Annotated in this window: 83 protein-coding genes, 3 pseudogenes, 2 riboswitches and 1 other annotated feature (1 of these 89 only partly in view); of the genes and pseudogenes, 55 read left to right on the top strand and 31 right to left on the bottom strand. The window is 42.7% G+C overall.

The window, feature by feature from the left end:
- Nucleotides 1–508: transposase (locus tag BQ4305_RS08270; RefSeq protein WP_199880617.1), on the top strand; the 508-nt coding region annotated here is incomplete at its 5' end.
- Here BQ4305_RS08270 and BQ4305_RS08265 read toward each other — a convergent pair.
- Nucleotides 480–1,289, bottom strand: coding sequence for a TraR/DksA C4-type zinc finger protein (locus tag BQ4305_RS08265; RefSeq protein WP_199880616.1), 810 nt, complete (start codon nucleotides 1,287–1,289; stop codon nucleotides 480–482). The two genes, BQ4305_RS08270 and BQ4305_RS08265, sit on opposite strands and share 29 nt — an antisense overlap.
- Nucleotides 1,290–1,427: 138 nt before the next feature.
- Nucleotides 1,428–2,360 carry a 1,4-dihydroxy-2-naphthoate polyprenyltransferase gene (locus BQ4305_RS08260; protein WP_110927341.1) on the bottom strand — a complete coding sequence of 311 codons (933 nt, stop codon included), beginning with the start codon at nucleotides 2,358–2,360 and terminating at the stop codon, nucleotides 1,428–1,430.
- Between the two features lie 256 nt (nucleotides 2,361–2,616).
- Between BQ4305_RS08260 and BQ4305_RS08255 the strand changes: the two genes are divergently transcribed.
- From BQ4305_RS08255 to menC, 6 genes are all read left to right on the top strand, one after another.
- On the top strand, nucleotides 2,617–4,023 hold the full coding sequence (locus BQ4305_RS08255; protein ID WP_110927340.1) for an isochorismate synthase: 1,407 nt from the start codon (nucleotides 2,617–2,619) through the stop codon (nucleotides 4,021–4,023).
- Entirely contained in the window at nucleotides 4,016–5,773 is a 1,758-nt protein-coding gene (menD, locus tag BQ4305_RS08250) for a 2-succinyl-5-enolpyruvyl-6-hydroxy-3-cyclohexene-1-carboxylic-acid synthase (RefSeq protein ID WP_110927339.1), read from the top strand. Before BQ4305_RS08255 ends, menD begins: the two co-directional genes overlap by 8 nt.
- Nucleotides 5,774–5,802: 29 nt before the next feature.
- On the top strand, nucleotides 5,803–6,579 hold the full coding sequence (menH, locus tag BQ4305_RS08245) for a 2-succinyl-6-hydroxy-2,4-cyclohexadiene-1-carboxylate synthase (protein ID WP_324611571.1): 777 nt from the start codon (nucleotides 5,803–5,805) through the stop codon (nucleotides 6,577–6,579).
- A 13-nt stretch (nucleotides 6,580–6,592) separates the two neighbouring features.
- Nucleotides 6,593–7,411 carry a 1,4-dihydroxy-2-naphthoyl-CoA synthase gene (gene menB / locus BQ4305_RS08240; RefSeq protein ID WP_110927337.1) on the top strand — a complete coding sequence of 273 codons (819 nt, stop codon included), beginning with the start codon at nucleotides 6,593–6,595 and terminating at the stop codon, nucleotides 7,409–7,411.
- 84 nt (nucleotides 7,412–7,495) lie between these two features.
- A complete protein-coding gene (locus BQ4305_RS08235; RefSeq protein ID WP_110927336.1) occupies nucleotides 7,496–8,950 on the top strand; it encodes an o-succinylbenzoate--CoA ligase in 1,455 nt (484 codons plus the stop codon).
- Nucleotides 8,951–8,955: 5 nt separating this feature from the next.
- Nucleotides 8,956–10,065 carry an o-succinylbenzoate synthase gene (menC, locus tag BQ4305_RS08230; RefSeq protein WP_110927383.1) on the top strand — a complete coding sequence of 370 codons (1,110 nt, stop codon included), beginning with the start codon at nucleotides 8,956–8,958 and terminating at the stop codon, nucleotides 10,063–10,065.
- Between the two features lie 37 nt (nucleotides 10,066–10,102).
- Here menC and BQ4305_RS08225 read toward each other — a convergent pair.
- Nucleotides 10,103–10,897 (bottom strand): annotated as a pseudogene (locus BQ4305_RS08225) (GNAT family N-acetyltransferase).
- A 216-nt stretch (nucleotides 10,898–11,113) separates the two neighbouring features.
- Here BQ4305_RS08225 and BQ4305_RS21995 point away from each other — a divergent pair.
- Nucleotides 11,114–11,245, top strand: coding sequence for a hypothetical protein (locus BQ4305_RS21995; protein ID WP_267888093.1), 132 nt, complete (start codon nucleotides 11,114–11,116; stop codon nucleotides 11,243–11,245).
- A 70-nt stretch (nucleotides 11,246–11,315) separates the two neighbouring features.
- Here the strand turns inward: BQ4305_RS21995 and BQ4305_RS08220 are convergent, their stop codons facing one another.
- Nucleotides 11,316–12,011, bottom strand: a complete 696-nt coding sequence (locus BQ4305_RS08220) for a response regulator (RefSeq protein ID WP_110927335.1) — start codon at nucleotides 12,009–12,011, stop codon at nucleotides 11,316–11,318.
- Nucleotides 11,983–13,617: an ATP-binding protein gene (locus BQ4305_RS08215; RefSeq protein WP_234396905.1), complete on the bottom strand. Its 1,635-nt coding sequence runs from the start codon at nucleotides 13,615–13,617 to the stop codon at nucleotides 11,983–11,985. Before BQ4305_RS08215 ends, BQ4305_RS08220 begins: the two co-directional genes overlap by 29 nt.
- Before the next feature lie 129 nt (nucleotides 13,618–13,746).
- Here BQ4305_RS08215 and BQ4305_RS08210 point away from each other — a divergent pair, with 129 nt between their 5' ends.
- Nucleotides 13,747–14,835 (top strand): DctP family TRAP transporter solute-binding subunit, encoded by a 1,089-nt coding sequence (locus BQ4305_RS08210; RefSeq protein ID WP_110927334.1) that lies wholly within the window; start codon nucleotides 13,747–13,749, stop codon nucleotides 14,833–14,835.
- A 50-nt stretch (nucleotides 14,836–14,885) separates the two neighbouring features.
- Here the strand turns inward: BQ4305_RS08210 and BQ4305_RS08205 are convergent, their stop codons facing one another.
- The 3 genes from BQ4305_RS08205 to yidD form a co-directional block, all read right to left on the bottom strand.
- Nucleotides 14,886–15,044, bottom strand: a complete 159-nt coding sequence (locus tag BQ4305_RS08205; protein ID WP_110927333.1) for a DUF1540 domain-containing protein — start codon at nucleotides 15,042–15,044, stop codon at nucleotides 14,886–14,888.
- 130 nt (nucleotides 15,045–15,174) lie between these two features.
- Nucleotides 15,175–16,122 carry a metal ABC transporter solute-binding protein, Zn/Mn family gene (locus tag BQ4305_RS08200; RefSeq protein ID WP_110927332.1) on the bottom strand — a complete coding sequence of 316 codons (948 nt, stop codon included), beginning with the start codon at nucleotides 16,120–16,122 and terminating at the stop codon, nucleotides 15,175–15,177.
- A 239-nt stretch (nucleotides 16,123–16,361) separates the two neighbouring features.
- Nucleotides 16,362–16,592 carry a membrane protein insertion efficiency factor YidD gene (gene yidD, locus BQ4305_RS08195; RefSeq protein WP_199880615.1) on the bottom strand — a complete coding sequence of 77 codons (231 nt, stop codon included), beginning with the start codon at nucleotides 16,590–16,592 and terminating at the stop codon, nucleotides 16,362–16,364.
- Between the two features lie 166 nt (nucleotides 16,593–16,758).
- On the opposite strand from yidD, the gene BQ4305_RS08190 reads away from it, so the two are divergent.
- Nucleotides 16,759–17,232, top strand: coding sequence for an S-ribosylhomocysteine lyase (locus BQ4305_RS08190; protein WP_110927330.1), 474 nt, complete (start codon nucleotides 16,759–16,761; stop codon nucleotides 17,230–17,232).
- A 54-nt stretch (nucleotides 17,233–17,286) separates the two neighbouring features.
- Here the strand turns inward: BQ4305_RS08190 and ytzI are convergent, their stop codons facing one another.
- Entirely contained in the window at nucleotides 17,287–17,454 is a 168-nt protein-coding gene (ytzI, locus tag BQ4305_RS08185; RefSeq protein ID WP_110927329.1) for a YtzI protein, read from the bottom strand.
- A gap of 131 nt (nucleotides 17,455–17,585) precedes the next feature.
- Here ytzI and BQ4305_RS08180 point away from each other — a divergent pair, with 131 nt between their 5' ends.
- Nucleotides 17,586–18,026 carry a Dps family protein gene (locus tag BQ4305_RS08180; RefSeq protein WP_110927328.1) on the top strand — a complete coding sequence of 147 codons (441 nt, stop codon included), beginning with the start codon at nucleotides 17,586–17,588 and terminating at the stop codon, nucleotides 18,024–18,026.
- 175 nt (nucleotides 18,027–18,201) lie between these two features.
- Here the strand turns inward: BQ4305_RS08180 and BQ4305_RS08175 are convergent, their stop codons facing one another.
- A complete protein-coding gene (locus tag BQ4305_RS08175) occupies nucleotides 18,202–18,459 on the bottom strand; it encodes a DUF6154 family protein (RefSeq protein ID WP_110927327.1) in 258 nt (85 codons plus the stop codon).
- Between the two features lie 214 nt (nucleotides 18,460–18,673).
- On the opposite strand from BQ4305_RS08175, the gene BQ4305_RS08170 reads away from it, so the two are divergent.
- Nucleotides 18,674–18,997 carry a hydrolase gene (locus BQ4305_RS08170; RefSeq protein ID WP_110927326.1) on the top strand — a complete coding sequence of 108 codons (324 nt, stop codon included), beginning with the start codon at nucleotides 18,674–18,676 and terminating at the stop codon, nucleotides 18,995–18,997.
- Nucleotides 18,998–19,089: 92 nt separating this feature from the next.
- Nucleotides 19,090–19,575, top strand: coding sequence for an RNA deprotection pyrophosphohydrolase (gene ytkD, locus BQ4305_RS08165; RefSeq protein ID WP_110927325.1), 486 nt, complete (start codon nucleotides 19,090–19,092; stop codon nucleotides 19,573–19,575).
- A gap of 60 nt (nucleotides 19,576–19,635) precedes the next feature.
- On the opposite strand, the gene BQ4305_RS08160 is transcribed toward ytkD, so the two are convergent.
- The 3 genes from BQ4305_RS08160 to BQ4305_RS08150 are packed head-to-tail and all read right to left on the bottom strand — an operon-like array spanning nucleotide 19,636 to nucleotide 22,207.
- On the bottom strand, nucleotides 19,636–20,427 hold the full coding sequence (locus BQ4305_RS08160; protein WP_110927324.1) for an ABC transporter permease: 792 nt from the start codon (nucleotides 20,425–20,427) through the stop codon (nucleotides 19,636–19,638).
- A complete protein-coding gene (locus BQ4305_RS08155; RefSeq protein WP_110927323.1) occupies nucleotides 20,417–21,193 on the bottom strand; it encodes an ABC transporter ATP-binding protein in 777 nt (258 codons plus the stop codon). Before BQ4305_RS08155 ends, BQ4305_RS08160 begins: the two co-directional genes overlap by 11 nt.
- Nucleotides 21,194–21,214: 21 nt before the next feature.
- Nucleotides 21,215–22,207, bottom strand: coding sequence for an ABC transporter substrate-binding protein (locus BQ4305_RS08150; protein WP_110927322.1), 993 nt, complete (start codon nucleotides 22,205–22,207; stop codon nucleotides 21,215–21,217).
- A 131-nt stretch (nucleotides 22,208–22,338) separates the two neighbouring features.
- Here BQ4305_RS08150 and BQ4305_RS08145 point away from each other — a divergent pair, with 131 nt between their 5' ends.
- Both BQ4305_RS08145 and BQ4305_RS08140 read left to right on the top strand, forming a co-directional pair.
- The gene (locus tag BQ4305_RS08145; protein WP_110927321.1) at nucleotides 22,339–23,130 is read left to right on the top strand and encodes an alpha/beta hydrolase family protein; all 792 of its coding nucleotides are present in this window, start codon (nucleotides 22,339–22,341) and stop codon (nucleotides 23,128–23,130) included.
- Nucleotides 23,131–23,165: 35 nt separating this feature from the next.
- Nucleotides 23,166–23,408, top strand: coding sequence for a DUF2584 domain-containing protein (locus tag BQ4305_RS08140; RefSeq protein ID WP_110927320.1), 243 nt, complete (start codon nucleotides 23,166–23,168; stop codon nucleotides 23,406–23,408).
- Between the two features lie 148 nt (nucleotides 23,409–23,556).
- Here the strand turns inward: BQ4305_RS08140 and pckA are convergent, their stop codons facing one another.
- Nucleotides 23,557–25,140, bottom strand: coding sequence for a phosphoenolpyruvate carboxykinase (ATP) (pckA, locus tag BQ4305_RS08135; RefSeq protein ID WP_110927319.1), 1,584 nt, complete (start codon nucleotides 25,138–25,140; stop codon nucleotides 23,557–23,559).
- A 349-nt stretch (nucleotides 25,141–25,489) separates the two neighbouring features.
- Between pckA and BQ4305_RS08130 the strand changes: the two genes are divergently transcribed.
- Nucleotides 25,490–25,867, top strand: a complete 378-nt coding sequence (locus BQ4305_RS08130; protein ID WP_110927381.1) for a thiol-disulfide oxidoreductase DCC family protein — start codon at nucleotides 25,490–25,492, stop codon at nucleotides 25,865–25,867.
- 59 nt (nucleotides 25,868–25,926) lie between these two features.
- A riboswitch (SAM riboswitch) is annotated at nucleotides 25,927–26,088 on the top strand.
- Nucleotides 26,089–26,249: 161 nt separating this feature from the next.
- Entirely contained in the window at nucleotides 26,250–27,443 is a 1,194-nt protein-coding gene (gene metK, locus BQ4305_RS08125) for a methionine adenosyltransferase (protein WP_110927318.1), read from the top strand.
- 37 nt (nucleotides 27,444–27,480) lie between these two features.
- On the opposite strand, the gene BQ4305_RS08120 is transcribed toward metK, so the two are convergent.
- On the bottom strand, nucleotides 27,481–27,999 hold the full coding sequence (locus BQ4305_RS08120) for a gamma carbonic anhydrase (RefSeq protein WP_110927380.1): 519 nt from the start codon (nucleotides 27,997–27,999) through the stop codon (nucleotides 27,481–27,483).
- A gap of 318 nt (nucleotides 28,000–28,317) precedes the next feature.
- On the opposite strand from BQ4305_RS08120, the gene BQ4305_RS08115 reads away from it, so the two are divergent.
- From BQ4305_RS08115 to BQ4305_RS08080, 7 genes and pseudogenes are all read left to right on the top strand, one after another.
- The gene (locus tag BQ4305_RS08115; protein ID WP_110927317.1) at nucleotides 28,318–29,121 is read left to right on the top strand and encodes an alpha/beta hydrolase; all 804 of its coding nucleotides are present in this window, start codon (nucleotides 28,318–28,320) and stop codon (nucleotides 29,119–29,121) included.
- Between the two features lie 185 nt (nucleotides 29,122–29,306).
- A complete protein-coding gene (locus tag BQ4305_RS08110) occupies nucleotides 29,307–31,106 on the top strand; it encodes a sigma-54-dependent Fis family transcriptional regulator (protein ID WP_110927316.1) in 1,800 nt (599 codons plus the stop codon).
- Nucleotides 31,107–31,276: 170 nt separating this feature from the next.
- Nucleotides 31,277–32,650 (top strand): dihydrolipoyl dehydrogenase, encoded by a 1,374-nt coding sequence (gene lpdA, locus BQ4305_RS08105; RefSeq protein ID WP_199880614.1) that lies wholly within the window; start codon nucleotides 31,277–31,279, stop codon nucleotides 32,648–32,650.
- 18 nt (nucleotides 32,651–32,668) lie between these two features.
- The gene (locus BQ4305_RS08100; RefSeq protein WP_110927314.1) at nucleotides 32,669–33,625 is read left to right on the top strand and encodes a thiamine pyrophosphate-dependent dehydrogenase E1 component subunit alpha; all 957 of its coding nucleotides are present in this window, start codon (nucleotides 32,669–32,671) and stop codon (nucleotides 33,623–33,625) included.
- 24 nt (nucleotides 33,626–33,649) lie between these two features.
- Nucleotides 33,650–34,687 carry an alpha-ketoacid dehydrogenase subunit beta gene (locus BQ4305_RS08095; RefSeq protein WP_110927313.1) on the top strand — a complete coding sequence of 346 codons (1,038 nt, stop codon included), beginning with the start codon at nucleotides 33,650–33,652 and terminating at the stop codon, nucleotides 34,685–34,687.
- A gap of 13 nt (nucleotides 34,688–34,700) precedes the next feature.
- Nucleotides 34,701–35,939: a dihydrolipoamide acetyltransferase family protein gene (locus tag BQ4305_RS08090; protein WP_110927312.1), complete on the top strand. Its 1,239-nt coding sequence runs from the start codon at nucleotides 34,701–34,703 to the stop codon at nucleotides 35,937–35,939.
- Between the two features lie 320 nt (nucleotides 35,940–36,259).
- Nucleotides 36,260–36,809 (top strand): annotated as a pseudogene (locus tag BQ4305_RS08080) (transposase); the annotation flags it as partial.
- Nucleotides 36,810–37,047: 238 nt separating this feature from the next.
- Here the strand turns inward: BQ4305_RS08080 and BQ4305_RS08075 are convergent.
- Complete coding sequence (locus tag BQ4305_RS08075) at nucleotides 37,048–37,620, bottom strand: tRNA 5-(aminomethyl)-2-thiouridylate-methyltransferase MnmM (RefSeq protein WP_110927310.1); 573 nt, start codon at nucleotides 37,618–37,620, stop codon at nucleotides 37,048–37,050.
- A 4-nt stretch (nucleotides 37,621–37,624) separates the two neighbouring features.
- Nucleotides 37,625–38,584 carry a tRNA modification radical SAM protein MnmL/YtqA gene (locus tag BQ4305_RS08070; protein ID WP_110927309.1) on the bottom strand — a complete coding sequence of 320 codons (960 nt, stop codon included), beginning with the start codon at nucleotides 38,582–38,584 and terminating at the stop codon, nucleotides 37,625–37,627.
- A 223-nt stretch (nucleotides 38,585–38,807) separates the two neighbouring features.
- Here BQ4305_RS08070 and BQ4305_RS08065 point away from each other — a divergent pair, with 223 nt between their 5' ends.
- From BQ4305_RS08065 to BQ4305_RS08035, 6 genes are all read left to right on the top strand, one after another.
- Nucleotides 38,808–39,071 (top strand): DUF2524 family protein, encoded by a 264-nt coding sequence (locus BQ4305_RS08065; protein ID WP_110927308.1) that lies wholly within the window; start codon nucleotides 38,808–38,810, stop codon nucleotides 39,069–39,071.
- Between the two features lie 142 nt (nucleotides 39,072–39,213).
- Nucleotides 39,214–39,443, top strand: a binding site (T-box leader).
- 122 nt (nucleotides 39,444–39,565) lie between these two features.
- On the top strand, nucleotides 39,566–41,980 hold the full coding sequence (gene leuS, locus BQ4305_RS08055; protein WP_110927306.1) for a leucine--tRNA ligase: 2,415 nt from the start codon (nucleotides 39,566–39,568) through the stop codon (nucleotides 41,978–41,980).
- A 200-nt stretch (nucleotides 41,981–42,180) separates the two neighbouring features.
- Complete coding sequence (pssA, locus tag BQ4305_RS08050) at nucleotides 42,181–42,876, top strand: CDP-diacylglycerol--serine O-phosphatidyltransferase (RefSeq protein ID WP_110927305.1); 696 nt, start codon at nucleotides 42,181–42,183, stop codon at nucleotides 42,874–42,876.
- Between the two features lie 133 nt (nucleotides 42,877–43,009).
- On the top strand, nucleotides 43,010–43,654 hold the full coding sequence (locus BQ4305_RS08045; RefSeq protein WP_110927304.1) for an SDR family oxidoreductase: 645 nt from the start codon (nucleotides 43,010–43,012) through the stop codon (nucleotides 43,652–43,654).
- 121 nt (nucleotides 43,655–43,775) lie between these two features.
- A complete protein-coding gene (locus tag BQ4305_RS08040; RefSeq protein ID WP_110927303.1) occupies nucleotides 43,776–44,654 on the top strand; it encodes an ATP-binding protein in 879 nt (292 codons plus the stop codon).
- 9 nt (nucleotides 44,655–44,663) lie between these two features.
- Nucleotides 44,664–46,577, top strand: coding sequence for a vWA domain-containing protein (locus BQ4305_RS08035; RefSeq protein ID WP_110927302.1), 1,914 nt, complete (start codon nucleotides 44,664–44,666; stop codon nucleotides 46,575–46,577).
- Between the two features lie 80 nt (nucleotides 46,578–46,657).
- Here the strand turns inward: BQ4305_RS08035 and BQ4305_RS08030 are convergent, their stop codons facing one another.
- Nucleotides 46,658–46,873, bottom strand: coding sequence for a hypothetical protein (locus tag BQ4305_RS08030; RefSeq protein WP_110927301.1), 216 nt, complete (start codon nucleotides 46,871–46,873; stop codon nucleotides 46,658–46,660).
- A 370-nt stretch (nucleotides 46,874–47,243) separates the two neighbouring features.
- On the opposite strand from BQ4305_RS08030, the gene BQ4305_RS08025 reads away from it, so the two are divergent.
- From BQ4305_RS08025 to BQ4305_RS22235, 4 genes and pseudogenes are all read left to right on the top strand, one after another.
- A complete protein-coding gene (locus BQ4305_RS08025; RefSeq protein WP_110927300.1) occupies nucleotides 47,244–48,476 on the top strand; it encodes an ATP-binding protein in 1,233 nt (410 codons plus the stop codon).
- A 129-nt stretch (nucleotides 48,477–48,605) separates the two neighbouring features.
- Complete coding sequence (locus tag BQ4305_RS08020; RefSeq protein WP_110927299.1) at nucleotides 48,606–49,361, top strand: SurA N-terminal domain-containing protein; 756 nt, start codon at nucleotides 48,606–48,608, stop codon at nucleotides 49,359–49,361.
- A 129-nt stretch (nucleotides 49,362–49,490) separates the two neighbouring features.
- A complete protein-coding gene (locus BQ4305_RS22240; protein WP_407640143.1) occupies nucleotides 49,491–49,856 on the top strand; it encodes an HTH domain-containing protein in 366 nt (121 codons plus the stop codon).
- 366 nt (nucleotides 49,857–50,222) lie between these two features.
- Nucleotides 50,223–50,534, top strand: a pseudogene (locus BQ4305_RS22235) (IS3 family transposase); the annotation flags it as partial.
- 70 nt (nucleotides 50,535–50,604) lie between these two features.
- Here BQ4305_RS22235 and BQ4305_RS08010 read toward each other — a convergent pair.
- Complete coding sequence (locus BQ4305_RS08010; protein WP_110927298.1) at nucleotides 50,605–51,231, bottom strand: metal-dependent hydrolase; 627 nt, start codon at nucleotides 51,229–51,231, stop codon at nucleotides 50,605–50,607.
- A 319-nt stretch (nucleotides 51,232–51,550) separates the two neighbouring features.
- Here BQ4305_RS08010 and BQ4305_RS08005 point away from each other — a divergent pair, with 319 nt between their 5' ends.
- Entirely contained in the window at nucleotides 51,551–51,895 is a 345-nt protein-coding gene (locus BQ4305_RS08005) for a PadR family transcriptional regulator (protein WP_110927297.1), read from the top strand.
- A 4-nt stretch (nucleotides 51,896–51,899) separates the two neighbouring features.
- Nucleotides 51,900–52,979: an HAAS signaling domain-containing protein gene (locus tag BQ4305_RS08000; protein ID WP_199880613.1), complete on the top strand. Its 1,080-nt coding sequence runs from the start codon at nucleotides 51,900–51,902 to the stop codon at nucleotides 52,977–52,979.
- Nucleotides 52,980–53,052: 73 nt separating this feature from the next.
- Here BQ4305_RS08000 and BQ4305_RS07995 read toward each other — a convergent pair whose 3' ends face one another.
- The 3 genes from BQ4305_RS07995 to BQ4305_RS07985 all read right to left on the bottom strand — a co-directional run bounded on the left by BQ4305_RS07995 (nucleotide 53,053) and on the right by BQ4305_RS07985 (nucleotide 58,080).
- Nucleotides 53,053–54,447: an amino acid permease gene (locus tag BQ4305_RS07995; RefSeq protein WP_110927296.1), complete on the bottom strand. Its 1,395-nt coding sequence runs from the start codon at nucleotides 54,445–54,447 to the stop codon at nucleotides 53,053–53,055.
- Between the two features lie 799 nt (nucleotides 54,448–55,246).
- Nucleotides 55,247–55,963 (bottom strand): YebC/PmpR family DNA-binding transcriptional regulator, encoded by a 717-nt coding sequence (locus BQ4305_RS07990; protein WP_110927295.1) that lies wholly within the window; start codon nucleotides 55,961–55,963, stop codon nucleotides 55,247–55,249.
- 290 nt (nucleotides 55,964–56,253) lie between these two features.
- Nucleotides 56,254–58,080, bottom strand: a complete 1,827-nt coding sequence (locus tag BQ4305_RS07985) for an APC family permease (protein ID WP_110927294.1) — start codon at nucleotides 58,078–58,080, stop codon at nucleotides 56,254–56,256.
- A gap of 459 nt (nucleotides 58,081–58,539) precedes the next feature.
- On the opposite strand from BQ4305_RS07985, the gene helD reads away from it, so the two are divergent.
- The 12 genes from helD (at nucleotide 58,540) to BQ4305_RS07925 (ending at nucleotide 72,516) form a co-directional block, all read left to right on the top strand.
- Nucleotides 58,540–60,789 carry an RNA polymerase recycling motor HelD gene (gene helD, locus BQ4305_RS07980; RefSeq protein ID WP_234396904.1) on the top strand — a complete coding sequence of 750 codons (2,250 nt, stop codon included), beginning with the start codon at nucleotides 58,540–58,542 and terminating at the stop codon, nucleotides 60,787–60,789.
- 187 nt (nucleotides 60,790–60,976) lie between these two features.
- Entirely contained in the window at nucleotides 60,977–61,855 is an 879-nt protein-coding gene (locus BQ4305_RS07975; RefSeq protein ID WP_110927293.1) for a ComEC/Rec2 family competence protein, read from the top strand.
- 291 nt (nucleotides 61,856–62,146) lie between these two features.
- Complete coding sequence (gene ahlS, locus BQ4305_RS07970; RefSeq protein ID WP_110927292.1) at nucleotides 62,147–62,992, top strand: AhlS family quorum-quenching N-acyl homoserine lactonase; 846 nt, start codon at nucleotides 62,147–62,149, stop codon at nucleotides 62,990–62,992.
- 13 nt (nucleotides 62,993–63,005) lie between these two features.
- A complete protein-coding gene (locus BQ4305_RS07965; protein ID WP_110927291.1) occupies nucleotides 63,006–64,202 on the top strand; it encodes an iron-containing alcohol dehydrogenase in 1,197 nt (398 codons plus the stop codon).
- A gap of 241 nt (nucleotides 64,203–64,443) precedes the next feature.
- Nucleotides 64,444–65,664, top strand: a complete 1,221-nt coding sequence (locus BQ4305_RS07960; RefSeq protein WP_199880612.1) for an ISL3 family transposase — start codon at nucleotides 64,444–64,446, stop codon at nucleotides 65,662–65,664.
- Between the two features lie 140 nt (nucleotides 65,665–65,804).
- Nucleotides 65,805–68,234 (top strand): heavy metal translocating P-type ATPase, encoded by a 2,430-nt coding sequence (locus tag BQ4305_RS07955; RefSeq protein ID WP_110927289.1) that lies wholly within the window; start codon nucleotides 65,805–65,807, stop codon nucleotides 68,232–68,234.
- Between the two features lie 367 nt (nucleotides 68,235–68,601).
- Complete coding sequence (locus tag BQ4305_RS07950; RefSeq protein ID WP_110927288.1) at nucleotides 68,602–69,183, top strand: LemA family protein; 582 nt, start codon at nucleotides 68,602–68,604, stop codon at nucleotides 69,181–69,183.
- On the top strand, nucleotides 69,180–69,914 hold the full coding sequence (locus BQ4305_RS07945; RefSeq protein WP_110927287.1) for a TPM domain-containing protein: 735 nt from the start codon (nucleotides 69,180–69,182) through the stop codon (nucleotides 69,912–69,914). The genes BQ4305_RS07950 and BQ4305_RS07945 overlap by 4 nt, the downstream gene beginning before the upstream one ends.
- Nucleotides 69,915–69,989: 75 nt before the next feature.
- Nucleotides 69,990–70,033, top strand: a riboswitch (PreQ1 riboswitch).
- A 53-nt stretch (nucleotides 70,034–70,086) separates the two neighbouring features.
- The gene (gene queC / locus BQ4305_RS07940) at nucleotides 70,087–70,746 is read left to right on the top strand and encodes a 7-cyano-7-deazaguanine synthase QueC (RefSeq protein WP_110927286.1); all 660 of its coding nucleotides are present in this window, start codon (nucleotides 70,087–70,089) and stop codon (nucleotides 70,744–70,746) included.
- A gap of 4 nt (nucleotides 70,747–70,750) precedes the next feature.
- Nucleotides 70,751–71,224: a 6-carboxytetrahydropterin synthase QueD gene (gene queD, locus BQ4305_RS07935; RefSeq protein ID WP_110927285.1), complete on the top strand. Its 474-nt coding sequence runs from the start codon at nucleotides 70,751–70,753 to the stop codon at nucleotides 71,222–71,224.
- Nucleotides 71,217–71,945, top strand: coding sequence for a 7-carboxy-7-deazaguanine synthase QueE (queE, locus tag BQ4305_RS07930; protein ID WP_110927284.1), 729 nt, complete (start codon nucleotides 71,217–71,219; stop codon nucleotides 71,943–71,945). The genes queD and queE overlap by 8 nt, the downstream gene beginning before the upstream one ends.
- Before the next feature lie 31 nt (nucleotides 71,946–71,976).
- On the top strand, nucleotides 71,977–72,516 hold the full coding sequence (locus tag BQ4305_RS07925; RefSeq protein WP_110927283.1) for a VUT family protein: 540 nt from the start codon (nucleotides 71,977–71,979) through the stop codon (nucleotides 72,514–72,516).
- Between the two features lie 266 nt (nucleotides 72,517–72,782).
- Here BQ4305_RS07925 and BQ4305_RS07920 read toward each other — a convergent pair whose 3' ends face one another.
- The gene (locus BQ4305_RS07920; protein ID WP_234396903.1) at nucleotides 72,783–73,913 is read right to left on the bottom strand and encodes a CAP domain-containing protein; all 1,131 of its coding nucleotides are present in this window, start codon (nucleotides 73,911–73,913) and stop codon (nucleotides 72,783–72,785) included.
- 237 nt (nucleotides 73,914–74,150) lie between these two features.
- Between BQ4305_RS07920 and BQ4305_RS07915 the strand changes: the two genes are divergently transcribed.
- Entirely contained in the window at nucleotides 74,151–74,462 is a 312-nt protein-coding gene (locus BQ4305_RS07915; RefSeq protein WP_110927282.1) for a rhodanese-like domain-containing protein, read from the top strand.
- A gap of 92 nt (nucleotides 74,463–74,554) precedes the next feature.
- Here the strand turns inward: BQ4305_RS07915 and BQ4305_RS07910 are convergent, their stop codons facing one another.
- From BQ4305_RS07910 to BQ4305_RS07895, 4 genes are all read right to left on the bottom strand, one after another.
- Nucleotides 74,555–76,003, bottom strand: coding sequence for a GntP family permease (locus tag BQ4305_RS07910; protein WP_110927281.1), 1,449 nt, complete (start codon nucleotides 76,001–76,003; stop codon nucleotides 74,555–74,557).
- A 117-nt stretch (nucleotides 76,004–76,120) separates the two neighbouring features.
- The gene (locus BQ4305_RS07905) at nucleotides 76,121–77,584 is read right to left on the bottom strand and encodes a CoA-acylating methylmalonate-semialdehyde dehydrogenase (RefSeq protein ID WP_110927280.1); all 1,464 of its coding nucleotides are present in this window, start codon (nucleotides 77,582–77,584) and stop codon (nucleotides 76,121–76,123) included.
- Between the two features lie 36 nt (nucleotides 77,585–77,620).
- Entirely contained in the window at nucleotides 77,621–78,817 is a 1,197-nt protein-coding gene (locus tag BQ4305_RS07900) for an iron-containing alcohol dehydrogenase (RefSeq protein ID WP_110927279.1), read from the bottom strand.
- Nucleotides 78,818–78,965: 148 nt separating this feature from the next.
- Nucleotides 78,966–80,717: a sigma-54-dependent Fis family transcriptional regulator gene (locus tag BQ4305_RS07895; protein ID WP_110927377.1), complete on the bottom strand. Its 1,752-nt coding sequence runs from the start codon at nucleotides 80,715–80,717 to the stop codon at nucleotides 78,966–78,968.
- Between the two features lie 259 nt (nucleotides 80,718–80,976).
- Between BQ4305_RS07895 and BQ4305_RS07890 the strand changes: the two genes are divergently transcribed.
- Together BQ4305_RS07890 and BQ4305_RS07885 are read left to right on the top strand one after the other, a co-directional pair.
- Nucleotides 80,977–81,174 (top strand): sporulation protein Cse60, encoded by a 198-nt coding sequence (locus tag BQ4305_RS07890; protein ID WP_110927278.1) that lies wholly within the window; start codon nucleotides 80,977–80,979, stop codon nucleotides 81,172–81,174.
- Between the two features lie 74 nt (nucleotides 81,175–81,248).
- Entirely contained in the window at nucleotides 81,249–81,566 is a 318-nt protein-coding gene (locus tag BQ4305_RS07885; RefSeq protein WP_110927376.1) for an MGMT family protein, read from the top strand.
- Between the two features lie 39 nt (nucleotides 81,567–81,605).
- On the opposite strand, the gene BQ4305_RS07880 is transcribed toward BQ4305_RS07885, so the two are convergent.
- Together BQ4305_RS07880 and BQ4305_RS07875 are read right to left on the bottom strand one after the other, a co-directional pair.
- Nucleotides 81,606–81,953, bottom strand: coding sequence for a hypothetical protein (locus BQ4305_RS07880; protein ID WP_110927277.1), 348 nt, complete (start codon nucleotides 81,951–81,953; stop codon nucleotides 81,606–81,608).
- Between the two features lie 56 nt (nucleotides 81,954–82,009).
- Nucleotides 82,010–83,287 (bottom strand): BaiN/RdsA family NAD(P)/FAD-dependent oxidoreductase, encoded by a 1,278-nt coding sequence (locus tag BQ4305_RS07875; protein WP_110927375.1) that lies wholly within the window; start codon nucleotides 83,285–83,287, stop codon nucleotides 82,010–82,012.
- 218 nt (nucleotides 83,288–83,505) lie between these two features.
- On the opposite strand from BQ4305_RS07875, the gene BQ4305_RS07870 reads away from it, so the two are divergent.
- Entirely contained in the window at nucleotides 83,506–85,119 is a 1,614-nt protein-coding gene (locus BQ4305_RS07870; RefSeq protein ID WP_110927276.1) for a putative polysaccharide biosynthesis protein, read from the top strand.
- 225 nt (nucleotides 85,120–85,344) lie between these two features.
- Nucleotides 85,345–86,067, top strand: a complete 723-nt coding sequence (locus tag BQ4305_RS07865) for a pseudouridine synthase (RefSeq protein ID WP_110927275.1) — start codon at nucleotides 85,345–85,347, stop codon at nucleotides 86,065–86,067.
- A gap of 80 nt (nucleotides 86,068–86,147) precedes the next feature.
- On the opposite strand, the gene BQ4305_RS07860 is transcribed toward BQ4305_RS07865, so the two are convergent.
- Entirely contained in the window at nucleotides 86,148–86,369 is a 222-nt protein-coding gene (locus tag BQ4305_RS07860; RefSeq protein WP_110927274.1) for a DeoR family transcriptional regulator, read from the bottom strand.
- Nucleotides 86,370–86,967: 598 nt separating this feature from the next.
- On the opposite strand from BQ4305_RS07860, the gene coaA reads away from it, so the two are divergent.
- On the top strand, nucleotides 86,968–87,921 hold the full coding sequence (gene coaA / locus BQ4305_RS07855; RefSeq protein ID WP_110927273.1) for a type I pantothenate kinase: 954 nt from the start codon (nucleotides 86,968–86,970) through the stop codon (nucleotides 87,919–87,921).
- 157 nt (nucleotides 87,922–88,078) lie between these two features.
- Nucleotides 88,079–88,795, top strand: coding sequence for a DsbA family oxidoreductase (locus BQ4305_RS07850; protein WP_110927272.1), 717 nt, complete (start codon nucleotides 88,079–88,081; stop codon nucleotides 88,793–88,795).
- Nucleotides 88,796–88,854: 59 nt separating this feature from the next.
- On the opposite strand, the gene BQ4305_RS07845 is transcribed toward BQ4305_RS07850, so the two are convergent.
- Nucleotides 88,855–89,431, bottom strand: the 3' portion of a protein-coding gene (locus tag BQ4305_RS07845; protein WP_234396913.1) for an IS3 family transposase. 395 nt of this gene lie beyond the right edge of the window; the window shows 577 of its 972 coding nt (coding positions 396–972); its start codon lies off the right edge, out of view; its stop codon occupies nucleotides 88,855–88,857.

Below are 89,431 nucleotides of genomic sequence, written 5' to 3'. Positions count from 1 at the left end.
GGCGCTGGACGGTGTCCGGAGAAGGGTACAGAAAGAGTTTCACCCGTATGACCGCAAGAAGTGCAAACGTATGAAGCATGTCTTTCACAAGGCCTCCGACCGCCTGACAGAAGAAGACAGATGGCATCTGCATCGTTATTTGGATATGTCGGAAGAGCTTAAAAAAGCGTACGAATTAAAGGAAACCTATCGTGGCTGGTTTGTTCAGGCGAAGGAATCTGGATCGGAAGATATAGGGAAGGTCAAACAGGGCCTGAGAGACTTTTATCGACGGGTCCAGGACTCTGGCATTCCTGAAATGGAGAAAGCCATTACCACGCTCCAAAATTGGCAGACAGAAATCTTAAACAGCTTTGTTTATGGGTATTCGAATGGTTTTTTAGAAGGGATCAACAATTCAACGAAGGTTCTTAAGCGAGATGCGTATGGATTCAGGAATTTCAGCCGTTTTCGGGCAAAAATATTATTAACCCATCAGTTTAAAGGAATTGGGATACATATTGGTTAGGGATGGCGATCAGTCGCCACCCCAACATTTGACGGAGAACCTTTTTATAAGGAATATCGCCTATTTGGGAATCTATTTGATCCTCATCCAGCATTTCTTCATATTCTTCTTCATTGTCATTCCTTATAATCTTTCTGTTCTTGCCGTCTATATCATTGGCTGCATAGCCTTCGTATTCTTCAGGGAAGGCCTCCGTTTCATCTTCTGTCTTATATAAATTATTATAGTCTTCATGATCGCCTCTATAATCGGCAGGGGTCTCAGATGTTCCATATTTTGCTGCTTCTCCAAAACTATCTTCTTTTACATTATTTCTGTCATCGCTTTTCCGTCTGTTTTCAAAGCTATCTCCTTGAGAGGGAATTAGCACCTCTTCTTCCACAGGTCTTCGCTCGCCAAATGTATCTTCATGAATTCTTTGTTCGGGTGTATGTTCAATACAATATAACGTAGAGGGTCTGGCTTTCAAACGGTCAAAAGGAATCTCTTCTCCGCATTCCTTACATTGCCCATAGGTTCCTTCATCCATGGCTTTCAGAGCAGTCTCAATCCTCTCTAGCTCTTCTTTGCCATGGTCATCAATGGCCTGGTATCTTTCCTTATCAAAAAGTTCGGTACCTAAGTCTCCGGGATGATTATCATAGGAAGAAATCTCTCCGGAAAAATCGGTTTGCGCTTGTTCGGTTACTGTTTCTTGATCATGCTTGATTCTTTGTTCAAGTGCCTCTTTTTCTGTGACTAAGTCATTTTTCAATTCTTCTATTTGTTTATCGGTTGTCATTTTTGTCCTCTCCTTCTTCTCACAATCGATCATTAGGGATAGTTGATTTGTTATTATTACGTACCCCTATTTGGAAAGGAGAAAACAATCAAAAAACCCTGCACCTTTTTAAGGCACAGGGGAGAAATGTCGCGTTGTTTATTGGATTAAATAGCTGATGAAGAGACCGATGGCCATCAGCAAGCCGAAAAATGTATTTGTTTGAGCAGTTGCCTTCATGGCTGGCATCATCGAAATAGGCTCTGTTTTGCCGCGGAATCCTTTCGTTGCCTGAATGGCTTTTGGAAGGCTTAGGAAGGCTAACAGGATCCATGGCGTAGTGCCGAAAAGCACAAGGCCGATCAGCCATAAATATGAGACAGCGAACATAATTCCCATGAAAGTGATGCCTCTTTTAGGTCCTAATACAATAGGCAGGGTCTTTCTTCCATTTGCTTTGTCCCCATCATGATCACGCAGATTATTTCCCATGTTAATCAGACCGACAAGAATTCCGCTTGGTACGGATATCCATATTGCGAGGGGAGAAACATAACCAGTCTGAATGAAATAGGCGATCAGGATAATGAAGCAGCCCATGAACAGACCTGAGAATAATTCGCCAAATGGAGTGGAGGAAATCGGCAGAGGACCTCCGGTATATAAATAGCCGACAGCCATGCAGATCAGTCCGACAGCTGCAAGCCACCAGGATGACTCGGCACAAATATATATTCCTAATAATAAAGCGATCCCATACATAGAAAGAGCAAGAGTCATGATCAGCTTGGGTGTCATGCCGTGACGGACAATGCCGCCGCCGATGCCGACTGATTTTTCGGTATCGAGCCCTCTCTTGAAATCGTAGTATTCATTAAACAAATTGGTTGCCGCTTGAATGAGAATGCTGGCGATCATCATGGCTGCAAACAGCAGTCCATTTACATCTTCTTCAATAAGGGCGATTACGGTACCCAACAAGACGGGTACAAAGGCAGCGGTTAATGTGTGGGGACGAATTAATTCCCACCAAATTTTCCAGGTGCGCTTTTCTTGAAGCAGCTCAGCTGGATTGTTATGATCTGAATGCATCTTTTTTATCTCCTATTCATGATTATCAATGAGAAGTATATCAAAATTCTCTCATTTAAGTTTAGGTAAAGCCTGTTCAAGTGTCAATCTATTTTGCCAGGAGCTGCTTCCATGAAAAAAGAGTATGATGCAGGCTTTCCAGTGAAATAAATAATAAGGAAGAAATAAGTCAGTGAGAATGGTGTTTAATTGACATTCACTCGAAATGAGGTGTATCTTTAAATAGGTCTAAAAAGCTTAAAATGGGGGGATTTTTTTGGCTATCTCAGAAGAAACTGAGCAAATTCACGGACTGGCTTCTGCCATTCAAAAAGCAAAGGAATTGAATGGGCCGGTCTTATTCAGTCATGTGAAAAAAATAGAGTGTACAAACCCCCTTTCATTTTATCAAGCTGGAAGAGAACGGTATGCAGGAGAGCGCTTTTTTTGGCAGGACCCTGCAAAAAGTATCACCATAACAGGTTTAGGAAGCGTTAAGAATATACAGGCGGACCCAGGTCCAAGCCGATATAAACAAATCGAAGAGAACTGGAACAAACTGCAGAATTCGGCTGTGAAGACAGGAATGGCCGGAATAGATGCGACAGGTCCTGTTCTTTTTGGCGGTTTTTCTTTTGATTATAAAAATCAAAGCTCTTTATTGTGGACGCAATTTGGAGATAACTTATTTTATATACCTGCCTATATGCTGACAGCTGTAAATGGCGGGACTTACTTAACGACAAACCTTCTTTGTTCACCTGATGATGAGGAAAAACTCTTCATAGAAATGATAAATGAACGGGAAGAATTTTTATTGCGCGAAATGGAACTGAACTTTTCAGAAAATCCAATGACAGAACAGAGAGAAACACGGCCGGAGGAATGGAAAAGGACAGTAGCCGAAGCCGTAAAAGAAATGAAGGAAACGGATTTAGATAAAATTGTGCTGGCCCGTGAACTTCGGGTGATATTTAAAGATACGATTATGGCAGAGAAAGTTCTCGAACGATTAATGGCGGAACAGCCTACAAGCTATATCTTCAGTTTAGAGTCCGGCAAGGACTGCTTCATTGGAGCCACTCCTGAGCAGCTTATTAAAAAGACAGGCCATTCCGTTTCTTCGGCTTGTCTGGCAGGATCCATCGCAAGAGGGAAAACGCCGGAGGAAGATGAGCGGCTTGGTTCAGAGCTGTTCTCGGATGAAAAGAACCGGATGGAGCATCAATATGTTGTCTCGATGATTACCGGTGCATTAAAGTCTTTATGCACTGAAGTTTCAGTGCCAGAAGAACCGCAGCTCATGAAAATTCGTCATATTCAGCATTTATATACTCCTGTACAGGGGAAAAGTGATGAGCAAGCATCAATCTTTAGTTTTATAAAAAAATTGCACCCGACCCCTGCAATGGGCGGCCTTCCGAAAGAAAAAGCAATTGACCGGATACGGGCGATCGAAGGCCTGGAACGGGGCTTTTATGCGGGACCGCTTGGGTGGGTGGATTCTTATGGAAATGGAGAATTTGCAGTAGGTATTCGCTCTGCTCTGCTGCAGGGAAATGAAGCCTCTTTGTTTGCTGGCTGCGGTGTTCTGGAGGATTCCGTACCAGAAAGTGAATATGAAGAAACTGCAATTAAATTCAATCCGATGTTGAGTGCTTTAGGAGGAACTATTCATGAATGACAGAGACGCCTTGACAGCATATGCTGCGGCTTTTATAGATGAACTGTCCCAAAATGGCGTGACGGATGTGGTCGTCAGTCCAGGCTCACGTTCAACGCCGCTTTCTATGCTGCTGGCTGAACATCCAAACATCAAAATCCATATTAATGTGGATGAGCGTTCCGCTTCCTTTTTTGCACTTGGCCTAGCCAAAGCATTGAAGAAACCAGTTGCTGTTGTATGTACTTCCGGAACGGCAGCTGCGAATTTTTATCCGGCTGTTATTGAAGCCAAATATTCAAGGGTTCCGCTTATTGTGCTGACGGCAGACCGGCCTCATGAATTAAGGGATGTAGGCGCTCCGCAAGCCATCGATCAAATTCATCTATATGGGAAGAATGCAAAGTGGTTTGTTGAAATGGCTATCCCCGAGAATAATCATGAGATTATCCGCTATGCCCGGACTGTGGGGGCAAGGGCAGTCGCAACGGCTGCAAAGGCACCGGCTGGACCTGTTCATTTGAATTTTCCGCTTAGGGAACCGCTTGTTCCGGATGTCGAAAGAGCTGCTGAATATCGCAAAAACTCCCTGAATGCGAATCCGGCAGTTGCTATTGACAGAGGCTCCATCAGTCTCGAGGAGTCTCAGTTCAGGAAATTAAGTCATCTCTTGGGGAAAGGAAAACGGGGACTGATCATCTGCGGTGAATTGACGGAAGGATCAGGCCATAAGGCCATATTGAAACTGGCTGAAAAACTGGGATTCCCAGTGCTGGCTGATCCTCTTTCTCAATTGAGAAGCGGTGTACACAGCAAAGTGAATATCGTTGAAGCGTACGATACTATTCTCAGAGATGAACAAGCAGTCAAGGCCTTCCGTCCGGAATTGGTTCTGAGATTTGGTGCCATGCCGGTTTCTAAACCTTTATTGCTGTTTCTGAAAAAATATCGAGAGGCCATGCATCTAGTTGTCGATGGCGGCGCCGGATGGAGAGAACCAGCGGGGCTCGCCACAAACATGATCTACTGTGATGAAACAAAATTCAGTGAGGCTATGCTGGAGTTTGTTCCTTATAATGAGGACCGTCACTGGCTTGAATTATGGAAATCTGTGAATGCGGCAACGAAAAATGCCTTGCTTACCGTCAAGAATGATACTAAGCTGAGTGAAGGAAAGCTATTTTCACTTTTGTCAGAACTTATGCCGGAAAATTCGACGGTTTTCGTTGGAAACAGCATGCCGATTCGCGATCTGGATACATTTTTCTTGGCAAATGAGAAGAATATAAGGGCAATGGCAAATCGCGGAGCAAATGGAATCGACGGAGTCGTCTCAACAGCGCTTGGGGTGAGCACGGCTTCGGAACATACCGTTTTAGCGATTGGTGATTTAAGTTTCTTTCATGATATGAACGGGCTGCTGGCTGCTAAGCTGCAAAAGCAGAATTTCACCATTCTTTTAATTAATAATGATGGGGGCGGAATCTTTTCATTCCTGCCGCAGTCCAATGAGCCTGAGTATTTTGAACAGCTGTTTGGCACGCCTCACGGGCTTGATTTTTCTCATGCCGCTGAATTGTATGAGGCACGCTATACGAAGGTTCGGGACTGGGAAGAATTTAAGACGGTCTTTTCAGAGACGTTCCATACGCCTGGATTGAAAATCATCGAGATTCCGACAGAGCGGGCCAGCAATGTTGTAAAACACAGAGATTTGTGGAATCTTGTTTCCCGGGAAATAGCGGCTGTTTTACATGGAGATCGCTCATGATGATTTCCTGCAGGGGGATCTCCTACTCGGTGGAAACAGCGGGAACCGGAGAGCCGCTTGTTCTCCTCCATGGATTTACCGGATCAAAGGAGACATGGAATTTTCTGATTCCGGAGCTCAGCCGTGATTACTGCTTAATTATGCCTGATATTATCGGGCACGGTGAAACAGAATCTCCGGAGAATCCCGCCCGCTATGAGATGAAAGAAGCTGCGAATGATCTGAAATGCATTTTGGCTGAATTAGGCTATGAATCAGCCCATTTTCTCGGCTACTCCATGGGAGGGAGGCTGGCGCTCAGCTTTTCCTGCTATTTCCCTGAATGTGTGCGTTCGCTTATTTTGGAGAGTGCTTCTCCGGGACTGGAGACAGAAAGAGAAAGAGAGCAGAGGATAGCAGGAGATGCGGCCCTTGCCGAAAAAATTGAGAAAAATGGAATCCTCGAATTTGTGAATCAATGGGAGAACATTTCTTTATTTGAGACACAGAAGCGGCTGCCGGATGAAATCCGTCAGGCTGTGCGAAGGGAGAGGCTTGGCAATCATATTACCGGCCTTTCTAACAGCCTTCGTGGAATGGGGACAGGAAGTCAGCCATCCTGGTGGAAGCAGCTTTCAGAACTCCCTTTTTCTGTATTAATGATTACCGGAGAACTGGATCTTAAATTCTGTAAAATTGCTGAACGTATGAACCTTTCTCTGAAAAATGGCCGGATTGCGACAATAAATGACACTGGTCATGCGATTCATGTGGAGAATCCGCAAAAGTTTGGTAAAATAGTAAGTGAGTTTTTAAAGAACCATTAAGGAGGAATATTGGATGACTATTCAATGGGAAACAATCCGAGAATATGATGAAATCCTATACACAAGATATAATGGCATAGCCAAAGTATCGATCAACCGTCCGCATGTACATAATGCGTTCACACCAAAAACAGTGGCGGAGATGATTGACGCTTTTGCAAGAGCTCGTGACGACTCCAGTATCGGCGTTATTATCTTGACTGGTGAAGGCGGAAGGGCATTCTGCTCAGGCGGAGACCAAAAAGTTCGGGGCCATGGCGGCTATGTAGGAGAAGATCACATTCCGCGCTTGAACGTTCTGGACCTTCAGCGTTTGATCCGTACAATTCCTAAACCGGTTGTAGCAATGGTTGCAGGGTATGCAATCGGGGGCGGCAATGTTTTGAATGTTGTATGTGATTTAACAATTGCTGCAGATAATGCTATTTTCGGACAAACAGGTCCTAAAGTAGGAAGCTTTGATGCAGGATACGGTTCTGGATATCTTGCACGTATCGTCGGACATAAAAAAGCGCGTGAAATTTGGTACCTGTGCCGTCAATATAACGCACAGGAAGCCCTTGATATGGGTCTTGTCAACACAGTCGTTCCATTGGATCAGCTGGAAGCTGAGACCGTTAAATGGTGTGAGGAAATGCTTGAGAAGAGCCCAACAGCGCTTCGTTTCCTAAAAGCGGCCATGAATGCGGACACAGACGGCCTTGCCGGACTTCAGCAAATGGCAGGAGATGCGACATTGCTTTATTATACAACGGATGAGGCGAAGGAAGGACGCGACGCTTTTAAAGAAAAGCGCAGCCCGGACTTCGGTCAATTCCCGCGTTTCCCTTAATGAGTAAGGGAGTATGGGAAGGAACAGCTTGGCGGTTACGCCGGGCTGTTTTCTTTACCATGGAAAGGAAAAGGAGGAAGCATCATGGAGGAAAGATTGCCGAATTGGTTAATGAAGCGCGCTCACCTGACGCCTAATCGTCCTGCTGTTGAATTTGAGGGAAGGACGTTAACCTTCCTTGAACTTCACCAAGAAGCGGAAAAAATGGCCCGCAGGCTGGCTTGTCAGGGGGTTAGGAAAGACGATACCGCAGCCATTCTCTTGAGGAACCATCTTGACAGCGTGATTATTATACATGCGCTTCTTTATTTGGGCGTAAAAATGGTTATGCTGAACAGCAAGCTGACCTCCAAAGAGCTTAGCTGGCAGGCAGGAGACAGCGGGGCGCAGCATCTGATTTCTGAACAGTTCTTTTCTGAAAAACTGGCTGGCATTGAATTTCCGCATATTTTACAGAAAGAGCAATGGACAGGGGAAAAAGAGGCGCCAATCCAAGAGGAATTTCCGCTGGAGGATACAGCAACCATCATGTATACCTCAGGAACAACCGGAAATCCGAAAGGGGTCATTCAAACGTTTGGAAACCACTGGTGGAGTGCCGTCGGCTCAGCGTTGAATCTGGGACTGAGAGAAGACGACTGCTGGTATTGTGCTGTGCCGATTTTCCATATTAGCGGATTTTCTATCTTAATGAAAAACATTATTTATGGAATGAAAATAGTCGTTGTTCAAAAGTTCGAGGCAGAAGCTGTCAATCAAGCTATTATGAAGGGCAATGTGACAATCTGTTCAGTTGTGACAACGATGCTGAATCGGATGCTTGAGGATTTAAAAGGAACCTCCTATCCAAATACTTTCCGGTGTGCCCTGCTTGGAGGAGGGCCGGCACCTAAGCATATGCTTGAGCGCTGCAGAGATCAGCATATCCCGGTCTTCCAATCATATGGTATGACCGAAACTGCGTCTCAAATCGTGACACTTTCTCCAGAGGACAGTCTGAAGAAAGTGGGATCTGCCGGAAAGCCGCTGTTTCCTGCACAGCTCAGGATTGAACAGGCCGGCAGGGAAGCGGAACCAGAAGAACCAGGCGAAATTGTTGTGAAAGGCCCGAATGTGACGAAGGGATATTATAACCGTCCGGATGCTACAGAAGAGGCGATCCGCCAAGGATGGCTGTACACCGGCGATATTGGCTATGTGGATGCTGAAGGGTTTTTATATGTTCTGGACAGACGGTCTGATTTAATTATTTCAGGCGGAGAGAATGTATATCCGGCTGAAATTGAAGCAGTTCTTTCCTCCCATCCGGCTGTTTTTGAAGCAGGAGTAACGAAAATGGAGGATGCCGAATGGGGGCAGGTACCGGTTGCTTTTGTGGTTCTTCATGAAGGAGTAGAAGCGGGAGAGCAGGAACTGCGGGAATACTGCCGTCAGGCTTTAGCTGCTTATAAAGTCCCGAAAGAAATCCATTATTGTAAGGAACTGCCGAGAAATGGCGCGAATAAATTGCTGCGCAGGAATTTAAAGAGGCAGGTATGAGGAATATGGAAATAGAGTCAATTACACTTAAGATGATCAGGTCACCGTTAAAATCACCTTTCCATACGCATCTTGAAACCGTTTATGACCGTGAAGCGATTATTGTGGAGGCAAGGGATAAGGATGGCAGAACCGGCTATGGAGAGACGGTACCTTTCTCAAGCCCCTGGTATACCGAAGAAACGATCAAAACCTGCTATCACATGCTGGAGGATTTCCTGATTCCTATGACTCTCTCCGGAAACTGGGAACATCCGAATGAGCTTTCTGAACTTTGGAAAGGCATCAGGAGAAATCAGATGGCGAAATCCGGGCTGGAGCAGGCGATCTGGGATCTATATGCTAAGCAGAAAGAGAAATACCTCGGCCGGTTAATGGGAGGAAAAAAGCAATATGCAGCTGCCGGAGTTGTCATTGCTTCTAATGATAGAAAGGAAGCGCTGAGACAGATTGAAACCTTTTCAGCTGAAGGATATAAAAGGTACAAGGTGAAAATCAGCCCGTCATCCGACCTTTCTATGCTGGCGGCTATCCGGTCAGTTTATCCGGATCTTCCCTTAATGGCTGATGCCAACTCTGCCTACCGTCTGGATGACACCGTTCACCTTCAAAAGCTGGATTCATTCGGACTTCAAATGATCGAGCAGCCTCTCGGTGTTGATGATATTGCAGAGCATTCCCTCTTGCAGAAAGAAATAAAGACGCCTGTCTGTCTGGATGAAAGTATCTGTTCGTACCATGATGCGAAAAGCGCCATCATGCTGGGAAGCTGCCAAATTATCAACATTAAAATGGCGAGAGTCGGCGGGTGGTCACAGGCTGTGAAAATCCATGATCTTTGTGTGCAAAACGGGATTCCGGTTTGGTGCGGGGGAATGATTGAATTCGGTATCTCAAGGGCCCATAATGTTGCACTTGCCTCACTTGAGGGGTTTTCAATTCCTGGAGATCTTTCTTCTTCCTCCCGTTATTGGGAAGAAGATATAATTGAACCGGATATTACGGTCCGAAACGGGGAAGTCAAGGTTCCTGATTCACCGGGGATTGGTTTTCGGATTAATGAAAAACGCCTGAAGGAACTGACTGTCTATAGAGAGACATTTAAAGCGATGTAAAAGGAAAAAGCGCAAACTGTGCTTTTTCCTTTTGTTTTTAATGATAAGAGTACATCATCCAGAAACCGATATCTTTAAAACCGATCTGTTTATAGATTGCTCCGGCCTCAGGGTTATCATAAAACAGACAAAGCTCTTTTCCCTCTGCTAAAAGCTGGCTGCACAGCTTAAGCATGCAGCTGGTCGCATACCCTTTCTTCTTGTGCTCTTGGTGAGTAGCTACGCCCACTACCATGGCTGACATCGTATTTTATGCGGCAGTAGAAGCCGTGGATACAATTTTTCCATCAGCTTTAATAAAAAAGGAGCGGGATGATCTGTCTTCTAAACTGCGTCGTTTTTTTTCTTCAGTTATCATAGAGTCTTTAAATTCTGGAATCGAGTTCAGTAGTGTTACAAGATCCTCGGCATCTTCGGGAACTGCTTGTTCCACAATCTTCAGATCCTCTTGGGTTGTCTCGGCAGTTAATTGAGTGCACTTGGCATAATAGGTCTGTCTTTTTCTTTTGAGCGGACGATTTACATAAGGTTCGATTTTTTCCGTGATGTCTTTGAGTCCTGACATCATTTTAAAGTTTGGATCTTGGGACATAATGGCTGCAAAACCTGCTGCATCAAAGTCTTGAGAGGCAAACGGTATGTAGTTCTCTTCATAATTCAATAAAATGGCGATTAGTTCTCCATTGTGATCAAACTCTCCCCAAAGCTTTTGAAAATCTTGTTCAAAGCCATAAGCTTCAATATCTCCGATGATGAATAAATTCTCCGCCGGCCTGTCCTTTACTAATGAAAAACAAGCGTCATAATCACTTTTCTGCAATTTCCGTATCATAGGCCTTCTCTCCTTGAACATTTTTATTATTTTATCGTGAAAAGATCAAGAAGGGAATTGTTGTTTTCTAATATTCTGAAATCTGATCAGATGAGAGGAACAGAAAATGAACCTCTCGCCGCTGAGCCCATTTATGTAAAAATGGGCAGATGTCAGTTTTGGTGAAGGGCTCAGTTCTTTATAATAAAAGCAGGAAACCTTATGAGGAGAGGTTAAATGGGGAAAGCGTATTTGATTGCTGAAATTCTTTTGCAGCGAGGCATGCCAGACCATGCAGTCATGGAAATAACGAAAGTCAGTAAGGAAGAATTGCTGTTTCTCAAGAAAAAGCTCCTGCGGCAGGACTGAAAAATAAAAAAGCGGCTAATTTCTCACAGAGAAGTTGGCCGCTTTTTTCCGTATCTTTATCAACAGCATATTAATGATTCAATATATACTTATTCACCGGCCTGCCGATGCCTCCGTATTGAACATCCAGCTTCAGAAGCTCTTTGCTATAGAGGAAATCTAAATACCTGCGTGCTGTGACGCGGGCAATCCCGATGCCGTCTGCCACTTCTTCGGCAGACAGCGCTTCTTTCTTATTTTTCATGAAATGGACTACCTGCTCAAGCGTTGCAATATTAAGTCCTTTAGGAATCATATCTTTGGATAAACTAAATTCATTTTTCTTGTCATCAACTTGGAACATCATCCGGTCGATTTGGTTTTGGGAGATTCCGTCACCGGGTTTCATTTCCATAAAAAAGGCTTGATATTGCTGAAGGGTGTGCTGCAGCCTTTCGAATTTAAACGGTTTAATTAAATAATCAAAGGCCCCGTTTTGCAGCGATTTCCGGATCGTCTGCCGATCGTTGGCGGCTGAGATGATGATGACATCTACATCGAGTTCGTCCTTTCTGATTTGCGTCAGTGCTTCAATTCCGTTCAAGGACGGCATGAAAATATCAAGTATGACGAGATCTGGTTTCAGCTGCTTAATCTTAGTCAAGCCAATCTGGCCATTTGCGGCTGTATCAATGACTTGAAAGCCCTCAAGCCGTTCAATAAATTGCCGGTTGACTTCCTGAACCATTGGGTCATCTTCAATTAATAGAACCCGTATTGTCTTCATTGGTATCTGTCTCCTTTGTCGGTTTCATTGGGAAAGAAAGAATGAAACTGGTGCCTTCACCCAGAGAGGAAGTAAGAGAGATATCTCCGCGGGCCTTTTCTGCAATCTGGGCAATCAAATAAAGACCAAGTCCTGATCCTTTCGCTCCTTTTGTTGTAAATCCATAATCAAAAATCTGTGATTGAACCTCTTTTGGAATGCCTGGTCCATTGTCTTCAAGAACAATCAGACATTGCTCATCATCTTGATAGATGGCCAGGTAGACTTGTTTTTTGTTAACGGCTGCGTGTTTTAAAGCAGCAAAAGAATTTTCGATAAGATTGCCGATGATCAGGACAAAATCATGATGATCCATTTCAGCAGGAAATTCTTCAAGCTGGGAATTCTTATCGATGATAAGCTCGATATCCTGCTCTTTGCCGATCGAGACTTTGCTGAGGAGCAATCCGACTAGGTTATCATCATGGATATGTTTAGACAGAAATCGGGACAGATCTTCTTGTTCCTCGGTCACTTGATAGATATATTTCAAAGCGTCATCCAGCTTTCCGAGCTGAATAAGACCAGAGATGGTATGCAATTTATTACTGTGCTCGTGATTTTGTGCGCGCAATGCTTCGACAAATGCTTTGACACTTGTCAGTTCTTCGGCCAGTTTTGTCACATCTGTCCGGTCTTGAAAGATCGCAACCGCCCCGATTGTCTTTCCGTCTATCATAATCGGGACCCTATTGCTGAATATATGCTGCTGCTGCACCGACAGCTCCTGATTGAAGATGGGAGTTGTTCGTTCCAGTATTTCCGGCAGGCGGGTGTCATCTATAACATCCCTGATTTTCTTTCCTATCGTGTCTCCTTTAATGCTCAGCATCTGTTTCGCTTTTTCATTGAATATGGTAATCCGTTCCTGCTTATCAATCGCAATGACGCCTTCATGCATCGCGTTGAAAGCAGCCGTTCTCTCTACAAGCATACGGGATATTTCATGGGGTTCTAACTCAAACGTTTCCCTTTTTATATGCTTGGCCATCATCCAGGATCCAATAATGCCAAATAACAGGGTAAACAGCAGCAGTACAATAATCTCTTTTTGAAAATCCTTAATGATATCAGGAAGAGCGGGAAGAATATTTCCCACAAGAACGACTCCGATTTGGTTATTATCTTTATTCAGGATCGGTACAAAGGCCCGTACGGCTGTTCCAAGCTCTCCTTTTGCCTTGGAGAGATATTCATGTTCTGCAAAGGCGGCACTTTCATCCGAGGTTTCGGAAACAGTTCCTAATTTATGATAAACAGGGTGAGAATAGCGGATATGTTCCTGGTTGAGAACGACAATATAGTCTGCACCGTGAATGACTCGGAGCGTTTCGATAGAAGGGTTCAATTCCTCCCATCCTCTTGGCTCCAAGATGAGTCTCTGAACCTCTGGAAGCTCAGCAATGGTATGGGCAGTGAGAAGTGACTTGGATTCAAGCTCTTTCTCCTCCTGCACAATCAGGTTCCCGATAATTGTAATGCCGCCGATTAGAATCGAGAAGGCGACGATTGCAAAGGATAGCAAGGTGATTTTAAGCTGTATGGGCATATGAAAAGTCTTTTCCATTGTTACTCCTCCAAGATTTCTACTATTAATAGTATCAAAATAGTTTGAAGAATGGATTGATTTCAGAAAATTTTAGCGGGAATGCTCTGCTGATATGATAAAATAATCGTATTCAGAAGGGGACGTTAGATGAAGGTGGGGCGTTTTTCAGCGATGCGTGCATTATGGGGATTTATTCTTTTTATAATTATCGGAGTGGCAGCGGCGATTTTTCTTTCCTTTCAGCCTTTTTTTGAACAGCATGAGCTGCCTCATGATGAAGAGCAAGAAGGGATGGAAGATCAGATTATCATTAAATTTAGCCATGTAGTAGCGGAAAATACGCCAAAAGGAATGGCTGCTAATCGTTTTGCGAAGCTGGTGGACGAGTACACGAATCACCGGGTTAAAGTGGAGGTCTTCCCCAATGAATCACTGTATGATGATGAGGAAGAATGGAAGGCTCTAAAGAATAATGAAGTTCAAATGATTGCTCCGGCAACCTCCAAGCTGACCAATGTATCGAAAAGGTGGATGCTGCTGGACCTTCCATATATTTTTCCGAATGATCAGGCATTGAAAGAAACGCTGTCAGGGGAAGTGGGACAGGAGCTGCTGGGAGATTTGGAAGGAGAGGGAATTAAGGGCTTTGCCATTTGGTCGAACCATTTTAAGCAAATCACAAGCAATCAGGAGATCCGTTCGCCAGAGGATTTTAAAGGAAAAAACTTCAGAATTATGCCAAGTGAAGTTTTAAAGGAACAGTTTGGCCATTTTGGCGCAACCACTTCTATGCTGGGGTTTAATGAAACATTTCAGAATTTGGAGGACCATGCGACGGACAGCCAGGAAAATACCATCTCCAATATTTACTCGAAAAAATTGTACCAGCTGCAAAATAATCTCACGATGAGCAATCATGGATATTTAGGGTATGCAGTCATGATGAACGGGTCATTTTGGGAGAGTCTCCCCCCGGATATTCAAAAAGAGATACAGCGGGCAATGGATAAAACGACAGATTGGATTTGGGTGAAATCTTCCGAAATGAATGAAGAGCTGCTTCTGGATATTCAGCGTGAATCGGATATTCACATATACCGGCTTTCTTCTGAAGAGAGGAAAGAATGGATGGACAAAATGACGCAGATTTATCCGGAATTTGAAGAGGAGATTGGCAGCGGGCTTCTTGATAAAACGTTAGCCATTCGCCAGAAGTATCTGAAAGAACAGCCATAAATAAAAAAGGGGCGGAAAAAGCAATTGCTTTCTCCGCCCTTATTATTTCATTAAAGGCCGCGCGGTTTAAATGTGCGGCATCCAGTTTCGTTGCTCTGATGTGCTCTTTCTTCAGAATAGCTGGTGACACTGATCATTTCAGCTGAACAGCGATTTCCATGTTTCCAGAACGTACAGCTGTCCACTGTGCATTTAACATCCTCTGCCATGTCAGATACCTCCTTTTAATCTTTTTTACATGAGTGACTAAAAGTTGGTGAACCATCACAGGACATTGATGAATCCCTGTGACAGTAATAGTATACCCGCTGACAGCCTGGTTAATCCAAAGTGGGAGACTTAATTAAGCGCTGTTTTTAATGTGTTGATATTATGATTCATCAGACTGAAATAATCTTCTTCTGCTTTGATATCTTTTTCTGTCAGAACAGAAAGGTTATGCAGAGTTAAGGAATCGGCCCCGACTTCTTTTTGAATGATTTCCGTTAATTTTGAACTGATATTTTGCTCGAATACCACATAATGCAGATGATTTTTTTCAGCAATTTGGACAATATTCTTCAGTTCCTTTTGGGATGGTTCATTAGAAGAGGCAATGCCGGTTACCCCAATTTGTTCAAGACCGTACCGTTCTTCCCAGTATCCATAAGCGGAATGGGAAACAATGATTTTTTTCGTTTTCCCGTCTTGAATGACAGATGCCAGCTGACTGTCCAATTCATTCAATCTTTTTGATAAATCCTGGTAGCGTTCATCAAAATAATCTGCTTGATCAGGCATTTTCTTAGTCAATTCATCTTTAATGGCTTTTGCCATTTGGTCAGAATAAACAGGATCAAGCCATAAATGGGGATTAACTCCTCCGTGATCATGTCCGTCATCATGTTCCTCGTGTTCTTCATGTTCTTCATGTGCATGTGTATCCAATTGAACTTTTTCTCCGATTGCTTCCGTTGTGACACCTTCATTTTCTAAGATCGGTTTAGCTTTTGTGACGAATCCTTCTAAATTGTAACCAATGTAGAAAAACAAATCGGATTCGGCCATTTTTACGATATCTTTTTGGGAAGGCTCAAAGGAATGCTCATCTGTGCCTGGCGGGTAAATGGTCTGCGCATTGACATATTTTCCGCCGATTTCTTCTGTGAAATATTGGAGAGGGTAAACAGTCGTATATACCTCCAATGCTTTCTTATCCTTCTTATCAGCAGAATCTTCATTGGTTCCGCAGCCCGCTAAAATGAGCGCCGTAAATAGAAAAACGACGCTAATAATATGTTTCTTCATTAATTTAGTTCCACTCCTCATTCGTACTGATTACGATTTATAATGCGCCAAAATATTCAAATCCATCCATTTCGGATGTGTACTAATAATCTTTATATGAAACGAAACCATTACGATTTGACTATAACATCATACTACAGTAGCCAAAAATAAGGCAAGCAAAAATTTAGCAAGACCCAAAAGGAAAAGACAACAGAGTAAAAAGACTTCCTGTGCGGTCTTGCCAGGAGGGGAAGCTGTCATCCTTTATACTTAGTCTTTTCGGGTACAGGATCGAAGCCTCCTGGATGAAAAGGGTGGCATTTCAGGATCCGTTTTAAGGTAAGCCAGCTTCCATATAGAGGACCGTGAACCTTAATCGCTTCAAGTCCGTAGTGAGAACATGTCGGATAAAATCTGCAGGATGGAGGCTTTAATGGTGAAATGGCGACTTGGTAAAAACGAATAATTTTAAGTAGAAGAAATTGCATAATCGGTCATCTCATTTCTTAATGATGAGTAGACTATACCATGTTTATTCCTTAATTCAAAACAGCATGTCCTGACTAAGACCGCATGGAGCACAGGAAGAAGTTTAGTGAAATTTATTGCAAAAAGAGGTAGAATGAAGAGGACATTCAATTTAGGAGTGATGATATGCCTTCAGTAGAAAGCTTTGAATTAGATCATGATGCCGTTAAAGCGCCTTATGTCCGTCATTGCGGCGTTCATAAAGTCGGAACAGACGGTGTTGTAAATAAATTTGATATCCGTTTTTGCCAGCCTAATAAACAAGCGATGAAGCCTGATACGATTCATACATTAGAACATTTGCTTGCTTTCAATATCCGTAAATATGCAGAGCAATATGACCATTTTGATATTATCGACATTTCGCCCATGGGCTGCCAGACTGGTTACTACCTAGTGGTAAGCGGCGAGCCAACCGTAGGAGAAATTATTGATGTGCTTGAAGAGACATTTAAGGATGCTGTTCAAACAACAGTCATCCCTGCTGCTACACCAAAACAATGCGGTCAGGCAAAACTTCACGATTTAGAGGGTGCCAAGAGGTTGATGAACTTCTGGCTTTCTCAAGATAAAGAAGACCTTCATAAAGTATTTGGCTGAGAATGGCTGAATGAACTCACGGGAGAAGCCCGTGGGTTTTTTTGTGGGCAGATTTCATACGTTTTCCTTTTTTTTACTATCCTCTTCACTATTTTCGGGCTTTGGCTCTTCGTTAAGAGGTTCAATCGTATGCTTATAGCTGTACCCTTTGTTAATCGTTAACACAGACAGAGCTAAGATGATAAGTACGATGAGAATGGAGATGATAATGATGGCAGTCATGGATTCTCTCCTTTTTATTTTGCTTCCATTTTACTTAAATATAGACCTTGGGTAAATGTCTTGAAGGCAGGTTTTAAATGTATGGGGTTCGGGAATTATACTTATATCAATCAAAGTGGAGGTAATGATCAATGGCTGAAAAAAAATTAACGAAATTAGTGAATAAGGAAATTGCAAACTTTACCGTGCTTTATACGAAACTCCATAATTATCACTGGTATGTAAACGGACCGCACTTCTTTGAACTGCATAAAAAATTAGAAGAGCTTTATAATGAAGTGACTGCAGATATGGACGAGCTGGCAGAGCGTTTGCTCGCATTAGGAGAAACGCCGGTAGCAACCCTTAAACAGTATATGGAAATGACTACAATTGAAGAAGCGACAGGTAGTGAAAATACAGAAGATATGGTACAAAGCGTGATCAGCGACTTTGAGAAAATTTCTAATGAACTTTTAGAAATTATTGAAGTAGCGGAGGAGGAAGATCCAGTAACCGCTGATATGCTGACTGGCATGAAGAAAAGCTTTAATAAGCATGCATGGATGCTTAGAGCATACCTTTCCAAATAATAGATATGCCGATTACTCAAACACCAAATTTCTCTGTGAGAAATTTGGTGTTTTTTATTTTGTCCCAGCCCCTGTTTTTTACGGATTGTAAGGCTTCATGCTTAGATGATTCTGGATTAAAAGCAAAAAAAAGAGGCATCCATAATAGGGGAATGCCTGTCTGTTTAATGACTTTTTAATGAAGATTTCGCGGCAAATAATGTGTGGGTTTTGGCTCATCCATGCCGCTCTGAGCAAACTTGCCCTTTAAACTTTCAATAATATAGAGACCCATCAGATTGGTTAATTCCTGATCATCCATTTCATGAAGCAGTTCGAGTATTTCCTTTCGATCCAATTGTTCAAGAACTGCAAAGGTCAGCATGTCGATATCTTCCTCGTCCCCTGTCATCTTGTTCCGGTACATATTATACAGATCTTCAATTAACTTCATCTTTCCACCTCCTAGACCATTCTTGCTGTATGTAAAAACGATTGTCCATCATAAAAGATAAATACTTGAATATAGTATATGTTTTACCCCAAGTATGATACTTTAATCAATTTTTATGGGGGTTCAGCGTATATTCTCCTCATTTTACTAAATATCCCATGGAATGAATAGTAGTTTTTCAAGAGAAAATAAAATTTAAAAGGGAGGCGAGTATATGGATACTCTTCGGCAGGCCTATTATATTTCTATTGCAGACGGCGGGATTTTTCAGAATCGGGAATCAAGTCCCTGGGATTTTAAAATAGAAGCAACAGCTGATGAGATTGCCCAGCTGAGAAATTATTTTGATCATAAATTTGAAGCGGATGAGGCAGGATTTTATCGGGCGCATATCCCTTTTTGGGAATATCACAATGATCAAGAAAACGAAGAGGCAGATGCCAATTTGCAAAAGGTTTATAACATGATCTATTTGCTTGGAGATGCAGAGGCGAAACGCCATATTAAAGGAATGGGGATAGTAGATGAAATAACATGAGAATGGCTTGGCATTTAGGCCATTTTTTCTTTTTTCTGATTCATTTGGAATGGTGGTAGAATATAAGGAGGAAGATATGTAAGGGGAGACCTATGGAAATTTTTAAAGATATAAATGAAAATAAAGTTGAATTCTCTGCGGATCCGATTTTTGGAGCGGCCGGGCATGTTTTTGCTCTCTGCCGTCTAGGGGAGAAATGGGTGCTGACCAGGCACAAAAAACGCGGGGTAGAATTTCCGGGCGGGAAAAGAGAGAAGGGAGAAACGGAAAAACAGGCAGCTGAGCGGGAAATATATGAAGAAACGGGCGGAATTGTGAAACATCTATCCTTTATCGGCCAATATAAAGTTTATGATCAAAGACCCTTTGTGAAATCGGTCTTTTTTGCAGAACTGCTTCGTTTGGAGAAAAAGGATGAATACTTGGAAACGGATGGACCTGTTTTAATGAAAAGCCTTCCCGAGAATATTCGGGATCATGCCGAATTTAGTTTCATTATGAAAGATCAGGTCGTTCCGCTTAGTCTGGAACAGTGGAAAAAGCAGACTGCTTTTGAAAGAACAAATGGGCAGCTTTGAATGAAACCCCGCTAAAAAGAGGGGAAGGCTGCCCTGTTTGATTTCTTTTGAATTCGTATGTTAATGTTTGATCAGTTTTCTTTCAAGCAATTCGACAAGCTGATACATAATGGTGGCGATAATGGCGATGATCAATAAGGAAAGCATAACCAGTGTGAAATTGAAGACTTGGAATCCATAAATGATCATATAGCCAAGTCCTTTAGAAGAAACGAGAAATTCTCCTACAATGACTCCTACCCAGGAAAGGCCGACATTGACTTTTAAGGTTGAAATAATAGTGGGGAAGGAGGCTGGGAGAATGGCCTCTCTGAAAGATTGAAATCGTGTGGCTCCAAAGGTTTGCAGAACTTTTAAGTAGTTGGGGTCCACTTCACGAAACGAAGTATAAACCACAATAGTGGTTATGATAATGGATATAATGGCCCCCATGGCGATAATGGAGCTGAATCCGGGTCCCATAGCTACAATTAAGATTGGGCCAAGGGCAACCTTTGGCATGGCATTAAGAATGACCAGATAAGGATCAAGAATCTTTTCGAGCATAGGAGACCACCATAAGGCACTTGCCAGCAGTGTGCCCAAAAGGGTTCCAATAATGAAACCGAGGATCGTTTCAAATATTGTTACACTGGCATGAGACAGAAGTGAACCGTCTGCTATTTTATCTAAAAGAAGCTGCCAAACCTTGCTGGGTGAACTGAAAATCAGAGGATCAATCCACTTTAGTCCGGATGCCGTTTCCCATATGCTGAAGAAGGCAAGGAACAGGACCAATTGCCAGAGACGGACAAAACGTTTTTCTTTCTTAAGGCCGGCTTTATAGTTTTCATGCAGCTGCTTAATGTTCAAGGCTTTCCAGCTCCTCCCATATAGTTTGGAAAACCTCTGAATAATCCGGATGGTTTCTTGCGGAGAATGGGGATTGTTCTCTTAGGGTGTCCGGGATGTTAAAAAGCTTGTGCACTTTGCCGGGATTCGCTGCAAACAGATAGACCCGGTCACTCATCGCAATGGCTTCCCCGATATCATGGGTGACAAGGACAGCAGTTTTCCCAAAAGTTTTAAGGGTTTCAAAAACAAGGTCTTCGAGTTTCAGCTTGGTCTGGTAATCCAATGCTGAAAAAGGTTCATCCAGCAGCAGGATTTTGGGATCAGTTACCAGCGTGCGGGCAAGCGCTGCTCTTTGCCTCATGCCGCCCGACAGCTGACTTGGATATTGGCGCTCGACATCTGACAGTCCAACATCCTTTAGAAGGCCAAGGGCATGCTTCTCGGCCTCTTGCTTATCCTTTTGCATGAGCCGCATGCCCAATGTTACATTTTCGAGGATTGTCTTCCATGGAAATAAGTAATCCTGCTGAAGCATATATCCGATTGAAAGATCATCCCCTCGTTTTGAGGAGATTGGCTGATTTTCAAGGAGGATCTGTCCTTCCGTAGGCTGAAATAATCCGGCGATAATGGAAAGCAAGGTGGTTTTTCCGCATCCGCTCGGCCCAAGAAAGGAAACGAACTCTCCTTCTTTTACTTCAAGATGAATATCCTCAAGTGCAGTGGTTGCCTGATTTTTTGTGAAATAGGTATGATGAATTCCGTTGACTGTTAAAAAGCTCACTGATTCCCCTCCGCTCTATTTCTAATGTGCAGCATCTTCTGCAAACTTCGTATTGACAAGCTCTTTATGCTCAATTCTTGCCGGCAATTCCCCGGCTTCCTCCATAATGTCCTGAAGATTATTCCACTCTGCTTCATCAAGGATTGGATCTGTGGCAAACGAGCCTTGATCCCGATAGCGCTCAATAGACATTGCTATAATTTCTGGATCCGTATCTTCAAAGTAAGGCTGGATCACTTTGGCGATTTCCTCAGGATCTGTTTCCTGTACATAGTCCTGTGCCTTTTTCAGGGCGCGGGTGAACTTTGCCGCTGTTTCTGGATTTTCTTTTAAATAACTTTGCTTCGCCATGAAAACAGTGTAAGGGAGATTTCCTGATTCTGTACCGAATGATGCCACAACATGCCCTTTTCCTTCTTTTTCAAAAATGCTGGCGGTAGGCTCGAACAGCTGTACATAGTCTCCGGTTCCTGATGCGAAGGCAGTGGCTATATTTGCAAAATCGACGTTCTGGATTAAATTCAAATCCTTATGGGGATCAATACCGTGTTTCTTCAGGACGAATTCACCGGCCATTTGGGGCATTCCGCCTTTTCTCTGACCGAGAAAGGTGGAGCCCTTGAGCTGCTCCCAGTCAAAATTCTCAATTGGTTCACGGGCAACGAGGAAAGTGCCGTCTGTCTGTGTCAGCTGTGCAAAATTAATGACAGGGTCATTTGCTTCCTGAGCATTTACATAAATGGATGTTTCAGAACCAACAAGGGCAATGTCCGCTCCATTGGAAAGCAGGGCGGTCATCGTTTTATCGCCTCCGGCCGTAGTTTTTAGATCGATATTTAAGCCTTCATCTTTGAAAAATCCTTTCTCGATAGCTACGTATTGAGGTGTATAGAACAAGGATCTTGTAACCTCCGCAATTCGGACTTTCGTCTGTGTCTCTTCTTCTTTCTTTCCGCATCCGGCAAACGACAGGGACAATATGCATACAAGAACTATAAGAGCCCATTTCTTCATCGGTCTTCCTCCTTTTGAATTAGAATGACTACCTTTATCTTATTAAGGGAAAAGAAATGTGTGCGGGATCAAACACGGTTTGGGATAAAATCAATCAGGTGCACTACAATAAGGGGGAAAGGAGCGCGAATATGGAAGAAGGGAAAATTGTGTCTAAGCTGCGATTTCCGTCGCCGCATCCGGGCATTCATTTATATTTGGTCACATACATATCACAGGGAATGAAAGTAAAAGGGCTTCTTGCCGAACCAAATGATGGGGAGGTCCATGATGGGTTTTTATATTTAAGAGGAGGCATAAAGAACGTAGGCAAGGTGCGACCGGGGAGGATTGTCCAATTTGCTTCTCAGGGTTTTATTGTATTTGCTCCTTTTTACCGCGGAAATCAGGGCGGAGAAGGGGATGAGGATTTTGCGGGCGAGGACCGACAGGACGCTGCTGCCGGATTTAAGCTGTTAGAACGGCATCCCCGTGTCAATCCGGACAGGATTCATATTTTCGGTTTTTCAAGAGGGGGAATCATGGCTCTGTGGACCGCCATTTTGTGTAAAAATGCGGCTTCTGTTGTGACATGGGGCGGTGTGTCAGACATGTTCCTTACGTACGTGGAGCGAGTGGATATGAGAAGGATGATGAAGCGGGTCATCGGCGGATCTCCAAAGAAAGTTCCTGAACAATATGAATACAGGACCCCTCTGTTTTCTGCTGATGAAATAGAGAGTCCGGTGCTGATTATTCACGGAGTTAAAGATGAGAATGTTTCTATCGAACATGCTTATCGTTTGGAAAAAATCCTCAAATCAAAAGCCAAAATTACGGAAAGCTGGTATTTTTCTGAATACACCCATTACTTCCCTCCGGCTGTAAATCGGCAGGTGGTTGAAGATCTGACAAATTGGATGAAAAACCAGCGGAAAAAATGATATGATGGATATAGTAAGCATGAGGAGGAAGAATGATGGGCATGCCTATGGAATTAAATACAATGATTGTGACAAAAGGGAAAGAAGTGCGTGAAGAAGAAAATATCTTCCGGCTGACAAAAGAAGGCTACCGTCTCTATCCTATTGATATCCCGGTGGATGTCAGGAAGACGATTCAATCCGATTCAAGCGGGACTGCCGTCATCTGCAAAGTTGAATGGGAAGCCGGACAAACGATGATTACATACAGACTTGTTTCATTAAATTCCACAAATTGATATTCCATTTCGACTACCCTGCAGGAGTATTTGCAGGGTTTTTGTTTTGGGGGAATCTCTCGGGTTTCTTCTTCCCTGTGCTTGAATGACCTGAATAACGCAAAAAAAGAGCAAAGCCGAATTTATCAGCTTTGCTCTTTGAACGGTATTAGACGATTGGACCGCCAAGCTGTGAAATAATAGGGGATACACCGGAAAACTTCTTGAAATTTTCACGGAATTTCTCTGCAAGTTCAGTAGCTTTGGCACGATAGGCTTCTTGATCTGCCCACGTTTTATTTGGCTGGAGCACTTCATCCGGAACACCAGGAACATGGACAGGAATTTCTAAACCGAAGATGCTGTCCTTTACAGTATCGATATTCGTTAGTTCACCTTCTAATGCTGCTTGAACCATAGCACGGGTATAAGCCAGTTTCATTCTGCTTCCAGTACCGTACTCACCGCCGGTCCAGCCTGTATTCACAAGGAAAACTTTCGCATCATGCTGGTCGATTTTTGCTCCGAGCATTTCGGCATAGACTGTTGCCGGCAATGGAAGGAAAGGAGAACCGAAGCAAGTGGAGAAAGTGGCTTCAGGAGACGTGACGCCCCTTTCAGTTCCTGCCAATTTACTTGTATAACCGCTAAGGAAGTGGTACATTGCCTGTTCTTTGGAAAGCTTGCTGATTGGAGGCAAAACTCCAGAAGCATCCGCTGTCAGGAAGATGATGGTATTTGGATGGCCGGCAATACTCGGATCCACAATGTTATCGATGGACTGAATTTGGTAAGCAGCCCGTGTATTTTCTGTCAGTGAGCTGTCATCATAATCCGCAATACGCGTTTCAGAGTCAACTGCCACATTTTCAAGGACGGCGCCAAACCGGATGGCATTGAAAATTTGCGGTTCCTTTTCACGGGAAAGGTTGATTGTTTTGGCATAGCAGCCGCCTTCGATATTAAAGACGCCTCTTGTAGACCAGCCATGCTCATCGTCCCCGATTAATTTACGGTTCGTATCAGCAGAAAGGGTTGTTTTACCTGTACCGGATAAACCAAAGAACAAGGCTACATCTCCTTCACGGCCAACGTTGGCAGAGCAGTGCATAGACAGAATGCCTTCTTCAGGAAGTAAGTAATTCATAATAGAAAAAATGGACTTTTTCATTTCTCCGGCATACTCAGTACCGCCGATTAAAATAGTGCGGCGCTCGAAAGAAATAATAATGAACGTTTCGGATTTTGTGCCGTCTACTTCTGGATCCGCTTTGAAGTTAGGGGCAGAAAGAATGGTAAACTGTGCTTCATGACCGCGAAGTTCATCTTGATTCGGACGGATGAATAATTGGTGGGCGAAAAGATTATGCCAGGCATACTCATTGACGACCTGGATAGGAAGGCGGGAGACTTCATCAGCGCCTGCAAATCCCTTGAAAACAAACAGCTCATCCTTAGTTTGCAGATAATCAATAACTTTTGTATATAGTTTATCGAAGGCTTCCTCTGAAATAGGCTGGTTGGAACTCCAGTCGATTTTGTCTTTTACTGATTTTTCTTCTACAATATATTTATCCTTAGGTGAGCGTCCGGTATATTTTCCTGTTTCTGCTTTTACAGCACCGGTTGATGTCAAAATGCCTTCATTTCGGCTTAACACCTTTTCGACTAATTGAGGCACGGAAAGCTGTACATGGACGTTGTTCCCGGAGATTAATTGTTGTAACTCATTTGAAATATCAATAGAATTCATTTATGAGGTACCTTCCTTTGTCTGATTTTATTAAATAGTATAACACATTTATTACATTAGTCTATACTAATTATTTTTTTGTGATTATTTCTCTATTGTATTTAATTTTTGCGGGATTTGGAAGCCTTAAAAAAGGAAAATTCTAAAATAAGAAAAAAATAGATGATAAAAAATGCTGACTTATGATAAATTCTAGCTGTTTTATAACGTCAAAATGAGATAATGTAAAATATTGGATGAATAATAGGCGCCATAAGGAGAATGAAAGGGGCCGAAAAGAGGAAGTAAAGAAAAAGGGATGTTTTTAAGTGTATATACAAACCTTTTTAATAAGGGATGTGATATAAAAATGAAGGATCTTGTTTTATATGACGGCCAATGCATATTGTGCAGGCAGACGAAAAAAAGGCTTGAATCGATTGACTGGCTGAAGCGGACCGAATGGCAGTCGCTTCAGGAATACGAACAGCAAGAAAGGGCAATCTTGTTTAAGAGGGAAGATTTGAGAAGAGAAATGCATCTTATTACTCCAGATGGAAGGGTTCTCCGCGGATTCTATGCAGTAAGGAGAATTATGCTGCATACTCCGGTCCTTGCTCTCGTGGGATTAATGGGGTATCTGCCATTTGCTGACCGGCTTGGGAACCCTTTGTACCGCTGGATTGCTAAAAATCGGCATTTGTTTTTTAAGAAAGGTACCTGCAAGGATGGCGGCTGTTCATTATAAACCAGATAGTTATTGACAATTTCAATCTGATTTTGATACAATTTTAAATTGTACGGATTCTCTTATCCCGAGTTGGTGGAGGGACAGGCCCTTAGAAACCCGGCAACCTGCCATATTGAACTTGAACCAAGATACTAGGCCGAAAATAAAGCCTTGGATCTTCAAGGAATGATGGTGTTGGTGCTAACCTGAGCAAGGTAAAGACCCTTGAACGATAAGAGTGAAAGGATAGTCAGCGGATATACAGCCTTTCCTCATTAAAAGGGAAGGCTTTTATTTTTTTCGCAGCGTTGACTATGGTTGAAGCTAATAAGGGAATGAGCTCCGTAAACAATAAGGCTGATGCCTGCAACTATATTACCTATTTCAAGGAGGAATTAAGATGTCAAAGAACCGTCGTCTTTTTACTTCTGAATCTGTTACAGAAGGCCATCCGGATAAGATTTGTGATCAGATTTCAGATTCCATTTTAGATGCTATCCTTGCTAAGGATGCCAATGCCCGTGTTGCTTGTGAGACAAGCGTAACGACCGGTCTTGTGCTCGTAGCAGGAGAAATCACTACATCTGCATACGTGGATATCCCGCGCATCGTGCGTGATACAATTAAAGGAATCGGCTATACCCGTGCTAAATACGGTTTTGATGCTGAAACATGTGCCGTTTTAAGCTCCATTGATGAGCAGTCAGCTGATATTGCTGCAGGTGTGGATAAAGCTCTTGAAGCACGTGAGGGAACCATGTCCGATCAAGAAATCGAAGCAATTGGAGCTGGAGATCAAGGTTTAATGTTCGGCTTTGCCTGCAACGAAACAGAAGAGCTTATGCCTCTTCCGATTTCTTTAGCTCACAAGCTGTCTCACCGTTTGACAGCAGTTCGTAAAGACGGTACTCTTGGGTATCTTCGTCCGGACGGAAAAACGCAAGTAACGATTGAATATGATGAAAATAATCAACCAGTTCGAGTGGATACAATTGTAATTTCGACTCAGCACGATCCTGAAGCTGAACTGGAACAAATTCAGGCTGACCTGAAAGAACATGTCATCACGGCAGTTGTGCCGGCTGAATTGATTGATGCAGAGACAAAATACTTCATCAATCCTACAGGACGATTTGTAATCGGCGGACCTCAAGGGGATGCTGGACTGACAGGACGCAAAATTATCGTAGACACTTACGGCGGCTATGCACGTCATGGCGGCGGAGCATTCTCCGGTAAAGATGCAACTAAGGTCGACCGTTCTGCAGCATATGCAGCGCGTTACGTAGCTAAGAACATTGTTGCTGCAGGCCTTGCAGATAAAGCAGAAGTTCAGCTTGCTTACGCTATCGGTGTTGCCCAGCCAGTTTCTATTGCAGTTGATACATTTGGAACAGGAACAATCAGCGAAGAGAAATTGGTTGAATTGGTACGTGCCAACTTTGACCTTCGTCCGGCTGGTATCATCAATATGCTTGACCTTCGACGTCCAATCTACAAACAAACGGCTGCTTACGGACATTTTGGCCGCACTGATGTGGACCTTCCATGGGAACGCACAGACAAAGCTGAAATCCTTAAAGCGCAGGCATAAGAGTGAAAAAAGTCTCAGGGGCTGCCCTGAGACTTTTTTATTTGATGCGGTCTGTCTGTTTATAGAATTGGCCTTTTTCGACATACTCTTTCACGATTCGTTCCATGTCTTTGCGGTCTTCTGCCGTAATTTCTCTGATCACCTTGGCAGGACGTCCAAAGGCGAGGGTATTGGGAGGAATCTTTTTTCCCTGCGGTACAAGACTGCCTGCACCAATAAAAGCTCCTTCACCGATTTCAGCTCCATCGAGGATGATTGAACCCATTCCAATCAGTGCCCCTTTTCGGATGATGCTGCTGTGCAGAATGACTTGGTGCCCAATCGTGACCTCATCTTCAATAATGAGCGGATTATTGGGGCTTTGATGAAGAACACTGTTATCTTGGATACTGACTCGGCTGCCGATTACGGTTGGAGCCACATCTCCGCGAATAACAGTATTAAACCAAACAGTCGTTTCTTCACCGATTTTTACATCGCCAGTGATCACGGCATTTTCTGCAAGGTAAGCACTTTTGGCAATCTCAGGTTTCTTGTCTTTGTAAGGATAGATAATCATAAAACGTCTCCTTTCACAATAAGGGAATAAGTCCGAATAGCAGAAGCTTTAGAAAAAGGTGAGTTGAAGGCACACCCCCGAATTTCTCTTTTGAAAAGCGAAGAGTATGTATACTGTCCTGACTTGTTTTCTAAAAAATTCCTATAAAGATGAGACTATAGCACAATGATTTTTGTGTCAAATTGGTTGAGTTTTTGTCACAAAGGGTAAGAAACAGGGAAAATAAAAAAATGGATGATGTCGAATGAAAGCGGAATGGTTATAATAGACCTACATAGTAATTTAGAAGCAGGTATCAGCAAGGGGGGATCTTTTATGTGGAGTTGGGAGACAGAAGAGAACGCAAAAGGTGTGATTGTGATCATTCATGGAGCAATCGAACATCATGGACGTTATAAGTGGCTTTCTCAGATGTGGCGTTCGGCAGGCTACCATGTGATTATGGGAGATCTTCCCGGACAGGGAATGACGACCCGTGCCAACAGAGGTCATATTGATTCTTTTGACGAGTATTTAGACGAGGTTAAGAAGTGGATTGCGGCAGCCTATGACTATGAGCTTCCTGTTTTTTTATTGGGGCACAGCATGGGAGGGTTAATCGCAATCCGTTTGCTTCAGGAAGAAGAGTGGGACTTAGCCGGTTTGATTTTATCTTCTCCTTGCTTAGGGCTTTTACAAAAGCCCCCTAAAATGATGGCGGCTCTTTCTCACGGGCTGAATGTTGTGTATCCCACCTTTAAAGTGGATCCAGGCCTGACCCCGGAACTGGTTACCCGTAATGAGGAAATCAGAGAGTCTGATTTGAATGATTCTCTTTATGTGACAAAGGTTTCTGTGCGATGGTTCAGGGAACTGGAACAGGCCATGAAAGACGCTTTTGAAGAAATCCCTGATTTTCCTGATCTGCCTATATTGGTGATGCAGGGAGGGGACGACAAGGTCGTCGATAAAAAGGCTGTTCAGTCTTGGTTCAATTACTGCTTTAGCAGTGAAAAGCAATGGAAGGAATGGAAAGGTCTTTATCATGAAATATTTAATGAACCGGAGAGAGAGGATGTATTCCAATATGCCAAAAGCTTCGTGGAAAATCGTCTGAAACTTCTCGGGTATGTCTTTTAGAGCTGCTGAATGAATATTCGGCAGTTTTTTTGTGTTAAGGAAGTTTAAGCCTAAGATACATGGGAAGCTCAGTTCTTCGGGTCAAATGTGAGAAAAAGGAAAAAATCAGTGGATGAATTGATGGATATAATTGAACCAAACCTATTGCGATACTATAATGAAAGGGGATACAAGGAGGGAAGCGTATGAGTATGGAAATTCGGCGAACCTGGGAGAAGTATGTAACCGAAAATAAACTGGATCCATCTAATATTGATCAGGTTATTCTTGATTCTTGGAAGCTCAGTAAGAAATATGAAGTCAATCCCAATGAAGGGGTAGGCAGTCAGATTCTTCGGACTAATGAGTTTCAGGAAAGACTCAGAGAAAATGAGACGATGATTTCTCTGGTGAAGAGAAGCATGGATCGTTTCAGCAGGCTATTTAGCAATATGGAATTTATTTTGGTGCTGACGGATGCGGACGGTTATATTTTATGGCAGTCAGGGAATGAAGGATTGAAAGAAACAGCGAGAGAAATAGGATTTTGGGAAGGATACCAATGGACGGAATCTAATGTTGGAACGAATGCGATTGGCATTGCGCTACGAACGAAGGAACCGAATATTATTCATGGATATGAGCATTATGCCAAAGCGTCTCAAAAATGGAGCTGTGTTTCTGCTCCTGTCTTTGGAGCAGAGGGGAAAGTAGAAGGTGTCATAGACGTATCCATGCCTGCTCACTATCCTAAGAAAATCGATTTCTTGATCAGAGTCCAGCTGATTGCAGATTACATCTCAGAAGCCTTGCAGAAAAAAGCCTACGAAGACCAGAAGTATATGCTGCAATACTATTCCTTGAAAAAACATCCTGGAATCCTTTGCAATTCCTCTATGACTATTTTATATGTATCCCCTGATCTAATCGAAGAACCTGAATCTTATATAGGAAAAAAATTACATGATCTTACGAAAAGTAAATCGTTTACGGTCAAACAAGAACCCATTTGGAAGGATCATACGTGTATAGGCTATTTTGTTTATGCCGTGAAAAATCAAGCAGCCGATAAAACCTTTACCTTTCGATATACAGCTGGCCGAAGCAAGGTATTCAAAGATTTGTTAGAAGAGGTGAAGATTGTTGCTCCTGCATCAGCCCCGATTCATTTATATGGTGAAACAGGGACTGGGAAGGAAGTTTTGGCAAAGACCATCCATGAGAACAGTCCTTTTTCAGGCGGGAAACTGATAAGTGTCAATTGCAGCTCTGTGCCGGAAAATTTGATGGAAAGTGAATTGTTCGGGTACGAAAAAGGAGCATTTACAGGCGCGAACATGAATGGCTATCAAGGAAAAATTGAACAGGCCAATCATGGTACGTTGTTTCTGGATGAGATTGAGGATATGCCTCCATCAATGCAGACGGGTCTGCTCCGCGTCCTCCAGGAAAAGAAATTGACACGAATTGGCGGCAGTAAAGAAATAGAAGTGAATTTCCGATTAATTACAGCAAGCAATCAAGATGTAAAGACCCTTGTCAAAGAGGGGAAATTCCGAGAAGATTTATTTTATCGAATCTACGTCTGTCCGCTGTTTATTCCTCCATTAAGGCAGCGAAAAGAAGATATACGCGAGTTAATCAATTTTTTTGAAAACGCTAACTCTTGGTATCCCTGCTGGGAAAATGAGCTGATAGAGGCAGCAGAAGAGCATGATTGGAAAGGAAATATTCGAGAGCTCAATAATTTTTTGGATCGGTGCTATGTGTACTGCAGGGACCGGATTCCGACCAGAGATCAATTGATGAATTTGATTCATAAAGGCGGAATAATGACGGAGCCGGAAACAAACAGCAAATCCGCAAATTTTAAGGAACAAATAGAAAAGGAAAAGATTATGAAAACCTTGATTCAAACCAATGGAAATATCCAATTAGCATCCAAGCAGCTGTCAATGTCAAAGAGCACTCTTTATCGGAAAATAAATAAATATCAATTGAATTAAAGTGAGAAAAAATGCGACGAATTGAAACGGATGTCGCATTTTTTGTTTTTTCTGTCCATAAAACTCCTGTAATCAATAGGCTTCAATCCTGGCACAAGATTTGCATTTATAACTAATTGAAATCAAATCGCGATGGATGGTTTCATTCCTGGAAAAAAGTATGATCTTTCATGATAGGAGGGAAGGAACTCTTGAAGCACTTTGACTTACTAGTGATTGGCGCCGGACCGGGAGGATATGTAGCTGCGATCAGGGCGGCCCAAAAAGGGAAGAAAGTGGCCATCATTGAAAAGGCGTCTCTCGGCGGAACGTGTCTGAATGTCGGCTGTATTCCATCCAAGACATTCTTGCAGCACGGAGAATGGGCAGAACAGATTAAAAAAGCGAATTCTTATGGGATATCAGCTGAAGTCGGGCATATCGACTATTCAAGACTTGTAGAACGTAAAGATAAAGTGGTAGGAACGTTACTACAGGGAATTGAGTACTTATTGAAAAAAAACAATATTACCCTCATTAAGGGGAAAGCAGCGGTTATGGACCATTTGGCTGTCTCAGTTAATAATCAGGAGTTCAAGGGCAAAGATTTAATCCTTGCAACAGGAAGCAGACCTTTTGTTCCTCCTATTAAAGGACTTGACCAAGTCCCTTATTACACAACTGATCAGTTTTTTGATCTTCAGGAACAGCCGAAAGAACTGATTATTATTGGCGGAGGGGTGATCGGTATTGAACTGGCCTTTGCTATGGCTCCCCTTGGCACAAAGGTAACGGTTATTGAAGCAGCCGATGACATTCTGTTAACAGAAGATCTGGATGCACGCGAAGTGATAAAAAAGAAAATGGCACAGCTGGGCATTCGCTATATGACAAATGCGGCGATATCTGAAGTTACTGATGGCTGTGTATATACAGAGGAGCAAAAAATTCCTTTTACCCATTTGCTTGTCGCAACAGGCAGGAAAGCCAATTTAGAGATTGCGGCTGAATTAGATTTAGAGCTGGATGCAGGAAAAAAATTCATTAAAGTAAATAGCAGCTATTTAACGAGCAGAAATCATGTGTACGCAATAGGAGATCTAATCGGGGGCTATCAGCTTGCCCATGCAGCAAGCCAAGAAGGGTTAGCGGCTGTTTCGGCTATTCTTAATGAAGGTCCTCCGAAAGTAAAGCAAGAGGAAATCCCAAGGTGTGTGTACACCCATCCTGAAATTGCTTCCTTTGGTTTAAGTGAAGAGGAAGCGAAAATAAAAGGATATGATGTGATAACAAAGAAAATGAACTTTCAATCCAATGGAAGAGCCATCGCTATGGGAGAGACAGAAGGGTTTGTAAAAATCATTACGGAAAACAAGTATCATGAGATTTTGGGAGCCGTTGTAGTCGGGGTAAACGCAACTGAACTAATCAACCAAATTCTTGCGGTGAAACACTCAGAAGGCCGCTTGGAAGAACTGGGCTCTCTTATATTTGGGCACCCCAATTTGTCAGAGACGATAGGGGAAGCGGCTGAGAGTATCCTGTTTAAAGCCATTCATGAATAAGGAAGAGGAGGAAACAAGATGAAAAAGAAGGAAGCCTTATGGATATATGAAAAGATGAATGAAATTCGCCAATTTGAAGATCAGGTTCATACTTTATTTGCGGCTGGGGAAATCCCTGGTTTTGTGCACTTATACGCCGGGGAAGAAGCTATCGCAACTGCTGTTTGTGCACATCTAAATGACAGCGATTACATTACGAGCACTCACAGAGGCCATGGACACTGTATTGCCAAAGGATGCGATCTAAATGGAATGATGGCTGAAATTTACGGAAAGGAAACAGGACTGTGCAAAGGGAAAGGCGGATCCATGCATATTGCTGATATTGATAAGGGAATGCTCGGGGCAAACGGGATGGTAGGCGGAGGTTTTCCTTTAGCGGTTGGGGCCGGTCTCCGAAATAAATATTTAAAAACAGATCGTGTGGCGGTTTGTTTCTTTGGAGACGGCGCAGCCAATGAAGGAACATTTCACGAAGGGCTTAACTTAGCTTCTATATGGAAATTGCCTGTTGTCTTTGTTTGTGAAAATAACATGTTTGCAGAGGCTACACCGCAAACCTATGCCTCTGGTTCAAAAACGATTGCAGAACGCAGCGCGGCCTATAACATGCCGGGTGTCAGAGTGGATGGGAAAAATGTGCTGGAAGTGTATGAGCAGGCAGAAAAAGCTATTGCGCGCGCCAGAAATGGAGAAGGGCCAACGCTCCTAGAATGCGTAACCTATCGGAACTACGGCCATTTTGAGGGAGATGAGCAAAAGTATAAAGCCAAGGAGGGGGCAGAGAAAGAACTCGCCGAAAAAGATTGTATTCCGCTTTTTAGGAAGCAGGCTATTGAAAGCGGTTTAATGTCAGAGATTGAAGCAAATGAAATTGAAAAAATAGCGGAAGAGAGGATTCAGGCAGCCATTCAATTTGCGGAAGAAAGTCCGGAGCCAAGACCGGAATCCTTATATGAAGATGTCTTTGCCTAATAATTTTGAAAGGGGATGTAAGGAATGGAAAGAAAAATCACAATGATGCAAGCGATCAATGAGGCACTGGACCTAGCTATGGAAAAGAATGAACGAGTCATTTTGCTTGGCGAAGATATAGCAGGCGGAGCTACTGTAGAACATTTAAATCAAACAGGGGCCTGGGGAGGCGTATTCGGTTTAACGAAGGGTCTCGTTGAAAAGTACGGAACAGAGCGTGTGATTGATACGCCTATTTCTGAGATGGGGTATATGGGAGCAGCTGTAGGCGCGGCGGCAACAGGACTGAGACCTGTTCCGGAATTAATGTTTAATGACTTTATTGGATTCTGCTTTGATACACTTCTGGCTCAAGGATCTAAAATGCGTTATATGTTCGGGGGGAAGGCAACTATCCCGATGACGGTCCGTACAAATCACGGGGCGGGAGCCTCAGCGGCAGCCCAGCATTCAGGATCTTACTATGGAATCCTTGGTTCCATTCCAGGAATTAAAGTGGTCGTTCCTTCAAACCCATATGATGCAAAAGGGCTGATGCTTTCAGCGATTGAGGATGATAACATCGTAGTTTTTTCAGAAGATAAAACAATCTACGGAGTGAAAGGGGAGGTTCCGGAAGGACATTACACGGTGGAAATAGGAAAAGCCAAGGTCAGAAGAGAAGGCTCAGACTTAACGATTGTTTCTATCGGAAAAATGCTGTATGTGGCAGAAGAGGTTGCAGACCGTTTAGGAGAGGAAGGGGTTTCAGTTGAAATCATTGATCTGTTGACAGTAGCCCCGTGGGATCAAGAAACGGTCATCAATTCTGTTAAGAAAACGAATCGGCTAATCGTGATCGATGAGTCAAACCCACATAATAATACGGCTACAGATATCGCAAGTGTTGTGGCAGACAAAGCGTTTGATTATTTGGATGCACCGGTTAAATGTGTATGCGCGCCGAACACACCTGTTCCATTTGCAAAGAATTTAGAGGATCTGTATATTCCAAACGCAGCAAAAGTCATAAAAGCGGCGGAAGATATTATTGTTGATTTGAAAAAGACCATTTTAGTTTAAGGCGGTGAATTGGATGGCAACAGATATTTTAATGCCAAAGTTAGGATTAACCATGAAAAGCGGAAATGTGGACGAGTGGGTGAAAAAAGAGGGAGAACCTGTTAAAAAGGGAGAGCCTATTTGCACGATCAGCTCTGAAAAATTGACGATGGATGTGGAATCACCGGCAGACGGAATTTTAGTAAAAGTTATTGCCGATCAAGGGGCAGAGGTGCCGGTTAAAGAGGTAATCGGAATTGTCGCTCAAGAAGGGGAAAAGATTGCTTCTCCGGCAAGCGGAACAAACACTGAAGAAAAACAAGAAAATCATCTTAATCAACAGCATGTTTTTTCTATTGAAAAGCCAATTGAAACTCGATCAGAACGCATTTTTGCCAGTCCGCTTGCCAGAAAGCTCGCTAAAGAGAAAGGCATCGATCTTGCTTTGGTTAAAGGAACAGGAAGCAATAATCGTATTACCCGCAGGGATATTGAAGCTTTTGAACACTCCGCTTCTAAAGAAGCAGCCTCAGCGGTTGAACTACAAGCCGTGCCGAATATACCGGCCGCCGAAAGTGTTGGTGCGGGACTCGCAGGAATGCGGAAGGTCATTGCTAAGAGAATGAGGAACAGTATGGCCCAGACGGCGCAATTGACTCTTCATAGAAAAGCTGATTTAACGGCTTTTATGAAGTTTAAAACGGATTTGAAAAATCATCTGACTGAAACAGAAATCGGGGGCAGTCTCAGTGTTACGGCCTGTGTAGCCAAAGCCGCTGTTCTTGCATTAAGAGAGTTTCCTGAGATGAACAGCTGGTATGAACCAAATACAGTTGGTTTTAAAACGTTCGAAGAAGTGCATCTTGGAATGGCGACTGCTTTATCTGACGGTCTTATGGTTCCAGTCATTCGGGACGCCCATCGGATGGGTCTGAAAGACCTCAGCGGGGCCATTGCGAGTACAGCGCAGGCTGCACGAGAAGGAGACCTTGAAAATAACCAGGTAACGGGTTCTACCTTTACGATTACGAACCTTGGGCAAAGCGGTGTAGAATATTTCACTCCCATTTTAAACACACCAGAGACTGGCATATTAGGGGTGGCCAGTCTTCAGGAAAAACTAACCTTAGACGAACAAGGAAAGCCGGTTAAAAGCAAGGAGCTGCCATTAAGCTTAACCTTTGACCATCAAATCATTGACGGGGCGCCCGCTGCAGAGTTCTTAGCGAGAGTCGTTACCTATTTAGAAAAGCCATATACACTTTTATTATAGTCTTTAAATGCCCTCGAACTTGTCAGTAAAAAGACAATGATCGGGGGTGTTATTATGCAGGGGATTTCAGTGAGGGAGAGACTGCGGGCTCGAGCCGTACACCCGAAAAAGCGTCCAGGAACGGTAATCCATGCAGTACCAAACCAAAAAAATATCAAATTTCCCTTTGAGGAAATAGTGTTAGTTGATTTTCGTTTCGGCGGACGCTTTCCGCGGGCGTGTCCCAATCCTCCTCGTCGCTTTGCTCCTGCGGGTATCGGCCTTCACGCTTTTCCCGCAGGAGTCGCCGCCTGCACTACAATTCACTCCTTTCTAAATAAATGTCTGAGGTGAATGGATATGATGTCACAAAAAATCAAATAAGTGAACGTGATCAAATGGAAATGATTACAATAGAGAAGCTTGTACCACAGGATCATCTGGTCAGAAAGTTTGAATCAACTATTGATTTTTCTTTCATCTATCCACTAGTTAATCACTGTATTCATTAAAATGACATTTGTTCAATATGTATTTGGAATTCGTTCCATGCGTCAAACAATAAGAAAAATTGAAACGAATATGGCGTATCGCTGGTTTTTAGGGTTTGGGTTTCATTCAGAAGTGCCGTACTTTTCTACCTCGGTAAAAATTATGAACATGGTTTCAAAGATTCCTAAAGAAATTGCAGATAAAGGACTACTAAGTGCTGACCAGGTCTTCATCGATTCAGCACATGTTAAAGCAAGCGCGAATAAACGTAAATTCGAACAGAAGATAGTTCGTAAAGAGACTCGGGCATATGAAGCTAAACTTCAAGAAGAATTGAATCAAGATCGAGGTGATCATGGGAAGAAACCATTTCCACCAGATACATTTGAAAAAGAAGAAGGTAGGCGATGCTTATTTTTACTGCCATGAACTTAAAGAAAGTTGCCGATTGGACATGGCAAGCTTCGGCTATGGCCTAAATTAGAATACTCGAAGAGCATTTTGCTTAAAATTAGACTATAAAATGCCTAAAAAATCTCAAAAAGACAAAAGGCCTTCAGAATGGTCTCATTCTGAAGGCCTTTTGCCAATCTGTATTAAATTTGACTCAGGCGTATTTTATCAAAACTAGTTCATCTCAGCGTTTTTCAATTGCTACGATGAATGGAGGATGGTTCGCTTGATTGAGGAAGCGATATTCAAGGACATGCGCTTGATCTTGCGGAAGATTTCTCACATAGTCCATCAGTTCATCACGTTCGACAGCACCTTCAGGATGTCCATGGTAAATGACGAGCACAATAATGCCCTCTGGAGCCATGATATCGAGCAGTCCTTCGATTGCCTGAATGGTTGTATGAGAGCGGGTCACAATTGTTTTGTCGCCTCCAGGCAAATATCCAAGATTAAAAACGACACCCGTGATTTGATGGAATGGACTGCTTGGAATTTGCTGTTTCATCTGCTCATGTCCCATATGGAAAAGGGTGCAGCGGGAATCTAATCCGTCCTTTTTCAGCCTTTCGCCTGTATTGCGGATTGCTTCCTGCTGGATATCAAAAGCATAGACATGACCGCTGTCTCCCACTAAATTGGCGAGAAAGGCTGTATCGTGGCCATTGCCCATCGTACCGTCAACTGCGATATCACCTGGCTGTACAGCCTTGCTCAGCAGCGTTTTTGCAAAAGATAATATACGTTCTAACTTCATTCCTTTATGCCTCCACTGCCTTGGTCACTGAAAAATATTTTCCCTGCCAGCTATTGCGGCGCTTCAGTTCATCATCGATTCCATTTAAGATATCCCACTTGTTCACACTCCACATAGGTCCAATCATTAAATCGATGGGACCGTCGCCGGTAATGCGGTGAACGATCATTTCGGGAGGAAGGATCTCCAGCTGGTCACAGACTAGATGGATGTATTCATCCCGGTTTAGGAAGGTAAGCATTCCCTTTTCATATTGCTTGACCATAGGGGTTCCTTTCAGCAAATGGAGAAGATGAATTTTGATTCCCTGTACATCCAGCTTCGCGACTTCCCGTGCTGTTTCCATCATCATGTCCGCGCTTTCTTGAGGAAGACCGTTGATAATATGCGAACAGACTTGGATTCCGTGTTTGCGAAGTTTTGCAACACCTTCCTTGTAACAGTCAAAATCATGGGCCCGATTAATCAGATCTGCCGTTTGTTCATGAACGGTCTGCAGACCGAGTTCGACCCACAAATAGGTGCGCTGGTTTAATTCTGCCAGATATTCTACAACGTCATCCGGGAGACAGTCTGGACGTGTGGCAATGGAAAGACCGACAACGCCGTCCTGTTTCAAAACGGATTCATATTTTTCGCGGAGCACTTCAACGGGGGCGTGTGTATTAGTGAATGCCTGAAAGTAGGCCATGTATTTGCCATCTTTCCATTTATGATGCATCTTCTCACTTATTTTCTTAAACTGAACGTCCAGCGGCTCCGCCCGGTTTCCGGCAAAATCGCCCGAACCTGAAGCGCTGCAGAAGGTACAGCCGCCATGAGCGACCGTGCCGTCCCTATTTGGGCAGTCGAACCCGCCGTCTAAGGCGACTTTAAAAACTTTATGTCCAAACTCTTTGCGTAAATGATAATTCCATGTATGATAACGTTTTTGATCTGCAGCATATTTAAATGGGTTGTCCATCTTTGGCAGCCTCCTTCAGAGCCTTATTTCCACAAGCTGTCCTTCATTATACAACAATTTAAAAGGGAAAAAAATGAATGCAGAAAGGAGCCCCGTGGCTGTACATTTTACAAGCGAGTTGTTCTATTTTGAAATACTTTCCGAAAGTTTATTTCCTTATCCTCTTACATAAACTAACCGGGATGGTGATGTATCATCAAAATGGAATGAGGAGGGCTAAAATATGGCAACTAGAGAAAGCTTGGACCAATTTTTAGAGGTAACCGAAGGGACTCTCCGCTTTGCCCAGTTTGAATATACAGAAGCATCAAGGCAGGAGCATTATGAGGATGAGTCATACAGAAATGCGCAAAGTTATATTGAAGAGTCGCTGACCGATTTGGAAAGGCTCTATAATAGTGCGAATGACCAGCAGAGAGAAATGCTCGACAGAAAAAGAAGACAGCTGAACCAGCTGAAGAATGAGATGATTTTTCTGCAGCATTAAATGAGACAGGACGGGATTCCCGTCCTGTCACTTTTTCCCGCAGGGTGAATAAGTTGGAGGAAAAGCGACCATAATGTTTGTAATGTTGATATTGCATTTCCAGCGGAAATTGAATAAAATGAAATATAATAAAATATTCTTATAAAAGACTGTGAAAAGGAATAGTAGCGATTATTCTCCAGCAGAGAGAGCTGACGGTAGGTGCAAGTCAGTCTGGAGAGATGGTGAACTCGCCTTGGAGTCCCAGGTGTGAATGGCAGAAGTAATGCCTGGCGTGTAATCCTCGTTATGGATGGTGAGCTGGGCGATAGAAATGCATCGCCAATCTGGGTGGTACCGCGGGAAGATATACATAATCCTCTCGTCCCAATTTTGGGATGGGAGGTTTTTTTATTTTTATATAGAAAGTCCGCTTATCCCGTTCATGATCACTGACTTTTAGAGAAAAAGGTAAAGCCGCTGCGGTTTTAGCAAGGAAATAGGAGGAAGGCAAAATGAGTTTTGACCATAAGAAAATTGAAAAGAAATGGCAGCAAGTATGGGAAGAAAATAAGACATTTAAAACTTCAGAAGAAAATGGAAAAAGGAAATTCTATGCATTGGATATGTTCCCTTACCCGTCTGGTGCCGGTCTTCATGTAGGGCATCCGGAAGGCTATACAGCGAGTGACATTTTAGCGCGGATGAAAAGAATGCAGGGGTATGATGTGCTTCATCCAATTGGCTGGGATGCGTTCGGTCTTCCTGCAGAACAATATGCCATTGACACAGGAAATGATCCTGCGGAATTTACAGAGCACAACATTAATACGTTCCGCCGCCAAATCAAGTCGCTTGGCTTCTCATATGACTGGGATCGTGAAATCAACACGACGGATCCTGAATATTACAAATGGACCCAATGGATTTTTCTCAAGCTGTATGAAAAGGGATTGGCTTATGTTGATGAGGTTCCGGTCAACTGGTGTCCGGCTCTTGGAACGGTATTGGCAAATGAAGAAGTCATTGACGGAGTCAGCGAGCGGGGAGGACACCCTGTTGAACGGCGCCCAATGAAACAATGGATGCTTAGAATTACGGCATATGCTGACCGTTTGCTTGAGGATTTGGAAACAGTTGACTGGCCGGAGAATATTAAGGATATGCAGCGGAACTGGATCGGCCGTTCTGAAGGAGCGGAGGTAACCTTCCAAATCGAAGGAAACAAAGGAGACTTCACTGTGTTTACGACGCGTCCGGATACACTATTCGGCGCAACTTATGCGGTATTATCCCCTGAACATCCATTAGTGGAAAAAATTACGGCTGCTGAACAAAAAGATGCGGTAGCTGCTTATATTGATGAAGTAAAAAATAAGAGTGATTTGGAAAGAACTGAGCTTTCCAAAGAAAAAACAGGTGCCTTCACCGGTGCATATGCCATTAATCCAGTGAATGGTGCCAAAATGCCGATCTGGATTGCGGATTATGTCTTAATGAGCTATGGAACAGGTGCCATTATGGCGGTACCTGCCCATGATGAGCGGGATTATGAATTTGCTGTCAAGTTCAGTCTGCCGATCATTGAGGTAGTTGCAGGCGGAGATGTAACGAAAGAAGCCTATACAGGAGACGGAGAGCATGTAAACTCTGATTTCTTAAATGGTATGAATAAGGAAGATGCCATTCAGTCAATGATTAACTGGCTGGAGGAGAAAGGCATTGGGACTAAGAAAGTAACGTACCGTCTTCGTGACTGGTTATTCAGCCGTCAGCGCTATTGGGGAGAGCCGATTCCAATTATTCATTGGGAAGATGGTACAATGTCGGCATTGAAGGAAGAAGAGCTTCCGCTTATTTTGCCGGTTACAACGGACATTAAGCCTTCAGGCACAGGAGAATCACCGCTTGCTAATATGACGGACTGGCTGAATGTAACGGATGAAAATGGACGCAAGGGCCGCCGTGAAACGAATACTATGCCGCAATGGGCAGGGAGCAGCTGGTATTTCCTTCGTTATATTGATCCTCATAACAAGGAAGTTTTGGCAGATCCGGAAAAGCTGAAAGAATGGATGCCGGTTGATATGTATATTGGGGGAGCGGAACATGCTGTTCTGCATCTGCTGTATGCCCGCTTCTGGCATAAGTTCCTGTATGATATTGGAGTTGTTCCAACACCGGAGCCATTCCAAAACCTTTTCAATCAAGGGATGATCCTTGGAGAGAACAATGAAAAAATGAGTAAGTCCAAAGGGAATGTAGTCAACCCTGATGATATTGTGGAATCTCACGGAGCGGATACTCTTCGCATGTATGAAATGTTTATGGGTCCTCTGGATGCTTCCATCGCATGGTCAACGAACGGTCTGGACGGATCGAGGAGATTTCTTGACAGAATCTGGCGCCTGTTAGTCGACGAAGACGGAAAGATAACAGATAAGATAACTGATCGCGATGACAGCGGCAAACTCGAAAAGGTCTATCATCAAACAGTCAAGAAAGTAACGGAAAACTACGAAGAACTTAAGTTCAACACAGCGATATCCCAATTGATGGTTTTCATCAATGATTCTTATAAAGCTGAGAAGCTGCCGAAAGAGTACATTGAGGGATTTGTAAAATTGCTTTCCCCTGTAGCTCCGCATATTGCCGAAGAGCTTTGGGAAAAGCTTGGCCATACAGAAAGCATCACTTATGAAACTTGGCCGGCTTATGATGAAGCGAAGATGGTTGATAATGAAGTGGAAATTGTCATTCAAATTAACGGGAAAGTAAAAGCGAAATTAATGGTCCCAACGGGAACTACAAAAGAAAAACTGGAAGAAATAGCAATGGGGGAAGATTCTGTCAAAGAACAAATTGACGGAAAAACAGTGCGTAAAGTCATTGCCGTTCCGGGCAAATTGGTCAATATCGTAGCAAACTAAAGAATGTTGGCGGTTCAAAGAAGAATGAAGGCTTCTTTGAACCGCTTTTTTTTGGAATGGGAACGGGCTTTGGACTTCTATAAGAAGAGGAAGGTTAATCATACTGCTCATCATTATGGATAAAATGTTATAATGAGGCAATATGAACGGAAAAGAAATGAGGTACATGTTAGATCATTCGTGGAATGTGAGGAGTAGACGTGAAATTTATCAAGAGTATACCGAATTTATTTACACTGGGAAATCTTTTTTGCGGCTTCTTGTCCATCGGTTTTGCTGCAAACGGCCAGTATAACAATGCAGCCATTTTAATCCTGATCGGAATGATGCTGGACAGCATGGATGGAAGACTTGCAAGGATGCTGAAAGTAGAAAGTAATTTGGGGAAAGAACTGGATTCATTAGCGGATATTGTAACCTTCGGGGTGGCTCCGTCATTTTTGGTGTATTATACGTATTTTTTTCATTTTGGACTTTTGGGATTAATTGTTGCAGGGCTTTTTCCTCTATTTGGCGCCTATCGGCTGGCCAGATTCAATATTGGAACCAGCAAAACATCGCTTAACTATTTTATTGGCGTGCCGATTACAGCGGCTGGCGGAATCTTAGCCCTGCTCACCCTATTTGGGGACAGACTGCCGAATATTATTACGACGGTTATTTTTACGGCTCTTTGTTTTCTGATGGTCAGCAGGATCAGAATTCCAAGCTTCAAGGAAATTCCGCTTCCTAAATACGGAACCATTGTCACTTTGTTTATTGGCTGTTTGCTGTATGTCATCTACAGGGGAACCTATCAACAGTTTCCTTATTTGATTTATATTGCGACCCCGCTGTATATTGCTTATTTGGCCTATCGATTTATATTTCTGCGGCATAGAAGGGATCTCGATTAGGAAGACTGTCCTGATATAAGGAAATTATGTAAGGTACGATTTTCACTCCCGCTAATCGGGTAAACAAGGAAAAGTATGGACGATAGGATGGCAGAAATCCAAAATCTATGAAGCAAAGTCAGGAGATGGTTAGATGAATGTCTTAGTGATCGGAGCAAATGGACAGATTGGAAAGAAGCTTGTCGAATTGTTAAAGAATAGCAATGAATATAAGGTCAGAGCCATGATCAGGACAAAGGAACAGGCTGAATATTTCCATGATATAGGAGTCGAGACAGCTGTTGTCAGCCTTACAGATACGGTAGAAGGCATATCTGAAGCGGTAAAAGGCAGTGACGCGATTGTATTTACGGCCGGTTCTGGAGGGAACACAGGGTATGATCAAACGCTGCTGATCGATCTTGACGGGGCGGCTAAAGCGATTGAGGCAGCGGAACTGTCAGGAGTAAAGCGTTTTGTGATGGTCAGTGCCCTTCAGGCCCACAATCGCGAGAATTGGAATGACGCCATACGTCCTTATTATGCAGCCAAGCATTATGCGGATAAAATCCTTGAACAAAGCAGCCTTGATTATACGATTATCCGCCCCGGCGGATTAGTGAATGAACCAGGTACAGGAAAAATAAAAGCATCGGATAATTTAGAGAGGGGATCTATTCCCCGGGAAGATGTGGCAGCTACCATTTTTCATGTGCTAAACAAAGAAAATACCTTCAAAAGGTCCTTTGATCTGGTTTCTGGGGAGACAGAGATCGAAGAAGCCGTCAAAATGGTATAATTCTTAGCTGAAAGAGAGTGCAGAGCATCTTCTGCACTCTTTTTTTGCTTCGGTCCGCAAACCGCGAATTTTGCTTTTTGCAGGAAAAACCATATAAAATAATGCAAAGGAGGATGTTTACATGTATGATTTGAATGGGCTTCCGAGCCCTTTAGCAGAACTAGCAGAAAAGAAGAGAAATACAGAAAGTACCGAATATGATGAGTTAATTCGGAAGGAAGGGTATTTGCCCCCTAACGAAGATTTATTAATAGATGCGATTACAGCGCTGAGCTTGGGAAAAAACATTTTGCTGAAGGGGCCTACTGGAGCAGGGAAGACAAAGCTGGCGGAAACGCTGTCGGCTTTATTCAATCAGCCGATGTTCAGTTTGAACTGCTCGGTTGACCTTGATGCGGAAAGTCTTCTTGGTTTCAAAACCCTCGCATATCAAGAAGGGAAACAAGTGATTGAATTCAGCCCAGGTCCTGTCATTAAAGCGATGAAGCATGGACATTTCTTGTATATTGATGAAGTAAACATGGCAAAACCGGAAACTCTCCCATTAATAAACGGAGTATTGGATTATCGCAGAACGATCACGAATCCGTTCACTAATGAGGTGGTCACAGCCAAGGAAGGATTTAATGTGATTGCTGCCATTAATGAAGGATATATTGGGACAGTTCCTTTGAATGAAGCGTTGAAAAATCGTTTTATTATCATCGAAATTCCCTATATAGAGGGAGAACAGCTGAAGGAGCTCATCCAGTCTTCAACAAAACTTGCAGATGAAAAGATGATTGATTTATTTGTCAGGCTCTCAGCTGATTTAATTCAGGCTGTTAATCAAGGAAAACTTCAGGAAGATGCCGCCTCCATACGCGCCCTTCTGGATGCGTGCGATTTAAGTTCACTGATTCCCCCGAGAAGAGCTATTTTAAGAGCCATTGTGGATAAGCTGGATGAAGAACGCGAGAAGCAATTTGTTGAAAACCTGGCAGAGACTTTATTTGAATGAGGGATGAGGATGAAGTTTATTCGCTTTAATGACTCAGTCATTGATACCGGCCTGTTTCTCCAGCTGCAGGATCTCTCAACAGTTCTGTCAGGAGATCCTGAGATGGAATTTGAATTTAATTATGGTTCTTTTGTAGATTTAAAACTGAAAAAAGTGACAGCCAGCCGGATATGGGATAATTCCCCTGCAGATGTTCAGAGAAAGGGACTGAAATCCGATGTGCTGCTTCGTACGGTAGGAACTTTGTTTCACACGAATGTACCGGCTCTTAAACAGTTTATCGAGTGGCAGGGGGAAGTGAAGATTCCCGGTTTTGCAGCGCAGCTGTTTACTTTGCTGGAAGATTTTCGTCTTGAACAAATAGTAAGAAAACAACGTCCTGGCACAAGGGGAATTTTTGACAGCAGAATCGTCTTTTACAGAAAATATTTCGAGACACAATTGGCTGCTAATGTTACGCGAAGTTATGCATTGGACGAGCTCTTTTGCCTAATTTATCTCACTGTCTACTCTGACAGGCCGGATCCGGTCTTTGCGAAAGCAAATGATTATCAACTGACAGCACTTGAAGGGATTAAACCTTTTCTCTATTCGATTTATGAAGCAGGCGATACACAGGATATCAAGAGAATGACTGAATCTGCCGTTTTGCGTTTGGAAGAGTCTTATGATGATATGATCAATGAATATTTTATCCTGCCAGTGAACCATATCGACCTATATAAGCGGGATACATTATTTGATGAAATGACAAGAAATGATGATCCGGCGGCAGAAAGAGAAGAGAAACTGGATCAGGAAAAAAATGAATATATGGATGAACAGTTTTCTACCTGGCATCGCGAGACAAAGAATGGAGAAAACAATCAAACCTTTCTTCAATTTGAACTGGAGCAGGGAACTAGAACCAATTTAATGGGCGGCGGCGCAAGAGAAGCGGAGGATGCAGACCAGGCGCTGGCATCGGTACAGGGAGCATCGGGAGAAAGCAGACAGAAGGATTATGAGGGGAAGGATGCCCTGCAGAAATCAGAAGATCAGACTGGAAGGCAGTCCGGCGGCAACTATGGTGAAATGAACCGTTTTGCTGTCAAGCTTTCCAAGATGGCTGAATCTCCTTCTGCTTCGGATGAGCAAGTCTATCGCAGTATGGTAAAAGAGATTGAACCGTATAAGAGAAAATTAGCCGGAACCATTGAAAAAATCTTGGAACACAAAAAAAATTCTCCGAGAAGGGATCTTTCTTTCGGCCGACTGTCTAAAAAGCTTCTCCCGCTTGTCTTGGAAGACCAGCCAAGAGTTTTTTATAAAAAAAACAACGAATCGAAAGAAATTGATGCATGTTTTACGCTTTTAGTAGATTGCTCTGCTTCCATGCATAATAAGATGCATGAAACAAAGCGGGGAATTGCGCTGTTTCATGAAGTTCTGAAACAATTGAAAATTCCTCATTCTATTGTCGGTTTCTGGGAGGATGCTAACGGAGTCAAGGAAGGCTACCAGCCGAATTATTTTCATAGAATCCATTCTTTTGAAGATTCCTTTTATCAAAGCGGAGCAAAAATTCTCCAGCTGGAGCCGGAGGAGGATAACCGTGATGGATTTAGCATTAGGGTGATGACGGAGGAATTGGAGAAAAGAAAAGAGACAAATAAATTCCTTCTTGTCTTCTCAGATGGCGAGCCCGCTGCTGCTCAATATGATCAAAATGGAATAGTCGACACTCATACGGCAGTCCTGGCTGCAAGAAAAAAAAGAATCGACACAGTCGGGATCTTCCTGGCGGACGGAATGATAGCCGAGAGTGAAGAGAAAATGATGGAAAATATCTATGGGAAAGAGCAAATACTGATTCCGAGTGTTGCCTTTATCCCTGAATATTTCACCCCGCTTTTGAAAAAACTCCTGCTGAAATCCATATAATCTCTGGACCTGAGTTCGGCATTCAACCGGCTCAGGTCCTTTATTTTTTCTTTTATAAAGTGCTGATTCTATTTTGAACGCTATCCATTTAATTTAATGATCATGACCTTTTCCGGAGCCGCTTTCTTCTTTCTTGGAGGGATTATTTTTCGGTGGCTGATGTTCAATTCTTCAAGACGATCCTCGATGAAAAATTGCAAATCACAATCAGAAATTGGGATTTCTATATCTCCGCAATCTAACAGCTTGTCAAACAATTGCTGATAATCCAGTTCTATTGACAATTGGGACTTCATTTGGACTCCTCCTTTAAAAAATCATTTTCTTACAAATTCCCTGAAAAATTTCTTTTTCCTTCTCTATTCTGAAAAAATCCTCTTTTTTCCAGAAAAAATGTTATATTTTGATGCTGATTGAATAACTATGTTTTACAGGGAGCAGAAGAAGGGAGGAATGGAACTGGAAATACGGAAAATAAGAATCCAGGATGCTGTGAGCAGTGAGCAGGAAAATAGAGAATGGAGCAGAGGAGTTTCTCATTAATGACACCCCGTATGTAAAAATGATCTTTTGAAGAGAGAAAATTGAAAATCTTCCTATTTATTGTTTAATTTTGACAGAGTATAATGAAAATATGACAAAGACGGACCATTTTCGGAGGATACTATGATTGCGGAAATGCTATTTCAATTATTATTAGTGCTCGTTCCTATCCTCGCCTATTATTTTTTCATCAATGAGAATATGAACAGACGAAATAAAGTAAATTTGACCTTAATTCTCATTTTTATGCTGCTGATGGTGATGTCTTTTCCAATTGAATATAATACAGATTACCGTTATGATTTCCGGGTCCTGCCAATCATGATTGCTTTTATATTTGGCGGTTTTTCGTCAGGTATCACTCTGGTCGCTGTGCTGTTCATCATCAGACTTGCATTTGGCGGAGACGGAATTATTTTAAGCGTAATATGCTATACCTTTCTGACTGTATTGTTTCTTCTGTTGAAAGGCCGGCTCAACAATGCGTATAAAAAAAAGAAAATATATCTGATCAGTATCATCTACTGGCTATTCATTGGCAGCAAAGCGCTCATATTGACGCTGAATGGCCAGTCAGAACAGTTCCCCCTGCTGGTGACTTTCTATCTGTTCGTCTGGGTCATTTTACTGATCATTACCTTCCTGATTGAAAACTTATATCATAGCTGGGCCATGAGCAAGGATTTACAGCGAGCTGAAAGGTTAAATGTCATCAGCCAGCTGGCAGCATCTGTAGCCCATGAAGTCCGTAATCCGCTAACTACGATTAGAGGCTTTCTTCAGTTAATGGAAAGTGACGGGCACGTCCATGCCTCGCATAAAAACTATATTAAGATTGCTCTTAATGAATTGAATCATGCACAAGCTATTATCAATGATTATTTATCTCTGGCGAAACCGCATACAGAAGGATCTGATTTAGTTAACCTTTCCGAAGAAGTTCGAAACACGGTTGAATTGATGAAATCCTATTCGAATATCCAAAGCATTACTATTGAATCACTTATTAAAGAACCCTTGTTTATTCAGGGCAATAAAGCGGAAATTAAACAAGTATTGGTCAATATCATCAAAAATGGGATTGAATCGATGGAAGCAGGCGGCATCTTAAGTGTGCAGGCCTATGAAAAGGAAGAAAATGTATATATAGAGATAAAGGACAGCGGGCAAGGGATGTCAGCTGTTCAAATTAGGAATTTAGGCACCCCATTTTATACAACAAAGGAAAATGGTACAGGTGTGGGATTGATGATTTCCTTCCAGTTGATTGAATCAATGAAAGGAAAGGTCAAGATTGAGAGCAAAACAGGAGAGGGGACGAAATTCACTATTCAATTTCCAGGAGCGGCTTCTTAAGCGCTTTCCTGCGGAAGAAAAATGTCATTTTCAGTAAAAAATATAATAAATGTTTTCTTTTACTGTGAACTTCCTTTATAATGCCCTGTAGAGAACGTTTACTATGGAGTAACGGAAGGAGACAGTTACATGAAGAAATTACTACTACCTGTCATAATTGGATTAATGGCAATGATGCTTGCAGCCTGCAATTCTGATAAGGAAGCAGATCAAGATAAGGATAAAAAAGAAACGGCCCAAACGGAAGAGAAACAGCAAGAAGAACAAGCTGAGCTTCAGAAAAAAATGGACAAACAAAAGGTCGATGAAAAAAAGGTCGTAGCTACGGTTAACGATGAGAAAATCATGGGAGCTGAATATAACAACGCTCTTTCCATGGTGCAAATGCAAATGCAGCAGCTGGGTCAGGACCCAACCGAAAAGGATGCAGCTGAAAATGTAAAAGACCAGGCAATCCAGTCCCTTGTAGGCCAAAGACTTTTGATTCAGGATGCGGATAAAAAGGGCTATACGGCCTCTAAAGACGAAATAAAAAAACAGATGAGCGATATCAAAGGTCAGTATGAGGATGACAAAGCTTTTGAAAAAGCATTGAAAGAAGCGGGTCTTACAGAGGATGAATTCAACGTACAAGTAGAAGAAAATATTAAATATACGAAGTATATGGATAAAGAAATCGAAGTGAAGGAAGCAACGGATCAGGAAGTGCAGCAATATTATGATCAGATGACAGCCCAAGGCAAAGAAAGCGGACAAGAGATTCCCGAATTAAAAGATTTGAAGCCTCAAATCGTAGAAACCTTGGAACAGCAGAAGAAACAGGAAAAACTGGCTGAACATGTTGAAAAACTGCAGAAAGATGCCAAAGTAGATATTAATGTTTGAATGAAATAAATAGAAAAAAACGTTTGTAATATGGTACCAGTGGTTAAGACACTCAAAAAAAGAGTGTTTTAACTACTGGTATTTTTTTATATACTTGAATTTTAAGATATGGAGATGAGGTGAGACAGGATGAGTAAGATTACATTTTCAGCTAAAGAGATCAAAGCACTTCAACAGAATCCAAATGTTCAACGTGTTAGTGAAAAAGCAATTACCTATACTGACACCTTTAAAAATAGATTTATGGATGAGTATTTGTCTGGTAAACTTCCGCGTCAGATTTTTATGGAGAACGGCTTTGATATTGAGATTATAGGACAAAGCAGAATGGAACAAGCAGCTTGTAGGTGGAAGAAGGCATATGAAAAAAATGGAGTAATTGGACTTACAGATTCAAGGAAAGTAAGTTCTGGCAGAGCATTAAAACGAGAGCTTACCCCTTCTGAGGTGATCGAAAGACAAAAGCACAAATTAAGTTACTTGAGGGACAGGTAGAACTATTAAAAAAGCTAGAAGTGACAGAAAAGGAGGCTGCTAAAAGGAAGAGAAAATCTAGCCCCGAGTAAAGTATATCAGTTGATTTATGAGACCATTGAACAGAATCGTTTTAAAGGAATGACCTCATATTTCTGTCAGCTATTAGATGTATCTCGTTCGGGATATTATAGCTACTTAAAGGCATCCAGCAGCCGAGATGCAAGAGAATTATTAGACCTAGAGGCAAAAAAGATGATAGTAAAGGCATTTAATCATCGAGGATATAAGAAAGGGTCACGTTCTATAAAAATGATACTGGAAAAGAACAATGGCATTATCTTTAGTCGTAAAAAGATACAGAAATTAATGAGCAACAAGAAAGTAACGCTACATCCAGAAGCCTTCATTCACTCAGATCAAGGAAGTCATTACACTAGTCCAAGATATCAAAAGCTATTAAACAAGTATGGTCTTAGGCAATCTATGTCTCGTAAAGGCAACTGTTGGGATAATGCTCCTCAGAAGTCATTCTTTGGTCATCTAAAAGATGATGTGGATTATAAATCGGCTAAAACGTTAAAAGAATTGAAGGCAAAAATCAATCATTATATGGTTTACTATAATAATTATCGATATCAGTGGAACTTAAAAAAGATGACCCCTATTCAATACAGGAATCATCTTCTCGTTGCTTAAGCTCTTTTTTTATAGTGTCCTTGACATAGGTGCCAGTTTATTCCAAACGGTTTTTTGTTGCCGGCTTTATTTATATTTCTTTTGATGAAAGGGGCAGGAACAGTTTAATCCCCCGTTTATTGACCGGCAGGATTTTCATATCTGCTGCCAAATGACTGATATAACCGGCCAAACAAGCATAATATACTCCGGGAACTCCGATTGAAGCTTCTAAACGAGAGGCAATCATTCCGAAAAATACGGTTCCGAGGATAGAATGCGTATAACTCCGGTGGGAGACCAGAGATGCGGCAATAATATAGATTCCAAGTAACATCAGCCAGCTTTCCTGCAGGGACAAGCCGCCCGCAATCACTCCGGCTCCTGTCAGGATCAGCATATGTTTCTGTTTGATCAGGGAAGAAAGAACAATCATAGCAATGCCGAGCGCTACTCCGAATATTCTTTCCTTAGCCGTTCCTTCATAAAGGCTGTAGAAAATCATTAAAAATCCAATCAGCTGGGAAGCAGTGCGAATGACGGTATGGGGCAAAGTGATCCGTCCCCTCAGTTTCCCGTCAATATCGAGATCAGGCACCAGCCCTGAAACCGCTCCAAGACTTACTAATAAAATTGTGGCTGAAGGTTCAGATTGAAAGGTATTAGCTACAATAAATCCTGCTGCCGCTCCTATTGCTGTGTGAGCCGTTCCATTCAATGATATTCACCTATTTCTATGTATACTTTTCCTTATGCGTAACTGTTGATCAGTCAGGGGCAGAGGAGTGTCTTTATTATAACAAACGTTTGTTCCTCTGTGGACAGAAATTAAGAGAAATCGTTAGGATCTGAATACAGATTTAAAAGAGTTGGAATGAAGAAGAACTCTTTCTTTGTTCATGAAAGTCTATCGGGCCATTAAAATCTCCAAGTTAACAATAGGGTGTATGCAGCTGACTCTTTTAAGCCAGTGAATAATATTATATAAGTAGTAATAGTGTATTATACACAGTATAATGAAATCAGGAGCTGATGAGATGAATGACAGGAATGAACATTTAGATAAATTGATGCATGAATTAAGACGCGGAACTCTTACGATTGGTGTTTTGAGTCAGCTTTGTAAACCGCAATACGGATATTCTCTTGTAGCTTCTTTAGAAGAAAAGAATTTTCATGTAGAAGCGGGAACATTGTACCCTTTACTACGAAGATTGGAAAAACAAGGTCTTTTAGAAAGCAAATGGGACACGAATGAATCAAGGCCCCGGAAATATTACCTCTTAAGCGAGATGGGAAAAGAGGTTTTTGAACAGCTTGTTGTGGAGTGGAAGAGTATGGAAGTCCGTTTGGATCAGTTACTTCAAAATAAAGGAGAGTGAGAGTATGGTAATAATTGAACGATATGTTTACGCAGTCACTCAGAATTTACCGCAGCCGCAAAGAGATGACATTGCAAAAGAGCTTCGGAGTTTAATTGAAGATATGCTTGAAGAGCGGGTACAAGAAGGCCGAGTGACTGAACAGCATGTGGAAGAAGTGTTATTGGCACTGGGAGAACCTCGAATACTGGCTGAACAATATCGGGGAACGAAACGATATCTTATTGGGCCGGAACTATTTGGTCCTTATATCCTGGTATTGAAAATGACTGTAATTGCTGCGATTGTGGTTATTGGTTCTTCGTTTGGTTTCAATCTTATTGTAGATCCGTCTTCTATTTTAGATTCCTTCCAATCTGTTCTGGTTGATTTAGTGACTGGATTGCCATTTGCCTTTGGGTGGACAACATTTGTGTTTGCAATGATTCAAGTTTTTGGGAAAAGGTCAAAGAAAGTTGATTTGAAAGGAACTAATAGTTGGAAGCCTTCAAAATTGCCGGCAGTCCCTCATCCAAAAGGGCAGATTAGAAGAGGAGAAGTGATTACAGGAATCATTTTTTATATCATCGGTATGATGTTTTTCAGCTTTTCCAGTGAGTATTTAGGTGTCTGGCTATATGAAGGAGGAAAGTTTAGTAAGGTTATCCCATTTTTTAATGAAGAAACGTATGGCTATTTCTTGCTATTCATCTTGCTGATATTTGGAATGGGCATAATAAAAGAATGTCTAAAACTTGTTTATAGCAGATGGACAATGAAACTTGCCCTAGTTACTGCCATTGTAAATGCAATTTCAATAATTGGGGTTTTATTTGTTGTTAGCGAGCCAGCTATTTGGAATCCAAGCTTTATGAATCAACTAACAGAAAGCGGATTAGTTGCTGCAGGCAGTGAAGCATATTATGTAATAACGGCTGTCTGGGAGAGAGTAACATTATGGCTATTTATTTTGTTTATCATTGGATTAGTGTGGGAGGCAGCTAATGGTTTTATAAAGGCCCAAAAAGCAAACAATATGGCCAATGATAAAAAACAGAACCAAGCATTTGCCTTTTGCCGATTTACTGAGGATAGAAGTATATGATTTCTTACGATATAAAAAAAGATGGGATCCGGACTGAATGCCGAATTCCATCTTTTTTGCAAGTACGGTTGATTTAAAGGGCGGATTTTGCCGGGCGAACCCATTTGTAAAACAGCAATCCGCTTAGTAAGAGTGCAACTCCGAGAAGGAAAGTAGACCAGTCAGCTGTTCCTGCATAAATCACCCAAATAGAGTAGGCAGAGGCCAAGACCGCTATCACTCCGTCTGTTATCCGTCCTTTTCCATTCCTGTAAGTATCTCCCGTAAGAACCATCTTAAGCTGGAAAACGGAAGAAATGAGATATGGGATTAAATATGATAATGTTGCCACGATGATCATGAATTCATAGGCAGAAGCAATTGATTTCGAAATAGTAGAGAAAATAAAAACCTGGCCAAAAAGGTTCGTGACGACCATTGAAAAGAGCGGCATGTTATTTTTGTTTGTTTTTAGAAATCTCGGTAAAAACATGCCTTGTTTGGCCGCCTGATATGGAACCTCTGCACTGAGCATTACCCAGCCGATGGTTGATCCAAAGAAGCTGACTAAGGCAACAGCGGCTAGAATTTTTCCGCCAATCGGTCCAACTACAGAGCTGAACGCATCAATTAAAGGTTTGTCTGATGTAACCAGCTCCGCGGGAGAAAGAATTCCCATAACAAGTGTGCTGATTCCTATATAAATAGCCAATGAAATTAAAAGACCAAGGATAGTTGCCCGTTTGACATCTGCCTGTTTCCTCGCTCTGGATGCAAAAACAACGGCAGACTCGACACCGATGAATGCCCATAATGTAAGCAAGGCAGCATGATTGACCTGTCCGAGAATACCAATGGAATGTCCGTCGGTTACAACCGCTGCAGAAAAAGGCACGATATTCGATTTTTCGAAAGCGAATAACCCAATTACGATGAAAGCAAAGAAGGCCAGTACTTTAGCAGCTGTTGCAATAAAGTTTACTTTACCTGCCTCATCCGCGCCTCTCAAAATGATGAAATGGACGCCCCATAAAAGAATCGTACAGACAGCAAAAGTCAAAGCATTGCCAACCTTGATACTTGTTCCGGCAATAGTGAAAAACTCTGCCTGACTCAAAAGGATAGGGAAAAAAGCGGATAAATAACCGGCAAAGGTCGTAATCACCGCAATATTTCCAATCAAGCTTCCGATCCAGTAGCCCCAGGTTGACATATAGCCTGACAGGATAGCGAATTGACTGTCTTTTTTAAAAAGCTCTTTGGCATAAAGCTGAGGCCCGCCGGAGAGGTGAGGCTTTCTGATAGCAAGATTGCCGAATACTAATGCAAGCATCAGAACTCCGGCACCTGTTACTGCCCATGCAGTGATAGAACCGGCAGGGCTGGCAACTTCGCCTAATTGGCGCGGGAGCATAAAGATGCCTGACCCTACCATATTACCAACGACTAACGCCGTTAAAATCCATAAACCCAGTTTTTTATTGCTCATAATGATCTCCTTCTTCTTGTTGACATTACAGTCTGCTGCGATGTTTTTGAAATTTGCTGATTCAATGATTCTATATATACGAAACGTGCCAAATAAAAAAGGAAATAAGCCAGGGGATCGTTCATCTGGCCATTTCCTTAGGCAAGATCTATGTTTACGAAAATCCAGCAATTATAACACACTGGCAGTGAAGATTTATACAAGTACTTGTATTAATATAGAGAGAGCCGCTATAATTGTCAATGGAAATCGGTACCTTCAGAAAAGGCTGAAAAGTGAGGCAAGTCTGGTAATATGCCAGCGTATTCGGGACCTGCTGTTTGCTGTTCAGCCTTTTATTATTCTTTCCATAAGCAAGTCTCTTTCATACGGTAACTCTTTTATACCCATCACACATTTTTTTAATCGTTGACTAAAGAGAAAAGATGAGGAAGTAACCTACAGTGAGGAATAAAAGTATAATAAAAGAAAACAAACGATCATAGTTACATTGTTTTAGCGAACGGTCTGGTTTCTAAGATACGGGAATTTGAGAATTTTAAAACTATAGCTGGAGAGCATTTTGGTGCTCGGATGCCCTGAATTGCATAAAAATCGCGGGAAAGCAGCCGACAGAGAAATAAAATAGAATGAAAATGATACTTATTGGATGAATGAAGGGGTTATTTCTGAGGCAAACACGCCCGTGGCTAAAGGAAAATGTCTCTGAACGGAAATCAGTGCAGTATAGCAAAAAAAGTATCAACCCTCTCTGTGAGAAAGTTGATACTTTTTTCAGCATCTCCTGCGATGAGATCCATTAATTTAGTTCTACGTTGTGATAAACCTGCTGAACATCCTCTAAATCCTCAATGGCATCAATCATTTTCTCAAATTGTGCCTGTGCATCTTCAGGAAGGGTGATATCGTTTTGCGCAAGCATCGTTAATTCAGCAACAGTGAATTCTGTGATGCCCGCATTTTTTAATGCTTCTTGAACTTGATGGAATTGATCAGGTTCCGCATAAATAATGACGGAGTCTTCTTCGTCATTAATATCACGAACATCAACGTCTGCTTCCATAAGCAGTTCCAATACTTCCTCTTCTGATTTGCCTTCAATGCCAAAGACAGCAGTCGCATCGAACATATAAGCTACAGATCCGCTAACTCCCATATTTCCGCCATTCTTTCCGAATGCTGCCCGTACATCAGAAGCTGTCCGGTTTACATTGTTGGTAAGGGCATCGACAATAACCATGGAGCCGTTCGGGCCAAAGCCTTCATAACGGAGTTCATCATATGTTTCGTCTGAACCGCCTTTAGCCTTTTCAATGGCACGGTCAATGATCGCTTTTGGAACATTGTAAGTCTTTGCTCTTTCCAATACGACCTTCAGCGCCTGGTTAGATTCCGGATCCGGCTCCCCTTGCTTTGCAGCCACATAAATTTCACGCCCGAATTTGGCATAAATTCTGCTTGTATTTGCATCCTTTGATGCTTTTTTTTCTTTAATATTGTTCCATTTGCGGCCCATAAGGTTCCACTCACTTTCTATTAAAATCTAGGTATAAGAGGAAACAAAGCCATGATTACAGCTGAAATTTCCTTTGAATTAAAAAAGTGCATTTCACTCGATCCTATTATACCTCATATTGTCAGATTTGAAAAAGCGCTGCCTGCTCTTTCTATCTGAATAGATGAAAGATATTTTGTTATTTAGCTTTTTCATACTTAAACTGTCTATTAATATGAAAAGCCCGCTGGCTGATGCCTGCGGGAAAATCATTATAGGTTTCATCAGCAAAAGTTCAAAAAAAGCCTATCCTATTTTTTCAGATGATAGGGAACGGTGGTAATCACGACATTTCTCCGATAAAGCAGGAAGGCCCTTATTAATAAACTGGATTGGTTATGCAGAATATTATGCCATCCTTTTTTCGGAATGAACTGCGGAATAACGACAGTGACCTGATAATTTGATTCTCTCGCTTTATGTTCCACGATATCCACAAATTTGGTCAGCGGCTGGATCAGGCTCCGATATCGGGAATGCAGCGTGACAAGCCGAATATCAGGCTGCCATTTCTCCCACTTTTTCTCGAACTTTCTTTCTTCATCCCGTTCAAAAGCTACATATACAGCAATGATTTGATCGGGAGACAGGGACTTCGCATAATTCAAGGAATTTTCTACAACATGGGTTATACCTGCTACCGGCACGATGATAATATTCCCCTCTATTGGCACGGCTGTCAGTTCTGGATTCAATCTCAGCTGCTCCCCGACTGAATCATAATGCTTTTTAATTTGATAAAAAACGAGAATGATGACAGGAAGAAACACAAGTACAGGCCAGACATCACTGAATTTAGTCAAAAAGAAGATGATGGTGATGGCAAAGCATATGATAGCTCCGGCTGTATTGATTAAGAATTTTGTGACCCACCCTTTTGGCTTTTCCCGAATCCACTTCATCATCATTCCGCTTTGAGAGAGCGTAAATGGAATGAAGACGCCGACTGCATATAGCGGAATCAGTCGGTCTGTATGGCCTTTAAAAACAATTAAAAGGAGAATGGAGGCAAGTCCCAGTACAATAATCCCGTTTGAATAGCCTAAACGGTCTCCCCTGATTGTAAACATTCGCGGAATGAATTTGTCTTTTGCCAGATTGACGGCCAGCAGCGGAAAGGCAGAGTAACCTGTATTGGCTGCTAATATAAGAATCAGGGCAGTCGTTCCTTGTACGAAGAAGTATAGGGAATTTCTTCCGAAAATCGTTTCCGCTATTTGTGAGACGACTGTGACTTCCCGGCTTGGAACAATGCTTAAATAATAGGATAAAAAGACAATTCCCGTAAATAAAAAGGCAAGGATCAGCCCCATGGCGGTTAGGGTCTTTGCCGCATTAGCGGGAGCAGGATCTTTAAAATTCGGGATGGCATTTGAAATCGCCTCTACTCCGGTAAGAGCAGAACTTCCTGAAGCAAAAGCTCTTAACAGAATGAATAAGCTGATACCGGCAACAGGTGTCCCGATTGGTGCATGGTGCCCGGAATGAATACTTCCTGTGAAAACCTGGTAGACACCTGTTCCAATCAAAAGCACCAGTGCTAAAATAAACAAATAGACCGGATAGGCAAGGACGGAAGCCGATTCTGTTACACCGCGTAAGTTCAAGATGGTCAGCCCAATAACAAATAGAATACTGATGGGCAGATTATAGACGTACAGGGATGGAAAGGCCGAAGTAATGGCATCCGTTCCTGCCGATACACTGACAGCAACTGTCAGGATATAGTCCACCAGCAAGGAGCCGCCGGCGATTAATCCAGGGTTTGTCCCGAGATTATTTTTGGAAACGACATACGCCCCGCCTCCATGCGGATAAGCATGGATAATTTGACGGTAAGATAGAATCAAGGCTGTTAATAAGACAAGCACCCCTGCCGCAATCGGTAGCGAATACCAGTAAGCGGCAGCTCCTAATGTGATTAATACAATCAATATTTGCTCAGGCCCATAGGCAACAGAGGATAGGGCATCTGAAGATAAAATGGCCAAGGCCTTTTTTTTATTAAGTTTTTGTTCGCCTAAATCCTCGGATTTCAGCGGACGGCCGATTAAAAATCTTTTTAAAGATGACATCATACAAAACACCTGCCAGCAGAAATTGTGAAACTAACAAACTAATTGACGCCAGACAAATCCGATGAACACCCTGCGAGTTTTAGAATGAACGGGCAGTGGGTGATGTGTCCGGCAGTTCCACCTTCTTTCTTCGTGTTGTGGAAGTCCCGCTTTTAAGAAGGATTCCCTCTTCCTGAATCGGTATCCAAATAGGACGGTTTCACCATACGAAATGATTTCGGCGGGTATCGCGGTGAAACTGCAGATATCATACTCCCATAAAATTGAAAAGTAAATATAAATTTTCGAGGAAGGAATAAAGGAAAAAAGAATCGAACTTTTCGTATATAAATATGTTGAAGAGGCTTTTTGAAATCGGATTTTTTTTGCAAAAAGGCACCAGGTTTGATACTATGAATTTCCATTTCACCGCTGCATACGATTGTCAGTAATGTGATTTCGAAAGGCAGGGGAAGCCAGGTGGCATCGAAGCAGCATCCGGATATGAAAGAAGAACAAAAAAGGCTGGATTTTACAAAGCGTTATATGGATGTAATTATCAAGACAGCTGAATCAAGCAAAGATCAATTCAGGAAATATATGCAGGAAACCTTTGGAGATGAGGATTGGCAGGAGTCTGGGAGGTATTCAGAACTCCTGACGACTGCCAATTTCTTTGAAATGTCCAAAACCGAGCTGGAAAGCCTGAAGGCAGCGCAGGGAAAACCGTATTTTGCGAGAGTGGATTTTAACAGGAAGGGAAATGAAATTCACGAGAATCTGTATTTCGGAAAGACGTCTTTATATCAGCGTGAAACGCAGGAGCAAATCATCGTGGACTGGAGGTCGCCCATAGCTAACCTCTATTATGAGGGGCGGGTCGGACCGGTCGAATATGAGGCAGAGGGAGAACTGTTTTCAGGGGAGATCACTCTTAAGCGCCAGCTGATGATTGAAGACGGGCAGCTTCAGGAAATCCGGGATATTGATTTGACGACTACGGATGAATTGCTTCAGGAATCTTTAGCAAAAAGCTCGAGCAGCCGATTGACGGATATTGTCTCAACCATTCAGGAGGAACAGAATAGAATTATACGGGCGGACCTGAATAAGCCAATCATCGTTCAAGGGGCAGCAGGAAGCGGAAAAACAACGATAGCGCTCCATCGTATTTCATACTTTCTATATCAGTACAAAGAACAGTTTGATCCCCGTCAGCTGATGATCCTGGCTCCAAGCCGGCTGTTCATCGATTATATTTCAGAAGCCCTCCCGGAATTAGGGGTGGAAAAGGCGAAGCAATTCACCTTGGCAGAATATGTCCAGCTTGCCATTGAACAGAAATTGTACATTATTCCTGATAGAAAGCTTGTTAATTTGCTGGAAACACATGATTCTGAAATTGAAGAATCGATTTGGATATCCAGAATGAAAGGATCTCTCATGTTTAAAGAGATTTTGGACAGATATGTGCAGGATATCCTTTTGCGTTTTTGTCCAAATGAAGATTTTTATTGTGATACTTACAGACTGTATTCAAAAAGAAAGTTCAGCAAGCTTTTGACCGAGGAATATTGGTATCTTCCGGTCTATTCGCGTGTTGAAAAGCTTAGACAAATCCTGCAGAACCAAGTAAAAGCAAAGAAGAAAACGATGCTCGGACGTGTGAATGAGTTTTATGAAAGAAAGATTGACAGGGCACTGACCAAGGTGGAAGACCCGGTGATGAGAAGAGAATATGTCACAAACTTCCTGGCCAAGAAAGAAGAAAGGGAAGCGGAAGTCCAACGGGAAATCAAAACCTCAGTCCAGCGGTATTTTAAGAATTTTGAACGGAAGACTCTGCTTCCATATTATAAGGAACTGTTCTCGGATCCCGGCAAATTATCGGAGTACAGCGGTTTTTCCCTTTCTCTGAAAGAAGCAGCAAGGATTTGCAGCTATCAGAAAGTTCTTCTTCATAAAAAACAATATGAATTGGAGGATCTGGGACCGCTTCTTTACCTTCATTCGCTGCTATTTGGAGTGAAAAAGGAAAATCAGGCTAAAAATATTGTCATTGATGAAGCCCAAGATTATAGTTTTATGCAGCTCCAGGCTTTAAAAACCTCTTCAGATACAGACATGTTTACGCTGGTCGGCGACTTGGCCCAAGGAATTTATTCTTATCGAGGCTTGGAATCATGGGATGCAGTGCACCAAGATATTTTCCCGCGTGCCACTTATACAGAGCTGAAGAAGAGCTACAGAACGACGATTGAAATTATGAATGAGGCCAATAAATTACTGGACCTTCTGCCTTATCGTTTTCCGCAGGTTGAACCGGTTGTCCGGCACGGAAGAGAACCTGAATTCATCATGCTAGGTCCTGAGTGGGTCAAGAATCTCTCAGACAGAGTAAATGAGCTGAAGAAGGAAGGGATGAAGACATTCGCCGTCATCACAAAAACGATGGCAGATGGGCGGGAAGCTTTCAAGAATCTCTCAGAATTTTCTAATGAAGCTGTGCTGCTCGAAGAAGAAGCCTCCATTCCAAGAGATAAAATGGTCATTCTTCCATCTTATTTGGCTAAAGGCTTGGAATTTGACGCTGTATTTGCTCTGTCACTGCATGAAACGTATGTAAAAGACAGTGAGCTGGATGTCAAATTGCTCTACGTCGTCATGACCCGTCCTTTGCACCGGCTTTATTTTATCGGAAAGTCAGAGAGGGATTTCATTCGAGAATGAGCGTAATAAAGAGATACAGCATGAAAACAGGCGGAAAGGGAATGTGCCTTTCTTGCCTGTTTTTTTGACTGGCAGGCTGCTTTATTTAGCAAACTGTGTAAAGAGTACCTTCGATTTATTCACCGTATAAAACCCGGTCTTTTTAAGGAAAATAGGATTACACTATTTCGGAAAGGCGGAACGGGGTATGAAAAAACTGCAATTGTTAATCGTTATAGTTCTTTTCTTTACCTTATCCGGAGGAATCACAAAAGCTGATGCGGGATCCCGGCTGACTGTGCATTTCATTGATATTGGCCAGGGGGATTCGGCTTTAATTCAGACGAGCAGCGGAGAAAATTATTTGATTGACGGCGGAGAGCGGGAAAAAAGCCAGCAAATCATTGCATATCTGAAAAAACTGAAGGTGAAAACGATTGATTCGGTTATTCTTACCCATCCGGACGGAGACCATGTTGGAGGACTCGCTGCAGTTATTCAAACGTTTCGAGTCAACAATATATATGCTTCCAAGGTAGCCCATGCGACAGTTTCCTATAAGAACTTTCTGAAGGCCGTACAGAAAAAGGGACTTAAAATTAAGAAGGCGGAAAACGGGGTCGTGATTAAAACAAAAGCTAAAAAGACTTCCCTTAGCTTTCTGGCGCCTGTGAAAAGCTATGACAAAAAGGATTTAAATAATTGGAGTGCGGTTCTATTGCTGAAACATCACCAGAAAAAGTTTCTTTTTACGGGGGATATTGAAAAAGAAGCAGAAAAAGATTTAATTGAGCGGGGGCTGATTCCGAAAGTAGATGTTTTGAAAGTAGCACATCATGGATCCCATACCTCGACAACGGCATCTTTCCTAAAGAAGGCAAAGCCGAAATTTGCTGTCATCAGTTTAGGGGACAATGATTACGGCCATCCGACACCTGAAGTCTTAAGACTTTTAAAAGCATGTAAAAGCCAGATCTTTAGGACCGATCAGGATGGAACGGTAGTGTTTCATTCTTCAGGATGGAGGCTGACTGCAGAAACGGAAAAACAGCTTCAGCCTCCCGCAATAATGGGCGTCAATCCTTAAAGTATCTTTGAATTTTTAAGAAATAAGGAAAGGCGCTGGCTTGTTTAAAAAAAGAAAAGTAAGCGTTTGCAATATCGGATTGGAATCTGGTAAACTATTTGTAAGAAAATAACAATCAAGAAATGCTAATTAAGTAGATTTTGAGTTGTAATGGTTACGTATTCATTTTCATCTGTTGTATGTACATAAAGGACGTTGCAGAGGGATTTGTAAGGATTCTCAATATGGCGCTGGCAGCAATGGAAACTTGAATCTCAAAGAATAGCCGACTATTAAAGGAGATGAAAGTGAATGAATGTGATTAATCAGCATCCCAAGCTTTACGTGATGGACAATGGGACGATGCGAATGGACAAAAATTATATGATTGCTATGCATAATCCAGCTACAATTGATCATCCGAACCAGCCGAATGAATTTGTAGAATTTCCGGTTTATACGGTATTGATTGATCATCCGGAAGGGAAAATTCTGTTTGATACGGCATGCAATCCAAATGCAATGGGGGCAGAAGGACGCTGGAGCGCATTTACTCAAAAGGCTTTTCCAATCAATATGCCGGAAGAATGCTATCTGCATCATCGGCTGGAACAATTGAAGGTAAGACCGGAGGATATTAAGTATGTTGTAGCTTCCCATCTCCATCTGGATCACGCGGGGTGTCTTGAGCTTTTCACGAATGCCACAATCATTGTCCAGGAGGATGAATTTAACGGAACCCTGCAGACCTATGCACAGAACGTTAAGGAAGGGGCTTATATCTGGGCTGATATTGATATGTGGATTAAAAATAATCTTCAATGGCGCCTTATAAAACGCGGGGAAGATCATGTGAAATTGGCAGATGGCATTGAAATACTGAATTTTGGCGGAGGGCATGCCTGGGGAATGCTCGGCCTTCATCTAAATATGCCGGATACAGGGGGAATCATTCTGGCTTCAGATGCCATTTATACAGCTGAAAGCCTGGGTCCGCCGGTAAAGCCGCCGGGAATTATTTATGATTCGGTCGGCTACCATTCTACAGTAGAAAGAATCCGCCGTTTGGCGAATGAAACGAATTCCCAGATTTGGTTCGGCCATGACGCCGCGCAATTTAAGGGATTCAGGAAATCAACTGAAGGATATTACGAATAAGGAGTGCTGTTCTATGCATAAGATAACGTTCACTTCTACAACCCATATTGGCTGGGGTTCTTTAGAAAAGCTGGCTCCGGAAGTTGAGAAACTGAAGGCCAAGAAAGTGTTGGTCGTGACGGATCCTTTTTTAAAAGAATTAGGAGTTACGGATAAAATCGTTCAGTCTTTAAACGAGAATGCTGCAGAGATTACGATTTATACAGATGTAGCGCCCGAGCCGCCCTTGGCAATCGGAGAAAAACTTGTAGCTTTCACAAAACAGCATAATTTTGATTTAGTAATTGGCTTGGGCGGAGGAAGCGCCCTGGATTTGGCAAAACTCGCTGCGCTATTGGCTGCTCATGAGGGAAATGCTGCTGATTACTTGAATTTAACTGGAACTAAAAGCATTGAAAATAAAGGGCTTCCGAAAATTCTGATCCCGACAACCTCAGGAACAGGATCCGAAGTGACGAATATCGCTGTTCTTTCACTTGAAACAACAAAGGATGTCGTCACACATGATTATATGCTGGCAGATGTGGCCATTGTCGACCCTGAGTTAACGCTGTCACTTCCTCCGAAGGTAACGGCAGCCACTGGCGTGGATGCCTTGACACATGCCATTGAAGCTTATGTATCTAAAAACGCCAATGAAGTGACAGATGCACTGGCTGTGAAAGCCATACGGCTAATCAGCCAGTCAATTCGAACAGCGGTCAGAGACGGTCAAAATCAACAGGCGAGAACCGATATGAGTTATGGAAGTTATTTAGCAGGACTCGCTTTCTTTAATGCAGGTGCAGCCGGGGTTCATGCTCTTGCCTATCCATTAGGAGGACAGTTCCATATTGCACATGGAGATTCGAATGCAGTGCTTCTCCCTTATGTAATGGGGTATATTCGCCAAAGCTGTGAGAAGCGGATGAAAGATATTCTTGATGCTTTAGGTGTGTCCTCTGCGTATTTGTCACAGGAGGAGGCATCTTATAAATGTGTAGAGGTGCTGAAGGAACTGGTGGAGGATGTGAATATTCCTTCTTCGCTTAAAGGATTCAGCATTCCGGAGGAGGCATTGGAAGCATTGACTAGGGATGCAGAAAAGCAGACGAGGCTTCTTTCCCGCAGTCCTATGATGCTTGAGAAGAAGGACATTTTCCAGATTTACAGAAATGCCTATGATGGATCTGTGACCGAGCCCGGACAGAAGAATATGGCTCCGGCCTAAAGCAAATCCACAAAATTCATTCATTTTTCTCGTTTTATCTTGAGTCCGCTTAATAGGCGGGCTTGTTTGCATTTATCTTGATTCTTAGTTACCGTAATGAAAAAGATGTTTCTATTTTTAACATTCTGGCTCTATACTATTTGTTGGGGTATCCATACAATTTGTTTGCATAAAAAATGCACGCAAACATCCAATTCTTTTATACTTGAGTTGCCTAGAAACAAGTAGAGAATGGAGTTGCGTGCATATGAATTTTACCATGAATATTCCCGGTTTAGAAGGGGTTACCATTTTAAAAGTAGAGCAGGTGGAGGAAACGATGAGGGTATATGTGGAGATGGAACGCAGCCTCCAGCAGTGCCCTGACTGCGGAGCTCCCACCTCCCGTGTTCACGACTACCGGATCCAAAAGGTTAAGCACTTAAAGTGGTTTGAGAGGAAGACGGATTTATTCTACAAACGCAGACGGTATGTCTGTGCATGCGGGAAGCGTTTTTCGGAACAAAACCCGTTCGTACAGCGTTACCAGCGTACATCTATTGAGTGGAATCAGGCCGTGGGCATACGGGCGATTAAAGGAAAGACCTTTAAAGAAACGGGGGAAACCTACGGTTCTTCGTCTTCTACTATTGTCCGCCGGTTTGACCGTTTGGCTCGGAGTGAAATACGTTCTGTGGAAAAGCTGCCTTCTGTGATTGCCATTGATGAGTATAAAGGAGATACACGAGAAGGAAAATACCAGCTCATCATTGCCGATGGAATCACCAAAAAGCCCTTAGATATCCTGCCTAATCGCTATAAGAATACGATTAAACACTATCTTCAAAAGTATGGGGACAAGGTTCAGGTGGTGATCATGGACATGAGCCATTCGTTTAAGTCGGCGGTTCAAAGTGCCTTAAGCCGCCCTGTGATTGTGGCCGATCGTTTTCATTTCTGCCGATATATCTATTGGGCGCTGGACGGTGTCCGGAGAAGGGTACAGAAAGAGTTTCACCCGTATGACCGCAAGAAGTGCAAACGTATGAAGCATGTCTTTCACAAGGCCTCCGACCGCCTGACAGAAGAAGACAGATGGCATTTGAATCGGTATTTGGGTATGTCGGAAGAGCTTAAAAAAGCGTACGAATTAAAGGAAACCTATCGTGGCTGGTTTGTTCAGGCGAAGGGATCAGGATCGGAAGATGTAGGGAAGGTCAAACAGGGGCTGAGAGACTTTTATCGGCTGGTCCGGAATTCTGGCATTCCTGAAATGGAGAAAGCCATTACCACGCTCCAAAATTGGCAGACAGAGATCTTAAACAGCTTTGTCTATGGGTATTCGAATGGTTTTTTAGAAGGAATCAACAATTCAACGAAGGTTCTTAAACGAAATGCGTATGGATTCAGGAATTTTAGCCGTTTTCGGGCCAAAATATTATTAACCCATCAGTTTAAAGGAATTGGGATACATATTGGTTAGGAATGGCGATCAGAGTCGCCACCCCAACATTTGACGGAGAACCAACATTCTTCATTTGCATACTATACCCCTGTATGGTATATTTTAGCTGTAGAATACGTTGGGAATATTTTGTTATGAAAGAGAGGAGGAGGCGGTCTATGGTTTCCGAAAGGAAGGAAACGACTTTTCAAATAACAGGCATGACGTGTGCCGCCTGTGCAGCGCGTATAGAAAAAGGGTTAAATAAAATAGAAGGTGTTGAGAAAGCCCATGTCAATCTGGCGTTGGAAAAATCGACAATTACCTACGACCCTAAAATAGCGTCAGAAAATGAATTCCAGGAGAAAATCGAGAAGCTTGGCTATGGAGTGATTTTAGAAAAGGCTGATTTTGATATATCGGGAATGACCTGTGCGGCCTGTGCCAGCCGAATTGAAAAGGGACTCAGCAAAATGCCGGGAATTGCCAAAGCCAGTGTGAATTTAGCTTTGGAGACTGCAGCCGTTGAATACAATCCGGAACAGATTTCAACCAGAGATATGACGGAAAAAGTACAAAAGCTTGGATATAAAGCAGCTCTCAAATCGAATGGTGAGGAGCCTCGGGATCAGCGGCAGAAGGAAGTGAAGAAACAGCAGAAGAAGTTCGTTGTCTCTCTGATTCTTAGTCTTCCTTTGCTATGGGCGATGGCCGGTCATTTTCGTTTTACCTCTTTCTTATATGTGCCTGATCTTTTCTTGAATCCATGGTTCCAGCTGCTATTGGCCACTCCTGTGCAATTTATTATAGGCTGGCAGTTTTATGTTGGAGCATATAAGGCTCTTATCAATAAAAGCGCCAATATGGATGTATTGGTGGCTCTTGGCACTTCTGCAGCTTATTTTTACAGTCTTTATCTTTCTATCCGATCTATTGGGATGAATGGACATGTTCATGAACTCTATTATGAAACCAGTGCGATTCTGATCACCTTGATTATTCTAGGGAAATTATTTGAGGCAAGAGCAAAAGGGCGATCTTCTGAAGCTATTCGAAAGCTCATGGGGCTGCAGCCTGACACAGCTTTCGTATTTAGAGATGGAATGGAACAGGAGATTCCGTTGGATTCCGTTCTTACCGGTGACATTTTGCATGTTAAGCCCGGGGAAAAGGTTCCGGTTGACGGTGAAATCATGGAAGGAAGCTCTGCCTTGGATGAATCGATGCTGACTGGAGAAAGTGTTCCGGTTGATAAGACAGCCGGAGACCAAGTAATTGGAGCCACCATTAATAAAAATGGATTTTTGAAAATAAGGGCGACTAAGGTCGGCCATGAGACCGCGCTTGCTCAAATCATCAAAGTCGTTGAAGAAGCCCAAGGATCCAAAGCCCCGATACAACGGCTGGCAGATCAAATTTCAGGGATATTTGTCCCCATTGTCCTGGGTATTGCAGTTCTGACATTTTTGATTTGGTATTTTCTTGTCACTCCAGGCGACTTTTCAGAAGCGCTGGAAAAACTGATCGCCGTTTTGGTTATTGCATGTCCTTGTGCATTGGGGCTTGCGACTCCTACCTCCATTATGGCAGGTTCAGGAAGGGCAGCGGAAGAAGGGATCCTCTTCAAAGGGGGGGAATATCTTGAAACGGCCCATCAAGTGACAGCCATTCTATTAGATAAAACAGGAACGGTGACGAACGGCAAGCCGGTATTAACAGATATTGTTCCGGCAGAAGGCTTTACAGAACCAGAACTTTTATATTGGGTCGGGACCGCTGAACGGCTTTCTGAACATCCAGTTGCTCAGGCGATTGTGGAAGGTATAGCTGAAAAGGGGTTAGATACAGGTCAAGCCTCTGACTTTACTGCTATCGCTGGATACGGAATCCAAGCGAGTGTAGACGGCCGCCATGTTTTAGCAGGCACCCGCAGATTAATGGAGAAGCACGGGGCAGACATTGGACGAACGGAAAAAATCATAGAAAAACTGGAACAAGAGGGCAAAACCGTTATGCTTGCGGCGGTCGACCGGAAATATGCCGGAATCCTTGCTGTGGCAGATACGATAAAAGAGACATCAGAAGAGGCGATTCAGCGCCTGAAGGACAAAGGTCTGGAAGTCATTTTGATGACAGGTGACAATAAACGGACAGCGCAGGCCATTGCTGCTCAGGCCGGTATCCGGCATGTGATTGCGGAAGTGCTTCCAGAAGGAAAAGCTGCCGAAGTAAAAAAACTTCAGAGTGAGGGTAAAATAGTCGCCATGGTCGGGGACGGAATCAATGATGCCCCTGCACTTGCTGCTGCCGATATAGGAATGGCGATTGGAACGGGCACGGATGTGGCGATGGAAGCAGCTGATATCACATTGATCCGCGGAGATTTAAACAGTATAGCGGATGCCTTGTTCTTCAGCCGAAAGACGATCAGCAATATTAAGCAAAATTTGTTTTGGGCATTTGCATACAATGCGGTAGGAATTCCGATTGCAGCTTGCGGCTTTCTGGCTCCGTGGCTGGCGGGGGCAGCGATGGCATTTAGCTCCGTGTCGGTTGTGCTAAATGCGCTTCGCTTACAAAGACTGAAACTTAGCCGGGATACAGAATAAGAGCCGGGAAAAAACGAAAATTCATTGAACGGGATAAGAATCTATCTTAAGAAATGAATGCTTTGTAAATGGAGGTTCCTGGAAAAAGCACAAAAGAGACGGCAGAATCGGCATGTACCGCCTGAAAGTGTCCCTGAAACGGAAATCCATTAAGCATATGTGAAAGATCAAATTTTGAACTGCACCCGAATTGTTAGACACATCTAACAATTCGGGTGCAGTTTCTTTATTTTTGTCCAAGCCTTTATTAAATTTACAGGTTTATGAATCAATGTGTTTTTTCTTTTCGGGTATGAATTGTTTAGCATAAGTCCCGCTGTGGGAAAATAATATGGATCAGAATAACAGGATGGGAGTGAGGACTGACATGAAAAAAGGATTGCTCGCCACAATAGCAGTTATCGTAGGTATTATTGTGATTATCGCGATCATGCTGATCTCGAGCTATAATGGTTTCGTTGAATCAGAAGAGAATGTGGATTCTTCTTATGCACAGATTGAAAACCAGCTGCAGCGGAGACTGGATTTGATCCCCAATCTCGTCAATACCGTGAAAGGGTATGCAGCACATGAAGAAGAAGTGATTACAGCCGTTTCGGATGCAAGGGCTAGACTTGCAGGCGCCGATTCTCCAGAGGAGGAAGCGACAGCCAATGACGAATTGTCAGGTGCATTAAGCAGGCTGTTAGTCGTTGTCGAAAATTACCCTGAGCTGAAGGCGGATAAGCAGTTCACACAATTAATGGATGAGCTTGCAGGAACAGAAAACAGAATTTCTGTAGCCCGAAAGGATTATAATGATCAGGTTGCTTCTTATAATAAAAAAGTGAAACGATTCCCAGGCGCGATAGTTGCAGGTGTGACAGGTTTTGATGAAAAAGAATATTTCAGAGCAGATCCAAAGGCTAATGAAGCTCCGGAAGTGGATTTCGGGGGCAATGATCAATGATTTCCCGAAAGATCTCCAGCTGGTTGCTGCTGATACTTCTATTGGCAATGACAGGCCGGGCATTTGCAGCAAATCAGGAAATCCCGGCACCTGTTGGAGATATCTATGTACAGGACTTCGCTAGCGTCCTGACACAGAGCGAAAAGGAAGAATTGAACCGGATGGGCCGCCAGACAGAGGATCAGACGTCTGCCCAAATTGCCATTTTGACGGTCCAGACAACAGGAGAAAGACCGATTCAGGAATTTGCAAATGAAGCCTTCCGGACATATGGAATTGGAAACAAAGAGAAGAACAATGGCGTTTTATTGGTCGTGGCTATGAAGGATCAGAAGACATGGCTTGAAGTTGGGTACGGAATGGAAGGCAGGATTCCGGACGGCAAAGCAGGGAGAATCTTAGATGAATACACCATCCCTTATTTAGAGGCAGGCCAGCCGGAACAGGCTTTGAAGGAAACCTATAAAGTCCTGGTCAGCGAAGCGACAGCTGAGTACAGCGGAGACAGTCAGCCTGGGCAGAACCAGGGAGGAGAAGGCATCGGCATTCCTGCCTGGCTGCTTATTGTCCTGATCATCGCTGTTGTTTTTCTTGATATAAAATTCTTTGGGGGAACGCTTTCTTATCTGCTGATATCCCTTTTCTCCCGAGGCGGAGGAGGGGGAGGCAGCGGACCTCGCGGCGGAGGAGGAGGTTCTTCCGGAGGCGGCGGTGCCGGCCGGGGCTGGTGAACCTTCAAAAATCAGGAGTTGATTTTCCCTTCATTTCGCTATAAGATAAACAGGGAATTGAATAATCCGCGTCAGGCGGAAGAGGTTTTTAGCTACCCTCTTAAAAAAACTAAGAAGAAACAGCACTCTTTCTTAGGGTGCTGTTTTTTCGTTATAAGGGAGTTTTCAGAAGATGAAACAAGAAAAAGCAGTTATTGTATTTAGCGGAGGACAGGACAGCACAACCTGTTTATTTTGGGCCAAGGAACGGTTTGCCGAGGTGGAGGCAGTTACATTTGATTATGATCAAAGGCATCGATTGGAAATAGATTGTGCCAAAGCGATTACAAAGGAGCTTGGCATCAAGCATCACATATTGGATATGTCTCTTTTGAACCAGCTTGCGCCCAATGCGTTAACAAGGAAAGACATTGAAGTGAAAGATGGAGAAGATGGAGAGCTGCCTTCGACTTTTGTACCTGGCAGAAACTTGCTTTTCCTTTCTTTTGCAGGTGTGCTGGCCCGGCAGATAGGGGCCCGTCATATTGTGACAGGCGTATGTGAAACAGACTTCAGCGGCTATCCTGATTGCCGGGATGCTTTTATTAAATCACTGAATGTCACGCTGAATTTATCAATGGACTATCCTTTTGTTATTGATACGCCGCTGATGTGGCTGAATAAAGCCGAGACCTGGGCCTTGGCGGACCAGCTTGGCGCCTTCGATTTTGTCCGTGAAAAGACACTGACCTGCTATAACGGCATCATAGCAGATGGGTGCGGCGAATGCCCTGCCTGTAAGTTAAGAAGAAAAGGGCTTGAGGACTATCTTAGCATGAAAGAGGGGCGCTGACCCAATGGCTGAGTTCAGAATCGTTGATAAGCTGCAGAAGCTTGGAGAAGATATTCAAAAGGAAGAGTTGAAGTATCATGCCAAGCGTGTTCTGGTCAGCAAGGAGTTCACCTTTGATGCTGCCCATCACCTTCATCATTATGAAGGAAAATGCAAGAACCTTCACGGTCATACGTATAAAGTCATCTTCGGAATAAGCGGATTAACGGATTCACGCGGCCTGCTGATTGATTTTGGTGAAATAAAGGAAATGTGGAAAGAACGGATTGAAGTATATTTAGACCATCGCTATTTAAATGAAACATTGCCTTCGATGAATACGACAGCGGAGAATATCGTTGTGTGGATTTATGAACAGATGGCGCAGGCCTTGCAAGAAGAAAAATCGCAGAACAGCGTCTGGCTTGAATTTGTCAGACTGTATGAAACACCAACCAGTTATGCTGAAGCCAGAAGGGAGTGGATGGATCATGAGTAAAATTCCTGTAATGGAGATTTTTGGTCCGACCATACAGGGAGAAGGGATGGTCATCGGCCAAAAGACAATGTTTGTCCGAACGGCGGGCTGTGATTATTCCTGTTCCTGGTGTGATTCATCTTTTACCTGGAATGGCAGTGGAAAACATTTGATTTCACAAATGACGGCTGAGGAAATATGGGCCGAGCTGAAGAATATCGGAGGACGGGGGTTTTCGTTTGTTACGATTTCAGGAGGCAATCCGGCGCTTTTAAAGAATATAGATTCATTAGTCAGGATTTTAAAAGAAAAGAAGATAAAGATCGGCGTTGAAACACAGGGAAGCAGATGGCAGGATTGGCTGTATGAAATCGATGAGCTGACGGTTTCTCCTAAACCCCCAAGCTCCGGAATGAAGACTGATTTCATCGTGCTGACTGATATTCTGTCAAAGCTGAAAGCCCAAAATGAAAATCAGCATGTTTCGTTAAAGATTGTTATTTTTGATGAAATCGATTATGAATATGCGAAGAAGGTTCACCAGATGTATCCGGAGTTTCCTTTTTTCCTGCAAGTCGGCAATGACGATATTCAGACGGCAGACACCCAGGAGCTTGCCGGCAGATTGCTGAAGAAATATGAAGATTTAGTTGACAGAGTAATCAACGATGCAGAGATAAATGATGTGAAAGTGCTCCCTCAGCTCCATGCTCTCGTGTGGGGGAATAAAAGAGGCGTTTAAGAAGAATTGATTAAACAATAGGAGATAGATTATGAGAATCATATTTTACTTGTTATCCATTATTGCGGCCAATGTAGTTACAGCTGCATTCATGCCGCTTCAATTAGGAATATTCATCGTGCCGATGGGGACGCTTTTAATTGGTGCGACCTTTATCTTTCGTGATCTTGTTCAAAATAAGTACGGCCGGAAAAAAACATATCTTTTCATCGGTCTTGCACTTGTCTTATCGGCATGTGTGTCCGCATTGCTTGGCGATACCCTATTAATTGTCTTGGCATCCGCTCTATCGTTTGTCATAGCGGAAACGGCTGATACGGAAATATACTCGCGGCTTAAGCTGCCGTTGGCATGGCGCGTATTCTACAGCGGCCTTGTCGGAGGACTGCTGGATTCAGCTGTATTTGTGATTGTTGGATTAAGTCCGCTTGGAGCCAATATGCTGCCATGGGAGGCCGTCCCGGCTGCAATCATAGGGCAGATTATCGTGAAAACAATCATTCAGATGATTGGGGCGCTGATTTTGAGCCAGATACATGGAAAAATGGATAAAAGCATTCCAGCAGGCTGATCAGAAAGCATGGGCTGTTTTGCCAAGACAATATAGTCTTGGCAAAACAGCCTTTTTATATGCCGGTGGAATTAAAAGTTCAGGATTAGGGAAGCAGATGGAACGGAAGCGAAAAACTCATAGAATGAGATAAGAATTGCTATTGTACGAATTGATTGGGAATATCCACTATCGAAAAAGAGTTTCTTAAAGAATCCATGGAGCATAAATAAAAAGATATCCAATTTCTCTGTGAGAAATTGGATGTTTTGTCCAGACTCTTCTTTTTAGTTCGTGACATAATTCTCTGTGTAGTATGGTTTTTCTTGATTATTAAAGGCAACCCCGACACCGAGCGTGCGGAAATCTTTACGAAGGATATTTTCCCTGTGACCGAGTGAATTCATTAACCCTTCATGGGCAAAGATGCTGCTGTTTTGTCCGGCAGCCAGGTTTTCTCCTGCGAGACGGAATGCGATATCATCATCGGCCATCCGGTCAAAGGGGGACTTTCCTGCTAGATTTGTATGGTCAAAATAATTATTTTCGGCCATATCGTCACTGTGCTTGCGGGCTGTGCCCTGAACTTCCTCATTCCAAGTAAGGACGTTAAGATTATGGTTGACCCGGGCAGCATTTGTTAAATCAAAGAGCTGAAATTCAAATCCTTGCTTCAGCTTCTGATCCCCTGGAGTAAAATAGTCTTTCTTGTCTTCTTCAAGCTTCTGATCTACGATTTGGATGGATGTGACAGTGTTATTTTCATGCTTGTCATAAAAAACAGTCACATAGCTGTTTTCCATTTTGTATAAACCGTATTCTCCGTTATTTTGGATCTGATAAAAGACATTTCCTTTTCTTAGCTTAGTCAGCGGCTCCCCCAATTTGGCTTCAACTTCTTTTTTTGGAGTTCCTCTTTCGATTCCTTGTTTGGAACTAATGAGGTCCTGATTGGTGTAGAGGGCTGAAACTTTATCATCATCATTATAAGCAGCCATGAAAAAATTATGGTAATTGTCATGATAAGTGAACCACTTTGTGCCATATTCATTCTCACTGGAGCGCTTCGCCTTTCCGGCTTTCTTTTCTACGTCAGATTTTGAATCGCCAAGTTCAATATTATGGACGGAAAAAGAGTGATCGGCGGGTTTCTCCAGCTCTGGTTTGGAAACTGTTTCTGCTTCTGTATCAGAGCCACTGTCCAGCGGTTTTACTTTTTCTGACAGGGTGCCCCACAATTGCTGGGCGCCTTGTTTGAGCTCAGTTAATGCAGAAGAAATTTCAGCATTGTTTTTTAATCCATTTGCATCTTCTTTTATATTTTCAAAGACTCCCTGATAGCCTTGCTCGGGAATATCTTTACCATAGGCAAACCAAAAACCTCCAACTACGAGTAATAGAACAAGCAGTTTGCGCACGTGTTTTCCTCCTGTTTCTTTTTTCGCACCTAGGCAGATTAGATTCATTTTACCCATTATACTAACAGCTCAAGCCTTGCTTTGTACATTTTAACGAACAGAGGATTTTTCCCACTCTTTCATTATTATGGGATTTACTGTAAGGAGTGCGGAGACAAGTTGTTCATGACATTTCACTCTGCTCCTATTTATTGTTATAATGGGGGAAGAAATTTAAGACTAAAATGAGGTGCCAATATGGATGAATTGAAAACCATCACGCCGGAACAGGTTGAAGTGCTGCTTGAAGCAGGAGAAGATTTGGAAATCGTTGATGTGAGAGAAGACGAAGAAGTTCAGCAAGGAATGATTGAAGGGGCGAAGCATATCCGTATGGGCGAAATCCCAAACAATCTGGACTACTTTAATAAGGATAAAGAATATATTTTAGTCTGCCGTTCCGGAAGAAGAAGTGAAAATGTAGCGTACTTCCTGCAAGAGCGCGGATATAAAGTAATCAATATGGAAGGCGGAATGCTCGGCTGGAACGGTGAAGTCATCGTTAAATAAAAGAATTCCTTCAGCTGTTTGTCTAAAAAGGTCTAATAGGCAAGAAAAAATGCTCCTGTGCTGATGACAGAGAGCATTTTTATTTTTAGCCATTAGACAAGGCCGGTTAGACTGTATACAGCAATGATAAAGAAAACCGCTATGAACTTGATGATTGTAATGGCAAAAATATCACGATAGGCTTGTTTGTGTGTTAATCCTGTTACGGCCAGCAAGGTAATGACCGCTCCATTGTGAGGAAGAGAGTCCATCCCGCCCGAGGCCATTGCCACGACTCTGTGCATGACTTCCAGAGGAATGTTGAATTGTTCAGCAGCTCTATAATATTGCTCTCCCATTGCGCTGAGCGCGATGCCCATCCCTCCTGAAGCGGAGCCGGTGATCCCGGCCAGTACATTTGTTGTCACGGCAGAATTAATGAGAGGGTTTGTAAAGGTGTGGGAAATGCCGTCCCGTACAATACTGAATCCAGGCAGTGCGGCAATCACGCCGCCAAATCCATATTCTGACGCTGTATTCATGACAGCAAGCAAAGCTCCTCCAATACTGGCGTTGATTCCTGATTGGAAATTAGCTGCGATTTCTTTAAAGTTAAACAGGAATGTAGCCAAAATCCCCATCACGAGTGCTATTTCTACAGACCAAATGCCAGCCACTGCGGACATATCGACTTTTCCGAAAGATTCGAGGCCGATAGCTGAAAAATCGAATCCATTTGGGTACCATTTCGGGAGTGAAACGCTTAATACTTTATTCATTACTCCGACTAAGACAAGCGGCATAAATGCGAGAATCTGCCGCCACGGTTTCATCTTTTCAGGAGTTTTATCTGGATCTGGCTGAGGCTCTTCAGCCAAGGCAGCAGTCGCTGCTGCCATCTCTTCTTGAGCCTGCCTGGTTCCATAATACCCTTCCCCGGCAGCTTTTGCTTTTTTTACCCTCGACTGCAGATAAAGCATTCCTAAAGTAAAGATGAAGATCCCGCCGATGGTTCCTAATACAGGAGCGGCATAAATGGATGTTTTGAAAAAAGTAGTAGGAATGACATTTTGTATTTGAGGAGTTCCGGGCAGAGCATCCATCGTAAAGGAAAGTGCCCCCAGGGCAATTGCACCCGGTATTAGCCTCTTAGGTATATTGGCTTCCCTGAAAAGATTGGCTGCAAAAGGATAAACAGCAAAGGCAACAACAAACAGGCTTACTCCGCTATAAGTCAGGATGGCACACATTAACACGATCGCCAGTACTGCCCGTTTTGATCCGACGAATTGCACAATCGTTTTAGCAATGGAAGAGGCAATGCCGGACATTTCTACAAGCTTACCAAAAATAGCGCCGAGCAGAAATACAGGGAAATATAATTTAATAAAGCCGACCATCTTTTCCATAAAGATATTAGAGAAGAACGGCAGGGTATACGATGGATCTGTGAGCATAACGGCAAGCAGTGCACAGAGAGGGGCAAATAAAATAACAGAGAATCCCTTATATGCTACAAACATCAGAAGCCCAAGGACAATAATTATGATGAATAGCTCCATTTCTTCACGCTCCGATTCCTGTATAGATCTCTATAGGTTAATAAAGTGCCTTGCCGGCTGGGCAGGCAAGGCACTTGTTGGTCTTCCGAAAGCAGGTAAGCAATTGGAATGCTGTTCTTAATAACGGGCAGTCAGCATTTTTTTACGAGTATAGAATTCGACTCCGTCACGGCCGTTTGCATGGAGATCGCCATAAAAGGACTTTTTATATCCTGAGAACGGGAAGAAGGCCATTGGAGCAGGAACGCCCATGTTTATTCCAAGCATACCGGCATCAATATTGTCACGGAACTGGCGCACGGCTTTTGCACTGTCCGTATACAGGCAGGCACCGTTGGCAAATTCTGATTGATTGGTTACCTCAATTGCCTCTTCCAGTGTATCAACGCGTACAACGGATAGAACTGGAGCAAAAATTTCTTCATTCCAGATTTTCATGCCTGGTTTCACTTCATCGAAAATTGTAGGCCCGATGAAATAGCCATCTTTGTTCTGGGTGATAGAATCTGTCCGGCCGTCCCGAATCAGCTTAGCTCCTTCTTTTTCACCGGATTCAATATATTGGATTGTTTTATCCTTATGGCTTTGGCGGATAACGGGACCTAAAAATACTCCTTTCTCAAGTCCGTTACCGATTTTAATCTCATCAGCCCGTTTAGTTAGAGACTCAACGAGTGTATCTGCGACGTCACCGACTGCTACAACAACGGCACAGGCCATGCAGCGCTCACCGGCTGATCCAAAGGCTGCGCTCAGAATATTTGTGACAGCCAAATCCAGATTAGCGTCAGGCAGCACAATCGAGTGATTCTTCGCGCCTGCAAGGGCCTGCACTCGTTTACCGTTGGCAGCAGCTGATTTGTACACATATTCGGCTACAGGCTGGGAACCGACGAATGAAACAGCCTTTATGCTGTCATGGTCCAGAATTCCATTCACTACATCATGCGCACCGTGTACGATATTCAGGACACCATCCGGCAGACCTGCTTCAGTGAATAGTTCTGCCAAACGATTAGCCAGCAATGGCGTACGTTCGGAAGGCTTAAGGATAAAGGTATTCCCGCAGGCAATAGCTAGAGGGAACATCCAGCATGGCACCATCATAGGGAAGTTAAACGGCGTGATGCCGCCAATGACACCGAGCGGATAGCGGTACATGCCGGATTCAATCCCGGTGGCGATATCCGGAAGCTGGGATCCCATCATCAAGGTAGGAGCACCTGCGGCAAATTCCACGCATTCAATTCCGCGCTGTACTTCACCATAAGCCTCTTCATAGCTTTTTCCATTTTCAAGTGTGATCAGGCGGGCTAATTCATCCCAATGTTCTACTAGAAGCTGCTGATAGCGAAACAGGATTCTTGCACGCTTCGGCACAGCTGTCGTTTTCCATGTTTGAAAGGCCTTTTCTGCAGCCAGGACAGCTCGGTCAAGATCCTCTCGGCTTGATAAAGGAACGAATGCCAGAGTTTCGCCGGTTGCCGGATCAGGAACGGCTTCTGTTTTACCTGAAGTGGATGCAACCCATTGGCCTTCAATAAAGTTTTTAAGAATTTGAGTATCTGTTTTTGTAGTCATATAAGAATCCTCCTAATATAGTAAATTTATTTTAATTTACAGTTTTATATTTTCAGCAGATTGAAAATTATACTGATAGCACTGTTTATATAAATCAATGATTTCCTGGTGTGACGGAACCCTCGGGTTATTTCCGGGACTTCCGCTTGCCAGGGCATCTGCCGCCATCTTATCTACGGACAGTTCAAATTTCTTTTCATCAATGCCCCAAGATTGCATATTTGGAATCCTTAAATCAGCACAAAGCTGCTTGATTTCCGAGATTGCTGAATCAGCCATCTCCTCCGCTGATAACGCTTTCAAATCTGGGTTCATCATTTGAGCGAGTTCTGCCAATGGTTCAATCGCATACTCTTTCGTAAATTCAAGCACAGCTGGGAGCAGCATCGCATTGGAAACGCCATGGGGAACATGAAAAATGGCTCCGATCGGCCGTGACATGCCATGAACTAAAGTTACAGAGGCATTAGAAAACGCCAGCCCAGCCTGCATAGAGGCAATCGCCATTTGTTCTCTGGCTTCCAGATTTTCTCCGTTTTGATAAGCGGATCTTAAATGTTTCATAATTGCCTGAATCGCTGCCGCTGCCATGTTTTTGGTCAATGGCTGAGAAAGCCGGGATATATAGGCTTCAATCGCGTGACACAGTGCGTCAATGCCTGTAGCCGCTGTCACATGCGGAGGCGTCGAAACGGTGAGCGAAGGATCAACAATGGCCGTGCAGGGAAGGAAGGCCTCGTGTTTAATCATCATTTTAATATCCTGTGCCGTATTAGTAATGACCGTGACATTGGTCACCTCTGAACCAGTTCCTGCAGTGGTCGGAACAGCAATCAAGGGCAGCGGATTTCTTTTGATTGGCACCTTTTTCCCCATATCTCCTATGTAGCCATCATTTGTGGCAAGAACTGCTACAGCTTTGGCAGCATCTATACAGCTGCCGCCTCCTATAGCTGCAATGACATCACAATTTTCTCTTTTGGAAAGCTCCAGCGCTTCATCTACATGAAGGTCGGTAGGCTCACTATTTACATCTAAATAAGTGACACAGGCCACATTATACTGTTCAAATAAATCAATGCATCGCTGCACATGGCCAAGCTGCTCCATAATTCTGTCACTTACTAAAAGAACTTTGCTGCCATATTGAGCGGCTTGTTTGCCTAGCTGTGACAGAGAGTCCTGACCATAAAATACTGCTTTCGGCATGCGAAACTCTGAAAAAGTATTCATATCTTTCCCTCCTTATATGTTGTTACTAGTTTAATATGCAAGAAGGGTGCCAACATGAAAAACGAGAATTCATCCATTTTCTATCAGTAAAAGTGTCGTTTGTTACAGACACTATTGTCCGATAAGTGTCTGATAATACGGACACTTCTTAGGAAATGTGATATTTTTTTAGCTTTTCATAGAGAGTCGATCGTTGGATGCCGAGCATTCTGGCAGCAGCCGCCTTATTTCCATTGGATTCAGAAAGGGCTTTAAGGATGGCCTCCTTTTCATTTCTGCTGACCATCTCTTTCATTTCCGTTAATATACTCTCCTTATTGCCAATACGGCCGGCATCTTGGAGTGTTAATGAATCCGAAAGCGGGGCGCGGAAATGAACAGGCAGATCAGCTGCTGTAATTTCCTGGTTTTCGGTTAAACTGACAAGCATTTCAACCGTATTAATCAGTTCCCTGATATTGCCTGGCCAGCGGTATTCGCTTAATATGTGCAAGGCTTCCGCCAACATGAATTTAGGAGGAAGTCCGAATTGTTCGCAAAATGATGTCAGATGGTGCGTGATTAAAATCGGAATGTCCTTTCTTCGTTCACGAAGGGGGGGCAAATTCAGACGGATAATGTTCAGCCGGTAATACAGATCTTCCCTAAAGGTTCCTTTTTTGACCATGTCTTCGAGATTTTTATTGGTTGCTGCGATAATTCGTACATCCACCTGCTGTTTGGTGACCCCGCCAACCCGTTCCACTGCGCGTTCCTGAAGCGCTCGGAGAATTTTTGCCTGCATGAGCATCGGCATATCGCCAATTTCATCTAAAAACAAGGTTCCTCTGTGTGCCAGCTCAAATTTTCCGGGCTTGCCGCCTTTTCGGGCACCGGTGAACGAGCCTTCCTCATAACCAAATAACTCCGCTTCCAGCAGGTTTTCCGGGATTGCTGCACAATTCACGCTGATAAAGGGACCGTCTGCGAAGGGACTTAAATGATGAATCGCCTCAGCAAACAGCTCCTTGCCTGTTCCGCTTTCGCCGGTAATTAAGACGGTGGACGGGGTGGCGGCTGCCTTCTTGGCAATTTTTTTTACGAAAACAATGGATTCACTATTACCAAGGATTCGTTCGAAATGCTGATTGATTTCATTCGGCTTTGGTGTGATCAGGGAACTGTCTGCAACTTGTCTGGAAAGTTCCTGCATCCGGCCGAGAATATTGTACAATTCGGTGACCCCTTCAAAGATCAGCATTCCGATGGCTCCCACAATCTCTCCGTCTTTTCGGATGGGAATACGGTGTACGACCATATCCTGCCCCTGAATATGCTGAATATATCCTCTTTCTTCAATTCCGGTGGCACTGACGATATGCAGTCTGGTATTGTCAATCACTTCTGTTACATGTTTGCCGATGGCTTCTTCGCGTTTTTTGCCAATAAAGCGGCAGTATGCTTTGTTAATCTCCCGAATGGTTCCGGAAGCGTCTATGACGGCGATGCCTTCATAGGCACTTTCTAAAATAATGCTCAGCGTTTCTGCTGTATGAATCGTTTCCTGAAGCTGAGCGAGACAATAGAAATAAGAGTGAAGGATATCCGTCCGGGTCAGAATACCGATCAGGCTGCCTTCAGAGTCTGTTACAGGCAGACGCTCAGCAGGCATTTTCCAAGCATCAGAGATGGATTCGTCCGGCCCAATCGTTAAAACTGACGTGTTCATGACATCGGCAACAGGCGTATCGGGGGATATACCTTCTGCAAAACTGTTCATCAGCCCGGACTTTGTCAGCATCCCAATCACATGACGGTCTGTCGATATGACCGGCAGACCGTCTATTTTTCGGGAATTCAGAAGTGAAATCGCCTCACGCAATGTCTGGTCTGCGAACAGCGTTACAGGTTCCCGTGTCATCCATTTATGAACTGGTTCATGATTTTTCACAATGTCATAATTGATTTCTGATAATGTTCGATAATGTTCAGGCAATCTGTCCGCCTCCTTCAACGGGATTTTCAAAATGCTAGGATTGGTTTCATTATACATGGGATATTTTTTGTATGTATACCCTTTCATAAGAAAGATGGAGATTAATATCGAATATTCAGATAATAGGTATTGGAAATCTATAAAATGGCTATCCTCTACTAATAAAACAGGGAGGAACGATACGATGATTCAAGTAAAGGTATTTGATTATGAACATGAAAAGGACCTAGAAGACGAAATGAATGGGTTTTTGCAGAATATCAAAGAAAGCCAAATCATCGATATAAAATATAATGTAGCGGCAACCGGCGAAGGTGAAGAGGAAGAAGAACAGATTTACTGTTTCAGTGCTATGGTGATCTATAAAAAAAGCAAAGTATAATAAGACGAAGTGTCATCCTTTTGCCGTGAATTTAGATAAAATGGAAGAAACGGGTGAAAGAAGGAGTGGGCACTGTGAAAGCCTTTACAGAAAGAGTCATTGAGATCATCCAAAAGATTCCAGAGGGGGAAGTTGCAACATATGGACAAGTGGCACGAATGGCCGGAAGTCCCCGGGGAGCGCGGCAGGTTGTACGTATCCTTCACTCCTGCAGTGATAAATATGACCTTCCCTGGCACAGAGTCGTGAATAAGAAAGGAGAGATTGCTATTCAGGATCCGCTGGCCAGTGCCAGTCAGCTGAAAAAACTGAAAGAGGAAGGTGTTTCCTTTTTGAGTGACAAAGCGGTTAATCTGAATGCGCATCAATTTGATCCTCTGCAGGATTTTTGAATATAAAAACCTTCCCGATTTTTCGGGAAGGCCAGGTGTTCAATTAGGTATTCGTACGGAACTTCCAAGTTTTTTTTGATCCCGGTAGGATCGGTAGGCCAGAATTTCATGGCCGGCGGAGTGAATATCCAACTGCAGGATATAAGAACCTTTAGTCTCAAGGTAATAGTTGATTCCGGATTTTTCTAAATGGTAAAAAGTAAACTCGAGACCTAATAGCTGCTGCTTTTGTACAGTTGTTTCCGGATCTGTTTCAATCATGCGGACAATTTCAGGAATCGTTTCTGATGTTCCTGCTGCTTCTGCGAGTTTTTCCTTTACATACTCAGCTGTTTGGCTGATGGCAGATTGCGCTTTCTGAAACAGATGATTAATGACATGGCTCATTTGAAATCGGCTCCTTTAGATAGGTTCAGTATAGTATGCGGCTGCTGGTGTACGGATTATTCAGAAAGTCCGTTTTTGGCAAATCCAGCGGCATTCATGCCGGCAAGCCTTCCGGTCACAAGAGCTGATGTAATATTGTAGCCCCCTGTATAGCCGTGGATATCCAGGATTTCACCGCAGAAATATAATCCTGCCATGACTTTTGAAGACATTTCTTTCGGGTGGATTTCTTTTACTGAAACACCGCCGCCGGTCACAAAGGCTTTTTCGATTGACTGGGTTCCGTTCACATCAAAGCGGAAGTCTTTGCACAATTCTGCGAATCGGCGGATTTTGTCATGTGAGACAGCTGCTCCCTGTTCCTGCAGATCAATTTCGCTTAACTCAAGCAGGAAATGGAGATATCTTTCCGGCAGCAAGCCTTTTAATGTGTTTTTAATTGCTTTTTTTGGTTCGCTTTTGATTTCCTTCATGATTTTCTGGAATACTTCTTCTTGATTCAAATCGGGAAGAGCATCTATCTTCATCGTGACCGCTGCCAGGTTCCATTTCTTCATAGCTTTCACAACAAATTGGCTGCACCGCAGGACAGCTGGGCCGGAGATGCCGAAATGGGTGAAGAGCATGTCCATCCTGTGGGTAATCAAAGGTTTTCCTTTAGGGTTGAGCACACTTAAAGCGGTATCCCTCAAAGCAAGTCCCTGAAGAGTTTTTTCTTTAATGAATCTTTCATTGCTCAGTACAGGCACTTCTGTCGGGAATAAATCCGTAATCGTATGTCCGGCTTTTCTTGCCCAGGCATATCCGTCGCCAGTAGAACCGGTCTGGGGAACAGACTTGCCGCCGACAGCAATGACAACTGCGTCAGCACGGAAGCTTTGTCCGTCTTTTAACAATACCCCGTCTGTCCGGCCATTAGCATATAAAACCTCTTTTACTGGAGAATTTTTATAAATGGTGACCTTTAATTCTTCGAGACGGTCCAGAAGGGCATTCACCACGCTTTGTGCAGAATTGCTGACGGGGAACATTCTGCCATGGTCTTCCTCTTTTAAACCGACTCCCAGCTTTTCAAAGAAATGAATAATATCTTCATTATTAAATTCAGCGAAGGCACTGTAAAGGAATTTTCCGTTGCCGGGGATATGTTTAATAATTTCATCAATCGAAAGGCGGTTTGTAACATTGCATCTTCCGCCGCCGGATATAGCGAGTTTCCGGCCGAGTTTTTCTCCTTTATCTACGAGGAGAACTCTTGCTCCTTTTTCTCCTGCGGCAATAGCGGCCATAAGTCCGGAAGGCCCGCCGCCAATCACGATTACATCATATTTCAAGTTCATCACCACTTTGCTTTTTTCAATTCTTTCATTATATAGCATTTGAGCATGCGAAGGCGAGTGCCGGAAAGAATAAGTCAATATATAATTGAGTATTATCTTCAAAAAAGGTAAACTGATTGTAGTTTTTTTGAACTTCATACCGTTTTTCCATCTGGAGATATGATAAGATAAAAAAATGTGAAATGTAACTGATATGGTCGGGAAGGGATTATATGTCATCTAAGTTCTTAAAAGGGGCTTTTATTTTAACAGTAGGTTCAATGTTATCAAAGGTTTTAGGATTATTTTACCTTATACCATTCGAAGCGATGGTAGGAAAGACCGGCGGATATCTTTATAATCTTGGATATGTGCCCTATACGTTGTTTATCAGTTTTGCAACGGCCGGAATGCCGCTTGCAATTTCGAAATTCGTTTCGAAATATAATGCCATTGAAGAATATGCAGTAAGCAGGAGGCTCTTTAAATCAAGCCTCTTGCTTATGATGATTACAGGTGTTCTTGCCTTTTTATTTTTGTACATGCTGGCACCGGTTTATGCTGATTTTATTAAGACACCGGAAGCAGAAGTGCCGGTTGAAGACATAACATCAGTCATACGGGCTGTTAGTTTTGCCTTGATTTTAGTGCCTTTTATGAGTATTATCAGAGGTTTTTTCCAGGGACACGAAGAAATGGCTCCTACAGCCATTTCACAGGTTGTTGAGCAGCTTGTCCGAATCGTTTTCCTTCTGGCGGGGGTTTTTGTTGTCTTGAAGATTGCGGATGGAAGCATCGTTGAAGCGATCCAAGCAGCGACGTTTGCAGCAACGATTGGCGCCCTTGGCGGCTTGCTGGTTCTGTTTTGGTACTGGAGAAAACATAAACCGGGTTTCGATGAAATGCTGGCTCGGGACAGGGGAACCATTCATGTCTCTCTTCCGGCTATATATAAAGAAATTCTGATTTCTTCTATTCCGTTTGTTTTTGTTGGAATTGCGATGCCGGTTTTTCAGATGGTGGATAACCTTACCTTTTTAAGGGGAATGAGTTCAGGGGGTCTTGGGAAAATTGCGGAGGACTCTTTGGGGATTTTGAATACGTATGCTCAGAAGATTGTTCTCATTCCAATGACGCTTGCCACCGGTTTTTCCATGGCCTTGCTGCCTGCCATTACGAAAGCGTTCGTGAGTGAGGATTTCAGTGTGTTCAAACGGTATATAGACCAGGCTTTTCAGATTCTGCTGTTTATTACAATACCGGCTGTAGTGGGGATGGCTGTTCTTGCGGATCCGATTTATTCCTCTTTTTATGAACATGATCCGATAGGCGCCGAAGTACTTCAGGCCTATGCTCCAACTGCCGTTTTATTTGCCTTATTTTCTGTGACGGCATCAATCCTGCAGGGAATTAACCGACAGAAATTCACAGTACTAAGTCTGCTGATGGGATTATTGGTAAAGTTAAGTCTTAACCTGCCATTAATCCGATTTTTTGGAACAGATGGCTCAATCTATGCGACATCACTCGGCTTTTTCGTCGCCTGTATTATGAATCTGTTTGTGATCGCTTATTTTACAGGGTATCGTTATAATCTTGTATTTAAACGCACCCTTTTGATTACAATCATTTCTATTATAATGGGGATCGGGACATGGATAGTGAAGGCTCTCTTGATGCTTGGACTTGATACGGAAAGCCGGATGGAAGCCGTTGTGATCACGGCAATCGCTGCTGTCTTTGGAGCTTTTATTTATGCAGTAATAACGTTAAAGACCAAATTAGCGCACCATGTGTTAGGAAGCAGGATCGATCGGCTGCGAAAGAAATTAAAATTAAGTGAGTAAAATGTTTAGTATAGGAATGGAAGGGAAAAAGAATAATCCCTTCAATATTCACTAGGCCTTGTCATTATGGCAAGGCCTTTTTTAAAAAACGATCTTTGCTATCCATTTGATAAAGCTTTATGCTGTTGTCAATCGAGCAGTTTTAAGAAGCAATCGTTTTCCATACTGAAGATGGTATGAAAGGTTAAAAAATATACCAGTCGGGAAGTCAAGGAGTCGAAGAACATGAGGATAGATAAACTATTAGCCAATACCGGATACGGAAGCCGAAAAGAAGTGAAGCTGCTGCTGAAAGCAGGAGCTGTAAAAGTGAATGAAGTCATTGTAAAAGATGCAAAAAAACATGTAGATCCTAATTCGGATCATGTAACAGTCCACGGGGTGCCTGTCGAATACAGAGAATATATTTATTTAATGATGAATAAACCGCAAGGAGTTCTCTCTGCGACCGAAGATCATCATCAGAAAACAGTGATTGATTTATTGGAACTTGATTATGCACAGTTTGAACCGTTTCCGGTAGGGCGTCTTGATAAGGATACAGAGGGACTGCTGCTGATAACAAATGACGGGCAGCTTGCCCATCAGCTGCTTTCACCTAAAAAGCATGTGCCAAAGACTTATTTTGCTGTCATTAATTCAGAAGTGACTGAGGCAGATTCCGCTGCTTTCAGACAAGGCGTAGAACTGGATGATGGGTACTTGACTAAGCCGGCTGAACTGAATATTTTAAAATCGGGACCTACATCAGATATTGAATTAACCATTACTGAAGGAAAGTTTCATCAGGTGAAGAGGATGTTTGAGGCTGTTGGCAAACGTGTACTATACTTAAAACGAATTTCCATGGGAACCTTATATTTAGATGAGGAACTGGAATTGGGGGAATATCGCGAGCTGACACCGGAGGAATTGAAAATGCTTCAGTCCGGACAGGAAGTATACTAAGAACTAAAAAAATGAGGCAGACATCGTCTGCCTCATTCTATACACATCGTTAGGGTGGATCGAGTATTCTTTACTTTTCTTTAAGATGACATCTTTACCTTTTTGTTTGTTGTTGTCCATAGGCCACGGCTTGGGCTTTTGACCAGGTCGTTGTAAGCTAAGACATTTAAATCGCGCTGTACTGTTCGAGGAGTGATGCCAAATTCTTCTACAAGGTCTTGTGTAGAAACCGTACCGTTGTCACTAATGTACATATACACGGATTTAATACGGGTTAACATGCGATTTGTTGAAGGTTTCAAAAAATCACTCCTTAATTTTTTTCATCGTTTTGGGAACTAATGAAAACAACCGATATGTAGGACAGCAGAAACTGTCGCCATGTACTTGCTTTACCCACCCTGAAACTCCTCTAAAACATTTTGGATATCAAGATGCCATTTGCTTCATTTTACTACTTTTACAACCGTAATTCTAGAAAAATGTGCCGATTTAACGAAATAGTAAATTAATTCAGTGTATATTTTCCTGTTAGTTTAATTAGACACGAATATTACTGTGAATGTCCACTAAAAATTATATCCACTTTGGTATATTATATCCATAACTTGAAAAAACTTTCATAAATTGTTTACAGAATCTTAATAAGACCGTTTCTTATATTTTCTCGGAAATAAAAATCTAAAAAATAGAGGATGAAATGCATAGAAAGAATGGTATCGATGGAGGATTTAGCCGAATAAACACGCTTGTTTTTATTAAACAGTATGGACAGGATTTTGTACGAAATGGTGGAATTATTTAACTTTTTAGAAAGATTGAGATTTATTTGTTTATCAAATTTCTTTAAAATGGTAATATGGATAGGATATATGAATATGAATCTGAAAGGGAACGACTATGAAGACTTTATCGATGGAATATTCACCTTACAGTACCTTTTCGAAGGAAGAGTGGGCAAAGCTTAGATTTAATACACCAATGACTCTCTCTAAAGAAGAAGTAAAAGAACTGCAGGGAATTAATGAAAATTTGTCTATAGAAGAAGTGACCAATATTTATATACCCTTAACAAGGCTCCTGAATCTTTATGCAACCGCTTCTCAGCAGCTGCATGGCGCTACGGATACCTTTTTTCGGCGAAATACACGGAAGGTTCCTTATATTATCGGAGTAGCAGGAAGTGTAGCGGTTGGAAAAAGCACAACTTCCAGGGTGATCAAAGCTTTGCTTTCCAAATGGCCCAATCATCCAAAGGTGGAAATTGTAACAACAGATGGTTTTCTGTTTCCTAATGCGGTTCTTGAAGCAAGAGGCTTGATGAAAAAGAAGGGCTTTCCGGAGAGTTATGATACAAGGGAGCTTATTTCCTTTCTGGCCAAGATTAAATCAGGCATGCCTAATGTAGAAGCACCTGTTTATTCCCATCAATTTTACGATATCATTCCGGGGAAATACGATAGAATCGATCAGCCTGACATCGTAATCGTAGAAGGAATAAACGTTTTGCAAACGCCTTCACTGAAGGATGATCAAACACTGCCTACTGTCTTCGTTTCTGATTTTTTTGATTTCTCTATTTATGTTGATGCAGAAAAGGATGATTTGGTAGATTGGTACGTTGCCCGTTTCAAAAAATTAAGAGATACTGCTTTCCACGATCCGACATCTTATTTTCATAAATATGCTACGCTTTCTGATGAGGAGACGGAAGAAATAGCCCTTGGATTATGGAACCAGATTAATAAAGTGAATTTAATTCATAATATTGAACCAACGAAAACAAGGGCAGATCTCATCTTAGAAAAAGGCGCCAATCATGCTGTTTCAACCATTAAACTCCGTAAAATTTAATAGAGCTGAGCAGCCTTGCTATTCGATTGAACATAATCGTCATTAGGAAGGCTTTTTTCGTTCCTTCATAACATACGAATCTTGCCGAGCTGTTTGCTTGCCCAGGGCCGGCCGTCCCCGTATAATGTGCTGTAACTGATTAATTGGAGGCAAGAATATGAATGTTGAAATTTGGTCGGACTATGTCTGTCCCTTTTGCTATATAGGAAAACGCCGGTTTGAAAAGGCTTTGGAGCAGTTTGCTCATAAGAACGAGGTGAAAGTAGAGTTCCGGAGCTTCGAATTAGATCCAAATTCTGAAAGAAATCCAAATATGTCCATGAATGAACTTCTGGCTCAAAAATATGGAATGAGCATGGAGCAGGTGGAAACTTCCCAAAGAAACCTTACAGAGCAAGCTGCTGCGGAAGGACTTGAATACCATTTGGATCAAGCAGTGATGACCAATACATTTGATGCCCATCGCCTTATGCATTATGCGGCGGCACAAGGAAAAGAAAACGAAATGAGCGAGCGGCTTTTCCAGGCCTATTTCACCGAGTCCAGGCATATTGGAGACTTACAGACGCTGACCGAGCTTGCCAAAGAGGCAGGGCTTGATCAAGCGGAAGCGCTTAAGGTTCTTGAAGGAACGGAATATACAGCGGAAGTGCGCGGAAATGAACAGGAAGGCAGCTTGCTTGGTATTACAGGGGTTCCGTTTTTTGTTATTAACAGAAAATACGGCATTTCGGGTGCACAGCCAACCGAGCATTTTCTGGCAACGCTTAATAAAATTTGGGCGGAAGAAAACCCGCTTCAGATGTTCAGTTCAGATTCTGATGGAGCCGGAGTATGTACGGATGAATCATGCGAAATTCCAGAAAAAGAGTAGAATGGGCAGCAAAAGGACCTTGAGTTTTGTGCTGAACCCTAAAAGTTAGACCAAAATATTTATGCAGCTTGTTGACTGGTATAAAGACGGTATTCCACCGGGCTCATGCCAGTCAATTTTGCTTTTATCCGTTCATTGTTATAGTAAAAAATATAATCCGTTACTGCTTGTTTAAGCTCTTCAAATGACTTATAAACTCTACCGTAATACATTTCCTGTTTCATTATCCCGAAGAAATTTTCCATTGGTGAATTATCCAGACAGTTTCCCTTTCGGGACATACTTTGAAATATACCGTTATCTTTTAGTTTCCTTACATATCTTTTCATTTGATAACCCCAGCCTTGATCAGTGTGTATAGTCGTTCGATAGGGACAGTCTTTTGTTATTTCAATTGCTTCATCTAAAGCATCCATAATAGCTTGAGCGTTTGGCCGTTCTGAGAACCGAAAAGATAAAATTTCACCATTAAACATATCTAGAAATGCATCTAAATAAGCCTTCTTAATGATTATCTTCCCATTAGAATCGGTCGTATAGTATTTGAATTCAGATGTATCAGTTGTTAATTTTTGATGTGGAATGCTTGTATGGAATCTACGGTTTACAAGGTTTTTCGATATCTTGCCTACAGTT

The sequence above is a fragment of the Bacillus massiliglaciei genome, from assembly GCF_900098925.1.
Lineage (GTDB): Bacteria > Bacillota > Bacilli > Bacillales > DSM-1321 > Peribacillus > Peribacillus massiliglaciei.
The sequence above is the reverse complement of the archived record's forward strand: the minus strand, read 5'-3'. Positions and strand labels throughout refer to the sequence as shown.

Bases quoted from the DNA above. Each gene is read 5' to 3' on its own strand.
- BQ4305_RS08265 (WP_199880616.1), bottom strand. From the start codon at position 1,289: ATGACAACCGATAAACAAATAGAAGAATTGAAAAATGACTTAGTCACA.
- BQ4305_RS08260 (WP_110927341.1), bottom strand. From the start codon at position 2,360: ATGCATTCAGATCATAACAATCCAGCTGAGCTGCTTCAAGAAAAGCGC.
- menD (WP_110927339.1), top strand. From the start codon at position 4,016: ATGAATGACAGAGACGCCTTGACAGCATATGCTGCGGCTTTTATAGAT.
- menB (WP_110927337.1), top strand. From the start codon at position 6,593: ATGACTATTCAATGGGAAACAATCCGAGAATATGATGAAATCCTATAC.
- BQ4305_RS08235 (WP_110927336.1), top strand. From the start codon at position 7,496: ATGGAGGAAAGATTGCCGAATTGGTTAATGAAGCGCGCTCACCTGACG.
- menC (WP_110927383.1), top strand. From the start codon at position 8,956: ATGGAAATAGAGTCAATTACACTTAAGATGATCAGGTCACCGTTAAAA.
- BQ4305_RS21995 (WP_267888093.1), top strand. From the start codon at position 11,114: ATGGGGAAAGCGTATTTGATTGCTGAAATTCTTTTGCAGCGAGGCATG.
- BQ4305_RS08220 (WP_110927335.1), bottom strand. From the start codon at position 12,011: ATGAAGACAATACGGGTTCTATTAATTGAAGATGACCCAATGGTTCAG.
- BQ4305_RS08215 (WP_234396905.1), bottom strand. From the start codon at position 13,617: ATGGAAAAGACTTTTCATATGCCCATACAGCTTAAAATCACCTTGCTA.
- BQ4305_RS08210 (WP_110927334.1), top strand. From the start codon at position 13,747: ATGAAGGTGGGGCGTTTTTCAGCGATGCGTGCATTATGGGGATTTATT.
- BQ4305_RS08205 (WP_110927333.1), bottom strand. From the start codon at position 15,044: ATGGCAGAGGATGTTAAATGCACAGTGGACAGCTGTACGTTCTGGAAA.
- BQ4305_RS08200 (WP_110927332.1), bottom strand. From the start codon at position 16,122: ATGAAGAAACATATTATTAGCGTCGTTTTTCTATTTACGGCGCTCATT.
- yidD (WP_199880615.1), bottom strand. From the start codon at position 16,592: ATGCAATTTCTTCTACTTAAAATTATTCGTTTTTACCAAGTCGCCATT.
- BQ4305_RS08190 (WP_110927330.1), top strand. From the start codon at position 16,759: ATGCCTTCAGTAGAAAGCTTTGAATTAGATCATGATGCCGTTAAAGCG.
- ytzI (WP_110927329.1), bottom strand. From the start codon at position 17,454: ATGACTGCCATCATTATCATCTCCATTCTCATCGTACTTATCATCTTA.
- BQ4305_RS08180 (WP_110927328.1), top strand. From the start codon at position 17,586: ATGGCTGAAAAAAAATTAACGAAATTAGTGAATAAGGAAATTGCAAAC.
- BQ4305_RS08175 (WP_110927327.1), bottom strand. From the start codon at position 18,459: ATGAAGTTAATTGAAGATCTGTATAATATGTACCGGAACAAGATGACA.
- BQ4305_RS08170 (WP_110927326.1), top strand. From the start codon at position 18,674: ATGGATACTCTTCGGCAGGCCTATTATATTTCTATTGCAGACGGCGGG.
- ytkD (WP_110927325.1), top strand. From the start codon at position 19,090: ATGGAAATTTTTAAAGATATAAATGAAAATAAAGTTGAATTCTCTGCG.
- BQ4305_RS08150 (WP_110927322.1), bottom strand. From the start codon at position 22,207: ATGAAGAAATGGGCTCTTATAGTTCTTGTATGCATATTGTCCCTGTCG.
- BQ4305_RS08145 (WP_110927321.1), top strand. From the start codon at position 22,339: ATGGAAGAAGGGAAAATTGTGTCTAAGCTGCGATTTCCGTCGCCGCAT.
- BQ4305_RS08140 (WP_110927320.1), top strand. From the start codon at position 23,166: ATGGGCATGCCTATGGAATTAAATACAATGATTGTGACAAAAGGGAAA.
- pckA (WP_110927319.1), bottom strand. From the start codon at position 25,140: ATGAATTCTATTGATATTTCAAATGAGTTACAACAATTAATCTCCGGG.
- BQ4305_RS08130 (WP_110927381.1), top strand. From the start codon at position 25,490: ATGAAGGATCTTGTTTTATATGACGGCCAATGCATATTGTGCAGGCAG.
- metK (WP_110927318.1), top strand. From the start codon at position 26,250: ATGTCAAAGAACCGTCGTCTTTTTACTTCTGAATCTGTTACAGAAGGC.
- BQ4305_RS08115 (WP_110927317.1), top strand. From the start codon at position 28,318: ATGTGGAGTTGGGAGACAGAAGAGAACGCAAAAGGTGTGATTGTGATC.
- BQ4305_RS08110 (WP_110927316.1), top strand. From the start codon at position 29,307: ATGAGTATGGAAATTCGGCGAACCTGGGAGAAGTATGTAACCGAAAAT.
- lpdA (WP_199880614.1), top strand. From the start codon at position 31,277: ATGATAGGAGGGAAGGAACTCTTGAAGCACTTTGACTTACTAGTGATT.
- BQ4305_RS08100 (WP_110927314.1), top strand. From the start codon at position 32,669: ATGAAAAAGAAGGAAGCCTTATGGATATATGAAAAGATGAATGAAATT.
- BQ4305_RS08095 (WP_110927313.1), top strand. From the start codon at position 33,650: ATGGAAAGAAAAATCACAATGATGCAAGCGATCAATGAGGCACTGGAC.
- BQ4305_RS08090 (WP_110927312.1), top strand. From the start codon at position 34,701: ATGGCAACAGATATTTTAATGCCAAAGTTAGGATTAACCATGAAAAGC.
- BQ4305_RS08075 (WP_110927310.1), bottom strand. From the start codon at position 37,620: ATGAAGTTAGAACGTATATTATCTTTTGCAAAAACGCTGCTGAGCAAG.
- BQ4305_RS08070 (WP_110927309.1), bottom strand. From the start codon at position 38,584: ATGGACAACCCATTTAAATATGCTGCAGATCAAAAACGTTATCATACA.
- BQ4305_RS08065 (WP_110927308.1), top strand. From the start codon at position 38,808: ATGGCAACTAGAGAAAGCTTGGACCAATTTTTAGAGGTAACCGAAGGG.
- leuS (WP_110927306.1), top strand. From the start codon at position 39,566: ATGAGTTTTGACCATAAGAAAATTGAAAAGAAATGGCAGCAAGTATGG.
- BQ4305_RS08045 (WP_110927304.1), top strand. From the start codon at position 43,010: ATGAATGTCTTAGTGATCGGAGCAAATGGACAGATTGGAAAGAAGCTT.
- BQ4305_RS08040 (WP_110927303.1), top strand. From the start codon at position 43,776: ATGTATGATTTGAATGGGCTTCCGAGCCCTTTAGCAGAACTAGCAGAA.
- BQ4305_RS08035 (WP_110927302.1), top strand. From the start codon at position 44,664: ATGAAGTTTATTCGCTTTAATGACTCAGTCATTGATACCGGCCTGTTT.
- BQ4305_RS08030 (WP_110927301.1), bottom strand. From the start codon at position 46,873: ATGAAGTCCCAATTGTCAATAGAACTGGATTATCAGCAATTGTTTGAC.
- BQ4305_RS08025 (WP_110927300.1), top strand. From the start codon at position 47,244: ATGATTGCGGAAATGCTATTTCAATTATTATTAGTGCTCGTTCCTATC.
- BQ4305_RS08020 (WP_110927299.1), top strand. From the start codon at position 48,606: ATGAAGAAATTACTACTACCTGTCATAATTGGATTAATGGCAATGATG.
- BQ4305_RS22240 (WP_407640143.1), top strand. From the start codon at position 49,491: ATGAGTAAGATTACATTTTCAGCTAAAGAGATCAAAGCACTTCAACAG.
- BQ4305_RS08005 (WP_110927297.1), top strand. From the start codon at position 51,551: ATGAATGACAGGAATGAACATTTAGATAAATTGATGCATGAATTAAGA.
- BQ4305_RS08000 (WP_199880613.1), top strand. From the start codon at position 51,900: ATGGTAATAATTGAACGATATGTTTACGCAGTCACTCAGAATTTACCG.
- BQ4305_RS07995 (WP_110927296.1), bottom strand. From the start codon at position 54,447: ATGAGCAATAAAAAACTGGGTTTATGGATTTTAACGGCGTTAGTCGTT.
- BQ4305_RS07990 (WP_110927295.1), bottom strand. From the start codon at position 55,963: ATGGGCCGCAAATGGAACAATATTAAAGAAAAAAAAGCATCAAAGGAT.
- BQ4305_RS07985 (WP_110927294.1), bottom strand. From the start codon at position 58,080: ATGATGTCATCTTTAAAAAGATTTTTAATCGGCCGTCCGCTGAAATCC.
- BQ4305_RS07975 (WP_110927293.1), top strand. From the start codon at position 60,977: ATGAAAAAACTGCAATTGTTAATCGTTATAGTTCTTTTCTTTACCTTA.
- ahlS (WP_110927292.1), top strand. From the start codon at position 62,147: ATGAATGTGATTAATCAGCATCCCAAGCTTTACGTGATGGACAATGGG.
- BQ4305_RS07965 (WP_110927291.1), top strand. From the start codon at position 63,006: ATGCATAAGATAACGTTCACTTCTACAACCCATATTGGCTGGGGTTCT.
- BQ4305_RS07955 (WP_110927289.1), top strand. From the start codon at position 65,805: ATGGTTTCCGAAAGGAAGGAAACGACTTTTCAAATAACAGGCATGACG.
- BQ4305_RS07950 (WP_110927288.1), top strand. From the start codon at position 68,602: ATGAAAAAAGGATTGCTCGCCACAATAGCAGTTATCGTAGGTATTATT.
- BQ4305_RS07945 (WP_110927287.1), top strand. From the start codon at position 69,180: ATGATTTCCCGAAAGATCTCCAGCTGGTTGCTGCTGATACTTCTATTG.
- queC (WP_110927286.1), top strand. From the start codon at position 70,087: ATGAAACAAGAAAAAGCAGTTATTGTATTTAGCGGAGGACAGGACAGC.
- queD (WP_110927285.1), top strand. From the start codon at position 70,751: ATGGCTGAGTTCAGAATCGTTGATAAGCTGCAGAAGCTTGGAGAAGAT.
- queE (WP_110927284.1), top strand. From the start codon at position 71,217: ATGAGTAAAATTCCTGTAATGGAGATTTTTGGTCCGACCATACAGGGA.
- BQ4305_RS07925 (WP_110927283.1), top strand. From the start codon at position 71,977: ATGAGAATCATATTTTACTTGTTATCCATTATTGCGGCCAATGTAGTT.
- BQ4305_RS07915 (WP_110927282.1), top strand. From the start codon at position 74,151: ATGGATGAATTGAAAACCATCACGCCGGAACAGGTTGAAGTGCTGCTT.
- BQ4305_RS07910 (WP_110927281.1), bottom strand. From the start codon at position 76,003: ATGGAGCTATTCATCATAATTATTGTCCTTGGGCTTCTGATGTTTGTA.
- BQ4305_RS07905 (WP_110927280.1), bottom strand. From the start codon at position 77,584: ATGACTACAAAAACAGATACTCAAATTCTTAAAAACTTTATTGAAGGC.
- BQ4305_RS07900 (WP_110927279.1), bottom strand. From the start codon at position 78,817: ATGAATACTTTTTCAGAGTTTCGCATGCCGAAAGCAGTATTTTATGGT.
- BQ4305_RS07895 (WP_110927377.1), bottom strand. From the start codon at position 80,717: ATGACACGGGAACCTGTAACGCTGTTCGCAGACCAGACATTGCGTGAG.
- BQ4305_RS07890 (WP_110927278.1), top strand. From the start codon at position 80,977: ATGATTCAAGTAAAGGTATTTGATTATGAACATGAAAAGGACCTAGAA.
- BQ4305_RS07880 (WP_110927277.1), bottom strand. From the start codon at position 81,953: ATGAGCCATGTCATTAATCATCTGTTTCAGAAAGCGCAATCTGCCATC.
- BQ4305_RS07870 (WP_110927276.1), top strand. From the start codon at position 83,506: ATGTCATCTAAGTTCTTAAAAGGGGCTTTTATTTTAACAGTAGGTTCA.
- BQ4305_RS07865 (WP_110927275.1), top strand. From the start codon at position 85,345: ATGAGGATAGATAAACTATTAGCCAATACCGGATACGGAAGCCGAAAA.
- coaA (WP_110927273.1), top strand. From the start codon at position 86,968: ATGAAGACTTTATCGATGGAATATTCACCTTACAGTACCTTTTCGAAG.
- BQ4305_RS07850 (WP_110927272.1), top strand. From the start codon at position 88,079: ATGAATGTTGAAATTTGGTCGGACTATGTCTGTCCCTTTTGCTATATA.